This window comes from Priestia sp. KCTC 13724 (assembly GCF_056820425.1).
Genome location: NZ_JBXDLD010000019.1, coordinates 1 through 95,072, shown reverse-complemented (window position 1 = coordinate 95,072; position 95,072 = coordinate 1). Strand labels below are relative to the sequence as shown.

99 protein-coding genes, 1 other RNA gene, 2 pseudogenes and 2 riboswitches are annotated in these 95,072 nt (G+C 37.7%); of the genes and pseudogenes, 76 read left to right on the top strand and 26 right to left on the bottom strand.

Translation table 11 applies throughout. From position 1 onward, the window contains the following. Nucleotides 1-155 precede the first annotated feature (155 nt). Nucleotides 156-1,358 (bottom strand): MerR family transcriptional regulator, encoded by a 1,203-nt coding sequence (locus AC1UFB_RS03505; protein WP_100347652.1) that lies wholly within the window; start codon nucleotides 1,356-1,358, stop codon nucleotides 156-158. Between the two features lie 263 nt (nucleotides 1,359-1,621). Here AC1UFB_RS03505 and AC1UFB_RS03500 point away from each other — a divergent pair, with 263 nt between their 5' ends. The 3 genes from AC1UFB_RS03500 to AC1UFB_RS03490 are packed head-to-tail and all read left to right on the top strand — an operon-like array spanning nucleotide 1,622 to nucleotide 4,136. Beyond that, nucleotides 1,622-2,401: an SDR family NAD(P)-dependent oxidoreductase gene (locus AC1UFB_RS03500; protein ID WP_025910750.1), complete on the top strand. Its 780-nt coding sequence runs from the start codon at nucleotides 1,622-1,624 to the stop codon at nucleotides 2,399-2,401. Between the two features lie 15 nt (nucleotides 2,402-2,416). Then, the gene (locus AC1UFB_RS03495) at nucleotides 2,417-2,719 is read left to right on the top strand and encodes an ArsR/SmtB family transcription factor (protein ID WP_025910749.1); all 303 of its coding nucleotides are present in this window, start codon (nucleotides 2,417-2,419) and stop codon (nucleotides 2,717-2,719) included. Between the two features lie 16 nt (nucleotides 2,720-2,735). Further along, nucleotides 2,736-4,136 carry an aldehyde dehydrogenase gene (locus AC1UFB_RS03490; protein WP_035321082.1) on the top strand — a complete coding sequence of 467 codons (1,401 nt, stop codon included), beginning with the start codon at nucleotides 2,736-2,738 and terminating at the stop codon, nucleotides 4,134-4,136. Nucleotides 4,137-4,209: 73 nt separating this feature from the next. On the opposite strand, the gene AC1UFB_RS03485 is transcribed toward AC1UFB_RS03490, so the two are convergent. Then, nucleotides 4,210-4,353, bottom strand: a complete 144-nt coding sequence (locus tag AC1UFB_RS03485) for a hypothetical protein (protein WP_156413441.1) — start codon at nucleotides 4,351-4,353, stop codon at nucleotides 4,210-4,212. A 117-nt stretch (nucleotides 4,354-4,470) separates the two neighbouring features. Next, entirely contained in the window at nucleotides 4,471-5,160 is a 690-nt protein-coding gene (tenA, locus tag AC1UFB_RS03480; protein ID WP_100347655.1) for a thiaminase II, read from the bottom strand. Nucleotides 5,161-5,272: 112 nt separating this feature from the next. Next, a riboswitch (TPP riboswitch) is annotated at nucleotides 5,273-5,371 on the bottom strand. A gap of 395 nt (nucleotides 5,372-5,766) precedes the next feature. On the opposite strand from tenA, the gene AC1UFB_RS03475 reads away from it, so the two are divergent. From AC1UFB_RS03475 to AC1UFB_RS03455, 5 genes are all read left to right on the top strand, one after another. Beyond that, nucleotides 5,767-7,143: a sodium/glutamate symporter gene (locus AC1UFB_RS03475; RefSeq protein WP_100347657.1), complete on the top strand. Its 1,377-nt coding sequence runs from the start codon at nucleotides 5,767-5,769 to the stop codon at nucleotides 7,141-7,143. Nucleotides 7,144-7,318: 175 nt separating this feature from the next. Beyond that, the gene (locus AC1UFB_RS03470; RefSeq protein ID WP_100347658.1) at nucleotides 7,319-8,062 is read left to right on the top strand and encodes a TspO/MBR family protein; all 744 of its coding nucleotides are present in this window, start codon (nucleotides 7,319-7,321) and stop codon (nucleotides 8,060-8,062) included. A 261-nt stretch (nucleotides 8,063-8,323) separates the two neighbouring features. Then, entirely contained in the window at nucleotides 8,324-8,503 is a 180-nt protein-coding gene (locus AC1UFB_RS03465; protein WP_025908856.1) for a hypothetical protein, read from the top strand. Between the two features lie 137 nt (nucleotides 8,504-8,640). Next, a complete protein-coding gene (locus tag AC1UFB_RS03460; protein WP_025908855.1) occupies nucleotides 8,641-9,975 on the top strand; it encodes a sodium-dependent transporter in 1,335 nt (444 codons plus the stop codon). Nucleotides 9,976-10,090: 115 nt separating this feature from the next. Next, nucleotides 10,091-10,360 (top strand): hypothetical protein, encoded by a 270-nt coding sequence (locus AC1UFB_RS03455; protein WP_482588528.1) that lies wholly within the window; start codon nucleotides 10,091-10,093, stop codon nucleotides 10,358-10,360. Here AC1UFB_RS03455 and AC1UFB_RS03450 read toward each other — a convergent pair. Then, on the bottom strand, nucleotides 10,307-10,882 hold the full coding sequence (locus AC1UFB_RS03450; RefSeq protein ID WP_025910005.1) for a cell wall hydrolase: 576 nt from the start codon (nucleotides 10,880-10,882) through the stop codon (nucleotides 10,307-10,309). The two genes, AC1UFB_RS03455 and AC1UFB_RS03450, sit on opposite strands and share 54 nt — an antisense overlap. Before the next feature lie 324 nt (nucleotides 10,883-11,206). On the opposite strand from AC1UFB_RS03450, the gene AC1UFB_RS03445 reads away from it, so the two are divergent. The 5 genes from AC1UFB_RS03445 to AC1UFB_RS03425 are packed head-to-tail and all read left to right on the top strand — an operon-like array spanning nucleotide 11,207 to nucleotide 16,072. Further along, nucleotides 11,207-12,241: a LacI family DNA-binding transcriptional regulator gene (locus AC1UFB_RS03445; RefSeq protein ID WP_025910548.1), complete on the top strand. Its 1,035-nt coding sequence runs from the start codon at nucleotides 11,207-11,209 to the stop codon at nucleotides 12,239-12,241. Nucleotides 12,242-12,294: 53 nt separating this feature from the next. After that, nucleotides 12,295-13,020, top strand: a complete 726-nt coding sequence (locus AC1UFB_RS03440; protein ID WP_025910546.1) for a ThuA domain-containing protein — start codon at nucleotides 12,295-12,297, stop codon at nucleotides 13,018-13,020. Between the two features lie 22 nt (nucleotides 13,021-13,042). Continuing rightward, nucleotides 13,043-14,068 (top strand): Gfo/Idh/MocA family protein, encoded by a 1,026-nt coding sequence (locus AC1UFB_RS03435; protein WP_025910544.1) that lies wholly within the window; start codon nucleotides 13,043-13,045, stop codon nucleotides 14,066-14,068. A gap of 13 nt (nucleotides 14,069-14,081) precedes the next feature. Further along, nucleotides 14,082-15,086 (top strand): Gfo/Idh/MocA family protein, encoded by a 1,005-nt coding sequence (locus tag AC1UFB_RS03430; protein WP_025910542.1) that lies wholly within the window; start codon nucleotides 14,082-14,084, stop codon nucleotides 15,084-15,086. A 17-nt stretch (nucleotides 15,087-15,103) separates the two neighbouring features. Beyond that, nucleotides 15,104-16,072 carry a sugar phosphate isomerase/epimerase family protein gene (locus tag AC1UFB_RS03425; RefSeq protein ID WP_025910540.1) on the top strand — a complete coding sequence of 323 codons (969 nt, stop codon included), beginning with the start codon at nucleotides 15,104-15,106 and terminating at the stop codon, nucleotides 16,070-16,072. A gap of 204 nt (nucleotides 16,073-16,276) precedes the next feature. On the opposite strand, the gene AC1UFB_RS03420 is transcribed toward AC1UFB_RS03425, so the two are convergent. The 3 genes from AC1UFB_RS03420 to AC1UFB_RS03410 all read right to left on the bottom strand — a co-directional run bounded on the left by AC1UFB_RS03420 (nucleotide 16,277) and on the right by AC1UFB_RS03410 (nucleotide 18,941). Further along, the gene (locus AC1UFB_RS03420) at nucleotides 16,277-16,873 is read right to left on the bottom strand and encodes a DNA-3-methyladenine glycosylase (RefSeq protein WP_482588524.1); all 597 of its coding nucleotides are present in this window, start codon (nucleotides 16,871-16,873) and stop codon (nucleotides 16,277-16,279) included. A 27-nt stretch (nucleotides 16,874-16,900) separates the two neighbouring features. After that, nucleotides 16,901-18,280, bottom strand: a complete 1,380-nt coding sequence (locus AC1UFB_RS03415; protein ID WP_482588523.1) for an MFS transporter — start codon at nucleotides 18,278-18,280, stop codon at nucleotides 16,901-16,903. A gap of 166 nt (nucleotides 18,281-18,446) precedes the next feature. Next, on the bottom strand, nucleotides 18,447-18,941 hold the full coding sequence (locus AC1UFB_RS03410) for a hypothetical protein (RefSeq protein ID WP_061785805.1): 495 nt from the start codon (nucleotides 18,939-18,941) through the stop codon (nucleotides 18,447-18,449). A gap of 307 nt (nucleotides 18,942-19,248) precedes the next feature. Here AC1UFB_RS03410 and thiM point away from each other — a divergent pair, with 307 nt between their 5' ends. After that, entirely contained in the window at nucleotides 19,249-20,061 is an 813-nt protein-coding gene (thiM, locus tag AC1UFB_RS03405) for a hydroxyethylthiazole kinase (protein WP_482588521.1), read from the top strand. Between the two features lie 17 nt (nucleotides 20,062-20,078). Further along, complete coding sequence (gene thiE, locus AC1UFB_RS03400) at nucleotides 20,079-20,711, top strand: thiamine phosphate synthase (protein ID WP_025910533.1); 633 nt, start codon at nucleotides 20,079-20,081, stop codon at nucleotides 20,709-20,711. Nucleotides 20,712-20,747: 36 nt separating this feature from the next. Here thiE and AC1UFB_RS03395 read toward each other — a convergent pair whose 3' ends face one another. The 5 genes from AC1UFB_RS03395 to AC1UFB_RS03375 form a co-directional block, all read right to left on the bottom strand. After that, entirely contained in the window at nucleotides 20,748-21,161 is a 414-nt protein-coding gene (locus AC1UFB_RS03395; RefSeq protein WP_100347661.1) for a pyridoxamine 5'-phosphate oxidase family protein, read from the bottom strand. Between the two features lie 137 nt (nucleotides 21,162-21,298). Continuing rightward, a non-coding RNA gene (gene ssrS / locus AC1UFB_RS03390) (6S RNA) lies at nucleotides 21,299-21,476 on the bottom strand. A 133-nt stretch (nucleotides 21,477-21,609) separates the two neighbouring features. Then, entirely contained in the window at nucleotides 21,610-22,122 is a 513-nt protein-coding gene (locus tag AC1UFB_RS03385) for a hypothetical protein (protein WP_326046380.1), read from the bottom strand. Between the two features lie 147 nt (nucleotides 22,123-22,269). Beyond that, the gene (locus tag AC1UFB_RS03380; RefSeq protein ID WP_100347662.1) at nucleotides 22,270-23,430 is read right to left on the bottom strand and encodes an anti-sigma factor; all 1,161 of its coding nucleotides are present in this window, start codon (nucleotides 23,428-23,430) and stop codon (nucleotides 22,270-22,272) included. After that, entirely contained in the window at nucleotides 23,427-23,921 is a 495-nt protein-coding gene (locus tag AC1UFB_RS03375) for an RNA polymerase sigma factor (RefSeq protein ID WP_061785801.1), read from the bottom strand. Before AC1UFB_RS03375 ends, AC1UFB_RS03380 begins: the two co-directional genes overlap by 4 nt. Nucleotides 23,922-24,348: 427 nt before the next feature. Between AC1UFB_RS03375 and AC1UFB_RS03370 the strand changes: the two genes are divergently transcribed. The 3 genes from AC1UFB_RS03370 (at nucleotide 24,349) to AC1UFB_RS03360 (ending at nucleotide 27,491) form a co-directional block, all read left to right on the top strand. Continuing rightward, nucleotides 24,349-24,579: a DUF2187 family protein gene (locus AC1UFB_RS03370; RefSeq protein ID WP_025910525.1), complete on the top strand. Its 231-nt coding sequence runs from the start codon at nucleotides 24,349-24,351 to the stop codon at nucleotides 24,577-24,579. 96 nt (nucleotides 24,580-24,675) lie between these two features. Next, nucleotides 24,676-25,563, top strand: coding sequence for an ATP-binding protein (locus AC1UFB_RS03365; protein WP_025910524.1), 888 nt, complete (start codon nucleotides 24,676-24,678; stop codon nucleotides 25,561-25,563). A gap of 11 nt (nucleotides 25,564-25,574) precedes the next feature. Continuing rightward, nucleotides 25,575-27,491, top strand: a complete 1,917-nt coding sequence (locus AC1UFB_RS03360) for a vWA domain-containing protein (RefSeq protein WP_482588517.1) — start codon at nucleotides 25,575-25,577, stop codon at nucleotides 27,489-27,491. Nucleotides 27,492-27,729: 238 nt separating this feature from the next. Here AC1UFB_RS03360 and AC1UFB_RS03355 read toward each other — a convergent pair whose 3' ends face one another. Together AC1UFB_RS03355 and lacZ are read right to left on the bottom strand one after the other, a co-directional pair. Then, the gene (locus AC1UFB_RS03355; protein ID WP_025910521.1) at nucleotides 27,730-28,113 is read right to left on the bottom strand and encodes an SET domain-containing protein; all 384 of its coding nucleotides are present in this window, start codon (nucleotides 28,111-28,113) and stop codon (nucleotides 27,730-27,732) included. 346 nt (nucleotides 28,114-28,459) lie between these two features. Then, nucleotides 28,460-31,567, bottom strand: a complete 3,108-nt coding sequence (lacZ, locus tag AC1UFB_RS03350; RefSeq protein WP_482588515.1) for a beta-galactosidase, LacZ type — start codon at nucleotides 31,565-31,567, stop codon at nucleotides 28,460-28,462. A gap of 133 nt (nucleotides 31,568-31,700) precedes the next feature. Here lacZ and AC1UFB_RS03345 point away from each other — a divergent pair, with 133 nt between their 5' ends. Genes AC1UFB_RS03345 through AC1UFB_RS03335 form a run of 3 tightly spaced genes read left to right on the top strand, consistent with a single transcriptional unit; the run spans nucleotide 31,701 to nucleotide 33,863 of the window. Then, the gene (locus AC1UFB_RS03345; RefSeq protein ID WP_482588513.1) at nucleotides 31,701-32,531 is read left to right on the top strand and encodes an AraC family transcriptional regulator; all 831 of its coding nucleotides are present in this window, start codon (nucleotides 31,701-31,703) and stop codon (nucleotides 32,529-32,531) included. A 20-nt stretch (nucleotides 32,532-32,551) separates the two neighbouring features. Continuing rightward, on the top strand, nucleotides 32,552-33,076 hold the full coding sequence (locus tag AC1UFB_RS03340; RefSeq protein WP_482588511.1) for a GNAT family N-acetyltransferase: 525 nt from the start codon (nucleotides 32,552-32,554) through the stop codon (nucleotides 33,074-33,076). Nucleotide 33,077: 1 nt separating this feature from the next. Further along, nucleotides 33,078-33,863 (top strand): ABC transporter ATP-binding protein, encoded by a 786-nt coding sequence (locus AC1UFB_RS03335; protein ID WP_025910517.1) that lies wholly within the window; start codon nucleotides 33,078-33,080, stop codon nucleotides 33,861-33,863. Nucleotides 33,864-33,914: 51 nt separating this feature from the next. Here AC1UFB_RS03335 and AC1UFB_RS03330 read toward each other — a convergent pair whose 3' ends face one another. Next, entirely contained in the window at nucleotides 33,915-35,771 is a 1,857-nt protein-coding gene (locus tag AC1UFB_RS03330) for a terpene cyclase/mutase family protein (RefSeq protein ID WP_482588509.1), read from the bottom strand. 147 nt (nucleotides 35,772-35,918) lie between these two features. Between AC1UFB_RS03330 and AC1UFB_RS03325 the strand changes: the two genes are divergently transcribed. From AC1UFB_RS03325 to AC1UFB_RS03315, 3 genes are all read left to right on the top strand, one after another. Next, the gene (locus tag AC1UFB_RS03325) at nucleotides 35,919-36,971 is read left to right on the top strand and encodes a C45 family peptidase (RefSeq protein ID WP_328101769.1); all 1,053 of its coding nucleotides are present in this window, start codon (nucleotides 35,919-35,921) and stop codon (nucleotides 36,969-36,971) included. A gap of 110 nt (nucleotides 36,972-37,081) precedes the next feature. After that, nucleotides 37,082-37,360 (top strand): hypothetical protein, encoded by a 279-nt coding sequence (locus tag AC1UFB_RS03320; protein ID WP_224840177.1) that lies wholly within the window; start codon nucleotides 37,082-37,084, stop codon nucleotides 37,358-37,360. A 128-nt stretch (nucleotides 37,361-37,488) separates the two neighbouring features. After that, complete coding sequence (locus AC1UFB_RS03315; protein ID WP_482588507.1) at nucleotides 37,489-37,620, top strand: hypothetical protein; 132 nt, start codon at nucleotides 37,489-37,491, stop codon at nucleotides 37,618-37,620. Nucleotides 37,621-37,663: 43 nt separating this feature from the next. Here AC1UFB_RS03315 and AC1UFB_RS03310 read toward each other — a convergent pair whose 3' ends face one another. Beyond that, entirely contained in the window at nucleotides 37,664-38,545 is an 882-nt protein-coding gene (locus AC1UFB_RS03310) for a PhzF family phenazine biosynthesis protein (RefSeq protein ID WP_225001622.1), read from the bottom strand. Nucleotides 38,546-38,760: 215 nt separating this feature from the next. Here AC1UFB_RS03310 and AC1UFB_RS03305 point away from each other — a divergent pair, with 215 nt between their 5' ends. Together AC1UFB_RS03305 and AC1UFB_RS03300 are read left to right on the top strand one after the other, a co-directional pair. Then, nucleotides 38,761-39,045, top strand: coding sequence for a hypothetical protein (locus AC1UFB_RS03305; RefSeq protein WP_139109149.1), 285 nt, complete (start codon nucleotides 38,761-38,763; stop codon nucleotides 39,043-39,045). Nucleotides 39,046-39,105: 60 nt separating this feature from the next. Next, nucleotides 39,106-40,239, top strand: coding sequence for an NAD(P)/FAD-dependent oxidoreductase (locus AC1UFB_RS03300; protein WP_328101207.1), 1,134 nt, complete (start codon nucleotides 39,106-39,108; stop codon nucleotides 40,237-40,239). 188 nt (nucleotides 40,240-40,427) lie between these two features. Here the strand turns inward: AC1UFB_RS03300 and AC1UFB_RS03295 are convergent, their stop codons facing one another. Then, nucleotides 40,428-41,336: a VanW family protein gene (locus AC1UFB_RS03295; RefSeq protein ID WP_076513166.1), complete on the bottom strand. Its 909-nt coding sequence runs from the start codon at nucleotides 41,334-41,336 to the stop codon at nucleotides 40,428-40,430. Between the two features lie 149 nt (nucleotides 41,337-41,485). Here AC1UFB_RS03295 and AC1UFB_RS03290 point away from each other — a divergent pair, with 149 nt between their 5' ends. The 35 genes from AC1UFB_RS03290 to nadE all read left to right on the top strand — a co-directional run bounded on the left by AC1UFB_RS03290 (nucleotide 41,486) and on the right by nadE (nucleotide 72,597). Then, complete coding sequence (locus AC1UFB_RS03290; protein ID WP_328101206.1) at nucleotides 41,486-42,319, top strand: hypothetical protein; 834 nt, start codon at nucleotides 41,486-41,488, stop codon at nucleotides 42,317-42,319. 144 nt (nucleotides 42,320-42,463) lie between these two features. Continuing rightward, a complete protein-coding gene (locus tag AC1UFB_RS03285; RefSeq protein ID WP_328101205.1) occupies nucleotides 42,464-42,649 on the top strand; it encodes a hypothetical protein in 186 nt (61 codons plus the stop codon). A 117-nt stretch (nucleotides 42,650-42,766) separates the two neighbouring features. Then, nucleotides 42,767-43,096 carry a helix-turn-helix domain-containing protein gene (locus AC1UFB_RS03280; RefSeq protein ID WP_062954471.1) on the top strand — a complete coding sequence of 110 codons (330 nt, stop codon included), beginning with the start codon at nucleotides 42,767-42,769 and terminating at the stop codon, nucleotides 43,094-43,096. 190 nt (nucleotides 43,097-43,286) lie between these two features. Then, nucleotides 43,287-43,400 (top strand): paeninodin family lasso peptide, encoded by a 114-nt coding sequence (locus AC1UFB_RS03275; protein ID WP_119543706.1) that lies wholly within the window; start codon nucleotides 43,287-43,289, stop codon nucleotides 43,398-43,400. Between the two features lie 218 nt (nucleotides 43,401-43,618). Further along, nucleotides 43,619-43,771 (top strand): hypothetical protein, encoded by a 153-nt coding sequence (locus tag AC1UFB_RS03270; RefSeq protein ID WP_328101204.1) that lies wholly within the window; start codon nucleotides 43,619-43,621, stop codon nucleotides 43,769-43,771. 92 nt (nucleotides 43,772-43,863) lie between these two features. Next, the gene (locus AC1UFB_RS03265; RefSeq protein ID WP_328101203.1) at nucleotides 43,864-44,598 is read left to right on the top strand and encodes a YveK family protein; all 735 of its coding nucleotides are present in this window, start codon (nucleotides 43,864-43,866) and stop codon (nucleotides 44,596-44,598) included. Next, nucleotides 44,588-45,241, top strand: coding sequence for a CpsD/CapB family tyrosine-protein kinase (locus AC1UFB_RS03260; protein ID WP_064484033.1), 654 nt, complete (start codon nucleotides 44,588-44,590; stop codon nucleotides 45,239-45,241). Before AC1UFB_RS03265 ends, AC1UFB_RS03260 begins: the two co-directional genes overlap by 11 nt. Nucleotides 45,242-45,473: 232 nt before the next feature. Next, nucleotides 45,474-47,294: a polysaccharide biosynthesis protein gene (locus AC1UFB_RS03255; RefSeq protein WP_328101202.1), complete on the top strand. Its 1,821-nt coding sequence runs from the start codon at nucleotides 45,474-45,476 to the stop codon at nucleotides 47,292-47,294. A gap of 30 nt (nucleotides 47,295-47,324) precedes the next feature. Then, nucleotides 47,325-48,455, top strand: a complete 1,131-nt coding sequence (locus AC1UFB_RS03250) for a glycosyltransferase family 4 protein (protein WP_328101201.1) — start codon at nucleotides 47,325-47,327, stop codon at nucleotides 48,453-48,455. Next, nucleotides 48,440-49,588 carry a glycosyltransferase family 1 protein gene (locus AC1UFB_RS03245; RefSeq protein WP_328101200.1) on the top strand — a complete coding sequence of 383 codons (1,149 nt, stop codon included), beginning with the start codon at nucleotides 48,440-48,442 and terminating at the stop codon, nucleotides 49,586-49,588. The genes AC1UFB_RS03250 and AC1UFB_RS03245 overlap by 16 nt, the downstream gene beginning before the upstream one ends. Beyond that, nucleotides 49,554-50,444 carry a glycosyltransferase family 2 protein gene (locus AC1UFB_RS03240; protein ID WP_062686479.1) on the top strand — a complete coding sequence of 297 codons (891 nt, stop codon included), beginning with the start codon at nucleotides 49,554-49,556 and terminating at the stop codon, nucleotides 50,442-50,444. The genes AC1UFB_RS03245 and AC1UFB_RS03240 overlap by 35 nt, the downstream gene beginning before the upstream one ends. Before the next feature lie 30 nt (nucleotides 50,445-50,474). Continuing rightward, complete coding sequence (locus AC1UFB_RS03235) at nucleotides 50,475-51,551, top strand: EpsG family protein (protein WP_062686478.1); 1,077 nt, start codon at nucleotides 50,475-50,477, stop codon at nucleotides 51,549-51,551. Nucleotides 51,552-51,586: 35 nt separating this feature from the next. Continuing rightward, complete coding sequence (galE, locus tag AC1UFB_RS03230; protein WP_328101199.1) at nucleotides 51,587-52,630, top strand: UDP-glucose 4-epimerase GalE; 1,044 nt, start codon at nucleotides 51,587-51,589, stop codon at nucleotides 52,628-52,630. A gap of 10 nt (nucleotides 52,631-52,640) precedes the next feature. After that, the gene (locus AC1UFB_RS03225) at nucleotides 52,641-52,826 is read left to right on the top strand and encodes a hypothetical protein (protein ID WP_062686476.1); all 186 of its coding nucleotides are present in this window, start codon (nucleotides 52,641-52,643) and stop codon (nucleotides 52,824-52,826) included. An 8-nt stretch (nucleotides 52,827-52,834) separates the two neighbouring features. Next, nucleotides 52,835-53,434, top strand: a complete 600-nt coding sequence (locus tag AC1UFB_RS03220) for a sugar transferase (RefSeq protein ID WP_328101198.1) — start codon at nucleotides 52,835-52,837, stop codon at nucleotides 53,432-53,434. Nucleotide 53,435: 1 nt separating this feature from the next. Beyond that, nucleotides 53,436-54,080 carry an acetyltransferase gene (locus tag AC1UFB_RS03215; protein ID WP_328101197.1) on the top strand — a complete coding sequence of 215 codons (645 nt, stop codon included), beginning with the start codon at nucleotides 53,436-53,438 and terminating at the stop codon, nucleotides 54,078-54,080. Between the two features lie 9 nt (nucleotides 54,081-54,089). Beyond that, the gene (locus AC1UFB_RS03210; protein WP_062686473.1) at nucleotides 54,090-55,247 is read left to right on the top strand and encodes an aminotransferase class I/II-fold pyridoxal phosphate-dependent enzyme; all 1,158 of its coding nucleotides are present in this window, start codon (nucleotides 54,090-54,092) and stop codon (nucleotides 55,245-55,247) included. A 22-nt stretch (nucleotides 55,248-55,269) separates the two neighbouring features. Beyond that, nucleotides 55,270-55,626, top strand: coding sequence for a helix-turn-helix domain-containing protein (locus AC1UFB_RS03205; RefSeq protein ID WP_309599122.1), 357 nt, complete (start codon nucleotides 55,270-55,272; stop codon nucleotides 55,624-55,626). A gap of 19 nt (nucleotides 55,627-55,645) precedes the next feature. Further along, nucleotides 55,646-56,392, top strand: coding sequence for a glycosyltransferase family 32 protein (locus AC1UFB_RS03200; RefSeq protein ID WP_076513175.1), 747 nt, complete (start codon nucleotides 55,646-55,648; stop codon nucleotides 56,390-56,392). A 4-nt stretch (nucleotides 56,393-56,396) separates the two neighbouring features. Further along, a complete protein-coding gene (locus AC1UFB_RS03195) occupies nucleotides 56,397-57,578 on the top strand; it encodes a glycosyltransferase (protein WP_328101196.1) in 1,182 nt (393 codons plus the stop codon). Nucleotides 57,579-57,626: 48 nt separating this feature from the next. Further along, complete coding sequence (locus tag AC1UFB_RS03190) at nucleotides 57,627-58,817, top strand: glycosyltransferase (RefSeq protein ID WP_482588498.1); 1,191 nt, start codon at nucleotides 57,627-57,629, stop codon at nucleotides 58,815-58,817. 14 nt (nucleotides 58,818-58,831) lie between these two features. Next, nucleotides 58,832-60,388, top strand: coding sequence for a lipopolysaccharide biosynthesis protein (locus AC1UFB_RS03185; RefSeq protein WP_328101194.1), 1,557 nt, complete (start codon nucleotides 58,832-58,834; stop codon nucleotides 60,386-60,388). Between the two features lie 135 nt (nucleotides 60,389-60,523). Next, a complete protein-coding gene (locus AC1UFB_RS03180; protein WP_482588496.1) occupies nucleotides 60,524-62,458 on the top strand; it encodes an asparagine synthase-related protein in 1,935 nt (644 codons plus the stop codon). A 14-nt stretch (nucleotides 62,459-62,472) separates the two neighbouring features. Next, nucleotides 62,473-62,598, top strand: a complete 126-nt coding sequence (locus AC1UFB_RS03175) for a paeninodin family lasso peptide (RefSeq protein WP_062686466.1) — start codon at nucleotides 62,473-62,475, stop codon at nucleotides 62,596-62,598. A 138-nt stretch (nucleotides 62,599-62,736) separates the two neighbouring features. Next, nucleotides 62,737-63,675, top strand: coding sequence for a phosphoenolpyruvate carboxykinase (ATP) (locus AC1UFB_RS03170; protein ID WP_412760566.1), 939 nt, complete (start codon nucleotides 62,737-62,739; stop codon nucleotides 63,673-63,675). Continuing rightward, the gene (locus AC1UFB_RS03165; protein ID WP_076513181.1) at nucleotides 63,665-63,970 is read left to right on the top strand and encodes a lasso peptide biosynthesis PqqD family chaperone; all 306 of its coding nucleotides are present in this window, start codon (nucleotides 63,665-63,667) and stop codon (nucleotides 63,968-63,970) included. The genes AC1UFB_RS03170 and AC1UFB_RS03165 overlap by 11 nt, the downstream gene beginning before the upstream one ends. Nucleotides 63,971-63,986: 16 nt before the next feature. Beyond that, the gene (locus AC1UFB_RS03160; RefSeq protein ID WP_062686464.1) at nucleotides 63,987-64,454 is read left to right on the top strand and encodes a lasso peptide biosynthesis B2 protein; all 468 of its coding nucleotides are present in this window, start codon (nucleotides 63,987-63,989) and stop codon (nucleotides 64,452-64,454) included. Further along, the gene (locus AC1UFB_RS03155) at nucleotides 64,451-65,632 is read left to right on the top strand and encodes a nucleotidyltransferase domain-containing protein (RefSeq protein WP_062686463.1); all 1,182 of its coding nucleotides are present in this window, start codon (nucleotides 64,451-64,453) and stop codon (nucleotides 65,630-65,632) included. Before AC1UFB_RS03160 ends, AC1UFB_RS03155 begins: the two co-directional genes overlap by 4 nt. 16 nt (nucleotides 65,633-65,648) lie before the next feature. Beyond that, complete coding sequence (locus AC1UFB_RS03150) at nucleotides 65,649-67,442, top strand: ABC transporter ATP-binding protein (protein WP_076513182.1); 1,794 nt, start codon at nucleotides 65,649-65,651, stop codon at nucleotides 67,440-67,442. Nucleotides 67,443-67,643: 201 nt separating this feature from the next. Further along, nucleotides 67,644-68,036: a CDI toxin immunity protein gene (locus AC1UFB_RS03145; RefSeq protein WP_025910496.1), complete on the top strand. Its 393-nt coding sequence runs from the start codon at nucleotides 67,644-67,646 to the stop codon at nucleotides 68,034-68,036. Nucleotides 68,037-68,182: 146 nt separating this feature from the next. After that, on the top strand, nucleotides 68,183-68,953 hold the full coding sequence (locus AC1UFB_RS03140; protein ID WP_061785243.1) for an NUDIX hydrolase: 771 nt from the start codon (nucleotides 68,183-68,185) through the stop codon (nucleotides 68,951-68,953). 48 nt (nucleotides 68,954-69,001) lie between these two features. Beyond that, nucleotides 69,002-69,550 carry a cysteine hydrolase family protein gene (locus tag AC1UFB_RS03135; RefSeq protein ID WP_061785244.1) on the top strand — a complete coding sequence of 183 codons (549 nt, stop codon included), beginning with the start codon at nucleotides 69,002-69,004 and terminating at the stop codon, nucleotides 69,548-69,550. Nucleotides 69,551-69,581: 31 nt separating this feature from the next. After that, nucleotides 69,582-71,051 (top strand): nicotinate phosphoribosyltransferase, encoded by a 1,470-nt coding sequence (locus AC1UFB_RS03130; RefSeq protein WP_062686461.1) that lies wholly within the window; start codon nucleotides 69,582-69,584, stop codon nucleotides 71,049-71,051. 15 nt (nucleotides 71,052-71,066) lie between these two features. Continuing rightward, a complete protein-coding gene (gene nadD, locus AC1UFB_RS03125; RefSeq protein ID WP_076513184.1) occupies nucleotides 71,067-71,753 on the top strand; it encodes a nicotinate (nicotinamide) nucleotide adenylyltransferase in 687 nt (228 codons plus the stop codon). Between the two features lie 25 nt (nucleotides 71,754-71,778). Continuing rightward, nucleotides 71,779-72,597: an ammonia-dependent NAD(+) synthetase gene (gene nadE, locus AC1UFB_RS03120; protein WP_328101192.1), complete on the top strand. Its 819-nt coding sequence runs from the start codon at nucleotides 71,779-71,781 to the stop codon at nucleotides 72,595-72,597. Nucleotides 72,598-72,661: 64 nt separating this feature from the next. On the opposite strand, the gene AC1UFB_RS03115 is transcribed toward nadE, so the two are convergent. The 4 genes from AC1UFB_RS03115 to AC1UFB_RS03100 all read right to left on the bottom strand — a co-directional run bounded on the left by AC1UFB_RS03115 (nucleotide 72,662) and on the right by AC1UFB_RS03100 (nucleotide 77,554). After that, nucleotides 72,662-73,984: a (Fe-S)-binding protein gene (locus AC1UFB_RS03115; RefSeq protein ID WP_025910487.1), complete on the bottom strand. Its 1,323-nt coding sequence runs from the start codon at nucleotides 73,982-73,984 to the stop codon at nucleotides 72,662-72,664. Further along, on the bottom strand, nucleotides 73,981-75,393 hold the full coding sequence (glcD, locus tag AC1UFB_RS03110; RefSeq protein WP_328101191.1) for a glycolate oxidase subunit GlcD: 1,413 nt from the start codon (nucleotides 75,391-75,393) through the stop codon (nucleotides 73,981-73,983). The genes AC1UFB_RS03115 and glcD overlap by 4 nt, the downstream gene beginning before the upstream one ends. Nucleotides 75,394-75,506: 113 nt before the next feature. Next, on the bottom strand, nucleotides 75,507-76,595 hold the full coding sequence (locus tag AC1UFB_RS03105) for a CdaR family transcriptional regulator (RefSeq protein ID WP_328101190.1): 1,089 nt from the start codon (nucleotides 76,593-76,595) through the stop codon (nucleotides 75,507-75,509). 182 nt (nucleotides 76,596-76,777) lie between these two features. After that, a complete protein-coding gene (locus AC1UFB_RS03100; protein WP_025910483.1) occupies nucleotides 76,778-77,554 on the bottom strand; it encodes a 3-hydroxybutyrate dehydrogenase in 777 nt (258 codons plus the stop codon). A gap of 178 nt (nucleotides 77,555-77,732) precedes the next feature. Here AC1UFB_RS03100 and AC1UFB_RS03095 point away from each other — a divergent pair, with 178 nt between their 5' ends. Continuing rightward, the gene (locus AC1UFB_RS03095) at nucleotides 77,733-78,950 is read left to right on the top strand and encodes an MFS transporter (protein WP_078989820.1); all 1,218 of its coding nucleotides are present in this window, start codon (nucleotides 77,733-77,735) and stop codon (nucleotides 78,948-78,950) included. 12 nt (nucleotides 78,951-78,962) lie between these two features. Here AC1UFB_RS03095 and AC1UFB_RS03090 read toward each other — a convergent pair whose 3' ends face one another. Continuing rightward, the gene (locus AC1UFB_RS03090) at nucleotides 78,963-79,502 is read right to left on the bottom strand and encodes a dihydrofolate reductase family protein (protein WP_061785249.1); all 540 of its coding nucleotides are present in this window, start codon (nucleotides 79,500-79,502) and stop codon (nucleotides 78,963-78,965) included. 100 nt (nucleotides 79,503-79,602) lie between these two features. On the opposite strand from AC1UFB_RS03090, the gene AC1UFB_RS03085 reads away from it, so the two are divergent. The 3 genes from AC1UFB_RS03085 (at nucleotide 79,603) to AC1UFB_RS03075 (ending at nucleotide 82,390) form a co-directional block, all read left to right on the top strand. After that, entirely contained in the window at nucleotides 79,603-80,535 is a 933-nt protein-coding gene (locus AC1UFB_RS03085) for a helix-turn-helix transcriptional regulator (protein WP_328101189.1), read from the top strand. Between the two features lie 68 nt (nucleotides 80,536-80,603). Beyond that, complete coding sequence (locus tag AC1UFB_RS03080) at nucleotides 80,604-81,599, top strand: LLM class flavin-dependent oxidoreductase (protein ID WP_482588532.1); 996 nt, start codon at nucleotides 80,604-80,606, stop codon at nucleotides 81,597-81,599. 59 nt (nucleotides 81,600-81,658) lie between these two features. Further along, complete coding sequence (locus AC1UFB_RS03075; protein WP_328101711.1) at nucleotides 81,659-82,390, top strand: polyphosphate kinase 2 family protein; 732 nt, start codon at nucleotides 81,659-81,661, stop codon at nucleotides 82,388-82,390. Nucleotides 82,391-82,425: 35 nt separating this feature from the next. On the opposite strand, the gene AC1UFB_RS03070 is transcribed toward AC1UFB_RS03075, so the two are convergent. Together AC1UFB_RS03070 and AC1UFB_RS03065 are read right to left on the bottom strand one after the other, a co-directional pair. Further along, the gene (locus AC1UFB_RS03070) at nucleotides 82,426-84,045 is read right to left on the bottom strand and encodes an ABC-F family ATP-binding cassette domain-containing protein (protein WP_025910477.1); all 1,620 of its coding nucleotides are present in this window, start codon (nucleotides 84,043-84,045) and stop codon (nucleotides 82,426-82,428) included. Nucleotides 84,046-84,324: 279 nt separating this feature from the next. Then, nucleotides 84,325-84,765 carry a YtoQ family protein gene (locus AC1UFB_RS03065; protein ID WP_025910476.1) on the bottom strand — a complete coding sequence of 147 codons (441 nt, stop codon included), beginning with the start codon at nucleotides 84,763-84,765 and terminating at the stop codon, nucleotides 84,325-84,327. A gap of 146 nt (nucleotides 84,766-84,911) precedes the next feature. Here AC1UFB_RS03065 and AC1UFB_RS03060 point away from each other — a divergent pair, with 146 nt between their 5' ends. The 4 genes from AC1UFB_RS03060 (at nucleotide 84,912) to AC1UFB_RS03045 (ending at nucleotide 88,628) form a co-directional block, all read left to right on the top strand. After that, nucleotides 84,912-85,823 (top strand): ABC transporter ATP-binding protein, encoded by a 912-nt coding sequence (locus tag AC1UFB_RS03060; protein ID WP_100347673.1) that lies wholly within the window; start codon nucleotides 84,912-84,914, stop codon nucleotides 85,821-85,823. Next, entirely contained in the window at nucleotides 85,816-86,577 is a 762-nt protein-coding gene (locus tag AC1UFB_RS03055) for an ABC transporter permease (RefSeq protein ID WP_062686455.1), read from the top strand. The genes AC1UFB_RS03060 and AC1UFB_RS03055 overlap by 8 nt, the downstream gene beginning before the upstream one ends. Nucleotides 86,578-86,690: 113 nt before the next feature. After that, a riboswitch (SAM riboswitch) is annotated at nucleotides 86,691-86,794 on the top strand. Between the two features lie 78 nt (nucleotides 86,795-86,872). Next, entirely contained in the window at nucleotides 86,873-88,183 is a 1,311-nt protein-coding gene (locus AC1UFB_RS03050; protein WP_482588489.1) for a Na+/H+ antiporter NhaC family protein, read from the top strand. A gap of 97 nt (nucleotides 88,184-88,280) precedes the next feature. Continuing rightward, nucleotides 88,281-88,628 (top strand): avidin-fold protein, encoded by a 348-nt coding sequence (locus tag AC1UFB_RS03045; RefSeq protein WP_198511894.1) that lies wholly within the window; start codon nucleotides 88,281-88,283, stop codon nucleotides 88,626-88,628. 20 nt (nucleotides 88,629-88,648) lie between these two features. Here the strand turns inward: AC1UFB_RS03045 and AC1UFB_RS03040 are convergent, their stop codons facing one another. Continuing rightward, the gene (locus AC1UFB_RS03040; protein ID WP_153301172.1) at nucleotides 88,649-88,792 is read right to left on the bottom strand and encodes a hypothetical protein; all 144 of its coding nucleotides are present in this window, start codon (nucleotides 88,790-88,792) and stop codon (nucleotides 88,649-88,651) included. Between the two features lie 78 nt (nucleotides 88,793-88,870). On the opposite strand from AC1UFB_RS03040, the gene AC1UFB_RS03035 reads away from it, so the two are divergent. The 7 genes and pseudogenes from AC1UFB_RS03035 (at nucleotide 88,871) to AC1UFB_RS03005 (ending at nucleotide 94,550) form a co-directional block, all read left to right on the top strand. Further along, nucleotides 88,871-89,830 carry a LacI family DNA-binding transcriptional regulator gene (locus tag AC1UFB_RS03035; protein WP_100347675.1) on the top strand — a complete coding sequence of 320 codons (960 nt, stop codon included), beginning with the start codon at nucleotides 88,871-88,873 and terminating at the stop codon, nucleotides 89,828-89,830. A 70-nt stretch (nucleotides 89,831-89,900) separates the two neighbouring features. Then, a complete protein-coding gene (locus AC1UFB_RS03030) occupies nucleotides 89,901-90,143 on the top strand; it encodes a transcriptional regulator SplA domain-containing protein (protein ID WP_025910468.1) in 243 nt (80 codons plus the stop codon). 114 nt (nucleotides 90,144-90,257) lie between these two features. Continuing rightward, a pseudogene (splB, locus tag AC1UFB_RS03025) lies at nucleotides 90,258-91,175 on the top strand (spore photoproduct lyase); the annotation flags it as partial. A gap of 80 nt (nucleotides 91,176-91,255) precedes the next feature. Then, on the top strand, nucleotides 91,256-92,908 hold the full coding sequence (locus AC1UFB_RS03020) for a DUF2339 domain-containing protein (RefSeq protein ID WP_482588486.1): 1,653 nt from the start codon (nucleotides 91,256-91,258) through the stop codon (nucleotides 92,906-92,908). Between the two features lie 224 nt (nucleotides 92,909-93,132). Beyond that, nucleotides 93,133-93,387, top strand: a pseudogene (locus AC1UFB_RS03015) (hypothetical protein); the annotation flags it as partial. Between the two features lie 121 nt (nucleotides 93,388-93,508). Further along, nucleotides 93,509-94,279 (top strand): hypothetical protein, encoded by a 771-nt coding sequence (locus AC1UFB_RS03010; protein WP_100347679.1) that lies wholly within the window; start codon nucleotides 93,509-93,511, stop codon nucleotides 94,277-94,279. A 28-nt stretch (nucleotides 94,280-94,307) separates the two neighbouring features. After that, the gene (locus AC1UFB_RS03005) at nucleotides 94,308-94,550 is read left to right on the top strand and encodes a hypothetical protein (RefSeq protein ID WP_100347680.1); all 243 of its coding nucleotides are present in this window, start codon (nucleotides 94,308-94,310) and stop codon (nucleotides 94,548-94,550) included. Between the two features lie 52 nt (nucleotides 94,551-94,602). On the opposite strand, the gene AC1UFB_RS03000 is transcribed toward AC1UFB_RS03005, so the two are convergent. Beyond that, complete coding sequence (locus tag AC1UFB_RS03000; RefSeq protein WP_412760532.1) at nucleotides 94,603-94,986, bottom strand: MauE/DoxX family redox-associated membrane protein; 384 nt, start codon at nucleotides 94,984-94,986, stop codon at nucleotides 94,603-94,605. Nucleotides 94,987-95,072: the final 86 nt, after the last annotated feature.

Here is a 95,072-nt window from a genome sequence, read left to right as displayed (position 1 = left end):
CTTTTTTGGCTCTAAACAGGAAAAAACATTAAACTGAAAATTGCGTCAACATTTATGCAACACTAGTGATCGAAAATATATAAAAACAGGTGGAGAAAAACATTGCGTTTTTCTCCACCTGTTTTATTTAGAGGGACTTATTAGACAGCCCCTTATTATGATAAAAAGAGCTTCCACCACTTTCGCTTTCTTTTCATATCAGCAGCAGCTGTTTGGCGAAATGTTTGAACAAAATCATTGAACATTTCTTCTCGCTCAGACACATTTTGGCGGTGAAGCTTTCTTTCCTTTTCCATTTCTTTCAAATAGTAAACGCGTTCTTCATTCATGGAATCAATTAAATCTCGCAGTTCTTCTGTCGTATGGCTAGAAGAATTAGAGAGCTTTTCGACCATAAATTTAACTTGATTCATTGCAACGGTAGAATTGCTAGAAAAGCGATCAAGTAAATATTGCATCTCTTTTGATGATTCATCGGCATTCGCTACGATATCTTTCATATACAATTTCATTTCTTCAGCGCTTTGCTCTGCGGTATGAGACTGTTCATCCATAATGGACGAGATTTCATCCAATGCTCTTTCATTGGCACGGATAATTTTCTTAGACATATTCTCGACTTCTTTAGCGTTACGTTCTGAAGACTCAGAGATAACAGCTCCCACCGTTTCAACCATTTCGTACGTTTGATTAGCGCTTTTTTCAAGCTCTTTTTTTACTTCACCAACAATTTCTTCACGTACTTCGTTACGCATTCCTTCACGCATTTCTTTTAATAAATCATCTTTAAATGAATTTAATACTTCAAAAACATCCTCGTAGCGTCGCACCGCTTCTACAAGTTCTCCTTGCAATATTTCTCGTTCTTGTACGATAACGTCATTAGAAGAGACGGGTTCTGATTCATTAGCATGAAGATGACTTTGTTTGTTTAGTAGCTCTTCATTAGACACGTTCGCTTTCTCTTCAGTAATTGGTTCTTCAATAGGCGGGTGAGTTTTCTTTTCATCTATTTCCTCAATTCTGTCTTCAGGTTTCTCAAGGGATTTTGACTCTACATCTTCGTTCGTCTCTGCAGACGACACTTCGTCAACTGTAGGAGCAGCTTCTTCATAGACCGTCTGCGTTTCTTGGCTCACTAGCTGTATGTATTCTTTCACTTCATCTAAGGTGCAGTTTTCCGCAAATAGCTGGTTAATATCACTGAGCAACTCAATTTTGTCCTCAGTATATACACGTGCTCCATCTCTTCTCTCAATATATAAATAACCCTGTAAGGAACTTTCCCACCCTTTTAATGTGCGACGATCTATATCTAGGCGGTCACATACAGCTTTAATTGTATAAATTTCAGTCATTTTTTTTCCTCCTCTAATTCTTTCCTAATAAAAAGTATGTATTAGCTTGATTTTCGTTGTATGTTGTATTCACCATATCTAACTAATTTTTCCTGCTAGGTGACAAAGGTTGTCAAAACTAGACGACATTAGCCTTTTATGTAAACAAAAAGAGAAATTTGTAAAATGCTCGTATGTATAAAAAGTTGACAGTATAAACTAAGTTCGATAAGATATGTTCAAATGTTTAAGTTTTTAAACATATAAACGCAAGGCTGTTTTAAATGGAAAAAGGATATGCTTTGATTACAGGTGCGTCAGGTGGAATTGGAAGACAATTGGCATATCATTTTGCGGAAGATGGCTATTCACTCGTATTAGTAGCACGTAGTAAAGAAAAGTTGGAAGAGTTAAAGAAAGAGCTTGAAAATAACTATTCAATTTCTGTTTTAATTAGTATAAAAGATCTTTCTAAACAAAAAGAGGCGTTAAAGCTTTACGATGAAATAAAGCAACAACGTATTACGGTTCAGTTTCTAGTCAACAATGCTGGCTTCGGTTTATATGGTACATTTATCGAGACATCTTGGGCTGAAGAAGCAGATATGATTGACTTAAATATAAAAACGCTCACGTATTTAACGAAGCTATTCTTACCAGAAATGGTGGAGCGTAACCAAGGGCGAATTCTTAACATTGCATCAGTAGCTTCTTTTTTACCTGGACCATTGATGGCTGTTTACTATGCAACAAAGGCCTATGTTTTATCGTTTACTGAAGCGTTGGAGAATGAGTTGAAAGATACTAATATAACCATTAGTGCGCTTTGCCCGGGGCCTACTAAGACGGGCTTTAGTGACCGAGCTAATTTAAGTGGCTCAAAATTATTTGAATCAGGGGCTCTCCATGTGGAAGATGTAGCGAAAGTAGGTTATGAACAATTCATGAGAGGGAAAACGATTATTATACTTGGAGCAAAGTTTAAAGTAGCAACTATGCTGCCGAGGTTTTTCCCACGTAAGCTTATTACAAAAGTTGTAAGAAGTATGCAAGAAGTTAAGTAAGAGAGGATAGGTAGCATGAGTACACGCGCAGTGGAATTATTTCGATCCAGTATTCCTGTTTTTCAAGCACTAAGCGATTCAGCGAGACAGGACATTATTTTATTATTAGCAGAAAAGGAACCGCTAACGGTCAATGAAATCGCAAAAGAATCAACCCTCTCTCGACCAGCAGTTTCTCATCACTTAAAAATATTACGTGACCAAAAGCTTGTAAGTATTGAGCAAAAAGGAACGCAGCGTTATTATTCACTCGCATTAGAAGATGCGGTAGGGCTATTAAAGGAATTAATTTCAACAATTGAAAAAGAATGTTTATGATCAAAGAGGTGAAGAAATGAAGCATAGTGAGTATTACGTTACAGATGAGAACATTATCAGCAATATTGTCGAAAAGCAAAAGCGGTACTTCTATGAACAAAAGACAAAGTCCAAAGCCGTGCGAGTGCAGGCACTAAAGGATTTGCAATCCATGATTAAATCCAATGAAGAAGTAATTATGGAGGCGTTGAAAAAAGATTTAAACAAATCAGAAATAGAAGCGTATGCTTCTGAGATTGGCATTTTGTTAGAAGAAATTCGCTTTACGCTAAAGCATTTAGACGGCTGGATGAAGTCTAAAAAAGCAAAGACAGTCATGACTCATATTGGTTCAAAAGGATATATCATCCCGGAACCTTACGGAGTGACGCTCATTATTGCACCGTGGAACTACCCGTTTCAACTAGCTATTTCACCATTAATTGGCGCTATTGCAGCGGGCAATACAGCAATTATTAAGCCGTCGGAACTGACGCCTAATGTTTCAAGGGTAATGGAAGAATTGCTTGCCAAAACGTTTGACCCTTCGTTTGTTACAGTTATAGAAGGAGCTGTGGAAACGACTCAAATCTTATTGAAGCAACCGCTGGATTATATTTTCTTTACAGGAAGCGTCAACGTTGGAAAAGTCATTATGCAAGAAGCAGGAAAGCAGCTCATTCCAGTCACGTTAGAGCTAGGAGGTAAGAGCCCTTGTATTGTGCATAGAGATGCAAATGTTGAACTTGCGGCTAAGCGCATCATGTTTGGTAAAAGTATGAATGCTGGTCAAACATGCGTTGCTCCAGACTACTTGTTAGTTCATAAAGACGTAAAGGTTCAGCTTATTGCACAGCTACAGAAAGCGGTAACGCAGTTTTATGGCGAAGATGTACTCACAAGCGGGCGTTATGGCAGAATTGTCAGTGAGAGACACTTCGATCGTTTAATTGAGTTTTTACAAGATGGAAAAGTTGTAATTGGCGGTAATTATAATGAAGAAACGCTCCAGATTGCTCCAACCGTCTTAGACGAAGTAAAATGGGATTCAAGCGTTATGCAAGACGAAATTTTCGGTCCAATTTTACCTCTTATTGAATATGAAAGTGTAGATGAGGTCGTAAGTGCAGTTCATCAAAAAGCAAAGCCGCTAGCTCTATATTTGTTTTCAGAAAGTGAAGAGGTTCAGCAGCAAATTATTAACACGGTTTCATTTGGGGGAGGGTGCATTAACGATACGATTATGCACCTGGCAACGCCGCACCTGCCATTTGGAGGAGTTGGAGAGAGTGGAATCGGTCAATATCACGGTGAGGCAAGCTTTAAAACGTTTTCACACTTTAAAAGCGTGCTGAAGCAAACAACAAAGTTTGATTTTGCCTTTAAGTATCCGTCTGATAACCAAAGTCTAAAAACGATTAAAAAGTTTTTGAAATAACGTCAAACGAAAGAGTTTGGGACATAACAAAATGATTGCTTCTAAAAGACGAACACTCGCTGTTTCCATCTCTTTAGTTTGTCTCAACACGTTCGTTCCATTGCGCTACGGCCACTCGCTTTCCGCGGGGAGGAACCTGAGCTTCCTCGCTGCGCTGCGGGATCTCCGTTTTCCCTCTCTTTCCCGCAGGAGTCGAGTGTCCTACGCTCCATTCCACCCTGTTTCCAACATTGTTTTCACAATCAACCAAAAAACCTGAACGATTAAAAGTGAGAAACTCTCAATCGTTCAGGTTTATCATTGGCTGAATTACTTATGTCCCAGCCTCTGTTTGTTATGAGTGCACGATGGTTTGAGATAGAGGCCATTGCTCTTGTTTGTAGGCCATGTCCCAAAATAGATACTCAAGTTCGCAACTTTTGATAAAATGCTCTTTCATACGTCTACGTTCCTCAGCTGAAGCTTTTTCTGCTAACTCATCTAATTTGTCACAAAACCATTTTGTCGTTTCTTTCATTTCTCCATTGGTATAAAAGGAAATCCATTCGTAAAAAGGGTGATCCGGTGTTAAGTTCACTTCGCCTGCAATACGCTCGCCAATTTCAACGTATGTCCATGGACATGGCAGTAGCACAGCAATAATTTCACCTAGTGTCCCTGTATGTGCGACCGTCATCATGTGGCTAATATAATGATTTGCTGTTGGTGCTAAGGGCTGATGCTTCATATCTTCATAACGAATGCCAGCTACTTTACAAAAATTATTATGAGGATGGACTTCACTATGTAAAACAATTGAAATACCGTTATTAAACACTTCCATTTCATCACGGGTACTACATTTTGTTAACGCCGCACCGTATATGCGAACAAAAGCAGTTAAATATTCATAATCCTGTGACACATAATGAATTAAAGCTTCTTTTGGAACTTTTCCTTCCTTAATACCTGCAACAAATGGATGTTGAAAGATGGCATCGTAAATGTAAGCTGCTTCTTTGCGTAATTGAGCTGAAAATGACAATTGATATTCCTCCCTAATTGAATCCACAAGGAACGCGCTTATAAATGTAGGCAATAACAAAAAAAACACCCCATTATATGGAGTGGTAAAGACAGTTGTTGGTGTATTACACGACAACGCCGTACCACTTTCCTACGCTGGTATAAGCCAGATCAGGTTCAAAGGGATCAAGATTCCTTGTCTCAGCCAAACGGCACCCCTAGTGGATTCTTTCATTTTATTCTTATTCAATTTAACATAAAAAAAAGAATTATACAAAAGTTTAGAAAAAACGGTTCAAAAGTAATGGAAAGTAGTAGTTTGAATAGTGATATTTTAAAAAAATAAATGAGATAAATTACATATGAAACTAGTAACTAAACGATTGGAGTAGTTAATGAAAAAAATGAGAAAATTGTCACGAATCTTGTCGGAATGTGCAAAGGCTGTGCTATCATGATATAATAATTGTAAGTTCGTTACGTTTAAACAAGCTCAATTAAAGAATTAAGCCACAAATTGAAGAGGTATTTAGCTGAAGCTAAATGGCTTTTTCAGTTTGCCTAGTTTAATATAAATTAGTCCTGTCAATTTAGTAGGAATTATATTTTTTAAGGAGGTTGTTTAATGAATCTATCAGCATGGGATTTATTTGTGGATCTTGGTTTCATCTCACTGTTATTAGTGGCTGGTACCATTATTCGAGCAAAGGCCAGGTGGGTACAAAACTTATTTTTACCTGCGAGTATTATTGCTGGAATATTGGGTTTAGCATTAGGGCCAAACGGTATTGGCCTCATTCCATTCACTGATCAAATTGGAACTTATCCAGGTATTCTAATCGCGGTTATTTTTGGTGCAATTCCAATTGCAACTCAAAGTGTAAAGTTTAAAGAAATAGCGGGTCGCGTAGGTAGTATGTGGTCGTATTCTCAAATGATTATGCTAGCAATGTGGGGCGTCGGTTTACTATTTTCATTGCTGCTATTAAATAACGTTTGGGGAGATTTAAACTTAGGATTTGGCTTGTTATTAGCAGCAGGATTTATCGGTGGACATGGAACAGCGGCTGCTGTCGGAGATGCGTTTGCAAAGCAAGGATGGGAAGAAGGATTATCTCTAGCGATGACATCAGCAACGATTGGTGTTATTTGCTCAATCGTAGTAGGGTTGGCGTTCATTAAATATTATTCGAAAAAAGGTGAAACAAATTATCTTGCAAGATTTGAAGACTTACCACGAGAATTAAGAACAGGATTAATCCCCCCTGAAAAGCGCACTTCTACAAAAATGGATACGGTATCATCGATTGCTGTTGATCCACTTGTCTTACATGTGGCTTTAGTGACAATTATCGCATTAGGTGGCTACTATTTAAGTGAGCTAGGTCAAACGTTGTTGCCTTCAGTAACAATACCGGCTTTTTCACTAGCTTTTCTTGTAGGTTTAGCTATTAAAGGTATTATGAAGAAAACGAATAGCGATCAGTATATTAATGCAGATGTAATGAACAGAATTAGTGGAAGTGCAACAGACTTCTTAGTTGCGTTTGGTATTGCTTCTATTAGTTTATCAGCGGTAGCAAGCTATATTGTACCTTTTGCACTGTTATTATTATTCGGTCTGTTGTTTGCATGGTTTGTATTCCGAGTTCTTTCTGGCAAGTTCTTTGGTCCAATTTGGTTTGAACGAGGAATTTTCACTTGGGGATGGATTACAGGAACAACGGCAATGGGAATCGCACTATTGCGTATCGCGGATCCTGAAAGCAAAAGTAAAACACTCGATGATTACGCGTTGGCATATATACCGATTGCGCCGGTAGAGATTCTCCTTATTACATTTGCTCCATTAATGATTGCAACGAGCCAGCATTGGTTGTTTGTGCTTATTACAATTGGAGCAAGCATAGCTATTTATTTATTTGCCATGTTAAGAGGATGGGTTAAAAACGAAAAGAAATCATCCAGTCAATCAAGAAGTATAGAAGCAAATTCAAAATAACAACTCAGCCTAAGGCTGAGTTGTTGTTTTTTTAGGAGTCAAAAGGCCTATTCTAAGAAAAATTGTTAACGAGTGCATAAATTTAAGTCAGACGAGGTATTAATGAAGAGAAGCTACTATTTTATCTTTTTAGCTAGAACAACTATATTTACATCTACAGGAAAGGAGAAATAGTATGGCAAATTTTCGTTTTTATAGTATCTTAAATGCGATTGGTTTAGTTCTTGTGTTAATCGTAAACTATTTAGCGAACGCTTTACCAATAGGTGGTCAAACTACAGGTGAAGTATCTGATAGCGTACCAACACTGTTTACGCCAGCAGGCTATGCATTTGCGATATGGGGCCTAATTTATACGCTTCTAATTATCTGGATTATTCGTCAATTTATTGCGAGAGAAGATCAAAAAGAAATCTATGCGAAAATTGGTATTTGGTTCTTCATTAGTTGTTTACTAAATAGTGCATGGATTTTTATCTTTCAATATCGTTACTTTACTCTTGCTTTACTCGTCATCGTTCTATTCTTAGTAACGCTAATGATTATTTACTCCATCATTCAAAATTCCAGAATGACAACATGGTTTATGAGGCTGCCGATTTCTATTTATATTGGCTGGGTATCCGTAGCAACAATTGTTAATGTCTTTGTTGTATTCCAAGCTAATGGAATCGAAACGCTGTTTGGTTTAGGTGAACAGACGTGGGCAATCATTATGCTTGTAGTGGGCGGAATATTAGGCGTTTTGTTTACAAGAAAAAACAGAGATATCGCATACTCACTCGTATTCATATGGGCTTTTATTGCAATTTCTATTAAGCAAAGCGCATACTCAGGGATTGTAACAACAGTTTGGGGTGTAGTCGTAATATTGGCACTTAATATCATTGTTCAGCTCATTCGTAATTATCGAAAGTGAAGAAATCCTAGCGATTGCTAGGGTTTCTTTTTTTCGTTACGATCCTCTAATAAAGAAGATGTGAAACCGATTAAGCAAATCAATATGCCAAAAGGGACAACAATGGGAATAAAAGATAAAATAAAGGCCATTCTGTACCCTCCTTTACACCAAACGGATTTTATATATAAATATGTGAAGAAGAAAAAAATAGTCTTGGATGTTTAAAAGGATTCATTCAAGGCTATATCATAAGTAATAAAGTAAAAGAGGAGCTTAAAAATGACGTATTTAGTAGCTTATACAGATAAAGAAAATATGGAGTACAGTCAAATTACATGTAAAGATTATGCAGAAGCGGAAAGAGAGGTCCTTCGATTAGAAAAAGCAGGACACTTGCATATTGAAATTATTTCGAATCAAGAAGCATATGACGGTGACGAGTCTTCTTTTCGCGAATAGCTAGAACAAAAAAGTTATTGTAAGAAAACGAAACAAGCAGTGTTTTTCTTGAAAAAATGCAATAGAGAATGATTTTCTCTTCAATATATGATAAAGTACTATTCAGATGAGTATAGAAGAGGAGAGAATTTGGTTATATGAGTAAAGCAAATCAATGGTCTTCACGTTTAGGATTCGTATTAGCATCTGCAGGTGCTGCGATCGGTCTTGGTGCCATTTGGAAATTTCCCTATGTGACTGGGACAAGCGGTGGAGGAGCATTCTTTTTATTGTTTGTACTGTTTACGCTCTTTATCGGGTTACCGTTGTTGTTAGCGGAATTTATTATTGGTAGGCATACTGGGAAAGAAGCGATTAGTGCATATAAAGCAATTGCCCCCAACACAGCTTGGGTTTGGATTGGACGAGTAGGCGTTATCAGCTGTCTGGTCTTGTTGTCTTTTTACAGCGTTGTAGGCGGATGGATTATTCTTTATACTATTATGAGTCTTAGTGGACTACTTACTGGAAAAGAGTATGGTGCACTTTTTAATACGGTTATTGCAGAGCCTTATCTAGTAATTGGAGCTCAGGCTTTATTTTTGATTATTAATGTATATGTTGTATCAAGAGGAGTTCAAAAAGGGATTGAGCGTACAAACAAATATATGATGCCTTTGTTATTTATTTGTTTTTTAATTATCGTTGTTCGCTCGTTAACGCTAGATGGGGCAATGGAAGGTATAGAGTTCTTTTTGAAGCCTGATTTTAGTGCCATTACAGGTACATCTGTTTTGTACGCATTAGGGCAGTCTTTCTTTTCTCTATGCGTAGGTTTATCTTGCATGGTTACTTATAGTTCTTATTTAGGAAAAGATATAAGCTTAACAAAATCTGCCGGTTCCATCTCTGTTTTAAATCTGGTTGTATCACTTCTCGCTGGGTTAGCTATTTTTCCTGCCGTATTTGCATTAGGCATGGAACCAACAGAAGGGCCAGGATTGCTTTTTGTTGTATTGCCACAAGTGTTTGAGCAAGTACCATTCGGCCCTGTATTTTTAGCACTATTTTTGCTGTTATTTTTATTTGCAACGTTAACTTCATCTTTTTCACTTTTAGAAATTATTGTGGCGGCTCTTACAAAAGAAAAGCAGGAGAAGCGTCCAAAATCTGCAGTATTAGCAGGAGCTATTGTCTTTCTTGTTGGGTTGCCTTCAGCGCTGTCATTTGGTGTCTTAAAGCACATCACGGTGTTTGGTAGAAACATCTTTGACACAGCAGATTTCTTTGTAAGTAACTTAATGCTTCCCATTGGAAGTCTTTTAATCGCTATTTTTATTACATGGAAAATGAAAAAAGAGCACGTGTTTGAAGAATTTAAAACGGGAAGCCCAAAATCTGAAAGGTTATTTTCAACGTGGTTTATCCTAGTTAAATATATTTTGCCATTCATTATTATTGTGGTTTTATTTAATTTAGCTAGTGCCTACTAAGTAAAAAGAGACTGAGACATAAGTAGTTCAGCCTCTACTATACCTGAACGATTGAGAGTTCATAACTTTTAATCGTTCAGGTTTTTTTGATTGTGAAAATAATGTTGGAAACAGGGTGGAATGGAGCGTAGGACACTCGACTCCTGCGGGAAAGAGAGGGAAAACTGAGATCCCGCAGCGCAGCGAGGAAGCTCAGGTTCCTCCCTGCGGAAAGCGAGTGACCGTAGCGCAATGGAACGAACGTGTTCAGACAAACCAAAGAGATTGGAACAGCTATTGTTCGTCTCTTAGAAGCAATCATTTTGTTATGTCCCAAACTCTTTTTCATTTGTTATTTTGCAAAAACATGATCACCGATTGTAGTAGTGACTTCTTTTTGACGTAACCATTGATTATCTGTTTTTGAAGGGTTAAAGAAGAAGAGAGAACCGCTACCTCCCCCATGTAATGCTAACGCTTCGTTTACTGCTTTTTTCGCTTCAGCATCAGCTGGCTTGTTAATTTCACCATTGCTTACAGGTTCAAACTGGCCTTTTTGGTAAATGACTTCACGAATAGAATTTGGGAACGCATCATCATCGACACGGTTTAAGATAACAGTCGCAACGGCAACCTTTCCAGCGTAAGGCTCTCCTTTTGCTTCTGCATGTATAATGCGAGCTAATAGATCTTTGTCTGTACTGCTAATTGAGCTTGGGATTTTTAGTGTTTCATTGATTGCAAGTGCGTCAGTTTCTTTGTTGTTTTCAGCTTTTAAATCTTTAATAGAGACACCATATTCCATCCCAATTTTATAAAGGGACTCGCCGCTGTCTACGCGATGCGTTGTTTCCGCTGCGCTTGCTGAATGCCCTAATCCGAGCATAGATACTGTTAAAGCACCAATAATAGCTAACTTTTTCCACATAGTTTTATAACCTCCGATGTGTAGTGTTTTAGCGTGCACGTTCTAAAGAGTAACAGCATATGAGGTGTCTTGTCATTAATGAAAACATACCAGTCTAGGAAGATATTAAATAAATTTAACAATAATCGTAATAAATGTACACATCCTTAACGAACAGTCAGCTTTTCACTTTAATAGAGTGAGATAAAGAAGAAGAGTAACTGTCCGTAAAGGTCTGCTAAGTGTAAAGAACCATTCTTATTTTTAAAAAAGAGGATTGACTTGAAATTTAAGGTGACTTATAATGAGCGTGTAACTAGTTAACCGTTTAACTGGAGTGGGTATATGAATGGGAAAATAACGATTCGAGATGTTGCAAAGCACGCAGGAGTTTCTCCCGCAGCTGTATCTTATGTGTTAAATGGTATTAACAAAGTATCAGATGAAACAAAGCAGCGAATTTTGAAAGCGGTTAAAGATCTTGAATATGAACCAAATCTAACCGCAGTAAGCTTATCAAAGCGGAAATCAAATGTCATTGCGGTTATGTTTCCGTTAGTGAACGATTCCCTTGTTACGATGTTTAAAGATAATCACTATCAAAGTGAAATGATTAGTGGAATCGAATACGTACTTCGTAAAAATGGATATGATTTACTCATTTCAGGTGTGCAAAGCCCAAGTGAATGTATGAAATGGATTCGGAAGCGAAACGTAGATGGCCTCTTATTTTTAGGGGTATTTCCAAATCGTTTATACGAAGAGATGAAAGCGTTATCCAAGCCTATCGTGTTAGTGGATACATACGATAAGTACGAGCGTTATTTCAATCATATTACGATGAACGACGAGGAAGGTGGCTACCAGGCTACGAAACATTTAATTGATCTAGGGCACAGTGCGATTGGTTTCATTGCGCACCGAATGACAAATAGCCCCATCGACTATAAGCGGTTTATTGGCTACGAAAAAGCGCTCAAAGCAGCGGGAATCAAGCCGTGCAAATCACATGTATTCGAAGCGTTAGATAGTTCATTTGAAAATGGATACAGGATGGGAAAAGAGTTATTATCACGTCCACATTCTATGTCTGCATTCTTTGCTTCATCTGATACGCTAGCATTAGGAATAATGAAAGCGCTACAAGAGGAAGGTAAGCGCATACCAGAAGACTATTCAATTGTGGGATTTGATGATTTAACGTTTAGTAGTTATGCTACACCTAGCTTAACTACGGTACGTCAAGATGTATTTAATAAAGGATCGGTGGCTGCCACAGCAATCATTCAAGCAATTGAAAATGACACTACTGCACTTCAGCATATTCGACTGTCGACGGAGCTTATTCATCGAGAGTCCACGGCTAAAAAGAAAGGGTAAGTGGTAAGTTAATCGGTTCACTAAAAGTTAATGATGACAAAGGGGATATAAAAATGACAAAAGTAACGGTATGGAATGAGAATCGTCACGAACAAAAAAATCCAGTTGTAAGAGAAGTTTATCCGGAAGGAATTCACGGCGCCATCGCTTCATTTTTACAAGAAGCTGGCTATGCAACTGCAACAGCTACGCTGGATGAGCCTGAGCATGGATTAACTGATGAAGTTCTTGAAAATACTGATGTGCTTGTATGGTGGGGACATTTAGCTCATGAAGAAGTATCTGATGAGATTGTCCAAAAAGTACAGCAACGCGTGTTGGATGGTATGGGACTAATCGTCTTACATTCGGGGCATTTTTCAAAAATCTTTAAAACATTAATGGGAACAAGCTGTGATTTAAAATGGCGTGAAGCAGATGAAAAAGAGCGTTTATGGGTTATAGATCCTTCTCACCCAATTGCAGAAGGTATTTCAGAATTTATTGAACTTGAGCGTGAAGAAATGTATGGAGAGCACTTTGATATCCCAGCTCCAGATGAACTTGTTTTCACAAGTTGGTTTGAAGGCGGAGAAGTCTTCCGCAGTGGCTGCACGTATAAGCGTGGAAATGGGAAGGTATTTTACTTCCGACCAGGACATGAAACATACCCAACTTACCACCATAAAGATATCCAACGTGTAATTGTAAACGCTGTAAATTGGGCGAAGCCTGTTGATCGCAAGCGTCCAGTATACGGAAACGCTCAGCCACTTGAAAAAATTACGGTGAAAAACTAAAGAATTAAAGGGGAGAAGAATAATGGAGAAATTAAAAGTAGCGGTTATCGGCTGTGGAAGTATTGCTCAGTATCGCCATCTACCAGAATATAAAATGAACAAAGATGTAGAGTTAGTAGCAGTTTGCGATATTAACGAAGAGCGTGTCAATAAAGTAGCAAGTGAATACGGCGTAAAGGCTTATACAAGTTATGAAGAGCTGTTGGCAAGTGGAACGGTAGATGCAGTTAGCGTTTGTACACCGAACTACCTGCATGCTCCTATCTCGGTTGTAGCATTAAACAGCGGAGTACATGTTTTGTGCGAAAAGCCAATGGCAACGTCAAAAGAATCAGCTGAAGCAATGATTGAAGCGGCTAAAGCCAACAACAAAAAGCTTATGATTGCTCATAATCAACGCTTTGTAGCATCTCATCAAAAAGCACGCCAATTAATTGAAAACGGCGAAGTTGGAAGGATTTATAGCTTCCGTACAGCTTTCGGACACGGTGGTCCAGAAGGTTGGAGCGTAGATGGTAAAGACAGCTGGTTCTTTAGAAAAGAAGAAGCATTTATTGGAGCGATGGGAGATTTAGGTGTTCACAAAACTGACTTGCTTCGCTACATTTTAGGAGAAGAAATCGTTGAAGTTGGTGCATTTGTCGAAACAACTGCAAAAGACTTTGGCGACGTAGATGATAATGCTGTGTGCGTACTAAAAACAGAAAGCGGTATTGTGGGTACGCTAGCAGCAAGCTGGGCGTACACAAGCAAAGAAGATAATTCAACAATCATTTATGGCGAAAAAGCAATTCTTCGCCTAGAAGATGATCCAAACTATTCATTAGTAGTTCAATACACAACTGGGGAAGTTGTGAAGTACGAGTTAGGAAAAATTCAATCAAATGATGATGGTGGTCAAAGCAACTCTCACGTTGTTGAAAAATTTGTGGATGCAATCATTAACGATACCGAAACACCGGTTTCCGGCGAAGAAGGATTTAAGTCATTAGCTGTTATTTTGGCTGCTCTTGAGTCAAGTGAAACAAAACAAATTAAGCAAGTGTAATGAGGTGACAGCTGTGAAAGTAGGAATTATTGGAGTGGGCGGCATTGCAGTAGGCCGCCACATTCCCGCATTTAAACAGCTACAGGATGAGTGTGAGATTGTGGCTGTAAGTGATATTAACGCTGAGCGTGCAACGGAAGTAGCAAATGAGCATAATATTCCACATGTATTTATTGATTACAAAGACATGTTTGCAGAAGTCGATGCTGTTTGCATTTGTACACCGAATAAATTCCATGCTGAATACGCAGTAGAAGCGTTAAAAGCTGGTGTTCATGTGCTATGTGAAAAGCCAATGGCCTTATCGAAAGCTGAATGTGAGCAGATGATTCAAGAAGCGAAGAAAGCAGATAAAGTGTTAGCAATTGCCTATCATTATCGATTCATGCAGGAAGCACAGGCGGCTAAAAAAAGCATGGACGAAGTGGGGAAACCACTTGTTGCGCGAGTACGAGCAATGAGACGCCGAAAGGTACCAGGATGGGGCGTGTTTACTAATAAAGAGCTGCAAGGTGGAGGGAGCTTAATCGACTACGGCTGTCATCTTCTTGACTTAGCTGTATGGCTAATGGGGAATCCAAGCCATACAGAAGTAGTGGGATCTACGTATAACGACTTAAGCCGTTCACCCAACCAGCTAAATCAGTGGGGTACGTTTAATCACGAAACGTTTGAAGTAGATGACCACGTCACAGCCTATGTCAAATTTGATAACGGTGCATCTTTGTTACTTGAAACATCTTGGTCAGCTAACATACCAGATGACGAAGAGCATGTAAGCATCTCTGGTGTTAATGGAGGCATCAATGTATTCCCGTTTGAATTATATACATCCAAAAATGGCATGTTGTTAAATAGCCAAGCAGCTTGGATAGATGGGGAAGAAAACTTTAGCTTATTACAAGCGAACAATTTTATTAATGCTTGTAAAGGTAAAGAGGATCTCGTTGTAAAGCCGGAAGAAGCGCTTCAAACATCAGCAATCATCGATGCTATTTATAATAGTAGTAAGAAGTGAAAAAGGGGGAAAACAAGATGAAACTAGGGGTATTTACCGTATTATTTGCAGATAAATCATTTGAAGAAATGCTTGATACTGTCAAAGCAGCTGGGCTTCATGCAGTGGAAATTGGAACAGGAGGCTATCCTGGAAACAATCATTGTCCATTAGATGAGCTGTTAGAAGATGAAGCCGCACGAACAGCATATAAAAATCAAATTACAAATCGTGGATTAACGATTAGCGCATTTAGTTGTCATGGAAACCCAATCTCACCAGAGGTTAATTTTGCAAAAGAATCTCATGAAACGCTATTAAAAACGATTAAACTAGCTTCGCTACTGGATGTCCCAGTTGTAAATTGTTTTTCAGGGACAGCAGGTGATCATGAGGGGGCGAAATATCCAAACTGGCCCGTTACGCCTTGGCCAAATGAGTATGGTGATGTTTTAAAGTGGCAGTGGGAAGAAAAATTAATTCCTTATTGGAAAGAAGTAGGCGCTTATGCACAAGAGAACAATGTGAAAATTGGTTTGGAGCTTCACGGTGGATTTTTAGTACATACACCGTATACATTATTAAAGCTACGTGAAGAAACATGCGATGCAATCGGTGCAAACTTAGACCCAAGTCATTTGTGGTGGCAAGGAATTGATCCTGTTGCAGCCATTAAAATTCTGGCTAAAGAAAATGCGATTCATCACTTCCATGCAAAAGATACGTATTTGGATCAAGAAAACATTAATATGTATGGATTAACAGATATGCAGCCTTATGGTGAAGTTCGCTCTCGTGCATGGACGTTCCGTTCAGTAGGATGTGGACATAGCTTAACAGAATGGTCGGATATGATGAGCGCTTTACGTACGTATGGATATGATTATGTTGTAAGCATAGAGCATGAAGATCCGATTATGTCAATTAATGAAGGGTTTAAGCGTGCCGTAACAAACCTTCAAAGTATTTTAATTGAAGAGCAGCCTTCACAAATGTGGTGGGTATAAATAAAGAGACTGAGACATAAGTAGTTCAGCCTCTACTATACCTGAACGATTGAGAGTTCATAACTTTTAATCGTTCAGGTTTTTTCCCCGCGGAAAGCGAGTGGCCGTAGCGCAATGGAACGAACGTGTTGAGACAAACCAAAGAGATGGGAACAGCTAGTGTTCGTCATTTAGAAGCAATCATTTTGTTATGTCCCAAACTCTTTATTTTGATACATATGGATGATTCGTAATCCAAAATCGCCAAGGATAATCCTTTGCTTCACCGGAGTTATCGATGCCAATCCTTGGCCCTGATGAAATAGCTGTAGGCGTAAATCCTTTTGAGATATACAGAGGAGAATTAGTAATGTCATGTCCATAAGCCTTCATTGTAATCGCAAGTGCTTTTGTTAACTTACCTGGTCCGTTTGTCCAATTTTTAGGCAGAGCTTGTTTTCGACGCTTTTGAATAAGATCAATTCCACTAAAAGGTTCGATTGCTCGAATTAACACGGCTTCTGGCTTATTAACTGGGCCGCTGACAATATTAACAAGGCAGTGGGTGTGTATTACATAGGTATACACATTGCCAGGAGCGCCAAACATCACTTCGGTTCGTTTTGTTCGTCGGTTATTAAAACTATGTGCAGCACGATCTTCAGGTCCCATATAGGCTTCTGTTTCAACGATAAACCCAGAAGTAGTACCTTCGCTTGTTTCGTGAATAAGCAGGCAACCGAGAAGGGATTGTGCTAAAGATAACGTTGGTTGATTATAAAACGAAGCTTCGAGAGGCTGGAGTGATAATGTACCGTTCACGGATAATCCCTTCCTTTGTATGTTAAGTTAGTCTTCAGACGTTTCTGCTTCAAAGCGTTTATATCCTAAAAATAACATAAATGATACGACAATTAATACGGTCATGCCAATAAATAAATTTTGAAACATTGATTCGATTGGTAAGCTTTTTTGCCAAACGATTGCTACTCCTGTTAAAGCTACGCCGGTAGCTCCACCAACGAACTGAGAAAGTTGTGAAAAGCCCATTCCTGTGCCAATACGATCTGAAGGTAGCATGCGTGAGATTTCGTTTGCTACGCTAGACGTAAGGGATGTGAAACCAATGCTCATAAACATATACATAAATAAAATGGCTGTAGGTGATATAGTGCTGAAAAAGGTAAAAAGTAAAGCTGCAATAGCTAAAAATAAGTGGCCAAATCGAATTAATACTTTGTTTCCGAACTGATCAATAATTTTACCAATAAAACGAGAAGCAATGGCTGATAGAATTGCACCTGGGAAAATGAGTAATCCAATTTCAGCAGAGCTTTTTTGGAAAACTTGTACCAATAATAACGGCATAATAAAAAGAGTGGCAAAGTGAGTCATGTATGCTGCAAAACCGATACCATTTAATAGTAAATAGCCTTTACTTTGAAAAAGCTTGGGCTCAATAAATGGATGGTTATGCTTGCGGATACGAATGCTTAATAAAATAATGGCTACAATACCGACCGCTAGTAATAATAAAGAATAGGAAGTTAGAAATAGTAAAAAGCCGGTCACACCCGCTGCTGTTAGGATACCACCTAGAATGTCAAAATAAACTTTCTTTTTATCTTCAGCAGGTAAAACCTTATGAAATAATGGGATGAAAATTAAAACTAACCCTGTTACGATGAATAGAAAGTTCCAACCCATATACTGCGTTACTGCTCCTCCAATAACAGGACCAAGACCAAATCCAAGTGACGCAGCAGAAGAAATCATAGACATTGATTTACCACGTCTGGATTTCGGGATATAGCGCGTGATTAAAATCATTGCTAGTCCAGGTACTGCTGCTGCTCCTGCAGCTTGAAGAACGCGGGCAAATAACAGCATTGTAAAGTTGTTCGACACAAAGCCAATAATTGAAGCAATCCCTAGCAGCGTTAAGCCAGTCGTTAGCAGCTGTCTAATCGGAATGAAGTCGGATAGTCGACTATATGTAATTGTTGCAATTGCAAAAACAACAGAATAGCCAGTAATAATCCAAGCAGAGGTTGAAGATGTTAAAGCAAATTCTGTGGATACTTTAGGAAGAGCAACGTTAAACATTGTAGTGTTCATTACTACAAGCATGATTGTCAAGCTCCAAAAAGGAATGACGACAGATTCTTTAAATGGTTTTGGCTCTAAGATTGAATGTTCTTCATTTGTAGTAATAGTAGTGGTAGTCATCTTTATCTCCTTACAAAATAGCATATTTAATCAAGATTGAATGGTATATCATTAATTCTCAAACCTGTCTACAGGTATATAAATATAGAATTTTATGATACGTTTGTCAATCTTTTTCGGGTTGCGAAATAAAATCAGGTGCGTGCACCTGATTTTAATTTCACTTTTATAGCTCTTCACCCTTCTCAAACGTAACCTTATGCTCTTTGGCAAGTTTTTTAATATCACTTGCATATTTACGCATTCCTTTTCTCGCTTCATCTAACATCACATTAGCTTCGACAATTAATTCAGGGTCCTGTTTTTCAAGAGCGCTAACAATTTTTGCAAAAGCGTTATACTGAGTATTGGCAGCTTTAATATAATCTTCATGGAGCGCCCGTAGCTCATCTGTTTCTACTTCGATTTTTTCAAGTTCTTCAATAAATTCACGATATTGTGGAATGACTTCATCCACAAGCGTATCATACATCGTAAAATCATCTGTGTAGTTAGCTCCGGATACGCTGTCATATGCTTCAACCGCCTGTATTTCTAGTTCACTGACCTTGGGGATTTCAGTATTTGAATAGTTTAATAAATCGTCTTGAACGGGGTCGTTGAGGCAGGCGGATAAAAGCAACAGCAGTGGAACAAATAGCAGCAAAAGTTTTTTCTTCATTTAACTCTCACCTCCATTGTTCAGTTTATGAACGAACTGCTTGACACAGTCTCGGGAATCTGAAAGTGAAAAAACAAAATCAAGATAGCCTCAATATTGCCATGAAGCGTACTTATATAGTAGACTTTTACTATAGTTTAATAGAATGGGGAGCTTGCGGATGCAGGTTGAGAGTATGATTAGGAAACCATCATAGACCATTTGAACCTGTTGGATAATGCCAGCGTAGGGAATGTGAGTAGATTGTAAAAGCACCTTGCGTTCATGCAGGGTGCTTTTTTATATCGAAAGGTAGGAGGATGGAAAAATGACGGCCCAAAAGGAAATAGGTCATTTATTATCTCAAGTAAGACAAGAAAAGCCACTAGTACATAATATGACGAACGTTGTTGTAACAAATTTTACAGCGAACGGTTTATTGGCTTTAGGCGCATCGCCCGTAATGGCTTATGCAAAAGAAGAAGTTGCGGATATGGCTAAAATTGCTGGAGCACTCGTGCTTAATATGGGAACGTTAACAAGTACTGAAGTTGAAGCGATGATAATTGCAGGAAAAGCAGCGAATGAGGCAGGCGTTCCGGTTATATTTGATCCAGTCGGAGCAGGTGCAACACCATTTCGTACAGCTACAGCAAGAGAGTTATTAAATAAAGTAAACATAGCAGTTATTCGAGGAAATGCTGCTGAAATTGCCAATGTTGTAGGAGAAAACTGGGCGATAAAAGGTGTAGATGCAGCACCTGAAGAAGGGGATGTCGTTACGTTAGCTAAAATGGCTGCAAAGCAGCTGAAAACAGAAGTTGTTGTAACGGGTGTACAAGATGTTGTTAGTGATGGAGATTCAGCTTATATTATCACAAACGGGCATTCAATGCTTGCCAATGTAACAGGGACCGGTTGTTTATTAACATCCGTTATCGGTGCCTTTGTTGCAGTTGAAAAGAAAAGAATTGTTGAAGCAGTTCTTGAGGCGTTATGCGCATATGAAGTCGCAGCTGAACTGGCAGCTGATAAAGCAGCAGGTGAAGGGCCAGGAAGTTTTCAAACCGCTTTTTTGGATGCTTTACACCATATTCATCCAGAACAAGTGAAAAGCGGAGCAAGAGTTGAACAGCAGTAGAAGGGAGCTAACAGAAGATGAATATTAAAGAGTATCTAAAAGTTTATTTTATTATGGGAAGCAATAATTGTAAGGGAGATCCGCGAGTCGTATTAAAAGAAGCGATTGCGGGTGGAATTACGATGTTCCAGTTTCGTGAAAAAGGAGAGGGAGCTCTGCAAGGAAAAGAGAAGTATCAGCTTGCTTATGATCTTCAACAAATTTGTAAACAGCATGAGGTACCTTTTATTGTAAATGATGATGTTGACTTGGCAATCAAATTAGGTGCTGATGGTATTCATATTGGTCAAGAAGACGAGAAAGCGTATATTGTGAAAGAAAAGGCTCCTCATCAACTAATCGGTGTATCGGTTCATTCGATTGAAGAACTACAGCAAGCAATTAAAGATAAAGCGGATTATGTGGGAATGGGGCCTGTATTTCCAACCACTACAAAAACAGATACAAAAGCTGTTCAGGGCACAAATTTAATTCAGCAAGCTCGTCAACAGAAGATTGATTTCCCAATTGTAGGGATTGGAGGCATCACAGCCGAAAATGCTGAGAAAGTCATTCAAGGTGGTGCTGACGGTATATCTATTATTACAGCGATTAGCTTAGCAATGTCACCTAAGCAAGCAGCAGAACAGTTGCTTCAAGCAGTGAAATGAAAAAATGCCTCCTGCGGGAGGCATTTTTTCATTTCACTATAAGCTTATAGAAGTTGGTGTATCTTTCCCTTCATTCATCAACTTGATATGAGTAGGCGTAATTTCAAGTAAAACGTAGTTAGCGTCATCAGGTCCATTAAACCACTGTGACATATGATCATTCCAAAAGCGGTTCTTTAACTCTTGATTATCATTAATTTTAGCAATTCCAGACACCTCTACATAATTATCTCCGTATCCTTCGCCGCTATAGCCAAGCAAAATATGCACGTTGCCGTTTTCATCAATTTCATCAGCTTTATGCGTAGCTATGCTTGTTGGCGTGTACAAGGTAATGTCACCATCTTTTTTAAAAAACGTCATGTAGCGAGAATTAGGTTTTTGATTCACAACGGTCGCTAATGTACCCACTCGGTTTTCATCTAGTAAGTTCGATAACTTGTCCATCATTCTTGCTTATTCATTTGAATCAGCTCCTTAAGTTTATCGTCTTACTTAAGATATACCACCGTTGGAAAAAACTAAACATCGTGTATCTATTTACTTTTAAATAGACAATAATATAATTATGTAAACTAAAATGCGATAAAAAGCCCGCACTGCCGTAACTCGAAGTGTCTTAAATACCCAGATCAACTAGGTGGGTGTTCGCACAGTCGGTTTTAGCGTCCCAAGAAGGGCATGCTATCCGCAACTGAATTTTGAACTCCCTTTTAACACTCAAAGGTTTAAGACAACATGAGTATACGCACAGCGCAGGTATGTAGGTATACCTTTTAAAAAGGTATACATGGTGTGTGTTAGGAATTTTACACAATCGCAATCATGTGTACAAGAGATGATTATAAAGCAATATTTGTGGAAATGCAACATAATTATTTAATGCTAAAAAATGTATTTAAAGATGTGTTGTTTTTTGATTTATAGTTAAAAGTAAAACGAGGGGCCCTAAGATAGGCAGAACACATATGAATAGGTAGCGATGACTCCTAAAAAGAATATAGGTTAACCAAGTAAGGACAAAAAAATCAACGGTCATAACGCTAACTAATTCAGAATGCTTGAAAGCTTCTATATAACCTGAAAATGAGCCTGCTGCAAAACCATACAAATAAAGAATGAGAGTGATTGTCAACAAAGACAGTAAGAAAGTGGGTGAGGTTAACCATTTGTTTAGAAGGTTAAATCCGCGACTCTTAGTTGATTTCTCGCCATTTAGTACAAAGTAAGGTAAAAGCGCGAAGGCTCCTAATCCAAAAGAGAGCAGTGAAAAAGGCCAGCCTGGAAGTTTAAATGAGTCGTTTGGCATAATTAGTGATGCAAATAAAAGAGGGAATAGTCCTAAACAAGAAAAAATCATAACGACGAGTGGCTCCACTGTTGCGAATTGCCCAGAGATCAACTTCATCATGACGAGGTCGTTTTTTCCTTTGCTGCTAATAGCCATGCATAAATAATAAGGAAAGTCCACATGGATAGATACTTCAAAATCCTCACTCCTTTTCGTTTTATCATAGCATGGAAAAAGAAAAGCATGAAAACGTAATGTTCTCATGCTTTAATGCAAGGTACCTTGAGTGGGACGAGTAAACCAATTCCATAACTCTACTTCTCCTAAAGAAGAATAGGTAATCGACGGTTCGTTCTTTAGTTTTAGCAGTTCTTTTGTTGGTCCTGTTAAGACAATGCCGTATATTTTAACACCGTTCTTTTTTACAAATTTGTATCGGTTAGTTAACTGAAGTTCATCTGGGTTCATCCATCTAATTTGTTGAACCGTCCGTTCGTTATCAGCAAGCAGCTTCAGTAGCTGCACCACGCGCTCTTCATCCGTAAAGGTTTCTTTTTCTTCATAAAACGGTAGCTCTAGCATTGATGGGAACCCAAAAGATGAGGTTAAATCTACAAGCGGATTGCTTGTATCACTTCCTTTTGCTTCATACCCAGTGTCTAAAGCATACCAGACGGTTGAAATGTCGCTTGAAAGTGTAGAGCTAAGTTTCTCTTCAATTTCTTCCATAGTATAGGCTTGATCAAAAGAAAGCGCAATTTCACTAACTGTGCCTTCAGGGAGTTGATCAAGTGCTCCCCATGTTTCATTCGACCATTTTTGATAGAAAGAAGCGTCTTTTTCTTTTTTTACTCGCTCTGGATAAGCAAATGATAACTTCATATTATAATGGTCGTTTAAAAAGTTTTTGTCGACGTTTGTGACCCGTTCAAACAGGTGGTGAAACGTATATTGTCCGACACTTTTTTGCGCTTGCCCAATCTCTTTATACAGCGTGTACTCATTTTGTAAGCGGAAGAAAGGCTTCGTTTCGGTTCTTGAATTTTGTACATATATGTTTGGTAAAGCAGATTCAATCGCGGCTTTATCCACAGTTCGTAAATATTCACCTTTAGGAGTGAAAGAATAGTAAATAGCCGATAAAAAGCTGCCTCCTAACCAAAGTAAGATAAAAGCGCTTAGCACAGTCAATACATTAGTAAAGCGTTGTCTCCATTTCGCCCTTATCATTGAGCGCTTTGCTTTTTCCTGGTCAAACGTAGAGGAAGCAGTGACTGGCTGTATTTCTTCTTCATCAAGCAGGTTTTGAAGATAATTCATACATTCATCACACTCTTCAGTGTGGCGTTCGAGCTCTTCTACTTCTGCATCTGTCAAAGTTCCGTCTTTGTATTTTGTCCATTGGTGCTGCATATTTTGACAGCTCATACGTTCTCTTCCTTTCTCTTCTTTAATTGCTGACGTCCTCTATAAAGAGCCATTTTCACTTTTGCTAGAGTAAAGCCAGTCATCCCAGCAATTTCTTCATATGTAAAACCGTGATAATCACGAAGTAGTACAATATTTCTTTTTGGCTCTGGAAGAGAGGATACTTCTGAAAGCCACGTGTTAATTTCATCTTGCACAAACACCTTCTCTTCAGCACTTGGTTGTGGTGAAAAATGCCATTCCTCTAGTTCGACAGTTGGTCGCTTTTTTTCTTTTCGATACCAATCAATAAATGCGTGATAGGCAATTTTGAACAGCCAAGGCTTTACTTCTTCACCGCTATATGTTTCTAAATGTAGCAGTACGCGATAAAACGTTTCTTGCATAAGGTCTTCTGCAGCTTCTTTCCGCCGCGTAAGAGAGAGAAGATAGCGGAAAAGATCGTGCATATGCTGTTCATAAATTTCTTCGAAATGATGCTTAGGTGCCATTTTCCCCCCCTTTCCTTTAACTAACGGAAATGTTCGTCAAAAGTTTCTAATTATAATGTAGGAAAATATAACTGTTTTCTAAGCGCATAAAACATAAATGTTAGCATACCATATGGAAGAGAAAATGCGATGAAATTCGACAAAATTCCATGAAAAATGTCATTTTTTTAAAAAACTAAGGTTTAATTGGTGTTCGGAATGGCAAGAAAATGGTATGATAAGACTCAGAAGGTATACATTATCATATTGATGGCGTACATAGCATTTTTAAAAATGACGCTCGTTGAAACTTCTCTCATAAAATTTTATTTAAACGTTTGAAATAAAGTAGTTTCGGGAAAAGTCACAAGATAGCTCAAACGAGTGGTGAAAATCAAGCTTTGTAGATAAAAGGTGTATATAGTTAATAAAATACAAAGGTGGGATCATCATGGATGTAGAAAATACACAAGGAACAGAAGAGCAAGCACCGAAGGTAAAAGCAGCAAAAGTCGGTGACACAATTCAGCCAAAAAAAGGTGATTTTAAAGGATACAAAGGTATCGTCATGGTGGTTCGTGATAACTCGGTCATCGTCGATTTTGGAAAAGACGCTGAAACAGGCGAATCAATGAAAACAGTCGTTAATCACAAAAACTATAAAATTGTGAAAAAGTAGGTATCCACCTACTTTTTTTCGTGACATAAAACCTTTGAGAACCCAAATAAAATCTTGTAGAATGAAGACAGCAAACCGAGAGAAAGGATATGAATTATGGCAATTGAATTAACAGATTTAGCACTACCAAGCGAGGTACTTACTCGTATTCAAGAAAGAAAACAAAAGCTAACAGCAGAAGATGAATTTTTAATTGGGAAAGGGGGCTATACTGCAGAAGAAGCTGACATCTTAGAAGATGCTCTTATTGCTTTAGCACTCGGAAAAAACGTACTTTTAAAAGGTCCGACAGGCTCTGGTAAAACAAAGCTTGCAGAAACATTATCTTATTTGTTTTCACAACCGATGCACAGCGTTAACTGCTCAGTTGATTTAGATGCTGAAGCGTTATTAGGTTTTAAAACAATCGCTGAGAAAAATGGAAAGCAAGGTATTGAGTTTGTTTCTGGACCAGTTATCAACGCAATGAAGAAAGGTCAGCTTCTTTATATAGACGAAATTAATATGGCAAAGCCTGAAACACTACCAATTTTAAATGGTGTTCTTGACTACCGTAAAATGATTACAAATCCATTTACAGGTGAAGTCGTAAAAGGAAAAGAAACCTTTGGTGTAATCGCGGCAATTAATGAAGGCTATGTTGGGACGGTTCCGTTAAACGAAGCATTAAAAAATCGATTTGTTGTTATCGATGTACCATATATTCAAGGAGAAAGCTTGCGACAAGTATTAAAAACACAATCACAGCTTCAAGATGAAAAGTTAATTAACCAGTTTGTACAGCTTTCAGGAGATTTAATCACGCAGGTTAGCAACGGTCATATTTCAGAAGAAGCAGCATCGATTCGCGCGTTATTAGATACATGCGATTTAGCGTTATATATGCCTCCACTGCGTGCTATTAAAAGAGGGATTATTGAAAAGTTAGAAGATGAAAGGGAAAAGGCAGCCATTCAAAATATTGCAGAAACGTTATTTGAATAAGGGGTGGCGCTATGAGATTTATTAAATTTAACGATAAAAACGTTGATTCATTTTTATATATGGAGCTTGCCGATTTAACAAAAACGCTTACAAAAAACGATGATATTGAAGTTGAGTATCGGGTGTCCTCTTACTATGATCCGCTACAGAAAATTATTTATCTAAGTCACTTCTGGGATAATCGACCCGATAGTGATAAAGTGTATGGCCTTAAAAGCGACGTGTTTTTAAGAGCGATTGGAAGCTATTATCACTGTGATTTCCAAGAGGTAAATGCGTATTTGAAAAAAGTGAAGCTTTCATCTGTCTCAAGTCTTGCAAAACAGCTCTTTATGCTTTTTGAAGACTTACGTTTAGAAGATGTATGTACGAAAGAAAGACCTGGTACGAAGAAAGCTTTCGCCACACGCAGAAACGTATACCGTAAGTATTTTGCTACCCAGCTCAATGCAAATTTAATAAAAAGCGTTCATACCGATGCCCTCTTTAATGGCATCTATCTCTTATTAACGGCGGAAAACCCGTTTGAAGAAATTCCGTTCATTACAAATGAGGTTGATATGGCAATGCCATTTATTCGAAGCCAGCTAGTGAAGGTGTATGAAGCGAAAACTACTAAAGATATTGCGCGTATTTGCTTAGAGCTTGTTGATTTGTTTGATGATATTTTAGACAAAGACATGCTTAATACGTATTTCTTTTTGGCAGAGCTGGATTATGAAGAGTTAGAGACAGGCTTAACTTTTGACGATTTAAAACGTGAATCCAAACTTGCAAATGATGATATTTTAGAGCATGAACAAGACGGCGATGAAGATATTCATGAAGAGAAAATGGAAATGTGGCACCGTGAAACAAGTAAAGCAACGCAAAGCTTTTTGCAATTTGATATGGATCAAGGCTCTAAAACGGATATGCTAGGCGATGGTGTACGTGAAGGAGACGATGGTGATCAAGCGCTCGGTATTGTTCAAGGTGCTTCACAAAAAACGTCACGAAACGATTACTCACAGATGGAAGCAATGGATCAAACGCATCCAGAAAAAGACGGAGCAGCTGACTATGAATATGGAAAAGATAATAAGTACGCGTTTCCAGTGTTCGTGGATCCAACCATTCCCACAGACGAAGAAGTTGCTTTGTATGGTGAAAACAAACAGCTTATTTCATCTTTTCAAAAGAAGCTAAAGCAAATGATTGAGAAGACGTTAGAGCATAAAAAAACGTTACCGAGAAGTGAACTTCAGTTTGGTCGTTTAAATAAAAGGTTATTAAAGCTATGGACAGATGATAATCCTCGCTTGTTTTATAAAAAAGACCAAGAATCTCCGCAGATTGACGCGGTTTTCTCTCTACTCGTTGATTGCTCAGCATCAATGTATGACAAAATGGATGAAACGAAGCTAGGAATTATCTTATTCCACGAAGCGCTAAAATCAGTGAGGGTTCCACATCAAATCGTTGGGTTTTGGGAAGATACAAACGATGCAACTGAAACAAGCCAGCCTAACTATTTAAAAACAGTGATGGACTTTCAATCTTCTCTTAAACCAAAAAGCGGTCCTGAAATTATGCAGTTAGAGCCAGAGGAAGATAATCGCGACGGATTTGCTATTCGTCACATGACAAGACGCTTGTTAAAGCGAACGGAAAAACAAAAATTTTTACTCGTATTTTCAGATGGAGAGCCTGCAGCGATGGGATATGAACAAAACGGTATCGTTGATACGCATGAAGCAGTGCTTGAAGCAAGAAAGCATGGAATGGAAGTAATTAATGTCTTTTTATCAAACGGTGAAATTGATGAGGGACAGCGAAAAACAATTCAAAATATGTATGGGAAATATAGCATCCTAGTACCAGATATTAAAGAGTTGCCAGATGTTTTATTTCCGCTTCTGAAAAAATTACTTCATAAAAGTATTTAAGGATATTGACAGAAATGCAGATTATCCACTAGTATAAGCTTATAAATGAAAAATGTTCTCCTAGAGAAAATCCCTTTTACATTTGATTTACCAACAGAGCTTTTACCTTCTAACGATAAACGATCGTATAGGTTTAAAACAAGGTTAACTTTTAGTGAAGGAGTAGAAAGTAAGGACCAAGATCAGATTACCATTACGGAATAAGAAAACAGCCTGAGAAAAAGCTCAGGCTGTTCTTTTATTCTTCTTCCTTATCAAACCAAAGCAGTTCTTGGTCGTCAACGTCTCCGTTATAGTTAATTAACACTTCATCCCCAGCTTTAATGTCTGTATAGGCATAAAACTCAAATACGTGTTTATCAAAGTTAATTTCATAAGTAGCATTAGGGGTATAAGAGTGATTAAATAGCATCCCATAGCCTAATAAAATAGCAGAATGATTAATGCCATATTCAAATGAATAATCTGCTAAAAGCGTTTTTTCAATATGTTCATGTTCTTCGTTAGGGTAAGCAATAACAGGTGCTTCGTGGATTAAATCACCTTTTTTAATATCTTGCGTTGCAAATACCCCGCGATTAAATTCACCATCACTTAATGTTGAGGCCTTAATTTCGATCATGTGTTCACCTATTTCTTCTTTCTTCTAAATTTTAGTTCCTCCTTAAGCTTGCCAGGTAATCAAGTAGAAATCAACCATATTTTAAAAATAAGTTGGCATGAATAGAAGCAGGAGTTAAGTATGGTTTGTTCCATTGCGCTGCAGATACTCGCGTTCCGCAGGGAGGAACCTGAGCCTTCTCGCTTGCGCTGCGAGGTCTCAGGCTTTCTGCTAGTGCTTCATTCCAATAGTTTTTAACTTGTTTTTGGAACTAATAAAAGACATCCAAACGATCAAAAGTGTTTAACTTTCAACAGTTTGGATATCTCGTTAGCTAACATACGTATGGCCCAGACCTTTTAGGTAATTAAACCATTGGTTTCAGCATAAATTCATGCACATATGAACGGTTAGCGTATAGCGTATACTGTGGATGCGTTTTTGCTCCCCAGCTATCGTCACCGCCTACACCCATTTGCTTATAGTTAATGCGAATGGACGTTTTATCACTAACAGGCAGCTTGTAATGATGATCATAGCTTTCAAGTTCAAACGGAGTGTACGGTAATGCACTTAATTCAATGGTTGGTGTACCCTTAATTGAGAAACCAACGCTGTTTTCATTGAGAACGCGTGCTGAACGAACGTCCGTTTTATTCCCGCATTCCTGTGGACGTAAATAAGGTGTTACCTGTGACTTTACATCACTTGTATAATAACCAACCTTTGCTCCTGTGTTGCGATCCCAATGATTTTCATGAGGTCCTCTTCCGTACCAAGAGAGCTGGTTAAATTCTTTTGGCATAGTAAAGCGTAAGCCGAATTCAGGAATTTCAGGCAGCGTCTTGCTCGGAACGAGAGTTTGACGAATGGCAACCTGTCCGCTGTTATCTACTTTATACACAATTTCACAGGTTGTATTTTCAAGCGCATGAAAGCAAAAGCGTGTGGTAATAGCTATATGGTTTTGCTGTTCTTGTACATTGAACGATTCCAACTCTCTGTTAAGGCTTGCTTCTTTCCAAACTTGGCAGCGCTCTTGAAGTTTGTTACCCAGATCGTTATCCGTTACTGCTCTCCAAAAGTTTGGTTGCAATCCATCTAGCAATAATTCGGTATCTTTACATAAATAAGAAGTTAACAACCCAGATTCTTTGTTAAATGTAAGGGTAGCAGAGTCAGCTTTAATCGTAAGTTCTTGGCTTGTATCTTTTATAGCACGTGGCGCTTTTGTCTCAGCTGCAGGTTGTGAAGCAACTTGTGCCGGTAGAATAAACTGTTCAAATGCTACTTCATGACCTTTGTCAGCCCACTTGGTCTGGCTTTTTAATTTCATTGATAGAGTAGCAATAAATTCATCATCGTTTTGGGATTTTTTATAATCATCCAACGGTAATTGAATCTCTTTTGTTGTTTGAGGTTTTACATCTACTATAAACGAATAGTTATAAATGTCTTCACCATTTTTTGTCACTGTAAGCGTAAACTCATAATCTTTTAAATTTGTAAACAAGTAATCATTTTGGACAGTAAAGGTTTTTTGTCTAAGATCAGTAGCCTTCCATGATACAGCTTCATAGCATTTTTTAACTTCATACAGCTTTGGCGTCACGTCACCATTAGCAAATAAAAGTCCGTTACCGCTAAAATTGCCATCATGTGGACTTTCTCCAAAGTCACCACCGTATGCTAAATAAGTAATTCCTTCTTTTGTTGTTGTTTCAAGAGCTTGGTCTCGCCAATCCCAAATGAAGCCGCCTTGTAAGATAGGGTATTGATTAATAATATTCCAATAATCAGCTAAGTTACCGCACGAATTCCCCATTGCATGGCTATATTCACAGAGAAGATAAGGCTTTTTAGGGTTCATCAGCGCATATTTTTCAATGTCGGCCGGCTTAATGTACATCGTGCTTTCGATATCAGATGCATCGTAATCTCGGTGATGGAATATTCCTTCATAATGTACGAGGCGCGTATCATCTTTTTGCTTGAAGAAATCATACATATGCTTGAAATTTTCCCCACCAAACGATTCGTTTCCAAGTGACCAAATTACAATAGAAGAGTGGTTTTTGTCACGTTCATACATAGAGCGACAGCGATCTAAAACATTTTCTTTCCATTCAGGCTTACTTCCCGGGATTGCATCTTGTTCCCCTTCTTGCAGGTAGCTCCATGTCCCGTGAGTCTCCAGATTTGTTTCGTCAATTACATAAAGGCCATACTCATCGCAAAGTTCGTACCAGCCTGAAGCATTAGGGTAGTGAGAGGTGCGCACTGCGTTAATATTAAACTGCTTCATTAATAAAATATCATGGAGCATATCTTCTTTTGTAATGCCGGCTCTACCTTTCGTCGCAGAAAACTCATGGCGGTTTACGCCTCTGAAAACAATTGTTTCGCCGTTAATCTTCATTAATCCATCTTTTAATTCAAATGTACGAAATCCAACCTTGCAGCTTTGTGCTTCAATTACGTTTCCGTCTCCACCTTTCAAGGTTAGCACAAGCGTATAGAGATAAGGGCTTTCTGCACTCCATTTGTTTGGTGAGGCAATGCCTGTTTCAAGCAAAGCAGTCTCTTGTTCATGTATTGAAAGAGATGTTTGCAATGGCTGATTCAGCACTTCTTTAAGCTCAGCATCATAAAGCATGGCTTCAAGCGTTACGTGTTCAGCAATTTGTTCGATATAATTCGTAATATCAGCAGAAATCGTTAGCTTTCCGTTCACATATTTGTCGTCTAGCTGTGCGCGGACGGTAAAGTCAAAAATATGAACTGGAGGAGTAGAGTATAGATAAACGTCTCTAAAAATTCCGCTCATTCGCCAAAAATCTTGATCTTCAAGCCAACTAGCATCGCTCCAACGATATACCTCTACAGCTAGTTTATTTTCACCTTCTTGAATATAAGGAGTTAAATCAAACTCAGCAGGCGTAAAGCTATCTTCACTGTATCCGACTAGTTCACCGTTTACCCATACATAAAAAGCGGATTCTACTCCTTGAAAACTAAGATAGATAGGCTGATTGTTCCAACTTTTATCTACTGTAAAAGTGCGCGTGTATTGTCCTACAGGATTATAGTTAGTTGGTGCAAAAGGTGCTTTAATATCATCATGATGTATCCAAGGATACGTCACGTTTGTATATTGTGGGTAATCGTCTCCTTGAAGCTGCCAGTGGGAAGGGACCGAAATGGATTCCCACGCGCTATGATCAAAATCTTTGCGATAGAAATCCATAATGCGTTCATCAGGGCGCGGTACCCACTGAAACTTCCAATCTCCATTCAAAGACTGATAGTAAGAAGATGAGGTATTAGAGTGTAAGGCTTGTTCTGGCGTTTGATAAATTGTCGTATTTGCATGAGCTGGTAAGCGATTTAATTGGAAAATTTCAGGATTGTTATTCCATTCAGGAAACCCGTTTGCTGGTGGAGTATAGCTGAATTTTTTAATTGTTTTTAACATGTTCATCCATCCCTTATTCATTTATAATGGTATATGAATATGATAACGCTTACTAAAAAGCGAATCAATCAGACAATTTTAAAAAAATATAACAAAATTCATATGAAGAATGATGAGCAGGAGAGGGAGTTAAATGGATAAAGCAATTTTTCCAACACTAACAGAGTTAGATATTAGCCTACCCTTTTATGTCTCAAGCGTAGGGTACTGGAAACATCAAGTTCATATCGCACGTGAACACGAGTTTCCAGACTTTCAGTGGATTCAGTGTATGAGTGGGAAGGAGAAGCTTTGTGTGAATAACGAAGCGTATACAATTGAACAGAATGAAGGTTTTTTTCTAACTCCTCATGTTCCGCATGAATATTATCCTTTAAGTGAACAGTGGGAAGTATGGTGGGTTTCGTTTAATGGAGCACAAATCAATGAAACTCTTCGAACATTTGGCTTGCTAAACTCAACAAAGGTTAAGGTAACGTATGCTGAAACGCTTTTGCAAAAGCTAAATGATATGATTACAGCGTTCGAAAGCAAAGGATTATCAAGTAGCTTAAAGGCTTCTGAGTTAATTTATAGCTTTTTACTTCATTTACAAAATGACTGCTTGCTGTCTGAAAGAAAAACGAGACATGAGCACCACGCGCAGCTTCAGCCTGCCATTGATTATATTGAAGGTTCGTATGCTAGTGTTGTAACCCTAGATGCTATTGCTCACTCTTTAAACGTAACGCCTCAGTATACGTGCCTTTTATTTCAGCAAGCTTTTGGTTTAAGACCAATCGAATACGTTACGCGAGTGCGCATTCAAAAAGCGAAGGAGCTCTTAATTAAACATAGCCAAATGTCTGTCTCAGAAGTTGCAGCATTTGTTGGATATGAAAATGTCAGCTATTTTATTAAGCAGTTTAAGAAATATGAAAAATTAACCCCTAAGGCATTTCGTAAACTGTATTTATCATCATAAACTTAAAAAGGAGTCGAGCGATGAATCTTGCTATAATAGAAACAGAGCGGTTAATTTTAAGAAAGATGGAAGCGTCTGATGATCAAGCGCTGTTTCAAATATTTAATGATCCAAAAGCGATGAAATTCTATCTTCATACAAAAAGCATGGATGAAACCAAGCTGTGGATTCAATCTATCCAAAATCATGATATGTCCTACGGCTTTAGTTTGTGGACCGTAGAAAAAAAAGGGGGAAAACAAATTATCGGGCAGTGTGGCTTGTTGTTGCAAAAGGTTGATGGCACCATAGAAGTAGAGTTAGGGTATTTATTTCTTCAAGATTTTTGGGGGAAAGGCTATGCAACCGAAGCGGCTCAAAGTTGTATTAACCACGGGTTTCAAAACCTTGGGTTAACGAGGATTACAGCTTTAATTGATCCAGAGCATCACGCATCGCGAAAAGTAGTGGTAAAAATAGGAATGAAAAAAGAAAAGCAGATTATAAAGTGGGATAAACCTATTGATGTTTATTCAATTCAAGCTGGAGGGGTGTCAGTTGACTAATATTGTAGAATTAACAAATATTTCACTTATACGCGAAAACAAATTGCTGCTAAACGACATATCGTGGGAAATCAATCAAAACGAGCATTGGTGTTTACTAGGCTTAAATGGCTGTGGCAAAACAACGCTCTTAAACGTTATAAATGGATACATATGGCCAACTAAAGGAGAAGCAACGATTTTAAATCATACGTTTGGTGCAACTAATTTGCCAGAAATGCGCAAAGAAATTGGCTGGGTCAGTTCGTCGTTACAACAGCGATTTCCTGAGGATGAAACGGCAATCACGATTGTTTTAAGCGGTAAGTTTGCTTCAATTGGATTGTATGAAAGCGTAACTCAAGAAGAGATAAAACGTGCAAACCAACTGCTCAAGCAGCTTAAGTGCCAGCACTTTGCAAATCAACTATATCGCACCTTATCTCAAGGTGAGCGTCAACGAGTGTTAATTGCACGCGCATTGATGGCGTCTCCAAAGCTTCTTATTCTAGATGAGCCGTGTACAGGTTTAGACCTTTTAGCTAAAGAGCAATTACTATTGTTAATTCAGCAGATTGCGATAGAACCAGATGGTCCAACTCTTATTTATGTGACGCATCATGTAGAGGAAATCTTATCCTGCTTTACCCATACTATGCTAATGAAAGAAGGACGAGTGTTTTCGGCTGGCAAAACAGCTGATTTGTTAACGGAGGATCGGCTTTCTGCGTTCTTTGAACAGGAAGTATTAGTTCAAAAAATAAAAGACCGTACATGGCTATCGCTAAAAGAAAAAGTTACCTATTGAAAATATGGAATTTTCAAATGAAAAACTTCTCCATTAGTTGGAGAAGTTTTTTTAAGCCTTTGCTTGATAATGAGAAAGAGCTAATAATGGGAAAAGGTCATTATAGCTGTGATAGTTAATATAAAATTGCCCGGGAAGTCCTATACCGGTCGGATAGTTCCGTTGCTGTATAGTTTGTTCTGAGCGATTAAGTAAAAAGGAAACACCATCTATTATTTCTTGGTTTGTTTTTGGACAGACGCTTAGTAGTGCATCTATAGCCCAAGCCGTTTGAGAAGGTGTACTAAACGATAATGGTATATAGCGCTTGTATTTCGCACTAGAGCATGATTCTCCCCAGCCGCCATCTGAACGCTGGATGCTCTTAAGCCAGTTAATTGCTTTTACAATCTGCTTATCGTGTTTTGAAACACCTACTGCTAAAAGGCCCGTAACGGCTGCCCATGTACCGTATATATAGCAAACTCCCCATCGACCATACCAGCTGCCATTCTCTTCTTGATTGTCAAATAACCAATCAACGGCTGCTTGAATTTTTGGGTGATTTTTGTTCATGCCTCCAAATGACCCAAGGCATTCTAGTACTCGGCCCGTTAAATCCGCAGTTGCGGGATCTGTAGCCGCATCTTCCGCATTTTCAAGGGGTAGATACGTAAACAATGTGCTATCAGTGTTTTTTTCAAAGGCAGCGAACCCACCGTCTCGATTTTGCATCGATAACAGCCAGTTGATTCCTTTTTGCCACGAATGGAAATAGGAAGGATCGTCTGAGGCTCGACTTGTTAGTGCACGAATTGCAGCTGAAGTATCATCTAAATCAGGGTTGATGGTGTTGTTATGTGAAAATCCCCATCCACCTGGTTGAATACCTGGGTTGTGAACACGCCAATCTCCAAAGCGAGAATGTTGTTTTTGCTGTAAATAGGAAGTCGCTTTTCTTATCATGGGGTCTTTCCAAGATAGACCGGCTTCTTGAAGTGCATAAGTTAAAAGAGCTGTATCCCATACGGTTGACGTAGAATTTTCAATATGTGTATAAGTGGAGCATTCACTAGCTAATCCGCAAATTCCCTCAACGGCCCGTTGAACAATTGGAGAATTACGCTTATATCCAAGCGCTAAAAGAGCGTAAATCATAAAAAATGTAGCACTAGCGTAACTGTATAGCGTCCCATCATCTTCTAATCGATCGAGCATGTAGCGCTCAGCAGCTTGATACCCAAGTCGATGAATATAAGATGGAAGGGATGTCAAATGTTTCACTTGCTTAAGAAATGGTGATGCTCGAACATTTCGTTGCATATCCAGTTCCTCTGACCTTGTGAGTAAATGGCTGAGAGAAGGGGTATGCTTAGATGTCACTGAAAATTTTTTATTGGCAACGATCATCATTGGAATAAAATGAATGCGTGCATAAGCGCTTAAATTATAAAAGCTAAGTGGAGCGTTAGGCGGAACGACTAGAAACGAAAGCGGTAAATAAAATAACGAAGGCCAGTCGTACAATCCGTTTGCTGCGAGCATCCATTTTGTCATAAAATGAGCCTTTGATAGCGCATTGGTTTCAATGAGATAAGCTTCTGCTTTTCGAAGAACGCGATCTTCGCGCGTATAGAAGCCAGAATATAAAAGGGCTGCGTAGGCTTGAAGAGTCGCAGAGGGGTTTGGCTTTTCATCATCGTGTAAAGTCCAAACGCCATCTTTGTTTTGTTTTGAAACAATTCGTTTTGTAAGCTTTTCAACAAGCTTCTGGTTTGGGTGTTCGATGCTTCGCAATAGCATAATTAGGAAAGAATCAGTCATAACGCTACCTTCAAAGCAATACTGAAATGAACCATCAGCTGACTGTCTGCCTTGAATTTTTTGTATATAATAATGGATTTCTTTTGCTGTTTTTTCTTGTAGCATGAGTCATCACCTCAAATTAATATTTACTAATTCCAAACCCTCACTATTTAACCTTATTCCATTTGGACGTCTTGTATGAGGGTTGAAAGTTGCAAAGCAATGTTCATTTCCTGCAAAATAATAGTAGATTAAATGAGGTGAAAAGGAATGAAAGAAATAAAGGTAGAGATTATCCAGGGAAGAGGATCTTATTATAACCTTGGTATGCTACAAGGGTTACTGCATAAGGGCACAAAGCTTGAAGAGAATCATTTGAAAAGAAGAAAGCGATCGATTCGAAGCTATGAGGCTAATCAACGTCAGGCTAAAACGTATTATGATTTGTTTGCACCAGGCTTGTGGAGTGAGTTAGAAGGATTGAGTGAAGGGCTAGAATGGTCGCTTGAAGATATTGTTCATGAATACAGTGGCTATCAACAAAACTGGGATAAAACAGGGTGTTCTGCTCTTATGCAAAACGGAGTGTATGTGCGTAACTATGACTATCACCCTAAAACATATGAAGGAAGGTTTTTACTCTTTCAACCCGACCAAGGCTTTGCTAGCGTAGGATTTGGAACTAGAATGATTGGTCGTATGGATGGTATGAACGAAAAAGGCCTTGTAGTCGGCTACCATTTTGTCAATCGTCGCAGGCAGACAGGTGGCTTCATTTGCTGCGCGTTAGCTCGTTTTATTTTGGAATCATGCGAAACAACGGAAGAAGCGATAGCTGTTTTAGAGAGAGCACCCCACAGGCATGCATTTAACTATTCACTTTATGATCGAAGTGGGAATGCAGCTGTTGTGGAGGCATCAGGTAGAGGAGTGCGCGTATTGAGAGGAGCTACGATGGCTTGTACAAATCATTTTCATGAATTAGTCGAAGAGAATCGTCATCACCTCGTTGAATCAACAGAGCGTTTAGAGAATATTCGGAACCAGATTGACCAAGCGCTATCCATACGAGATTCGTATCAAGTTTTTAATGATCCAGCCTACGGAGTCTTTAAAGAAGACTATAAAAATTCAGCTGGAACGTTGCATACGGTTGCATATGAACCTCATACGCTGCAAGTAGCAGTTGGAATTGGTCGGTCAGCTGAGCCTTTCACCTTTTCATTTAAAGAATGGATAGAAGGTAAACCTTTGGGTAAATCATATTTGAAAGGGATTATTCATACAACAGAGGAATTTCCATTTGAAGAAACCAAGCACTAATGATTTTTTATTAAATTTTGTTAACAACTTTGTCTGACAAGTTGTCAAAAACTTTGGTAAATGATAACGTTGTTGTTAGCTAAAATTATATATAGAAAGAAAGTGATGTTTTGTACTATTCATCAAGGCCAAGAGGCGTACACTTATTTATTCCGGGCCTACTGTTTGTACTGACAATTGTTTTATTTACAATGGTGCAAGTAGGATTTTATTTAGAATCAGGAATTATTCGAAAAATTTGGGTCATCCTAATGGCGTTACTCCCAGTAGCTGGACTTATTACAGCGATTAAAGGAAAGCGTGGGAGCGTGAAGCCCTGGTTAATTCTTGGAAATTTAGTGCTTGTGTTAACTGTAACGGTGATGAGCGTTCAAGCTGTTTTCTCATAAGTTTTTACATAGGAAAGAGACTGAGACATAATTAGTTCAGCCTCTACTATACCTGAACGATTGAGAGTTTCTCACTTTTAATCGTTCAGGTTTTTTGGTTGATTGTGAAAAACAATGTTGGAAACAGGGTGGAATGGAGCGTAGGACACTCGACTCCTGCGGGAAAGAGAGGGAAAACTGAGATCCCGCAGCGCAATGGAACGAACATGTTGAGACAAACCAAAGAGATGGGAACAGCTCAGCTAGTGTTCGTCTTTTAGAAGCAATCATTTTGTTATGTCCCAAACTCTTTTTATTGTTTTATTAAATTAAAATAGTTTTTGTTTCTGCATAGACAGCTTCACCAGCAATTGAAATGCACAAATCACGAGAGTTTTCCACTTTAACATACACCAATCCATCCCTCTCTATTTCCAACCCTTGTTCAACAAGTAGATTCATGCTGCTGAAGGCTGAGTCGTGAACATAGGTTGCGTAGTAAGCGCCCATCACGCCTGAAGCAGTTCCTGTTACCGGGTCTTCTACTATCCCTGAATAAGGAGAAGAGAAGTGGCGCCCGTGTATATGTGCATCTTTATGAACGGTTTCAAAGCAAAAAGGATGAATAGAAGCTCTCGGAAAATCTGTTAGTAGTTGCGGGAATCTTTCCGATAAAGGCTGTATTTTTTGACAAGCAGTCAGCGATTTTAATGGCACAATTAAAGACCAACTTCCCGTGCTTCCGTAAACAATGGGTAAATCTGAAGAAAAGTCATGTACTGTAATTCCAAGAGCACTTGCTAATTCATCTTTTGAGCCATTAAAAGGGTGAAAGCTAGGCTTTGCTTGATTCATTGTAATGAGTACCTGGTCGTTATCTTCTATTTTAATTGGTAAAATGCCAGCTTTGGTTGCAATCGTTAGTTTTTTTTTTGAGAGCATGTTATTCGTATAGAGTGCATAAAGCGACGCAATGGTGGCATGTCCACATAAATCAACTTCCTGTCCAGGAGTAAAGTAGCGGATATGTAATTCTGCGGATGAAGATGGTAAAATAAAAGCTGTTTCACTAAATTTTGCTTTTGTTGCAATAAGCTGCATCTCATGATCTGTTAGTGAGTCAGCTTTAAAAACAACTCCTGCAGGGTTTCCCTTATGTGGTTTTCTACTAAACGCATCGTATTGATTAACTTTAATTTGTTTCATATAGTCACCTTCCTTTCTCTAGCATATCATAGTTTAATTGACTTCGAAGGCAGTAGATAAAGCAGTAGCTCGAATTTTCATTATACAAAAAATGGATTTCGGAAAGCTGTTTTATGTTACCATATGGATGATATAGTATGAAGAGGGACGCGAAAGCATGAAAAACGTAGTAGCTGCGCTTAGCATGGGAATGGGCTCAGTGGGAGTCGGGAAATTTGCAGCAAGCCATGTTTACAAGCAATAAAATCTTTAGTCAAGCCCTGTTTGCGGTCAATGGTGTATCAACAAGGTTATTATATACAGATTTAAGGATGCAAAAGGCTGGTCGCTTTTTAGAACAAGAAAATAAGTTTAAAAATAAAAAAGAAGCCGAAGTTTATCGTGACCTCATTAAAGAGCGCTATCAAACGGTTAAAGATTATTACCAAAACGAGTATGAGCGAAAAGATCAGGTTCGTAAGCAAACAAAGGAAGCAATCGATAAACGAATTAAAGAATAAAGTGGTGAAGCACCATCTTCATCAACTAATGACTAATAGAGAATAAAGGAATGTTAATAAATGAGTACATATATCGTTATCGGAGCAGGAATATTAGGAGCATCAACTGCTTATCATTTAGCCAAATCAGGAGCGGATGTAACGGTTGTAGACAAAAAGCATGATGGACAAGCAACAGATGCAGCTGCAGGAATTGTATGCCCATGGCTGTCACAGCGTCGTAATAAAGCTTGGTACCGTTTAGCTAAGTACGGTGCAAAATATTATCAAGACTTAATTGCAAGCTTAGAAGCGGATGGAGAAACAAATACAGGCTATAAAAAGGTTGGAGCGATCAGTATTCATACAGATGAAAATAAACTTGATAAAATGCAAGAGCGGGCTTACAAGCGACGTGAAGATGCGCCTGAAATTGGTGATATCAGTCGCTTGCTAGAAGATAAAACTCAACGGGAGTTTCCCTTTTTACAAAATGGCTTTCAATCTGTTCACATTAGCGGAGCTGCTCGCGTTAATGGAAGAGCATTGTGTGAAGCTCTGCTTGCAGGGGCCAAAAAACATGGAGCAAAACTCATTCATGATGAAGCCAAACTTCTATATAAAGGTAAAAAAATAAGAGGAGTTCTTACAAGTTCAGCTACTATTGAAGCAGATTATGTTATCGTTACGGCGGGAGCTTGGGCAAGAGAGCTATTTGAACCGATTGGGATTGATTTACAAGTTACGTATCAAAAAGCCCAAATTATGCATTTGCAGCTTGACGAAGAAGACACCGGTTCTTTACCTGTTGTGATGCCACCCAATGACCAATATATTCTCGCTTTTGAACAAGGTAAGATTGTAATTGGGGCAACACATGAAAACGACACGGGCTTTGATTACCGGGTAACAGCTGGTGGGGTTTATGAAGTGCTTAATAAAGCATTAGAGATAGCACCTGGATTAGCCGAAGGAGCAATAGATGAAATTCGCGTAGGATTCAGACCGTTTACGCCAGGGTTCTTACCAATTATCGGGGCCGTTCCGTCACATTCAAACGTCTTTTTAGCAAATGGACTTGGAGCATCAGGTTTAACAGTAGGACCTTATTTAGGATCACAGCTTGCTAAGCTTGCGCTCGGACAAGAAATTGAGCTACCTCTTGAAGACTATTCTGTAGAAGATGCAATTCAAGCCAATAAATATATGTTCTAAATAATCATTAAGATGATACATCAGCGGATTAGACGTAATACAGTGATAAAAACTCTCCATTTTTATCTCTTATCCTAAAAAAATAAGAAAAGATAATGGAGTGATGAAGAATGGCTTGCTATTTGCGTACAGCTCTCTCTTTACTAAAAAGATGTGTTCAATATAGCATGCAGAACACATCTTTTTACTTAGTCAACTGCTGATGGGACGAGATCTTCTTTTTGAATACTTGGTACACTTTTTGGTTCGTAGCGAAGATCATTTGTTGAAAATAGCATAATGCTTACTGTACTTCCCTTTGCATAAGCGCGAATAAGGAGCGGTTGGTCATAGTTGTTTCGAAAATTGAAGTCAGGACCGTACCAGCTTACAGTGGCATCTCTTCCCGGTGGAACATAGTGAACCGTTTTGCTATGTGAAAATCGCTGAGTTACTTCCAATCCCGCACGATCAACGGCGTTAAACAAGGTTGAGGAAACTTGACAAATGCCACCCCCAATTCCTTCTGAAAATTCACCACGCACGATAATTTTAGCAGGAAGATAGCCTTTTTCTTTTGTTCGTTGCCCCACAGTACGATTAAACGAAAACGTTTCTCCAGGAAAAATAACTTGATTATTAATGGCTTCTGTAGCTAAAGAAATGTTGTGTGAGCGGTTTTTATTATGCGTATTAAAATAAGTATAATAATGACTAATTTGCTTGGACCGTACGGATGCTAACAGTTCGCTGTCCACTTTAGGATAAATAGCCACCTTTGGAATCTTAATGGATGGTTGTGAATGATTATAAAAGGTTCTGTAAAACTCTTCTTTAAATAATACGCTGTTAAGCTGTGATCCAGGCTGCTCAGAAATGATGTTGCCCGCACGATCAAGCTTTGCATTAACAGGTGGTTTATACACAATAGGCTGAATTTTTTTCAATAGCATGTCGTATTTATCATCATCAATAAGTGGAACGCCTGGAATATCACTTTGAATATCTGCACGATTAATGGTTGTAATTGGTTTATTGTCATCGGTTAATAACAAATGGTCTGATACCGCAGTTGGATGAGCAACCAACATAAGACCTAACATCCAAGTTAGTTTCATACGCATTTCCCTCCCGATGTTAGTATAAGGAAGCATAACAATTTCATGTAACCGAATAAAGGTTTCTTTTAGTTACTAAGTGCCAATTATAAAATACATAAACTGTCGTATATTAATAAAGCTAAAATGTACATGAAAGAGGTTTATGTATGAACAAATATTTCATTATTTTATTGTTTATAAGTCTTATTACGCCGACTCAAGCAAGTGCAAAAGCAAAAAAGCATCCTTTAACTTATTATGGCGCAGTACAAAAAGGTAAAATTATACCATGGAAAGAAGCCCAACATTTACTTCTTAAAGGCAAGAAATTTACGGTAATTGATATGGATACAGGTTTATCCTTTAACGTGCAGCGGCGAGCGGGAAACAAGCATGCAGATGTACAACCGTTAACAAGAACCGATACAGCCGTTATGAAATACATCTATGACAATCATTGGAGCTGGAATAGAAAAGCAGTTCTGATTCCTGTAAAAGGACAGCTTATAGCTGCATCGATGAATGGTATGCCACACGGGGCCGGGGCGCTAGATAACGGATTTCCAGGACATTTTTGCATTCATTTTTTAGGCAGCACTACTCATAAACGAAATCATGCTGACCCACATCATCAAATGATGGTGTTAAAAGCCGGAGATAATCTTGAGAAATTTGTTTCTACAGCTACACCAGAACAACTCATTCAGCTTTTCTTAATTGGAGTTAAACAAAGAGATGATATACTGTTGAAAGCAGCGGTAGGTAAAAAACAGCTAGAAAAAGTCTATTCAAAAGTGGAAAAGATTCAAGCATTACATTACAAACAAGAAGAAATTCAATCAGTGATAGAAACACAGCCCTTAATCGTAAAGGGAGCAGTAAATGTTTCAACTATTGCAGTTGAGAGAGGTGAAGGTCAAAGAAGCTTAACAGTGAGCTTTAAATTAGAAAAACCTTCAACCAGTGGTACTTGGAAGATTAAAGAGGTAAGTTTTAACTAGCTAACAAAAAGCTGCTTGTATGAGGCAGTTTTTTTATAAAATAACAGGATCACTGTTTAAAATGCTATACACGCGATAATGAGTAATTTATACTAATAGTGAGTTTATCGACTTATTTTTAAAAATTAGAAAGAGGTTTTTATCGTGGTGAAAGCGGGTTTATTTGGGCATTATACCTTTGTAGGAGTTTTATTTGGCTGTATTTCTGGGCTCTTTATTGAAGGGGTTGTATACGAAGAAATGGCAGTTTTACCGCTCGGTCTATTCAGTAGGTTGTTAGTGGGTAGCTGCGTCGATTTATATCGGTGGTGGAAAACGCCTGTAAAATAAAAAATGGTCAACATAAACTGAATTGTAGCAGTTGTCACAATCGGTATTTTGAAAATAAGTAATGGAAAAGAAAATATGTTATAATGCTCTTAACAGTAACAGTTAAGGGTGATGACAATGGAAATTGGTCAGCGTATTAGAGAGTTAAGAGGAAAAAAAGGAATGTCTTTAACCGAACTTGCTACACGAGCTGGGGTAGCTAAATCTTATATTTCATCGGTAGAGCGTGGCATTCAGCTTAATCCTTCAATTCAGTTTTTAACAAAAGTGTCGAATGTATTAAATGTTAATGTTGAGACGCTTATCAATGGTACCAGTGATAAAGATGAATCACAGTTAGACGCAGAATGGGTAGAGCTTGCAAAAGAAGCGGCACATTCCGGAGTTAGTAAAGAACAATTTAAGCAGTTTTTAGAGTTTCAAAAGTGGCAGCGCACTAATCAATAAGCTGCTTAAAAAATAAATGAGATGGTGTTTAAATTCAGAAAATAACGAAAGATTATTGACAATAAAATGTTAAAGTGATAAGATTCACATATGTTCTTTATAAAGAACATATGTGTTTTTTTGCTCTTATTTACTTGTTTATGAGGTACATGAGCAGTTATGAAACAAAAGCATATAAAGGAGGATTAAAATGAAAAAAGAATGGAATACGCCAACGGTTGAAGTGTTAGAAGTCAAAATGACATTAAAAGGTTGGGAAGACAAGCCATCAAAAGATTCTTCCAACAATGACCTAGACAGCTAATAACAGCTAGATGGCCTTGTTACGTTGTTCGCAAGGTCATCTTCTGGTTTTTTATAAACCACAGCATGTAGTGATCCTGGAAAATAGATAAACTTTGTTTACATCTAAACTATCAGCGTCAAGGTTACTTCAGTCATTTCTTTTCTATTTTTAACCATCATGCAAAGATCTATCAGCCTAAGTACTACATAGCCCTCGTTGAAAAGAAGCTGTACCGTATGCTTCGCTTTTTATATCACTCGTGGGTTGAACAAACAAATCCTGAGTTGGTTGGGCCTACAACATCTCTAATTCCAGTTATCATTCATATTGAAAAAATGATGCAAGAAGGAATCCTGTTGTCAATTATGAAAGAACCGAACACCCACTAAGCATAAATGATAAAAAATAAAAAACATTATATTGACATGTTCTTTATAAAGAACAACATTCTTGTTGAACATGCATAATAAGGGTGGTTAGCATGAAGAGTGAGAATATACAAACCTTTCAAAGAGGTAAAAGTGACAAAGAAATTAATTTAAAGGAATATTATGATGTGTTAAAGAAAAGAGTCTGGGTCATTCTAATCATTACGGCTATTACTACAATGATTGGCGTTATCTACAGCGGCTTAAATAGCTCCCCTCTTTATCAAACATCAACACGAATTATTATTAATACAGATAGTGAATACATGAAAACGTTAATGGTCATGATTAAAGATCCTATCATGATGCAAAAAGTAAAAGAAGAGTTAAGGCTACAAAAATCTCCAGAGTCGATTGCGAATCAAATACAAGTTACAAGGATTGACGAATCTCAAGTTGTGAGCATCTCAGTTGTTGACTCGACTCCACAAAGGGCAGTAAGTATTGCGGATACAACGGCTCGCGTTTTTAAAAATGAAATTGCTTCCATCTTAAAATTTAAAGATGTACAGCTATTATCCGGTGCAAAAGAAAACCCTTATCCCATCAATGAATCCCAAAGTCGTACAATTATTTTTACCTTTTTGTTTGGATTAGCAGTTGGTGTGGGTTTGGCATTCTTATTGGACTCTTTAGATGTAACGCTACGAAAGCATAGTGAGATTGAAGATGTTCTCGGTGTTCCAGTTCTCGGCGTAATCTCAAGTATGAATAAGAAAAATTTATCTATTAATAAAAAACGAGCGAAAGAAATGGAAGTAAGGAGAGAAGCTGCTGATGCTAAGTAAAAAAAGTCAATCATCCGCTTTTAAAAAACAAAGTCTAATTGCTTACTCAAATCCAAACTCTTTAATTTCAGATCAGTTTCGAACAATTAGAACCAATATTCAATTTTTAATGAAAGAGAAAAAGAACTACTTGCTGTTAATTACATCTGCAGAGCAAGGAACTGGAAAATCAATGATTGCAGCGAATCTAGCGACTTCTATTGCTCAAAAGCAAAGAGTGTTATTAATTGATGCCAATCTCCGCTCTCCGTTCATCCATACAATTTTTAAGCTGTCTAATAAAGTTGGGCTTACAGATGTACTAGAAAGAACCGCTGATTTAGTAGAGGCTATATATCAGCCCGCCATCGGTCAGCTTGAAATTTTAACGAGCGGTAAACCATCTTATAATCCAGCAGAGCTTTTGGGAAGCGACACAATGATTCGACTTATGCAAATTATTGTTAATCGCTACGATGTAGTGATTATTGACTCACCGTCCGTATTAGATTTTACGGAAACAAGGTTAATGGCTAACCGGTGTCATGGGGTTGTACTTGTACTTAAGCAGGGAAAGATCAAACCTCAGCAATTGATTGAAGCGAAAAATATTTTAGATTTAGCGCATGCAAAGCTAGTAGGAACGATTATTAATGAAAAATAAGTATACAAATGTTCTTTATAAAGAACGAGGTGATGTCTACTTACCTGTATCAATGGAGACACTCGACCGTGCTGTGGGTTACAAAACCTTAGACGCTAGTCGTCAAAAGTGTGGTGTGAGGATAGGTTAGATGCCTATTTAGTTTAAATAAAGTTTTTATGTATGAAGTATAGTGTGAACTTTATACATAAGAACTTTATTATATTAATTCCAGAAAGAAAGGGATCAATTCATGACGCACAGACAGAGATTATCACTATTTATCGTCATCGATTCATGTATTGTTTTCATGACAATCTTCATTAGTAGATTTCTTGTTAATAGTGACTTTCATATAGTAACTGCTGAAATATGGATGAGTTCACTAGTATTGCTGCTTGGGCACCATCTGTTCGCTATTAAATTGGGCTTATATTATAAATCATGGGAGTATGCAAGCGTAGGGGAGCTCGTTATCATTTTAAAAGCTGTTTCTTACTCAGTTATGCTGGCCGGTGTGTTTCAACAAGTGATTATACAGACCGTTCATGTTCGACTTTTATTAATAACGTGGCTTTTGCATCTTTTGCTTATTGGGGGGTCACGATTTGTGTGGCGTGTTTATTTAGATTCTTTAAATAAAGAAAAGCAAAAGAAAAAACGAACACTAATTGTAGGCGCAGGCTCTGCCGGCACCATGGTTGTGCGACAGCTAGTAAAAAACAAACAAAGTGAGCTTTATCCTGTTGCGTTTATTGATGATAACGTAAGCAAGCAACACCTTGATATTTTAGGTGTAAGAGTTGTAGGAGGCTTGGACAGCATTGATTGGGTCGTTAGTGATTTAAAAATTGACAATATCATAATTGCAATTCCTTCTTTAACAAAAAAGCAGTTACATCGCATATCAAAAGCTTGTGTTAAAACACGAGTGAAAACTCAGACACTTCCAATGCTTGAAGATTTGGTAACTGGGAAAGTATCAGTCAATCAATTTCAAGATGTGAAGATAGAGAGCTTGTTGGGAAGAGAGCCTGTAGATATGGACATGCAAAGCGTGGCCAAGTACGTAACAAATAAAACGGTTCTCATTACGGGAGCTGGTGGATCCATTGGTTCTGAAATCGCTAGACAAATTACAGGGTTTGCGCCTAAGCAATTAATCTTATTGGGACACGGAGAAAACAGTATTTATTCGATTAGCGTAGAGCTAAAAGAACAATTCTCCACTACGAAAACGCTTTTTATAACAGAAATTGCAGATATTCAAGATGCTGAAAAAATGATGCGTGTGATGAAACACTATGCTCCTGACGTCGTGTATCATGCCGCCGCTCATAAACATGTTCCACTTATGGAACATAATCCAGAGGAAGCTGTAAAAAACAATGTTATTGGCACGATAAACGTAGCAAGAGCTGCCAGTGATCATCACGTGAACACATTTGTCATGATTTCATCAGATAAAGCCGTAAATCCGACAAGCGTTATGGGAGCAACAAAAAAACTAGCTGAATCCATTGTTCAATATATGAATGAACAGAGTGCAACAACATTTGTAGCCGTCCGCTTTGGAAACGTGCTTGGAAGCAGAGGGAGTGTTATTCCTCTTTTTAAGAAGCAAATTGAAGCAGGAGGACCTGTGACCGTTACAGATCCAGAAATGGTTCGCTATTTTATGACGATTCCAGAAGCGTCTCGACTTGTTATTCAAGCTGGAGCATTAGCAAAAGGTGGCGAAGTATTTGTTTTAGATATGGGAAAGCCTGTGAGAATTGTTGATTTAGCTAAAAATTTAATTACCTTATCTGGTTATAGTTTGGATGATATTGACATTGCATACACGGGAATTCGTCCAGGAGAAAAACTATTTGAAGAATTATTGACAAAAGAAGAAGTTCATGAGGAACAGGTTTATCCAAAAATTTACGTAGGCAAAACATCTTCGCCTTATTTTCAAGAGATTGAGAGATTACTTGCAACATCTCATGAATTAAATAAGCATGAACTGCGCAGCGAGTTAATTTATTTAGCAAATAAGAAGGTAGATAAGACATTATCTGTATCAAGTTAATATTACTGTAGTAGAAAGGAACGCTCGTCTATGCCTAAAATATTGTTTTGTGCGACAGTTGATTTTCACTTCAATGCGTTTCACCTTCCATATTTAAAGTGGTTTAAAGAACAAGGGTGGGAAGTCCATGTTGCGGCGGCTAAAACAATGGATTTACCATATGTCACTCACCAGCATGCGTTATCTATTCAGCGTTCACCTTTTCATATGAAGAATCTGCTTGCATATAAAGAGTTAAAGAAACTAATGAAAAAGCATCAATATGAAGTTATTCACTGCCACACGCCAATGGGTGGCATATTAGGGCGCTTAGCGGCTTTACAAATTCGAAAGCATGAAGCGTGTGTCCTTTATACAGCGCACGGCTTTCATTTCTATAAAGGGGCACCTTTATTAAATTGGCTTCTATATTATCCAATTGAGCGAGCAATTTCGTCTTACACTGATGTTTTAATTACAATTAATAGTGAAGATTATCATCTGGCTAAAGCAAAACTAAAAGCGCATAAAACAGTGCATGTAAAAGGTGTAGGGGTTAATACTGATAAATTCAAGCCAAGGTCCAAAAATCTTAATAAAACAATACTAGGCTACCATTCTCAGGATTTTTTACTAATCTACGCCGGAGAGTTTAATCACAATAAAAATCAACAGTACCTTATTCATTTAATGAAAGAGTTAAAAATACGAATACCACATGCTAAATTGTTGCTTGCAGGAGAGGGACCTTTACAAGCAAATTGCAGGTTATTAGCTGAACAATTAGGTGTAAGAGAAAGCGTTGAGTTTTTAGGGTACCATAAGGACTTAAATGAATTACTGCCGCTTTGCGATGTTGCTGTTGCTTCAAGTTTTAGAGAAGGTCTACCCGTCAATGTAATGGAAGCCATGGCATGTGGGTTACCGATCGTAGGTACAGATAATAGAGGACATAGAGAACTAATTCAGCAGCGACAAAATGGCTTCATTGCTCATACTCTGCAAGAATTTGCTTCTTATATTGAAGAGCTAGCAACAAACCAAGAATTAAAATATAGAATGGGCATGAAAGGGAGAAACGCAATTATGAATCATTACAGTTTAGAGAAAGTAATGGATAGAAAAAGAGCAATCTACGAAGCATGTATGAGAAAGGAAGAGAAACGGTGGATTGCAAATTAAGAGTACTTCATGTTGTCGTTAATATGAACAGAGGTGGAGCAGAAACGTTGCTCATGAATTTGTACCGCAACATCGACCGTTCTAAAGTTCAGTTTGATTTTTTAACATGCAAAGAAGGGGTTTTTGATTCAGAAATAAAAGAACTGGGTGGAAAGGTCTACCGTATTCCATATGTAACTGAAGTTGGTCACTGCTTGTATTTAAAGCAACTCTACTTATTTTTTCAACAACATCACACTTATCAAATTGTACACGCTCATTTAGATAAAATGAGTGGCTTTGTACTGCAAACAGCTAAAAAAGCTAAAATTCCAATTCGAATTGCCCATAGTCATAATACGAGAAGTGAAGGTGGTTTAGTGGCACGCACTTATAAATGGTATGCAGGAACTCGAATTGTCCCATCTGCTACACACTTATATGCTTGTTCAAAAGCAGCTGCTAGCTGGTTATTTCAGAAGCATGACAGGAAAGTCATTCTGTTGAACAACGGAGTTGACGTGGATCGATTCCGCTATTGTCAGCAAGCAAGGCAGAAAGCTCGTGCAGAGTGGGGCGTTAATGAACGTACACTTGTATGGGGACATGTTGGTCGCTTTAACCATCAGAAAAACCATCGCTTTTTACTTGAATTATTTCATAAAGTTCATCAAAAAAATCAAAATACCGTGCTGGTCCTCGTTGGAGAGGGAGTATTAAAAAGCGAGATTGAAAAGCAAATTAAAGAACTGGAGCTCGCACAAAGCGTTAGATTATTAGGCGTTCGCTCAGATGTTCATGAGATCTTGCAAGGGTTTGATTGCTTTGTTTTTCCTTCAGTACATGAAGGGTTACCCTTAACCTTGATTGAAGCACAAGCATGTGGTCTACCCTGTATCATCTCTGATGACATCAGTGAAGAAGTTGACATGGAATGTGGTCTTATTCAGCGATTATCACTAGATAAGGCGAAGGAGTGGGAAAGGGTTCTATCTTTTATAGACCCTTCTTTGCCTCGAAAAGAAGTGGCTTATTTATTAGATAGAAAAGGCTATAACATTAAGCATCAAGCTGAAAAAATTGAGCAGTTTTATCGGGTGTGCATGAAGGAGGGCCATGATGAAAACCATAACCATTTTTACGCCAACATATAATCGGGCATATTGTTTGAACGATTGTTATGAAAGTTTAAAAGTCCAAACGTGCAAAGACTTTATTTGGTTAATTATCGATGATGGCTCCACGGATGATACTCGTCAAAAAGTGGCTGTTTGGAAAGAAGAAGGAGATGTAGATATCTCCTATTGTTTCCAAGAAAATAAAGGCATGCACGCTGCACACAATAAGGCGTATGAATTAATAGATACAGAACTGAATGTCTGTATCGACTCAGACGATTACATGCCAAGAGACGCGGTAGAGAAGATTATACAGCATTGGAAGCGATACGGAAATAGCAGCGTAAGCGGAATTATGGGGTTAGATTCAAACCGTAACGGCACTATCATCGGAACGGCTTTTCCTGAAGAATTAAAGCAGTCAACGCTGTTTCATCTTTATCATAAGCACGGCGTTACAGGAGATAAAAAGCTTGTATATCGAACAGAACTAACTAAAAGATATCCATATCCACTGTTTGAAGGTGAAAAATATGTCGGGCTTGCTTATAAGTATCACATGCTTGATAAAGACTATGAGCTGCTTTTAATGAACGAAGTTTTGTGCTGTGTAGAATATCTTCCCGATGGATCATCTCAAAATATGTTATCACAGTATCTAAAGAATCCACAGGGGTTTGCATTTTACAGAAAAGAGTTGATGAAACTTCCTTTTGCCAGCCCTCTGTTTAAATTTCGCCAAGCTGTTCATTATGTATCAAGCAGTCTCATCAGCCGGAACGGTCAGTTTTTAAAGGAGACACCTCTTAAAACAATAACTCTGTTAGCTGTCCCACTTGGTATTACGCTATATGGCTATATTACGTTAAAAACGAGAATGTTTATATCCTAAAACTTGGTTTAAATGAAAGGATCTTTTCAAATGGCTCTTTTATGGTTAAACCTAATTATTGTCTTTTTGTTGTCTTTTTTTTCACGGTATGCAGCTACACCTTTAATGGAATCAGGTTCACCTGTTGAAATTCGCCCTAATAAGCTTCTTGTTACAGGAGCGCTGATGGCGCTTGTTTGTATTTCAGGTTTGAGATCAAATATCGGCGATACATTGGCTTATATAGATATTTACACATCCAATGATTTTACGTGGCAATATGTGATGAGTCAAAAAGACATCGGGTTTGGGCTGTTTCAAATGCAGCTAAAGAACCTTTCACAAGATCCACAGCTTCTCATCTTTTCAACAGCTTTAATAACAAATGTTTTGGTTGTAACCGTCCTCTATAAATATTCGAGAATGCTAGATTTAAGCCTTTATGTATACATTACGGGAGGTTTATTTTTAGTATCAATGAATGGTATTAGGCAAATGTTAGCAGCAGCTATTATCTTCACAGCCACAAAACTGCTAATTGAAGGTAGATGGAAAGGATATTTTCTAGTTGTTATATGCGCTTCGTTTTTTCATCAAAGCGCATTTATTTTACTTCCTTTATATTTTGTTGTTCGGACAAAAGCATGGTCTAAATCTACAGTCGCTCTCGTTTTGTTAGCTGTAACTGCAGTGATTGGCTTTGACCAATTTATAAACATCTTGTTTTCAGCTATTGAAGATACCCAGTATGCAGAGTACAAAAACTTTGATGAAGGAGGAGCAAATTTTCTACGAGTTTTGATTAATGCCATACCTTTAGTCATTGCCTATTTAGGGAGAGAGCGGCTGCGAGAATTATTTCCAGAAAGTGATTATATCGTCAATATGACGCTTCTTGGCTTTGTATTCATGATTGTTTCAACACAAAACTGGATCTTTGCTCGCTTTACCATATACTTTGGTCTTTATCAGCTAATTTTAATTTCCTGGCTAGTCAAGCTATTTCGAGAGAAAGATCAGAAAGTCGTTTACTACGGAATCTTAGCTTTTTACTTTGTTTATTTTTATTACGAGCACGTGGTGACGTTAAATATTATATATAAAAGTGACTTCTTAAACTGGTTTTAAAAGTTTAAGAGTAAAGTGAATGGAGGAGGAAAAAGATGGCTATTTTAGTCACAGGAGGAGCTGGTTATATTGGCAGTCACCTCTGCGTAGAGCTATTAAATGCAGGCTATGAGCTGATTGTAGTTGATAATTTTTCAAATAGTCATCCTGAAGCATTAAAAAGGGTTTCTAAGCTAACAGAGAAGTCTTTCGCTACATATAGTATCAGCCTACTGGATGAGCAAAAGCTTAAACAAATCTTTGCAAAACATCCTATCGAAGCAGTTATACATTTAGCAGGTCTCAAAGCTGTTGAAGAGTCTGTAAAGGAACCTTTGATGTACTATCAGCACAATTTAACTTCAACATTTGTACTATGTAATGTAATGAAGCAATACGGGGTGAAAAAGATGGTATTTAGCTCGTCAGCAACTGTTTATGGGAAGAACAAGCAGGTTCCCATTACAGAAAAAACCCCCTTAGGAGCGATTAATCCCTATGGAAAAACGAAGGAGATCATCGAACAAGTTTTAGGTGACTTGTATGGCTCAGATGCTTCATGGAGCATTGCAATACTAAGATATTTTAACCCTGTTGGTGCTCATGAGAGTGGGTTAATCGGTGAAGACTCTCGAGGGATTCCAAGCAACCTAATGCCATATCTTTCACAAGTAGCAATAGGTGAGCTTTCTCACCTTGATGTTTATGGAAACGACTATCCGACGGTTGATGGTACGGGAGTTCGAGACTATATTCATGTCGTAGATTTGGCTATAGGACATATAAAAGCAATGGAAAAGGTGAGGAATCAAACAGGAATTCATACGTATAACTTAGGAACAGGAAAAGGCTATAGTGTATTGGAACTAGTGGCTGCATTCCAGCTTGCTTCAAAGAAAAATATTCCGTTTCGTACAACGAATCGTCGAAGTGGTGACACGGCCATTTGCTTTGCTGACGTAACAAAAGCGGAAAAAGAATTAAATTGGTCTGCGCTTCGTGGTATTGATGAGATTTGTAAAGATACGTGGAATTGGCAGAAATTAAACCCAAATGGGTACACCACTCAATCAGTGCAGAAAATAATTTTATCAGAATAGGATGAATTTAATGGCTTCTAACATTAAGCAACTAAATGAACAGACATTACGGCGGATTTTAGCTGAATTGGAGAAAAAAGCACAGGTAGCCACACACTTAACGCTTTCGGAAGTACTCGATGATTTAAAGCAGAGTTTACTAGCCGTGAATGTGACAGCAGATGCTACGTCAAAAAGTAAACAAGATAAGGAGTAAGTGTTCACATGAAGCGTTTACTTGATATTGTTGTTACATTTATCTTATTAATTCTGCTATTTCCTATACTACTAATTTGTTGTATGATTGTGAAATTTAGCTTAGGTTCACCAATTTTCTTTAGGCAACAGCGTCCTGGCTTAGAGCAGAAACCTTTTTATGTATACAAACTTCGTACAATGAACTCGACGGTAGATGAAGAGGGTGAACTATTAGCTGACCATATAAGATTAACCAAAATGGGATTATTTTTAAGGAAATATAGCTTAGATGAACTTCCCCAATTAGTTAATGTTTTAAAAGGGGACATGAGCTTAGTGGGACCTAGACCACTTTTAATGGAATACTTAACCCTCTATACAAAAGAACAAGAAACTCGTCATTCAGTTAGACCAGGAATAACAGGATGGGCACAGGTGAACGGTCGGAACAATCTTTCTTGGGAAGAAAAGCTTGCGTTAGATACTTGGTATGTTCGAAACCAAACGATGGGCTTGGATTTGAAAATATTACTACTGACGGCTTTAAAAGTTGTAAAAAAAGAAGGGGTTTCAAAGCAAGGGCACGTCACGACGGATAAATTTACGGGTTCGAAAGATGTGATATAGGATGAATGTTGTTGTTATAGGTAACGGAGGTCACAGTAAAGTTATTCAAGAGATAATTCGCTTAAACGGCTATATCATTATCGCGGTGTTAGATGATCAATATCAGACTAATTTCTTTGAGGATGAAGTGATTTATGCACCTATATCGTATATAGAAAAATTGGAGAGTGCGTATGTATTTCAAATTAGTATTGCTATTGGAGATAATTCAATAAGAAGACAGTTAATGGAGCTGTTAAATCTTTCACCCAGTCAGTATTTATCTGTTATTCATCCAACGGCTGTTATCAGTCAAACAGCAGAGATTGGTAATGGAACCGTTATTATGCCATATGCGGTTGTTAATGCTGGTGCAGTGATAAAAAAACATTGCATTATCAACTCAGGTGCAATCATTGAACACGATAGTTTACTAGAAGATTATGTACATGCTGCTCCTCGAGCTACGATTACAGGTGAAGTAATAATAGGTGAAGGCGCATTTATTGGAGCAGGAGCTACCGTTATCCCTCAAAAAAAAATTGGAGCATGGTCAATAATTGGTGCTGGCTCAACGGTTACATCAGATTTACCAAGTTATTGTATAGCAGTAGGCTCGCCAGCAATAGTGAAAAATAATAACTCCATAAAAGCAGAAAGAAGGTGAGTAAGTTCCATGTACCAAATTTATTTATCGCCTCCTCATATGAGTGGAGAAGAGCAAAGGTATATTCAACAAGCATTTCAAACGAATTGGATTGCACCAGTAGGCCCTAATATTGACCGGTTCGAGCAAGAAGTAGCCTTATACGTAAGAGCTAAAGGAGCTGTAGCAGTAAGTTCAGGTACTGCTGCCATTCATTTAGCTCTTTCTTTGCTAGAAGTTAAAAAAGGAGATCGGGTATTTTGCTCAACTCTAACATTTGTGGCAAGTGCTAATCCCATTCTTTATCAAGGAGCAGAACCGGTTTTTATTGACTCAGAGCCAGATACATGGAATATGTCTCCACGTGCACTAGAAAGAGCATTGAAAGAAGCTGTTCAAATAAATCAGTTACCTAAAGCTGTAATTGTCGTTCATTTGTATGGACAAAGTGCAAGGATGAACGAAATTATGGAACTTTGTCAGAAATATAAGGTACCTGTAATTGAAGATGCTGCTGAATCTCTAGGCTCCACTTATAGAGGCCAGTATACAGGAACGTTCGGTGATTTTGGTATTTATTCATTTAACGGCAACAAAATTATTACGACATCAGGTGGTGGAATGCTTGTTTCAAATAATGAAGAAGCATTGAACAAAGCGAAGTTTTTAGCAACACAAGCAAGGGATCCAGCGATTCACTATGAGCATAGCACGATGGGATACAATTACCGGATGAGCAACATATTGGCTGGAATTGGTTTGGCTCAATTAAATGTTTTACAGAAACGAATTGAAGCTAGGAGAGCAGTATTTCAGCGCTATTATAAACGTTTATCTCATATTAACGGCGTTGCGTTCATGCCTGAGCTACGAGAGACTATCACCAATCGATGGCTGACAGCCCTTACAATTGATTGTGACAAGCTAAACATAAAGCCTAAAGAAATTATAAATGTCTTAAAGAAAAACAAAATTGAAGCAAGACCTGTATGGAAACCTTTGCACTTACAGTCACTATTTAAAGGCTGCCTTTACTATAGCCATTCTGAAGTCGAGCATATTGCTGAAACGCTTTTTTATACAGGAGTGTGTTTACCATCTGGTTCCAACCTCTCCGTAGGCGAACAAACAGCTGTTATTAAGCTATTGCAAACTAGTATGATGACCAGCAGTCATTCAATCGTGTAGTCAATAAGAGAAAGTATGAGGTATGTATATAATGATAGGAGATAATATATATAGGATTCGTAAATCAAGAGGCTTAACTTTGTCAGAGCTTGCAGAAAGATCAAATGTCTCAAAGTCATATTTAAGCAATATTGAACGAAATGTAAACCAAAACCCATCTATACAAGTTGTTGAGAAGATTGCAGCAGTATTGGGCGTCGAATTTAATTGGTTATTAGAATTACAACCTCAACATGACTCTCTCCCGGAACAAGAATGGCTAGATTTTATTGATGAACTAAAGAAGATAGGTGTGAAAAAAGAACAGTTAGAAGAGTATAAAAGGGTTTTTGCGTTTATTAAATGGCAGCAGGAAACGAAAAATACGTTGGTAGAATAGTAGGAAGGAGTTATGAGAGGTGGCTAAATCCAAAGAGACAATCCCTAAGATTATTCATTACTGCTGGTTTGGTAATAAAGAAAAGCCTCCATTAGTTCAAAAGTGTATTCAAAGCTGGCGAGATTGTTTGAAAGATTACGAAATCATTGAGTGGAATGAATCAAATACATCGTTAGAGTCTAACCAATACGTGAAAGAAGCGTATAAACAAGAGCAGTATGCATTTGTCAGTGATTATGTTCGAATGCAAGCGTTGTATAACATGGGCGGAATTTATTTAGACACAGATGTAGAAGTGTTTAAATCTTTTGATAATTTGTTAATCAATCAGTCTTTCTTTGGCTTTGAAGAAAAAAGTTTTGTCGCGACAAGTACATTTGGTGCTATGAAAGAACATCCTATTATAAAGAACATGCTTGATTATTATGATGGGCAAAGCTTTATTCAAAAAGATGGATCCTACAACCAGCTGACAAACGTCGCTGTTATGACAAAAATGTTTGAAAAAATGGGAATGAAAAGAACAGGAGAGCAACAGTATATTGAAGAAATGGCAGTTATTTATCCGCAAAGTTATTTTTCACCGTACGATTATATAAACTGTCGTCTACTTCAAACGGAAGAAACGTACGCGGTCCACCATTTTTATAAAAGCTGGCTTTCCCCACGGCAAAAAGCGAAAGGAATGGCAAAGCAAGCAGTTGTCAAGCTTATTGGTGGTAACAACTTAGCATATATTCGTAGCATTATAACGAAGGGATCGTGAAGCCATGAAGAAAATGTTAATCTCTTCGTTTGACATGGAAGTAGGAGGTGTGGAGCGTAGCTTATTAAGTATGCTCGGTCATTTTGATTATGAAGCATATGAAGTAGATCTTCATCTTCATAGTCATACAGGAGATTTATTTGCGGACTTACCATCAAAAGCTAAACTGTTACCAGAATTAAAAGCATATAAAACGTTTCGTAAATCAATTGTTCAAAATATAAAAGATAAGCAGTTCCCCATTGTGCTAGCTCGACTTTTAGCTAAGTATCGAGTAGCTTACTGTAAAAGTGCTGAAAATGGCTATAAGCAAATGCAGTATATGTGGAGGTATGCTCTGCCTTTCTTACCTACTCTGAAGCAAGAGTATGATGTAGCAATTAGCTATCTATGGCCACATGATTTTGTAGCAGAAAAAGTACAGGCTAAAATTAAAATTGCGTGGATACATACTGATTTTTCTACGATCGAAACGGATAAGGTACTCGACCTTAAAGTGTGGAAACAGTTTAACCACATCGTAGCGGTGTCAGAAGAGTGTAAACAAGCATTCTTAAGAAAGTATCCTTCTTTAGCTGATAAAACAACAGTGGTTGAAAACATTCGCTCCCCTAAGCTCATTGAAAATCAAGCTAATGAGCCTTTAGAATCTCGAATGGCGAAAGATAATCGATTTAAAATTGTCACGGTAGCTAGGCTTTCTCATGCTAAAGGGATTGATCGAGCTGTGCAAGCATTCAAATACTTGAAAGCAAAAGGGCATAGTAATATCGCCTGGTACGTGGTTGGATATGGTGGGGATGAGGAGATGCTTCAATCGTTAATCCAAGAAAATAATTTAGAGAATGATTTCCTACTGGTAGGAAAAAAAATGAATCCATATCCGTATATAAAAGCAGCCGATCTATACGTGCAGCCTTCCAGGTACGAAGGGAAAGCAGTAACGATATGTGAGGCGCAAATCCTTGCAAAGCCGGTGCTTATTACGAACTACCCAACGGCTGTGAGTCAGGTGAAGAGCTATGAAGACGGCGTTATATGTGAAGCTTCTATAGAAGGAATAGCAAGTGGAATTGAAGAAATGCTACATAACTCGGGTTTGAGGAGTCAGCTAACTTCTAAGTGTAAAAGTATAAACTATCACAATGAGAAAGAATTAGAGAAGCTTTATGAGTTAATGAACTAGGTTGCCGTATTCTTAAATAGAAGACGTGTGAAAAGTGAGGCAAACTAAATGAAAAAACGGATCCTAATTGCAATAGACTCTTTAAATAGTGGAGGGGCCGAAAAAAGCCTAATCTCACTATTAGCTTGTTTTAATTATCAAAAATATAAAGTAGATTTACTATTATTTTCAATTGAGGGGCTCTATTTAAATATGCTTCCAAAGGAAGTTACTATTTTACCGCAGCCTACGTATATGAAAAAGCAAGCTAAAAAGCGAGTAGATTTAGTAAAAGAAAAAGAGTTTAAATCACTCTATTTTAGAACGTTCGCATCGCTTGCTTTGCGTAACCCTTTAAAAAAGAAAACAATGCACTCCTCTCAAATTTTATGGACATGGGCGAATAGAGGAATGGAACCGCTAGAACAAAGATATGACGTAGCGATTGCATATAGTCAAGGAATGCCAACTTATTTTGTAGCAGAGAAAGTACAGGCAGCTAAAAAACTTGCCTGGGTAAATACTGACTACAAATTAATTCGTCATCATAAAAAATTTGATGTGTATTACTATAATCAATTTCACCATATTATTGCTGTTTCGGATTCATGTAAAGAAGTGTTGACGACTGAGCTACCAAGCATAGCAAAAAAAGTGGAAGTCATTTATGATATTATCTCTCCTGCGCTCATTTATGAGATGGCAATAAAAAAAGGAGGGTTTACTGATTTGTTCGATGGCATAAGAATATTGACAATAGGGCGACTTGTTGAGCAAAAGGGCTATGATCTTGCCATTGAAGCGTGCTATAGATTAAAAAAGCAAGGCTTCAATATAAAGTGGTACGCAATTGGTGAAGGCTCACTAGAACAGAACCTAAAGCAAAAAGTAGCCGCCTACCACTTAGAAGGTGTATTTGTTTTTTTAGGCACATATCAAAATCCCTATCCTTTTTTACATCAGGCGGATATCTACGTGCAACCTTCTAAATTAGAAGGCTATGGTTTAGCTATGGCGGAAGCGAGGCTATTGAAAAAGCCGATTGTCGCTACTAATTTTCCGATTGTCTATAATCAGCTTAGAGATCGAGAGAATGGATTAATTGTAAAAATGAACGCTGTCAGTTTGGCTAAAGGTATTCAAGAAATGATTTGTGATAGTGAATTAAAAAAGTCTGTCTGTGAAAAGCTGAGCCATGAACAAGTAGGGACAGAAGCTGAAATCTTCAAGGTGTATTCCTTACTTGAGGCCGCAAATTAAAGGTGGAAGATGAAATGAGAGTACAAAAAGCAACCTTAAATGCGGTGATGAACGTATTATCTTTTATTCTACTATTATTTCCCGCCTTTATAGTGAGAAAAGCTTTTATTGATGCTTTAGGTAACGAACTACTAGGGCTTACTGCGCTATATACTAGCATGATTGGGATGCTATCAATTCTAGAATTAGGTATTGGTAGTGCAATTGTATATGCTTTATATCAACCATTTGCTGAAATAAATACAATCAAGATTAAAGGATACCTTAATTATTATGCTAAATTTTATAAAATAATTGGTGCAATTATATTGGGCGTAGGTATATGTATGCTGCCGTTTTTACCGCTGTTTATAAAAGGAAATTTGAATATAATGGACGCAAGAATATACTTTCTTTTATTTTTAGCGAATAGCGTTATCACCTATTTTTTTTCATATAAATTTAGTTTGCTCATTGTAGCACAAGAAGAATATCGAATAGCTGTGAGCATGACCTTAGCTAAGCTGGGGACCTTTGCTTTACAGTTTGTGTTATTAAAACTATATCCAAGCTTATATGCTTTCTTGATTATTCAGCTCGTTATTAACCTTCTCTTTTATTATATATTAAATCGCTTAATTCATAAAAAGTTTGCTTGGGTATTTGAGGTAAAGGGAGAAATAGAACCTTCAGAAAAAAGAGAGTTAACGAAGAATATGAAAGCCATGTTCTTTCATAAAATTGGCGGTATCTTGGTGTTTAGTACAGATAATATCATCATGGCTTACTATATTAACCTAGGAGTAGTAGGGGTGTTTAATAATTACTATATGATTATTAGTGCGTTTCAAGCTACCATACTAAACGGCTTATCAGGTATAACAGCAAGCATCGGCCAGCTGCTCACAGAAAATAATCGAGAAAATGCGTTTGTCGTTCATCAACGTTTATTTTTTATAAGCTTTTGGTTGGTGTCATATATGGTTATTTCACTGTGGAATACGATTAATTCGTTTATTTTGATATGGCTTAATGAAGAACAGCTATTAGACTCACTAACGATTGGCCTCATATTAGTAAATTTGTATATTTTTTTAATGCGAGGGTCGGTAGATCGATTTAAAGAAGCGGGTGGAATATTTTATCAAGATCGATATGCTCCTTTAATTGAAGGTGCTGTGAATATCGTTGCGTCACTTGTGCTGGTAAAAATGATGGGTTTATCAGGTATTTTTTTAGGAACGCTCATCAGCAACATAGCGGTTATCTTTTGGGTTAAACCAAAAATGGTATATAAATATGTATTTCATAAGCCTTTACGCCAATACTTCCAGCTCTATTTTAAGTATTTACTACTTGCTTTAATTCCTTTGTTCGTAACGCATTTGGTGACGTCTAGTCTTAAAGGTTCAGATAGTATTCTGTTGTTTTTATCCAATTGTGTGCTTAATTTAGTTATTATTAATGGTTTCTATTGGGCACTTTTTCATCGTACACCGGAGTTTTCTTATTTTAAGAAGTTAGTAGTAAACAGCTTAGCGGCTAGTCGTTCTCGTTTTTCTTTCCAAAAAGGTTTTAGTAGAGGTCAATAATTGACGACAAAACTGGAAGAAACAGTGTTGCAATGAAGAAAGAAGTATAGTAAAGTTCTTTATAAAGAACAAAAATGAGATATATTTTTTAATTATGTGTTCTTTATTAAGAATAGAAAAGTGGGGAGTAGAGAAGTGAGTGCAATTGCTGGTATATACCATTTTAATTCAAGAGAAGTATCAACCGAAGAAATAAACCGGGTAATGCGTTCATTTCAATCATACCCAGCCGATGATATTCAGGTTTGGCGTCAAAAAGGTTTGTTTTTGGGTTGTCATAATCAATGGATTACGCCTGAATCTATTTCTCAACCTATCCCATTTTATAATTTAGAGAAAAAGCTTGTTATCACAGCGGATGCTATCATTGACAATCGTGAAAAGCTTTTTTTAAAGCTAGGTGTTGATAAAAACGCTTGGGGAGACATTTCTGATACGGAGCTAATCTTACTTGCATATGAGCGCTGGAATAGTAGCTGTCCAAGTTATTTAATTGGTGACTTTGCTTTTATGATTTGGGATGAAAGCGAAAACCAGTTGTTTGGGGCAAGAGACTTCTCAGGAGCTCGTACACTTTATTATCATCATGGTTACGAAACATTCGCATTTTCTACCCTTGTTCGCCCGCTGTTACATCTGCCATTCGTGAGGTCAAAAAGAAATGAAGAGTGGATAGCAGAATTCTTAACAATTCCGTGGAACTTTGAGTCAGTTGATACATCTTCAACGGTATACGAACAGATCAAGCAGCTGTCTCCTGGTTATCAAATCATCGTCAAAAGCGGACGCGTAACGCTAACACGCTATGCATTTATTCAGCAACAAGACTTGCTATTGAAAACAAACGAGGAATATGAAGAAGCATTTAAAGAAGTTTTTCAAGTAGCTATTAGCTCAAGAATTCGTACGCATAAAGCAATTGGTGCACATTTAAGCGGGGGATTGGATTCAGGGTCAGTTGTTAGCTTCGCTGCGAAAGCTTTACGAAATCGAGAGGAAAAACTTCGCACCTTTAGCTATGTACCTATTCAAGATTTCGTTGATTGGACGCCAAAATATAGAATAGCTAATGAGAAAAAATTTATAAAATCAACTGTCCAATATTTAGGGAATATAGAAGATACTTATCTAGATTTTAAAGAGCGAAATCCATTTACGGAAATCGATGATTGGATTGACTTATTAGAAATGCCCTACAAATTTTTTGAGAACACGTTTTGGCTTAAAGGAATTTATGAGGAAGCTGCGCGACAGAATATAGGTATTTTGTTAAATGGTCAAAGAGGAAACTGGACAATTTCTTGGGGGCATGCGCTTGACTACCAGGCATCTCTTTTGAAGAAGTTATCTTTGAAAAAGCTGTCTCACGAGATGAAACTGTATAGTCAAAACATCGGCGTTACTCGCTCAAGGGTTTTTCATTTTGTCCGTAGAAAAGCTTTTCCACTACTACATTTGTCGTCGTACGGAAAGCAAGAAAGTCAATTTCCACAAATGGTTAATCCCAACTTTGCTCGAAAGCAAGACGTATATAAAAAGCTGAAGAAGCACCAAATTGATTTAACAGGAAATGCTATAACCAGCGTATATGAAGTGAAAGAGAAACAATTTGAACACCCTTATTATTGGAATATTACTGGTACATATGGCTCTAAACTATCTGTACGGTATGGTGTGTGGAATCGAGATCCGACCAACGATTTGCGCGTGATTCGTTTTTGCTTATCCGTCCCAGAATCTCAATACGTACAAGATGGAGTTGACAGATCGCTGATTAGAAGAGCTACAAAAGGGATGCTTCCGGATAACATTCGTATGAATCAAAAGGTGAAAGGTGTGCAAGGCGCTGACGGGACTTTACGTATGGTTCAAGCATGGCCAAGTTTTCTACAGGAAGTTGAAGCTTTAATTTCTGATGAACAAATGGCTTGTTATCTTGATATGGCTTCTTTAAAAGAAGCTAAAAAGACGATTGGTACTATCTCGAAGCCTGAATTGATTTTCGACCTTCGCTTTCGATTGCTTATGCGTAGCCTAATTTTTTATCGGTTTATGAAAAAAATGAATTGAAAGGGGGTGAACGAATGAAAAAACAGTGGGAATTACCAGTATTAGAGGTAGTAGAAGTTAAAATGACGATGGCAGGGCCTGGAATTAAAACACCGGATGCAGTGCAGCCTGATGTTGATGAAGTGATTCACCATAGCTAAATAGATGATTTAATTGATGGACTGCCCTTGTACGCACTTTATCAGTATAAGGGTATCTTTCAACTAATGAACGTATCTTTTTCACTGGTTGTTCTTTATAATGAACAAAAGTGTTTTTAAATAGAGGAGGCGTGATGATTGTTAGATATTCAAACAAAAGTAAGGTATCAAGCGTTTGGATTATTAATTGCTAGTGAAATGAAGATCCCGGAACTGATAGCGGTCGATTTAGGAAAAAGCGAAGAGGAAGTAACCGTGCAAATAAAAGAGTTGGAGCTTTTATGGAATCAAACATGCCGTGAAGATCAATATTTTCATGTTGAAGCAAATCGATTCTTTTTTAAAGTCCCTGATGTAGCCATTTTTGATGTAAAAAATGGAAATGAGATTAGCATATGTCCTATGAAAAACTCAAATGAAGATCAAATAAGGCTGTATGTGCTTGGTTCTTGCATGGGTGCACTATTATTGCAGCGAAAAACCCTGCCTTTACACGGAAGTGCAGTTGTTATTAATGGAAAAGCGTACGGAATTGTTGGGAAATCAGGCGCGGGTAAATCTACGCTAGCGTCAGCTTTTTTACAAAAAGGATACGAGCTGCTAACAGATGATGTGATTGCCCTGCCTTTGCAGAATAACCAGCCAGTTGTGATTCCTGCTTATCCACAGCAAAAGCTATGGCAAGAAAGCTTAAGTCATTTTGGTATGAACGCTACCATATATCGCCCGATTGTCCAGCGTGAAACAAAGTTTTCGATTCCAGTTACTTCTCAGTTTGCTAATTGTCCAGTTCCGCTAGCAGGCGTAGTAGAGTTGGTAAAAAGCAATCAAGAGGAAATAGAAATAAACGAAGTAGCGGGTATAGAAAAGCTCCAAATGCTGTTTAATCATACGTATCGTCGTTTTTTAATGGAATCGTTTAATCTGTATGATTGGCATTTTCAAACCACAGTATCCGTCGCTAACCAAATCGGTATGTATCAGCTAAAACGACCTATTAATCGCTTTACAGCAAGTGAGTTAGTAGAAAGTATTCTACATAAAATTCATGAAGGAGAGAAGAAAAATGATAAATAGCCAAGTGATTGAAAAAAGCCAACTTGTTGCACAAGCAAAAGGACAGATTGTAAGTGATATGGGTGGAGAGAAAGTTATGCTAAGCATTCAAAACAGCAAATATTACAATCTAGGTGAAGTTGGTGGTGATATTTGGGAAGAATTAAAGCAACCGATGACAGTGAGCAACCTAATCTTACGCTTAACAGAAAAGTATGAAGTCGAAAAAGACGTTTGTGAGCAGCAGGTCATTCACTTTTTAACCTCTCTAAAAGCTGAAGGCTTACTTTTAATCCAAGACGCACCTAATAAATAACTAGCAGGGGGCCATCATGAAAATTTGGAGTAGGTGCAGGCGATTTATAGAATTGGAGCGTCAAAAAAAGCGTTTATTTATTGAAGCTTTTGTGTATTTAGCATGGGCACGCTTGATGAAAGAAAAGTCATTTGAAAAAGTGGCATCATCGCTTCATTTACAGATGAATGAAACTTCTTTTGAAACAGAGGCAGCTCATAAACAAACGCTTCAAAACGTTTCAGACGCGCTTTACGCAATGAGCGGCTACACTTTTTGGGAAAGTCAATGCTTGGTTAAAGCGCTAGCTGGGATGAAGATGCTGGAAAAAAGAAATATTGAAAGCACACTTTATTTAGGAACGGCTAAAGATGAGGATCACCAGCTAGTAGCTCACGCGTGGTTACGAAGTGGGAGCTTTTATGTATCAGGTGTTGAAGGAAAAGAGCGCTATACCGTCATTGCAAAGTTTGCAAAGCATCCCACGAAAAGGAGAACAGGATGAACCAGACGTTACCATTAACAAATATTCCGCAGGAACTTAAGCTTATTTTAGAGTTGTTAAGGAACCAGCACGACGATCAAAGTGAAGAATCTTGGGTTAATTATACACGGTCAATCGATTGGAATCATTTTTTTAAGTTAGCAATGCATCATCGGGTATACCCTTTGCTGCATGTAAAGCTCAATGAAAATAAGAAATTAAAAATCCCAAAAGCAGTTTCAGAAAAACTAAAAGCACAATATGAGCATAATACGATTAAAATGCTTTATTTAAGTGGTGAAATGGAAGCAGTCAGTACCTTATTCTTAGGTGAGAATATTCCAACTTTGTTCTTAAAAGGTCCTGTTATCGCAGAACATCTTTATCAGAATTTATCGCTTCGGACATCGAGTGACTTAGATTTTTTAATTTCAATAGAGCATCTACAGAAAGCTGAAGAGCTGCTTGTTAGTCTTGGATATGAAAAAGATGATTATATCCAAACGGTCTTGGGTGACTGGAAGTGGAGACATCATCACGTAACCTACTTTCATCCTATAAAGCGCATTAAGCTTGAGATTCATTGGCGGTTAAATCCAGGCCCGAGCAGTGAGCCACAGTTTAAAGAATTATGGAGTCGCAAAAGGCTAAGCACCGTAACAAGTTCGCCTGTGTATTTTTTAGGACAAGAAGATCTAACTGTGTTTTTAATCTCTCATGGAGCTCGGCACGGCTGGTCAAGACTGCGCTGGTTAGCAGATATTCATCAAATTTTAAATCAGGATATAGAATGGAAGCTGGTATATAATCTGTTTAAAAAACATTCTAATTACCATGTCGGTGGGCAGGCGCTTTTGCTAGTAAAAGCATGTTTTCAGTCGTCCATCCCCGAAGGAGCACACAAGTTTTTTATAACAAAAAAGGCAAAACGCTTAGCACAAGGAGCCTTTTATTATTTAGAACAAATGATTAATCTTCATACGGAGCCTTTAGCCGAAGACATTTCCGCTTATCACTCTCGTCATTTGTTTTCGCTGATGTCAACTCAACAAAAAGCATGGTTCTTGCTTAGCTTTTTATATCCTTATCCAGAGGATGCTGAAACGCTCCCTTTACCAAGCTATTTACATTTTTTCTATTTTCCTTTGCGACCTGTATTATGGGCATGGCGCAAAACTAGGAAGCAAGTATTTTCCTAGGAGGTGTAGTCGATTTATGAATTATGTTTTTTATTTCTTGAAACAAATTCACTCATATGCTGGAAAGGCTCTTTATTTAAATTTATTGGCTATGGTAGCCATTAGTTTACTTGAAGGAGTAGCTATTTTATTGTTAGTTCCAATGCTCACTATGAGTGGAATCGTTGATTTTAGTAAGGTAAATGAATCGGGGATGAAATTCTTTGAGTTGTTTACATATGTACCGAATCAGCTTAGTCTTTCGCTTATTTTAGTAGTATTCGTATTGATTGCTTTTGTTCAGTACTTTTTGTACAGGCATGTCTCTATTAAAAATGCGATGATACAGCAGGGTTTTTTTCGACAGATGCGCCTGCAAACATATGAGAGCGTTCTACATGCTAATTGGAGCTTTTTTTTAAGAAAAAGAAAATCAGATCTTATTCATTTATTACAAACGGAAGTGGCTAGAGTCAGTGGAGGCACTCACGCACTTTTGCAGTTTATGACTTCTTTAGTGTTTACGTGTATTCAAATTATGTTAGCTTTATTGCTCTCACCTGTTATTACGCTATTTGTATTATTATGCGGTGCGATTTTGCTCTTTTTCAATCGAACCTTTTTGAGAAAGTCATTGTCATTAGGAAAGCGAAATTTCACATTGGGCAGAGACTACGTAGCAGGGTTGACTGATCAAATTAATGGTATTAAAGATATCAAGAGCAATACATTAGAAGCTTCGAGGGTAGAATGGCACTCATCTATTACGAAACAAATGCAAAGTGAGCAGCTGGAATATACAAAGATGAAGATGACGTCTCAATTTTACTATAAAGTAGCTTCCTCCATTTTTATTGCTCTCTTTATCTTTGTTGCGATTAAGTTGTTCCAGGCCCAAGCAAGCCAGCTAATGCTCATTATTTTAATTTTTTCAAGGCTTTGGCCAAAGGTAGCGGGTATACAAGGGGAGTTAGAACAAATTGCGAAGTCGTTTCCATCTTTTGAAGCGATTAAACTTTTACAGGAGGAATGTAGAGAAGCGCAAGAGTACGGTAATAGACAGTCGCAAAGTACTCAGCTCGTATTTAAACGAGAAATCGCTTGTCGAAATATCCATTTTCGTTACAACGAAGACGGAGAAGCCTACGCATTACAAAATATCAATCTTGTCATTCCAGTTCATCAAATGACGGCGCTAGTAGGAAGCTCGGGTGCTGGGAAAAGTACATTGATTGATATTATAATGGGGTTAAATCAACCTCAAAAAGGAGCCGTATTTATAGATGGTGTTCCTTTAAGTGCTACTAACATAATGGCATTTCGACAGTTGATTAGCTATGTGCCGCAAGATCCAGTTTTATTTAATGCGAGCATTAGAGAGAACTTATTATTAGTAGATCCTAACGCTACAGAAGAAAGAATGTGGGAAGCTCTTCAGTTTTCCTTAGCTGCTGATTTCGTAGAAAATCTACCAAGCGGTTTAGATACGTTAATAGGAGACAGAGGAATAAAGCTGTCTGGTGGTGAACGACAGCGTTTAGTGCTAGCAAGAGCTATTTTAAAAAAACCAAAAATTCTTGTGTTAGATGAGGCCACCAGTGCGTTAGATACGGAAAATGAGTATAAAATTCAGCGGGCTTTAGATAGTTTAAAAGGCAGAATGACTATTGTTGTAATTGCTCATCGATTATCTACAATTCGCAACGCCGATCAAGTACTTGTACTTCAAGAAGGACAAGTTATTCAGCAGGGAGAGTTTAAAAGTCTAGCGGCTGACAAAGGGTTGTTGTTTAACAGACTGTTGGAAAAGCAAATGAAAGTAATGGAATAGCGAACTTTAATGGTGTAGAGAAGGTTTCTTTTTAAATGGTTTTGTTTTAGGTCCATATATCTACTTTAAATAAAAAAATTCCATAAATATCATTCTATCTCATCAAAGTGAATCTGTGGAATTTATGGAACAGTTAAATTTAGATATTTTCTGAAAATGTCGGTTTTCAGACAGAGTAAGATGAGTGGATGGAGGTATACAATGAAACCATTTAAAAAATTAATTGAAGAATTAGGAAATAGAGTCGATGTTTTGACAAGTAAACAGTCGAGCATTTATTTTGAAAAATTAGTGGGGCAATTCCCCTTTACAAAAACGAATACCATTGATTGGAAACGAGTGCTAATTAAAGAAAAATGTCAGCAGGTTCAGCAGGTTATTCAATGGCTACAAACAATGAAAATTTATGATGAACACGTTATTTTATTTTCAAAAGATTATCGTATTCCGGCTGTGCGAGTGAATTTGAAAGAAGCTTTAACAGTGGTGACAAAACTGCAAGATTGTCATTTGTTTATCTATTGTCCAACAATTGAGTATGTCATTGAGTGGGTGAAAGACAAATGCTTTACTGTCGGATTAGCTGCAAGATAACGAATAAAGAAGCATCGTCGTCCTATACGACGGTGCTTTTTTTATCCAAGCATAAATTCACTTCTTTTTGTTGACATTATAAAAAAAGTACGTATAATTAACATTAATCAAATTGTTAATTATAAAACTAATCAGGAGATAGAGCAATGTTAAATCATGATCAAAAAAATGTAAAAAAAGAATATCCAAAGCCATACGGATATACGGCAGATATTGCTGTGTTTACGATTGTAGCTACTGAAAAAGAAGCATATAAGCCACCAAAAATGGTGCTAAAACTAATGTTGATTCAACGAGCAATTTTAAATGCTGAAGGTGAACAAAATATAGAAGCAGGCAAATGGGCGCTTCCAGGTGGATTTGTGCACCCTGCTGAATCCGCTTATGAAGCAGCTAAGCGTGAACTAGAAGAAGAAACAGGTGTAGCTGGTATTCATATGAAGCAGTATGGAGTCTATGATAAACCTGGGAGAGACGCACGGGGATGGGTTATTTCAAATGCTCACTATGCCATTGTACCAGAAGAAATGTTAGCTAAAAGACAAGCAAATGATGATGCAGCAAACGTTGAACTTTTTGATTTAGAAGAAGTTTTTTCACTACCACTGGCATTTGATCATGCTCAAATTATTCAAGATGGAATTGCTGAAATTAAAAAAGATCTCCTTCAGACGACGGTTGCACAAAAATTTTTACCTAAAATGTTTACGTATTCCGAGCTTCAGGCTGTATTGCTTACAATTACGGATAATCCGGCAATTAGGAGTGATCAAGCATTTGCGCGTAAGATTCGAATGCTGCCTTTTATTGAAGAAGTAGAAGGACAAACAACGACTAGAACATCTAAAAAGCCAACAAAGCTATATCGGTTTATTGATGCAGATTTTGCTACATCTATCTACACAGCTAGATATTAATTAATAAACAATTTGTTTATTGTTAATTAATGATAAGGGGGAAAAGTAATGAAAGCACTTTTAAACATCGATTACACGAATGATTTTGTAGACGATAAAGGAGCTTTAACTTGTGGAGAGCCTGGACAGCAAATTGAATCAGAAATAGTTAGCTTAACTAAGCAATTTATCGATAACGGTGACTATGTGGTGTTTGCAATTGATTTGCACGAAGAAAAGGATCAATACCATCCTGAAACCAAACTATATCCGCCACATAATATTAAAGGTACAAAGGGAAGAAGTTTATACGGTACGTTACAAGAGGTATATGATACGTACAAAGAAAACCAAAACACTTACTGGATGGATAAAACAAGATACAGTGCTTTTGCAGGCACAAATTTGGAAATGAAGCTTCGGGAAAGAGGAATTACTGAGGTACATCTAGTAGGCGTATGCACCGATATTTGCGTTTTGCATACTGCTGTAGACGCGTATAATAAAGGATTTAGTATCACCGTGTATGAAAAAGCGGTTGCAAGTTTTAACCAAGTAGGGCATGAATGGGCGTTAACTCATTTTAAGAATTCATTAAACGCAACGGTTATTAAATAAGTTGTGGATTGATTATTTGGAGGAAAATAGAATGACTGTGTATAAAGATGATAGCGTTATGCTGCATACGGATTTGTATCAAATTAATATGGGTGAAACGTATTGGGAAGATGGTATTCATAACAAAAAATCAGTGTTTGAGGTGTTCTTTCGCAAGCTTCCATTTGGAAACGGCTATGCAGTATTTGCGGGATTAGAACGCATTATAAACTATATTGAAAGCTTTCGTTTTTCAGAATCAGACATTACGTATTTACGTGAAGAAGTAGGGTTTAAAGAAGACTACTTAGACTTTTTAAAAGAGCTACGCTTTACAGGAAATATTCGTTCAATGGTAGAAGGGGAGCTTGTGTTTCAAAATGAGCCCATTTTACGAATTGAAGCCCCGTTAATTGAAGCCCAGCTTGTTGAAACGGCTATTTTAAACATTGTTAATTACCAAACGCTAATTGCTACAAAAGCTTCTCGCATTAAGCATGTAGTTGGAGATCAAGTAGCAATGGAATTCGGTACTCGCCGCGCTCAGGAAATGGATGCAGCAATCTGGGGAACAAGAGCGGCATATATCGGTGGATTTCAGGCAACATCAAACGTGAGAGCTGGGAAAAAATTTGGTATCCCAGTAGCAGGAACCCATGCTCACTCAATGGTTCAAGCTTATAAAGATGAGTACGTAGCGTTTCACAAATACGCGCGCCGCCATAAAGACTGCGTATTCTTAGTTGATACGTATGATACCTTAAAATCAGGCGTGCCAAATGCTATTAAAGTTGCAAAAGAATTAGGAGATAAAATAAACTTTCGAGCGATTCGATTAGATAGCGGAGATTTAACATATCTTTCTAAAAAAGCACGTCAGCTTTTAGATGAAGCGGGATTTGTTGATACAAAAATTGTGGCTTCAAATGATCTCGATGAAGACACTATTATGCACTTGAAGTCTCAAGGTGCTCAAATCGATATGTGGGGTGTTGGCACAAAGCTTATTACGGCATATGACCAACCTGCATTAGGTGCTGTATACAAGCTCGTATCTATTGAAGGAGAAAACGGTGAGATGGTTGATACAATTAAAATTAGCGCTAACCCTGAAAAAGTAAGTACACCAGGCTTAAAGCGCGTATATCGTATCATCAATAAGCTGAACGGCAAATCAGAAGGTGACTACATTACCCTTGAAGGTGAAGATCCACAAAGTGAAGAACGATTAAAAATGTTCCACCCAGTGCATACATTTATTAGTAAATTTGTGACAAACTTTGAAGCAAAAGAACTTCATCAAGATATATACAAAAGTGGAGAGCTTGTGTATCAAACGCCAAACTTACAGACGATCCAACAGTATGCAGAAGATAACTTAGGGTTGCTTTGGGATGAGTATAAACGAACGCGAAATCCAGAGGAATACCCAGTTGATTTAAGTGAGAAATGCTGGGAAAACAAAGCACGTCAAATAAATGAAGTGCGTAAAAAAGTCTCATCCAAATTAAATCAAGCGTAAAAGGGGATACTGAAGATGGAAGAAAATAAGTGGAACGAACTGAAACAGTTAAATGATACGAAGCAACTCAATCAGCTTACTTCACCGGGAATAAAGATTGGAATATACGGTTCATCCTTTGATCCAATTACTAATGTGCACTTGTGGACCGCATCAACCGTAGCTCATCGTAAAAAGCTAGATTATATTATCTTTCTTCCATCTTCTAATAAACGTACAGATAAACGCTTGCAAATAACCGATGAACATCGCGTTGCCATGATTCAAAAAGCTATTTCAACTAATCCTAAATTTTTATTAGATACTCATGAATTAAATGTATTGCCAGGTTATCATTACACATACTACACAATGGATTATTTCAAAAAGCTTTTGCCAAAAGCAAATCTCTATTTCATCATGGGTGCAGACTTACTGGTTGATATTGCGGATGGTAAATGGAAAATGTCAGAAGAACTTGTCAGCGAAAATCAGTTTATTGTCATGGCTCGAAATGGCATTGACATGTTACAAGCAATTAGCCGCTCACCACTTTTACGAAATTATGATGATGGTCGCTTTCAGCTCTTAGATAAAGGATTAGCTATGGAAATTAGCTCTACTTATATCAGAGAGGAATTCGCCAGAGGTGGAGAACCTCGCTATTTACTACCAGACGCATGCTATGACTATATTAAGAATCATCATTTATATAAAAGATAAAGTGAGAAATTGAAAGGAGCTTATTATGACAATTCAACAGCAAATTATGAAAGAGTTAAACGTTTCTCCAACAATCACTTCATCAGAAGAGGTTCGTAAACGCGTTGATTTTTTAAAAACATATGTAAAAACAGCTCACGCGAAGGGACTTGTGTTAGGGATTAGTGGAGGTCAAGACTCAAGCTTAGCAGGAAGGCTTGCTCAGCTTGCAGTTGAAGAACTTCGTAAAGAAGGTTATGAAGCAAAATTCATCGCGGTTCGTTTGCCGTATGGAGTTCAAAAAGACGAAGACGATGCGCAAGCGTCATTGGATTTTATTAAGCCTGATGAAACGATTACATTTAACATTGAAAAAACAGTTACGTCATTTTCTCAAACTTTTAATGAAGCAGTCGGTCATGAATTGGGAGACTTTCATAAAGGAAATGTGAAAGCACGTGTTCGTATGATTGCGCAGTACGCAATTGGCGGGGAACATGGACTATTGGTAATAGGTACAGATCATGCTGCTGAAGCAGTCACAGGATTTTTCACGAAGTATGGAGACGGTGGAGCAGACGTCCTACCGTTATCTGGATTAACAAAGCGCCAAGGAAAAGAATTACTAAAAGAACTAGGTGCAGATAAGCGCTTATATGAAAAGGTTCCAACTGCAGACTTATTGGATAACAAGCCAGGCCAAGCAGACGAAACGGAATTAGGCATTAAATATGATGAGCTGGATGATTATTTAGAAGGAAAAGAAGTGACGCCAGAAGTAGCTGAAAAGATTGAGAAGCGCTATCGAATGACTGAGCATAAGCGCCAGCTTCCGGCAACTATGTTTGATACGTGGTGGAAATAACAGAAATAACAGAAATAACAGAAATAGCAAAAGGAGCTCTAGTTGTAGAGCTCCTTTTTTAGGGTTATTCTTGCACGGCTTCAAGTAATAAATCCACGAGATGAACAGCTCTTACTTTCGAGGATAATCCTTCCCTTTCAATTCCTAACTTCATTTGAAGAAGGCAGCCTGGATTAGCTGTCACAATCGTTGTAGCTTGTGTAGCCACAGCATTTTTCATTTTTGTATCGAGGATTTGCATGGACATTTCAGATTCAACGATGTTATAGATACCAGCTGATCCGCAGCAGCTATCTGCATTTTTCATTTCCCTATATTCTACGTTAGCAATGGCTTTTAAAAGCTTTCTAGGTTCACTTGATGTTTTCATGACGTTGCGCAAGTGACAAGAATCTTGATACGTAATCACTTGTTGAGGCAGTGAAAGTTTCATGTTGAAAAATTCAAGATCGACAAGAATACTGCTTATATCCTTCAGCTTTTTAGAGAACGCTTGAGCGCGCTCAGCCCAGTTAACATCATCTTTTAACAGGTGATCATAATCGATTAAAAAAGCACCACAGCCTCCTGCATTTGTGATAATATAATCTATTTTTAAATCTTCAAAGGCTTGAATATTGCGCTTCGCAAGCTGTTTCGCTCCGTCTTTTTCACCACTGTGACCATGTAAAGCCCCGCAGCAAGCTTGATTTTTAGGAATCACAATTTCACAACCCGCAAGCTGAAGTAGCTTCATTGTAGCATCATTTGTTTTCATAAACATGGTATCCATCAAGCAACCAGAAAAAAAGGCCACTCGTTTTTTTGTTTCAACTTTTGAAAGCAAATGGGTAGGTCGATTTTTCATTTCCTTTAAAGGAGGAACAGTTGGTAATACTGTTTCCATTAACGCTAGGTTGTCTGGAAGAAGCTTTAGTATTCCGGTAGAGCGAACAATTCGTTGAAGGCCAGAACGCTGATAAAAGCTAAGTAACCCTGTCGCGTTTTGCATGCGGTTTTGATGAGGAAACAGGCCTTCAAATACCACTTTTCGAATCGTTTTTACAGGAATAGAGTGCTTTTTATTTTGATTGATAATATCTCTTGCTTCTTCAAGTAAATGTCCATAGTTGACTCCAGAAGGACATACAGGCTCACAGGCTCTACAGCCAAGGCACATGTTTAACGATTTTTCTACCTCTTCATCAGGCTCAATAACACCGTCAACTACGGCTTTCATGAGCGCAATTCTTCCTCTTGGAGAATGCGATTCTTGAAAGCCTGATTCAATATAAGTAGGGCAGGTTGGTAAGCAAAAACCACAGCGCATGCAGTTTAATAGTTCATCTTCATTCATTTGTTCTTTAAATTGCTTTTGGATTTTCTCACGTTCTTTAACTGTTGTCATGTTGTAATCACCACTCGTTTTCGGGAATCTTTAGCAAAAACTTTCCCTGGGTTGAGAATGTTATTTGGATCTAGGGAACTCTTAATGGCTTGCATTGCAGCAATTCCTTCTTTGCCCACTTTAAGCTCAAGATAAGGAGCTTTCATGACGCCAACTCCGTGTTCACCTGTAATTGTGCCTCCGAGCTCAATCGCTTTAATAAATATCTCTTCAAAGGCCTTTTCAACACGCTCAATTTCTTCATGGTTTCGTACATCTGTTAAACATGTTGGATGAAGGTTACCGTCTCCAGCATGACCGAATGTACAAACTGTTAAGTTATATTTTTTAGCAATTTCATTAGTGGCCACAACCATCTTTGCAATTTCAGATCTTGGAACCGTTGCGTCTTCTAAAATAGTCGTTGGCTTTAAACGCGCTAAAGCTGATAGGGCAGACCTTCTTGCTGTGCGAAGATCATCAGCTTCTTTTTCTGAATCAGCTACCTTTACCGATACAGCATGCTCTCTTTCACAAATGGCAGCCATCTTCAGCATGTCTCGCTTCACAATGTCAATTGGTCCATCTTGTTCAATTAATAAAACAGCTTTTACATCTGTAGGAAGCCCAATTTTAGCAAAATCCTCTACGACTTTTAATGTTGGTTGATCTAAAAATTCAAGCGTAGTCGGAATAATTTTATTCGCAATAATCGTTGACACCGATTTTGCTGCGGCTTCAAGGTCTTGATAAAGAGCAAGCATCGTCATTTTTGATTCAGGCATTGGTATTAGTTTTAAGATTGCTTTTGTAATGATTCCAAGAGTTCCTTCAGAACCGACAAACAAGCGTGTTAAATCGTAGCCAGCTACGTCTTTTGCGAGCTTTCCTCCCGTCTTAATCACGTCTCCATTTGCGAGTACAACCTCAAGCCCTAACACATAGTCGCGCGTAACGCCATATTTAAGACCGCGAAGCCCCCCTGAGTTTTCGTTGATATTTCCCCCGATTGTAGAAATTTTCATCGAGCTCGGATCTGGAGGATAAAACAGACCTCTTTCTTCTACTTGGTGGATGAAATCTAAGGTAATGACGCCTGGTTCAACTGTAGCAGTTAGGTTTTCTTCATCAATTTCTAACACTTGATTTAGATGTTTAAACAAAAGAACGATACCACCTTCAGTTGGACAGGTTCCTGCGCATAAGTTTGTGCCCGACCCTCTAGGTACAATCGGAATTTTATATTCATTACATAGTTTTACAATAGCTGCTACTTCTTCAGTGTTATTGGGCGCAATAACGGCATCAGGCAGTGATTGGAATTGAGGTGTAGCATCGTAGGAGTAAACGAATCGACCGGCTTTTGAGTCATCATAATTATGGGCGCCGACAATGTCTTCAAAGGATTTCTTGAGTTCAATAGGTATCATGGTTATAGCTCCTTTTAAGTAAACGAATTCTTACTTTTATAATAAGAAATAGAAGAAGGATTAACTATGGTTAATCCTCTAAAGTGTAGCAGTTATTTATGCGGTATCGTTGGTTATTCATCTAAAAACAAAAAAGCGAGGTGAAAAATGAGCAAGTCCTCGGTATGGCGAAGGTTTAGTCCAGTTAATTCTTCGACTCGCTTTATTCGATAGTGTAGCGTGTTGATATGAATGTGCAGTGCATCTGCCGTAGCTTTGAAGGATTGATTTTGCCTTAAAAACGTTTTAACAGTTTTTATTAATTCTTGATCATTCATAACCTGGGAAACGGTTCTGCGAATAAATTCAACCTTTGTTTCTTTTTTTATATCTTTTAACAACATTTCAAGACGAAGGTCATCATCAAATATAATAGCTCCGGATTTTTTTGCAGTACTCAAAGCTCGTTCCGCTTCGTGAAAAGATTGATGAACCATTCTAGGAGAAGCAGGTTGTCCAATTCCAATTGAAGCGTTTACTTGATATCGAGTTTTGAAATGGCGGCTAATTTGCTTAGCAAAGTGAAGCGTACGTTCCTTTGTCTTTTGGTCAGCTTGTAAAATAATAAAGCGGTCGTTTCCCCAGCGAACAAACACATCTTTGTTGTCCTGACTAAAGTTCTCCATAAGATCTTTTAACATTTTGTTATTCATTACGTCTGAACAGTGACCGATTAAAACTTGTCGTTCAATTGAAAGATCGATACCAATCAATTCCGCTTGGTGGATAAATTCTTCACTCCAATCGGATTTTTGGACCCAATCGAATACAAACGCTTCAAGTGCTCGCGCTTGCCATTCAAGCTGCTCGGAATAGTAGCGTTCATTCATCATTAGTTCAGTCATTCTTTTTAAAATTTCGGCGTAAGCGGATACGCGTTCTGGGTTACCGGTAATACCAATTACACCAGCAATTTGATTTTGAAAAAGGATTGGAAGATTAATTCCCGCTTTGACGCCTTTTAAAGGAGCTTGATTTTCTTGAGTAATAATGAACTTTTGCTTTTTTTGCGTGCAAATGAGAGCTCCTTCATGAAATGTATTTACTCGGTTTTTATCCGTGCTGGCGATGATCATGCCAGACGTATCGGCTACAATTAAATCTTCATGAATTAGATGATTGATTTCTGAAATGATGCTATCTGCTAAAGATGCTATCATCATACATGTTCCCCCGTTCTGTTTCTATCACTAGTGTAGCATAGTGGGAGTGAAGAGCTAGTAGTGAAAAGCATAGGCTTTAAATAGAAAGATAAGGAAGTAAGTCGTCTGGATTCTAACAAGAATACTTCACCTTTCTCATAATCTTGAAAACAAGAGGGGGCTAAAAGAGCCCTCTCTTGTTTTCATTGAGCCGTATATCCCCCGTCAATAACGACAGCTTGACCGGTCACGCCTTTTGCTGCATCACTTGCTAGAAAGAGGGCGTAATCGGCAATTTCACTTACATCTAATAAACGTTTCTGAGGGACGAGTGGATAAATTACTTCTTCAAGTACTTTCTCGAGCTCAACGTTTCTCGTACGAGCTAAGTCTTGTAATTGGTTACGGACAAGAGGCGTATCTACGTAGCCAGGGCAAATAGCGTTAACGGTTACTCCATGTTCAGCACCTTCTAGCGCCGCTACTTTTGTTAAGCCGATGACTCCGTGTTTTGCACTGTTATAAGCTGCTTTTCCTGCAAAGCCAATCAAGCCATTTATGGATGCCATATTGATAATGCGACCAAATTTTTGCTGCTTCATAAGAGGAAAGACGTGCTTTGTAGCAACAAAAGGTGCAGTCAGCATAATCTTTAATAAAAGTTCAAATTTTTCAGTTGGAAACTCTTCGAGTGGGGAGACAAACTGCATGCCCGCATTGTTAATTAATACGTCAACTTTTCCGTATTTTGCAGAAGCAGCGTTAATCATCGATTTAATATCATCTTCATTTGTGACGTCTGCTTTTACACCGTAGACGTCATATCCCTTTGAAGAGAGTTCTTGCTCTGCTTTTTTAACACCTTCTTCATTTAAATCAGTCAAGACAACCTTTGCATCATGTTCAGCAAAACGCTCGCCGATTTGAAAGCCAATTCCTTGAGCAGCCCCTGTAATTAATACAACTTTATTTTTAACCATTGTTCATTCCTCCCACACGCTTTATATAAAACGCTTACTTTTCCATTTTATCAAAATAGTAGGTTGATATAAATATAATTGCTTTTCAAAAAAGGAAATTTTCTTTGGTTGAAGAATATAATACAAGTTCATAGAAAGTTTATACAGGAACGAGAAGGTAATAGAAAGAAGGTTTTATATGCAAGCAGCAGTAAAGTTACAAACGAAACAAGAACAAACTATTTATCGTATTTTATTTGCTATCAGCTTAGGTCACTTTTTAAACGACTGCATGCAATCAGTTGTTCCAGCGCTTTTTCCCATTCTAGAGCAATCAATGAATTTAAATTATACGCAAATTGGTTGGATTGCATTTGCGCTGAATATGACATCCTCTATCATGCAGCCGGTATTTGGTATCTTCGCAGATAAGCGGCCACTCCCATTTTTATTACCAATTGCAATGTGTTTAAGTTTAGTCGGCATTATTGGCTTAGCGCTAGCACCTAACTTTTATTTTGTTCTAGCGTCCGTGCTGTTTATTGGATTAGGATCAGCCATTTTTCATCCGGAAGGGTCACGTGTTGCCTATATGGCTGCTGGACAGAAAAGGGGGTTAGCTCAGTCAATCTATCAAGTAGGAGGTAATACGGGGCAGTCGATGGCGCCTTTATTTACTGCTTTTATCTTTATTAGCTTAGGTCAGTTTGGTGCAATGTGGTTTACACTCTTGGCAGCGGTTGGTATTGTAACTCTTTACTATGTATCAACGTGGTACAAGCAAGAGCTGATTGTTCGAAAACAGTTGCAAAAAAAGCGATCAGTAAATGAAATGAAAGTGACAAGCAAATTAGTATTCGCTGTTGCTTTATTAATTTTTTTAGTTTTTGCTCGTTCGTGGTATGGAGCTGGGATTTTGAATTACTTCCAATTTTATTTAATTGAAGCATACGGAGTCACAATAAAACATGCACAAATCTATGTCTTTTTATTTATGATTGCAGGAGTCTTTGGCACTTTTTTTGGGGGACCTTTAGCAGATCGTTTCGGAAAACGAAACGTTTTGTTGGTATCCATGCTTGGGTCAGCACCATTTGCACTTATGCTACCGCACGTAATGCTTGGTGCAGCAGCCCTGTTGTTAGTGATTATTGGTTTTATTCTTCAATCTAGTTTCAGCGTTACGGTAGTTTACGCTCAAGAATTATTACCTGGAAAAATCGGCCTTGTTTCAGGGCTTATCGTGGGCTTGGCGTTCGGGATGGGAGCGCTGGGAGCCGTTATATTTGGAAAGTTAGCGGATATATATAGCCTAAAATTTATTATGCTGTTTTGTAGTATCCTTCCTCTAATTGGAATTCTAACGTGGTTATTGCCAAGTGACAAGCAAGTAAAAGAGATGAATAACGAATTATAAAAGCCGTCAGCATTATGCTGTCGGCTTCTTATCATTCACAAATTTAAGAAAAACAAATCCAGAAGGATAAATTTTTGAATCAATTAACGAAAGTGGCGTGTCAGCTACGTTTCCTTGAAAGAGAGGAATGCCACTTCCTAGCAATATAGGCTTTTGAAAGATCCAATACTCATCAATTAAGTTTTCATTTAAAAACAGTGCATTTAGTGACCCGCCCCCTACAAGAAAGATGTTTTTCCCTTCCAGCTTCTTTAATTCGGTGACTTTGTCGTGAACTTCTGTAGGTGAGATGAACGTTACATCTTCAGATTTGCCGCCCTTTTTTGTTGTCACTACAAATACTTCCTTTCCCTTATAAGGAAACTCGCCGAACGTTAATACTTGTTCGTACGTGTGGCGACCCATAAATACGGTATCAATGCTTTCATCAAATTCATTATATCCATAATCTTCGTTTGTTTCATTCTCCACTAGCCAATCAATTTTTCCGTTTTCACGTGCAATAAATCCATCAATTGTAGTTGCAATATATAAAATTACTTTTCTTGTCATGCCATGTTCCTCCTTAGCAAATCGCTATTATATTTTACCCGCTTCGTGTATGATAATAACATTTAAATGCGTCAAAAACTGTCATAGATAGGTGAATATTATGAAAACAAAAAAGTTATTTGAACTGATGTTTTATATTAATGCGAAGCGCTATTTTACTGCTAGAGAAGTTGCAGAAGAGTTTGATATGTCTGTGCGTACTGTTCAGCGCTACTTATTGGATTTACAGGAGCTAGGGGTTCCTTTATATGCTGAAAAAGGAAAATATGGCGGCTATCGTGTTTTGAACAATCGCGTATTGCCTCCTTTATTCTTTTCTGAGGAAGAAGGAAAAATGATGTATTTTTTACTTGAAATGATCACTCATTATCCTACAATCCCGTTTCAAGTAGATACTCAGAGGGTAAAAACAAAGTTTTATACTCATTTACCTGCAGATGTAAGAAATCAGCTAGAACAGATAAAAGATTTTGTTGTATTTTTAACGCCAAATCGTTCAGAGGAAGCCCCCCTTTTAAAAGACTTATTGCTATCAGCAATGAAGCATAAAAAAGTAGTGATTCAGTATGAAAGTAAAAAAGGGATAAAGGGGCATATTGTTAAACCAATTGGTATTTATGCGCATGAAGGTCTATGGTACTTTCCGGCATATAGCTATAAAAAAGAAAAAATCCTGCTTTTTCGTGCAGATAGGGTAAAAAAAATAGAGAACTTAGGTGAAGATTTTACGGAATCGCTAACGTTAAAGAAATGGTTAGCTCAAGACTGTGTTCCCACAAAGGCTCTATTGTTGCATATTGAAATAACAAAAGAAGGCGTGCGGTTAGCAAGTGCAAATCCTAGCTTAGGACCTCATATAACCATAAATAACGATGGAACGGGAACAATAAAATCAGTAATTGGTCGAGATGACCTTGATTTTACGGCAAATATATTGCTGAATTTAGGACGTTATGCAGAAGTAATTGAACCAAAAGAATTACGGGAGTCATTAAAAAAGAAAGCAACTGAAATTGTAAATATGTATACATAAATGACTAAGCAAAATAACGGACGAGCAAGCCTCTTTCTTTTAAAATAAAAGCAAAGGAAGTGATATCAATTATGATTTTAAGCGTATTAGATCAGTCTCCAATATCAAGCGGCCAAACAGCAAAAGATGCGCTTGCTCAGACGGTACAGCTAGCAAAGTGGACAGAAAGACTAGGATATCATCGCTTTTGGGTAGCTGAACATCATAATACAAATGGGTTAGCAGGCTCTTCGCCACTTTTATTAATGACTCATTTGGCATCTCAAACAAGTTCGATTCGAATTGGCTCTGGAGGCGTGCTTCTCCCTCAATACAGCCCATATAAAGTGACTGAAGACGTACAGTTATTAGAGAATTTGTTTCCAGGGCGAATTGACTTGGGGTTAGGTCGATCTCCAGGAGGCGATGCACTAACGAGGTTAGCATTAACAGATGGAGTACGAAAAAGTCTGAATGAATTTCCACGTCAAATTCAAGCGCTACAGGGACATTTGCTGCAAAACCTTCCTGAAAATCACCCTTATTACGGGGTAACAGCTTATCCCAAAAGTGATACTAAGCCTGAGATGTGGCAGCTAGGCATTAACAAACGAGGTGCGCGAGCAGCTGGGGAACTTGGCGTTTCCTTTACGTTTGGTCACTTTATTTCTCCTATTGGAGGAAAAGAAGCCCTGAAACACTATCGACAAGAATACGTTCCATCAGACTATCAGCAAGTGCCTCACACGAACGTTTGCGTATTTGTGGTGTGTGCTGATACAGACGAAGAAGCGGAGCAACATGCCAAAACGCTTGATGATTGGTTGCTCAAAGTAGAAAAAGGAAAAGATACAAAGGTTTCTTCTATTAATGAAGTCAACCAGCGCGTGTATTCTGAATATGAGAAACAAAAAATAAAGAAAAATAGGAGTCGAATGATTGTAGGATCTACAGAAACTGTTCATGCTAAATTGTTACGCTTACAAAATGAATATAATAACGATGAATTCTTAATCATTACTAACATTCACGATTTCCAGGCGAAGCTACATTCTTATGAGCTCATTAGCAAGATGTTTCAATAACATAATTACAGCCTAGAACGTTCATACTATACTACTGACTAGTAGGTAGGAGTGATTATATGAATTTAGAAGATATTGATCTGTCTAAAAAGATTTCATCTAAAAAAGAATATAAAAAAAAGCTAAAATCTTTGCAGCTACGCTTATTGCGGTTAGAACACATTATCTATATGGAAAAGGTACCTATTATATTTGCGTTTGAAGGGTGGGATGCGGCAGGGAAAGGGGGAGCTATTAAGCGTATTACACAAAAGTTGGACCCCCGAGGCTTTCACGTGTATCCGATTAGTGCACCAACTGATGATGAACGTAGGTATCACTATCTTCATCGCTTTTGGACAAGATTGCCGCCCGCTGGGCAAATAGCTTTATTTGATCGTTCTTGGTATGGACGCGTACTCGTCGAGCGCGTTGAAAATTTAATTTCAACAAGTGAGTGGGGAAGGGCGTACGAAGAGATTAATCAGTTTGAGCGTACGTTAACGGATAACGGCTATATTGTAGCAAAGTTTTGGTTCCACATTAGTAAGGATGAGCAGCTCAAGCGCTTTAAAGAAAGGGAAGCGGATCCTTTTAAACGCTGGAAGTTAACAGAAGAAGATTGGCGTAATCGAAAAAAGTGGGACGAGTATGAAGAAGCGGTAGAGCATATGTTTAAATATACGAATACGAATCAAGCTCCGTGGTTTGTTATTGCAGGTAACGATAAGCAATATGCGCGAGTCAAAACCTTAAGCGTGATGATTTCTTACTTTGAACAAAAATTGATGGAGCGTGGAATTCAAGTATAGTAAAAAGGTGACGAATATTCGTCACCTTTTTATGATTAAGCGTACATACCTTTAACTTGTTTTTGTAAGTCTGTGTTTGTTAGGTATTCATCATATGTTGTTTGCTTATCAACCACTCCGTTTGGCGTGATTTCAATAATGCGATTCGCAATTGTTTCAACGAACTGATGGTCATGAGATGTGAAAATCATTGCACCTTTATAGCTCATTAATCCGTTATTTAATGCCGTAATCGATTCTAAGTCTAAGTGGTTGGTAGGATCGTCTAAAAGAAGAACGTTTGAACCACTTAGCATCATTTTAGAAAGCATACAGCGAACCTTTTCGCCTCCAGATAATACATTGGCTTTCTTTAGTACTTCTTCACCAGAGAATAACATTCTTCCTAGGAATCCACGAAGGAAGCTTTCGCTTTCATCTTGTGGTGAGTATTGGCGTAACCACTCAACTAAGTTTAAGTCGCTATTCTCAAAGTACTCAGAGTTATCTTTCGGGAAGAACGATTGAGATGTTGTTACACCCCATTTAAATGTACCGCTATCTGCTTCCATTTCACCCATTAGAATCTTCATAAGCGTTGAGTTTGCAATTTCGTTACGGCCAACTAACGCAATTTTATCTTCTCGATTCATTGTAAAACTTACGTTATCTAGTACCTTAACACCATCAATGATTTTGGTTAAACCTTCAACTCGCAGTACGTCGTTTCCAATTTCACGCTCTGGCGTAAAGTTTACGTATGGGTAACGACGAGAAGATGGACGGATATCATCTAACGTAATTTTATCAAGTAATTTTTTACGAGATGTTGCCTGCTTTGATTTTGATGCATTGGCGCTAAAACGAGCGACAAACGCCTGAAGTTCTTTAATTTTTTCTTCTTTTTTCTTATTAGCATCAGATGCCATTTTTTGAGCAAGCTGGCTAGATTCATACCAGAAGTCGTAGTTACCAACGTAAACTTGAATTTTACCAAAATCTAAATCCGCAATGTGCGTACACACTTTGTTCAAGAAGTGACGGTCATGGGATACAACGATTACTGTGTTTTCAAAGTTAATTAAAAACTCTTCTAACCACTGAATTGCCTGAATATCTAAGTTATTGGTCGGCTCATCTAGTAGTAAAACGTCAGGTTTGCCAAATAAAGCTTGAGCAAGTAATACTTTTACTTTTTCACTACCTGTCAGCTCAGCCATTTTTTTATCGTGAAGATCTTCAGAAACGCCTAAACCTTTTAAAAGAATCGCTGCTTCAGATTCAGCTTCCCAACCGTTAAGTTCAGCAAATTCACCTTCAAGCTCAGCTGCTTTCATTCCATCTTCATCAGTGAAGTCAGCTTTCATATAAATAGCATCCTTCTCTTGCATCACTTCATATAAGCGAGCGTGACCCATAATAACGGTTTTTAATACTTCATATTCTTCGTATTCGAAATGGTTTTGTTTTAAGAACGCTAGGCGTTCGCCAGGTCCCATATGTACATCACCAGTTTGTGACTCAAGTTCACCAGATAAGATTTTCAAAAATGTTGACTTTCCAGCACCGTTCGCTCCAATCAATCCGTAGCAGTTACCAGGCGTAAACTTAATGTTTACATCTTCAAATAACTTACGGTCTGCAAAACGTAGGCTTACATTACTAACTGTAATCATGTATGAGCAATCCTCCAAATTCAATATCTATCAAATTATATCATTCTTTCTTTACAAGAGCGATATCAATAGCAATAAATTGAACATAAAGTGTACATGAACCAAGGAATAACGTCAAGGAGGCTCAGCTTTTACTCTATTTCTGGCAGGAGCCGAATGTCTTACGCTCCATTCCACAAGTTTTTTAACTTGTTTTGGGAACGAACAAAAAATATCCGAACGATTGCAGGTTAGCGATCGTTCGGATATCTCATTAACTAAAATACTTATGAATCAGCCTTATTCAAAGATATAAGCCAGTGCACGAATTGCTTGGTCTGGTGTTTCAACGACAACTTGTGCTTTGTTTGAAAGTTCTTTTAAAGGATGGTGCAGTTTTTCTGGACGTACAAGGATAAGGGGCTTGTTAAATGCAACGGCTGTAGCCGCGTCCATTGCGCTATTCCACTGTTTGTATTTTTCACCGAAAAGCGCAATGACTACGTCGGATTTCTTAAGCAGTACTTCTGTGCGCAAGTTGTTAAAAGCTGAAGCGGCTTCATCTTTTAAAATAGCTGAGTCTTGTTTACCTAAAATGACTTCGCCGATATTATCCGAGCGATCATGGTCCGTCATCGGTCCTACAAACGTAATTGGAAGCTTTAAGTCCTCCGCTTGCTTTTTGATATCGTCTCTCCAATTATCATGAATTTGTCCTGCTAAATAAACGACTAATTCCATAACGGCATCCCCTTTATAAAAAAATATATATACGTATAGCTTACCAAAAAAATGAAAAATAAACGAATGGTTTGTTTTAATCTAGACAAATACCTCAAAACAAGGAAAAATAAAAGACGGATTACATAGAAGAGAGGATGAACATTATGTCAGAGAGAGAGGTACTACAGGTTCATAACGTCACGAAAAAGATTGGCAATAAAATTATTTTGGATAACGTATCATTGTCTGTGCGAAAAGGAGAAATCTTTGGGTTACTAGGTCCAAACGGTTCGGGTAAAACTACGCTTATTCGAGCAGTTGTAGGTTTAGTAAGTTCAACAGGAGACGTTACCATTAACAATCATGACCAGCGCAAACAATTTAATGAAGCTGTCAAATCAATTGGTGCAATCATTGAAAACCCGGAGTTTTATGGATATTTGACAGGTTATCAAAATTTAAAGCATTTTGCACGAATGCACGGTGTGTCTGCAAATCGAATCGATGAAGTGGTCGAGCTAACAAGGTTAGAAAAAAGCATTCACCAACCGGTAAAGACTTATTCACTCGGAATGCGTCAGCGCCTCGGAGTTGCACAAGCTATTCTACATAAACCGTCACTACTGCTACTAGATGAGCCTACTAACGGCTTGGATCCAGCAGGAATGATTGAATTTAAAACATATTTAAAGCGGTTGTGCAAAGAAGAAGGAATTTCAATTCTTATTGCTAGCCATTTGTTGAAAGAAGTGGAAGCCTTGTGTGATCGCGTAGGGATTATTCAAGACGGCAGACTGCTATCTGTTCAAGAATTAGCTAAGCGTAATACAGAAGAGAACCTAACGATTGTATTTGCAGTTGATGCTGTAGAAAAAGCAGAAAATCTGCTATCAAATCAAGGCTACACTTGTGCAATAAAAGAAAAGCAGTTTTCTGTACAAGCTCAACCGAAAGAGGCTGCTGCTATTAATAAACTTCTAGTGGAAGAAGGCATTGAAGTATACCAAATTACTCCAATTTATGAATCGCTAGAACAATCGTTTATGTCTGTTACGGGAGGAGATTTCAATGCTTAATTTAATACAAAATGAACATATGAAGTGGTTTATGAAAAAAAGCACGAAAGTCGTATTTCTGGCAATCGCTGTCTTAACGCTTGGAATGGCTCTTATAATGAGAGCTATTACAACAAATGCTGGAATTACAGAAACGTTGCCAGGCTTTGTTGCTTTCACTTCAAACTTTTTAATTATTGTCCAATTTTTTGCTGTAGCCGCTGCTGGATCGATTGTTGCATCTGAATTTGAAAAAGGAACGATTAAACTTCTATTAATTCGTCCTAAGAGTCGCTCAACTATTCTTTTATCCAAATACCTGACTAGCATTTTTATTAGCTTGTACTATTTGGCTGCCTTCTTTTTATTTTCAATCATTTGGGGGATTATTTTCTTTTCAGGAGGAGCTTTTAATGGTCAAGAAGGACAAGGTATCTGGATTGCATATGGTGTTTCATATCTTGAAACCTTTATGATGGTTGCTTTTGCGTTTATGCTATCGTCGGTATTCAGAAATAGTGCATTAGCAGTTGGTCTTGGCATTGTTGTTGGAGTAGGAGCAAAAATGCTTGCTGGAATTTTATCTGAGTTTCAAGTACAGTGGGGAATTATTTTACTGTTTGCTAACACCAACCTTAGTCAATATATGGATGGAAATCAAACGTATTTCCCTGGGATGACCCTACCGTTTTCTCTATTGATTATTATAGCTCATCTACTCTTCTTTGTTGGAACGGCTTGGCTGTTTTTCTTAAAGCGAGACGTAGCGAATTGATATTTGAATTTTCTTTCTTTTTGTTTTTCTACAATAGTGTTTGACAAGGAAAGTAAAAGATATTAAAGTAGTTAAGAGTTAATTTTGAATAATAAATTTAAAAAATATTATACTTCTTATCAAGAGAGACGGAGGGACTGGCCCGATGATGTCTCGGCAACTGACTCACAGAGTGCGGTGCCAAATCCAGCAAACAATTTTGTTTGAAAGATGAGAAGAGCGTATTCTTATAAAGAATTATAAGAGGGCCTCTTCTTGATGAAGAGGTCTTTTATTTATGCAAAGAGGTGTAAACATGGGAAAACAAAAAGAAAACGGTTGGGCACTGCTGCCGCTAGGAGTATTTCTAGCTTTGTTTGTAGGCTCGGGGATTATTACAGGTGATTTTTATAAGCTTCCTGTACTTGTAGCAATTATTGTAGCGGCTATCGTTGCCTTATCGATGAACCGGAAAGAAACGCTAAATGCGAAGGTTGAGCGTTTTGCTAAAGGCGCAGGTCATCCGGACTTGATGATTATGGTCTTTATCTTTATTCTGGCGGGCGCTTTTTCAGAAGTAGCAAGCGGCATGGGAGCGGTTGATTCAACGGTTAACCTTGCTTTATCTGTTTTGCCACAAAGCTTGCTTGTTGTTGGATTATTCTTTATCGGTGCTTTTATCTCACTTGCGATGGGTACTTCTACTGGTACCATTGCGGCTCTAACACCAATTGCAGTTGGAGTAAGTGCTGAAACGGATATTTCTGCAGCACTAGCCGTAGCAGCCGTTATCGGCGGTGCAATGTTTGGAGATAATTTATCCATTATTTCTGATACAACAATTGCTGCGGTTCGTACGCAAAAAACAAAAATGAACGATAAATTTAAAGTGAATTTTCTAATTGTATTACCAGCAGCAATTATTACAATGGTTCTTTTATTAGTAATGACGCTTGGAAATAATTCTAATGTAGATGTTGAAAGTTTTAGCTTTGTAAAAATGCTTCCTTATATAGGAGTGCTGGTTGCAGCATTGCTTGGATTAAATGTGTTAGCAATTTTAACAGGGGGTATTGTTGTAGCTGGAATTATTGGATTGGCAGACGGAAGCTATACGCTAGCAACCTTTGCAAAAGCTATTACAACAGGAATTGGCGGTATGGCTGAACTCATTATTCTCAGCATCTTAATTGGTGGAGTCGTTGAACTTATTAAGTATAATGGAGGGATCCATTTCTTGCTTGGGCTATTAACACGTAATATTAAAACAAGAAAAGGCGCAGAGTTTAGTATTGCTGGATTAGTAAGCGCGACAAATCTTTCGACAGCTAATAACACAATTTCAATTATTACGGTCGGGTCTTTAGCAAAAGAGATTGCAGATGAATACGAAATCGATAACCGTAAGTCAGCAAGTATACTTGACTTATTTTCATGTAGCGTGCAGGGACTTGTTCCATATGGAGCGCAAATGCTAATTGCATCAGAATTTGCAAAAGTATCCTCAGTTGAACTAATGCCATTCGCATTTTATCCAATCTTAACAGCGATATTTGGAATTTTAGCGATTGTCTTTAATTATCCAAAGCTTACTCATAAACAACCTGCTAAAAAACAAATAGCTTAATTTCATCATTTCATTAGGTGACATCAACCGGAAAGAAGGGTTGATGTCATCTTTTTTTAGAGTTAAAATGTTAGAATATTGAAAAAGAGGTGAAAGGATGATTTGTTTTAGGAATCGAGTGTTTCGCTCTGTACAGAATACGGATAACGGTGAAGTATCTTCTCATACGACCTTTCGCTATGAGCAAGAAGGCAGAATTATTCACGCAACGTATGAAGGTGGAGACGTTTTATACGGGACGTTAGTTGGGACTATAGACGAAAAGAGCTGTCTTACATTCCGCTATCAGCATGTTAACATAGCTTATGAAATTCGCGGAGGCACATGCTTTTCTACACCGGAGGTTTTGCCAGACGGAAGGATTTGCCTACATGAAGAGTGGCAATGGTTAGATATAGATCAGACAAAAGGTCGATCAATCACTGAAGAGGTTGTACATAAATAATTAGAAAAAGCGATAGGTTTCTATCGCTTTTTTGAATCGTAAAAATCATAAAAATCTTCGAATTCAACCTCCTTCCATAAATCTGGTTTTTGCTTTAAAGCTACCATAGCTAGTAAAAGTTCAACTCCGCATAAAACAAATAAAATAACCAATCCAAGCATCATTTATGACCACCTTTCGTTATAATAAAAACAGCATAAATGATGAAACGCGTTTCAGAACAAGAGCAAAAGGAGAGAAAAATGGTAAATATTCGAGATATTGCAAAGAAAGCTGGGGTATCCGTTTCTACCGTATCGCGAGTTTTGAACAATCACCCTTATGTAAGCGAAGAGAAGCGAGAGCGTGTACAAGCAGTCGTGGATGAGCTCAACTATGAGCAAAATAGCAATGCGGTTACTTTATCAAAAGGAAAGACTAATCGGATTGCAGTTGTTCTTCCATTTATTAATCACCCATACTTTAGCGTCATACTTGAAGGGGTTTCAAAGCAAGCACTTAGCGCTCACTGTCAGCTTGTATTGTGCCAAACAGCTTACGATGTAAAGAAGGAAATTGAAGCACTTCATATGTTGAAAACCAAGCAGGTAGATGGTGTCATCATTTGCTCTAGAGCAAATGATTGGAGTGTTCTTAGCGAGTATCAATCGTATGGCCCTGTTGTTGTATGCGAAGACGGAAAAGCTAAAAAGGTGTCGTCCGTGTACGTTAATCATTACGCAGCTTTTGAAAAAGCCCTATCTTACCTGCATGAGCACGGACATCAGAAAATTGGTTACTGCGTAGGCAGGATGAGTGGTACAAACAGTGAACAGCGAGCTAATGCTTACGGTGATTTTATGAAGAGGTTGCAAGAACCGATACGAGAAGAGTGGGTATTCACAGATTGCTTATACATAACAGATGGAGATATGATTGTAGATCGTTTGCTTGCAATGGACGACCGGCCAACAGGATTGCTTGTTACCAATGATCAGCTTGCAGTAGGAGTTATAACTCGCTGTAAGAAAGAAGGTTTATCAGTGCCCAAAGACATTGCGATTATTGGGTTTGATAATCATCCGTTAACAGCTTATTTAGACATTACTACTATTCAGCTACCACTTTTTGAAATGGGGGAGCATTTATTTAAACTTGTGCTTGATAAAAGTCTTCAATACATTGAACTTCCTTTTAAGCTTATTGAACGTCAGACAGTGTAAAAAAGCACCATTATAAAGTCACTATGTGCGGACACTATAGAAATAAAGCTGAAATAGAGAAGGTGACATAATGAAAAAAGAATATCATGTTGGGGACCAAGTTTTTGTGATCTATCGAAATCCTCATACGGCAAACGTAGCCAATATTACGCAGGGAGAAGTAGTTCAGCATCCTGAAAATAACAGCGACGTTGCGCTGCTTTTACATGAGTCGTATCACTTATTATCAGATGATGATGCGATATACACAAGCTATGAAGAAGCAGAACGAGCATATAACGAACTATTTGATTACGGACCGTACGAAGGCTAAAAAAGGGCGCTGTTTAAACAGCGCCCTTTTTTAGCCTACATTTAACAAGCATATGCCATTCCTTTTTTCGAACACTAAATGTCATGAAGTGAAAAGTAAAGGGAAGTGATGAATGTGATAAAACCGTTTGTACCGCAATTAGTATATATTGAGCCACGTGCTTTAGAATATCCGCTAGGCGTAGAGCTAAAAGATAAATTTGAAAAAATGGGCATTGAAATTCGCGAAACAACGTCTCATAACCAGGTTCGAAATATTCCTGGAGACAATCACCTGCAAAAGTATCGCAATGCAAAATCAACGCTTGTTGTGGGTGTGCGTAAAACGCTAAATTTTGATACGTCCAAGCCTTCGGCAGAATACGCAATTCCTTTTGCAACAGGGTGTATGGGACACTGTCACTATTGTTATTTACAAACGACGATGGGAAGTAAGCCGTACATCAGAACGTATGTAAATGTAGAAGAAATTCTAGATAGAGCTGAGCAATACATGAAAGAACGAGCACCACAAATTACGCGTTTTGAGGCTGCGTGTACGTCTGACATTGTAGGTATTGATCACTTAACTCATACGCTCAAGCATGCCATTGAATATTTTGGAGAAAGCGATTTAGGACAACTTCGCTTTGTGACAAAATTTCATCATGTAGATCACCTTCTTGATGCTAAACATAACGGTAAAACGCGCTTTCGTTTCAGCGTGAATGCTGATTATGTTATTAAATATTTTGAACCTGGAACGTCACCGTTAGATTACCGAATTGAAGCAGCGAACAAAGTGGCAAAAGCGGGGTATCCTCTGGGGTTTATCGTAGCACCTATCTATATCCATGAGGGATGGAGAGATGGGTATCGCGAGCTATTTGAAAAGCTGGATGCTTCCATTCCACAGGAATCGCGTGATGATATTACATTTGAAATGATTCAGCATCGATTTACAAAACCAGCCAAACGTGTCATTGAAAAGAACTATCCAAAGTCTAAGCTACAAATGAATGAAGAAGAGCGTCGCTATAAGTGGGGACGCTATTGTTAAATTGAAAAGAGATATCCTAAAAAACACTAAAATGATATAATTTGGTAATTGATAAAGCTATAGGGAGAGATGTTATGGATCATAAAAGAATAGAGAACCTAGAAAAAAAGATTACGGTATTAGAGGAGGAAGTAAAGGAGTTAAAGCAACTACTTACTAATCAATATGGGAGCAAAACAGAATTTACAGTGCAGGCAAAGAAACCTTCAAATCATGAAGAAGCGGTTTCTCATCAGCCGATGAAGCCAACTGAAGTTTATGAACAACAAGTGAAAAAATCAACGAATTGGGAAGAACAGCTTTTTCAAATATGGTTGCCCCGCATTTTTATTTTTGTTTTTATAATTGGTGTTCTTTGGGGATTTAAAGCTGCTTCTGACTACGGGGTAATGAGTGAAGGTGTCAAGGTTACGCTAGGATATATTGTAAGCGCCGCATTTGTAGGTGTTGGCCATTTGCAAATTGTAAAAAAACGCTCTGTATTAGGGCAAGTGCTCCTTGGTGGGGCCGTTCCAATCCTAATGCTAACAACGTTTGCAGCGCATAGTTTATATGGAATGATTGGGCCTTCGTTTGCATTTATGTTAAACGCGCTGTGGGTTGTAGCAGGGCTTGGCATGACTGTTTATTATCGTTCACAAGCGCTTGGGATCATTAGCATAATTGGCGGGGTGCTTGTACCGTTCTTAATAGAAAGTAACTCACCCAATCAACTTGTGTTTATTAGCTACGAAACGCTCTTATACCTCGCTTTTGCGTTCATTGCGTGGAGATTGAATTATCATGTGTTATATGGGTTAGCGGCAATACTCTTGAATGTAGTGTTGTTAGTATATGGTTGGTTTGTAGAGTTTACATCCCTTCTAGGAGCAGCTCTTCTTATTCAACATGTCTGTTTACTTTTACTGTCAGCCGTTCGCAAGGGGAATGAGTTTATTTATGCCTCAACTACTTTGGCAAGCTTATTTATCGTTTATGGCTGGATAAGTAGTACGATGGAAAAAACAACTGTTACCATTATAATTGCTGTACTTATTGTAGTATATGCCCTATGTATTAAGGTATATAAAACAGAAAAGGTGAAATTTGACTTTTTTATGAGCTATTTAGTCATTGGCATTGCGTTTTTGATTAATCAGCTTCTTAATAAAGAAGATGCACTGTTGCTTTATATTATTCAAGGAGCTGTTACTTGTTATTTAGCACATAAATATAACAATCCAATTCAGAAATTTGTGGGATATGCAATTTACACAATCAGCGCAGTTGCTGTTATGGCGATACCAATTGAGGCGGTATTTTCACAACCGACATTAAATTGGCTTGGTTTTTTAGGCACAATGCTTTTTTTAGTGTTTATTCAAAATAATTCAATGAAAAAATCAACCTTGTTTGTAGCAAGTACCAGTATTTTATTTACCATTTTAACCTTAAGTTTTGTCACGCAGGAAGTTCAACTTTTCACAGAAGCGTTATCGACCAATACTCAAACATTAGCTCTGACATTTTCGTGGATTTTACTAGCTATCATTGGTTTATCTATTGGTATAGTAAAATCATTCAAAGCGGGTACTTATATTGGAATTAGCTTATTGTTTCTTACTTTAATTAAGCTTGTTCTTTATGATTTACCGTTCATTCCTTTAGCCATCCGAGCTGTTTTATTCATTGCGTTAGGTGGAATTGGTCTTATCGTATCCAGAATTTTGCATAAAAAAATGACTTAACTTTATATTTGATATATACCCTTAGATTCTATTTTAATTTTATGTCATACTGTAATTATAAGGAAAAAAGAGGTGCGTGTAGGTATGTTAACTGCAATTATAGTAACGTTTTCAACTTTATCGTTAGCTTGGATTGTTGGACGAAAAGAAAAGATAGAACAATGACTTGTAAAAGGAGCATCTCATATCTCGTTAAGATATGAGATGCTCCTTTTGGTGTAACGGTAGCAACCATGATCTATCCTAGTATTGTGAAAGCCTTTCATGACAGGGATATTGCATTATTCAAGAAAAGCATGGAGAAAGGGCTAGTATATATGTTTCTTCTGTTAGCTCCAGCAATAGTAGGTATATGTTATTTAATTTCTGAGCTTGTAAAAGTCATCTATACAAATTTTAGCGATTCTGACGCAGCCTTAACCTCTATCTTTGCTATTTTCTGTTTTATTAAATGTGGGATTCAACTTTATCCTTGTTAAGACACTATTAAACTCTTAGAATAGAAAATAATTCTTTTTTAAACAAAAATAAACAATTTATTTAACATTATACAATTTTATGTTATTATTTTACTTGTTAAAAAAAGGGATGTAACATAATATGAAAAAAGTTAAACTAATTTTAACAACTCTCTTTGTAGCAGCAATATTTTTACTTCAGCCATATTCTATTAATTTTAAGGCTTTTAGTCAAAATGATGCATCAGCTAACACAGAGAACTCAAAAAACAATTCGGAAGACTGTTTACCATGTCAAAACCCTAATAATAAGGGAACAGCAGCAAAAGACTTCAAGGATACTAAAATCCTAAATAAAATTAAACATGACGTGAAAGATTGGAAATCACACGGATTATCTATTTACGGAGTCAATGATTTTGCATGGAATGAAACTGTTATGTCTGATTATGAAAATGCTCCATCCGTAATCTTTGTTCCTTTGAAATCAAACTCGAATTACGGTGATAAAAAGCAGTATATGGTAGTAGGATATAATAAAGAGTCTAAAGAATTACATAAACCTACATTCTTAGATATCGAAAAGACAAAAAGCAAAGATTTTGATTTTACTGTTGGTACAATTGATGGTACAGATGTAGTAAACGTTGAAGTTGATGCAGAAACTCAACAAGCAAAAAAAGTAAATTTTTTAGATAACGATACTGCATTTATCAAACAAGACACAGCTGCAGCCGGATATTGGCAAGATGTTCAAAAATGTTTAAAGAGCCGTTATAAACAAATGCCAAGTTGGGCTCAAAAAGTATGTGAAGCAGCAGGTGGTGGATGCTTATTCGCAAGTCCATATGCATGTGGTGCATGTTTAGGATGTTTAGGTGGTTATGCAGCAGGATGTTCATTAAATCCCTAATCTCCAATAATAAGAAAGGGTGATTTATATGGCTTTTACAAATAAAAAAGCAATGTATAATATTGTTATTATTTGCGCAGCTCTAATTGGATATTTAGTAACCTATTCTAAACCTTATTCAGACTTCTTTTTATATGTAGTCGTAATAGGAACAGCATTTACAATACCTTACTTCATTTCAAGTGAAAATAAAAAAATGAAGTATACATTTGTTACTCTAGCATTTTTAATAGGTTTCTTTATTGTTTTGATCACTTCGTTAAATATGTAAAACAAAAAGAGTGTCTTAAACCTTACAAGGTTTTTTAGACACTCTTTTTGTTTTATGTTTGTTCGGTTATGAAAATCCTCTGCTTTGCTAGTATTGAGTATATATATGCAGGAATTATACATATCCCATCTCTAAGTATTATTAAATAATCAATTGTCTCAGCATCGTTTGTACCAAGGCAACCACAGCCATAGGGCATATAAGATCCATAGTGAATAATTAAAAGTAGAATAAAAGAGAAAATTAAAATTTTATATGTGAAAAGCATATAGTTCCTCAAAGGCCTATGCCATATTAATAATCCAATCAAAACCTCTAATATAGGAACAATATAACCAATTATCACATGTAATTGATTCGGTATGTATTTATAATATGACAATGTATTAATAAATTGAAAAACATCCACGAATTTTGTAATTCCAGAATATAACATGATACACTAGTGTTGCATAAATTTTATTTGAATTTTCAGTTTTATATCTTTCCTAATGAAGAGCCAAAAAAGTGAATATCCAAACA

Coding starts and splice junctions, on each gene's coding strand:
- AC1UFB_RS03050 (WP_482588489.1), top strand. CDS start 86,873: ATGGGAAAACAAAAAGAAAACGGTTGGGCACTGCTGCCGCTAGGAGTA.
- AC1UFB_RS03075 (WP_328101711.1), top strand. CDS start 81,659: ATGAATTTAGAAGATATTGATCTGTCTAAAAAGATTTCATCTAAAAAA.
- AC1UFB_RS03030 (WP_025910468.1), top strand. CDS start 89,901: ATGAAAAAAGAATATCATGTTGGGGACCAAGTTTTTGTGATCTATCGA.
- AC1UFB_RS03225 (WP_062686476.1), top strand. CDS start 52,641: ATGGCTTCTAACATTAAGCAACTAAATGAACAGACATTACGGCGGATT.
- AC1UFB_RS03275 (WP_119543706.1), top strand. CDS start 43,287: ATGAAAAAAGAATGGAATACGCCAACGGTTGAAGTGTTAGAAGTCAAA.
- AC1UFB_RS03145 (WP_025910496.1), top strand. CDS start 67,644: ATGAAACCATTTAAAAAATTAATTGAAGAATTAGGAAATAGAGTCGAT.
- AC1UFB_RS03045 (WP_198511894.1), top strand. CDS start 88,281: ATGATTTGTTTTAGGAATCGAGTGTTTCGCTCTGTACAGAATACGGAT.
- AC1UFB_RS03310 (WP_225001622.1), bottom strand. CDS start 38,545: ATGAAACAAATTAAAGTTAATCAATACGATGCGTTTAGTAGAAAACCA.
- AC1UFB_RS03115 (WP_025910487.1), bottom strand. CDS start 73,984: ATGACAACAGTTAAAGAACGTGAGAAAATCCAAAAGCAATTTAAAGAA.
- AC1UFB_RS03300 (WP_328101207.1), top strand. CDS start 39,106: ATGAGTACATATATCGTTATCGGAGCAGGAATATTAGGAGCATCAACT.
- AC1UFB_RS03415 (WP_482588523.1), bottom strand. CDS start 18,280: ATGACTACCACTACTATTACTACAAATGAAGAACATTCAATCTTAGAG.
- AC1UFB_RS03185 (WP_328101194.1), top strand. CDS start 58,832: ATGAGAGTACAAAAAGCAACCTTAAATGCGGTGATGAACGTATTATCT.
- AC1UFB_RS03425 (WP_025910540.1), top strand. CDS start 15,104: ATGAAACTAGGGGTATTTACCGTATTATTTGCAGATAAATCATTTGAA.
- AC1UFB_RS03095 (WP_078989820.1), top strand. CDS start 77,733: ATGCAAGCAGCAGTAAAGTTACAAACGAAACAAGAACAAACTATTTAT.
- AC1UFB_RS03105 (WP_328101190.1), bottom strand. CDS start 76,595: ATGATGATAGCATCTTTAGCAGATAGCATCATTTCAGAAATCAATCAT.
- AC1UFB_RS03265 (WP_328101203.1), top strand. CDS start 43,864: ATGAAGAGTGAGAATATACAAACCTTTCAAAGAGGTAAAAGTGACAAA.
- AC1UFB_RS03470 (WP_100347658.1), top strand. CDS start 7,319: ATGGCAAATTTTCGTTTTTATAGTATCTTAAATGCGATTGGTTTAGTT.
- AC1UFB_RS03155 (WP_062686463.1), top strand. CDS start 64,451: ATGAACCAGACGTTACCATTAACAAATATTCCGCAGGAACTTAAGCTT.
- AC1UFB_RS03055 (WP_062686455.1), top strand. CDS start 85,816: ATGCTTAATTTAATACAAAATGAACATATGAAGTGGTTTATGAAAAAA.
- AC1UFB_RS03070 (WP_025910477.1), bottom strand. CDS start 84,045: ATGATTACAGTTAGTAATGTAAGCCTACGTTTTGCAGACCGTAAGTTA.
- AC1UFB_RS03360 (WP_482588517.1), top strand. CDS start 25,575: ATGAGATTTATTAAATTTAACGATAAAAACGTTGATTCATTTTTATAT.
- lacZ (WP_482588515.1), bottom strand. CDS start 31,567: ATGTTAAAAACAATTAAAAAATTCAGCTATACTCCACCAGCAAACGGG.
- AC1UFB_RS03065 (WP_025910476.1), bottom strand. CDS start 84,765: ATGGAATTAGTCGTTTATTTAGCAGGACAAATTCATGATAATTGGAGA.
- AC1UFB_RS03435 (WP_025910544.1), top strand. CDS start 13,043: ATGGAGAAATTAAAAGTAGCGGTTATCGGCTGTGGAAGTATTGCTCAG.
- AC1UFB_RS03210 (WP_062686473.1), top strand. CDS start 54,090: ATGTACCAAATTTATTTATCGCCTCCTCATATGAGTGGAGAAGAGCAA.
- AC1UFB_RS03395 (WP_100347661.1), bottom strand. CDS start 21,161: ATGATGGACAAGTTATCGAACTTACTAGATGAAAACCGAGTGGGTACA.
- nadE (WP_328101192.1), top strand. CDS start 71,779: ATGACAATTCAACAGCAAATTATGAAAGAGTTAAACGTTTCTCCAACA.
- AC1UFB_RS03235 (WP_062686478.1), top strand. CDS start 50,475: ATGGCTCTTTTATGGTTAAACCTAATTATTGTCTTTTTGTTGTCTTTT.
- glcD (WP_328101191.1), bottom strand. CDS start 75,393: ATGATACCTATTGAACTCAAGAAATCCTTTGAAGACATTGTCGGCGCC.
- AC1UFB_RS03340 (WP_482588511.1), top strand. CDS start 32,552: ATGAATCTTGCTATAATAGAAACAGAGCGGTTAATTTTAAGAAAGATG.
- AC1UFB_RS03165 (WP_076513181.1), top strand. CDS start 63,665: ATGATAAATAGCCAAGTGATTGAAAAAAGCCAACTTGTTGCACAAGCA.
- AC1UFB_RS03495 (WP_025910749.1), top strand. CDS start 2,417: ATGAGTACACGCGCAGTGGAATTATTTCGATCCAGTATTCCTGTTTTT.
- AC1UFB_RS03085 (WP_328101189.1), top strand. CDS start 79,603: ATGAAAACAAAAAAGTTATTTGAACTGATGTTTTATATTAATGCGAAG.
- AC1UFB_RS03040 (WP_153301172.1), bottom strand. CDS start 88,792: ATGATGCTTGGATTGGTTATTTTATTTGTTTTATGCGGAGTTGAACTT.
- AC1UFB_RS03270 (WP_328101204.1), top strand. CDS start 43,619: ATGCTTCGCTTTTTATATCACTCGTGGGTTGAACAAACAAATCCTGAG.
- AC1UFB_RS03000 (WP_412760532.1), bottom strand. CDS start 94,986: ATGTTATATTCTGGAATTACAAAATTCGTGGATGTTTTTCAATTTATT.
- AC1UFB_RS03500 (WP_025910750.1), top strand. CDS start 1,622: ATGGAAAAAGGATATGCTTTGATTACAGGTGCGTCAGGTGGAATTGGA.
- thiM (WP_482588521.1), top strand. CDS start 19,249: ATGACGGCCCAAAAGGAAATAGGTCATTTATTATCTCAAGTAAGACAA.
- AC1UFB_RS03135 (WP_061785244.1), top strand. CDS start 69,002: ATGAAAGCACTTTTAAACATCGATTACACGAATGATTTTGTAGACGAT.
- AC1UFB_RS03150 (WP_076513182.1), top strand. CDS start 65,649: ATGAATTATGTTTTTTATTTCTTGAAACAAATTCACTCATATGCTGGA.
- AC1UFB_RS03090 (WP_061785249.1), bottom strand. CDS start 79,502: ATGACAAGAAAAGTAATTTTATATATTGCAACTACAATTGATGGATTT.
- AC1UFB_RS03460 (WP_025908855.1), top strand. CDS start 8,641: ATGAGTAAAGCAAATCAATGGTCTTCACGTTTAGGATTCGTATTAGCA.
- AC1UFB_RS03280 (WP_062954471.1), top strand. CDS start 42,767: ATGGAAATTGGTCAGCGTATTAGAGAGTTAAGAGGAAAAAAAGGAATG.
- AC1UFB_RS03445 (WP_025910548.1), top strand. CDS start 11,207: ATGAATGGGAAAATAACGATTCGAGATGTTGCAAAGCACGCAGGAGTT.
- AC1UFB_RS03005 (WP_100347680.1), top strand. CDS start 94,308: ATGGCTTTTACAAATAAAAAAGCAATGTATAATATTGTTATTATTTGC.
- AC1UFB_RS03465 (WP_025908856.1), top strand. CDS start 8,324: ATGACGTATTTAGTAGCTTATACAGATAAAGAAAATATGGAGTACAGT.
- AC1UFB_RS03035 (WP_100347675.1), top strand. CDS start 88,871: ATGGTAAATATTCGAGATATTGCAAAGAAAGCTGGGGTATCCGTTTCT.
- AC1UFB_RS03375 (WP_061785801.1), bottom strand. CDS start 23,921: ATGGCACCTAAGCATCATTTCGAAGAAATTTATGAACAGCATATGCAC.
- AC1UFB_RS03250 (WP_328101201.1), top strand. CDS start 47,325: ATGCCTAAAATATTGTTTTGTGCGACAGTTGATTTTCACTTCAATGCG.
- AC1UFB_RS03365 (WP_025910524.1), top strand. CDS start 24,676: ATGGCAATTGAATTAACAGATTTAGCACTACCAAGCGAGGTACTTACT.
- AC1UFB_RS03010 (WP_100347679.1), top strand. CDS start 93,509: ATGAAAAAAGTTAAACTAATTTTAACAACTCTCTTTGTAGCAGCAATA.
- AC1UFB_RS03215 (WP_328101197.1), top strand. CDS start 53,436: ATGAATGTTGTTGTTATAGGTAACGGAGGTCACAGTAAAGTTATTCAA.
- AC1UFB_RS03450 (WP_025910005.1), bottom strand. CDS start 10,882: ATGTGGAAAAAGTTAGCTATTATTGGTGCTTTAACAGTATCTATGCTC.
- galE (WP_328101199.1), top strand. CDS start 51,587: ATGGCTATTTTAGTCACAGGAGGAGCTGGTTATATTGGCAGTCACCTC.
- AC1UFB_RS03260 (WP_064484033.1), top strand. CDS start 44,588: ATGCTAAGTAAAAAAAGTCAATCATCCGCTTTTAAAAAACAAAGTCTA.
- AC1UFB_RS03345 (WP_482588513.1), top strand. CDS start 31,701: ATGGATAAAGCAATTTTTCCAACACTAACAGAGTTAGATATTAGCCTA.
- AC1UFB_RS03290 (WP_328101206.1), top strand. CDS start 41,486: ATGAACAAATATTTCATTATTTTATTGTTTATAAGTCTTATTACGCCG.
- AC1UFB_RS03205 (WP_309599122.1), top strand. CDS start 55,270: ATGTATATAATGATAGGAGATAATATATATAGGATTCGTAAATCAAGA.
- AC1UFB_RS03220 (WP_328101198.1), top strand. CDS start 52,835: ATGAAGCGTTTACTTGATATTGTTGTTACATTTATCTTATTAATTCTG.
- AC1UFB_RS03440 (WP_025910546.1), top strand. CDS start 12,295: ATGACAAAAGTAACGGTATGGAATGAGAATCGTCACGAACAAAAAAAT.
- AC1UFB_RS03295 (WP_076513166.1), bottom strand. CDS start 41,336: ATGAAACTAACTTGGATGTTAGGTCTTATGTTGGTTGCTCATCCAACT.
- AC1UFB_RS03190 (WP_482588498.1), top strand. CDS start 57,627: ATGAAAAAACGGATCCTAATTGCAATAGACTCTTTAAATAGTGGAGGG.
- AC1UFB_RS03385 (WP_326046380.1), bottom strand. CDS start 22,122: ATGATGAAGTTGATCTCTGGGCAATTCGCAACAGTGGAGCCACTCGTC.
- AC1UFB_RS03130 (WP_062686461.1), top strand. CDS start 69,582: ATGACTGTGTATAAAGATGATAGCGTTATGCTGCATACGGATTTGTAT.
- AC1UFB_RS03140 (WP_061785243.1), top strand. CDS start 68,183: ATGTTAAATCATGATCAAAAAAATGTAAAAAAAGAATATCCAAAGCCA.
- thiE (WP_025910533.1), top strand. CDS start 20,079: ATGAATATTAAAGAGTATCTAAAAGTTTATTTTATTATGGGAAGCAAT.
- AC1UFB_RS03380 (WP_100347662.1), bottom strand. CDS start 23,430: ATGAGCTGTCAAAATATGCAGCACCAATGGACAAAATACAAAGACGGA.
- AC1UFB_RS03175 (WP_062686466.1), top strand. CDS start 62,473: ATGAAAAAACAGTGGGAATTACCAGTATTAGAGGTAGTAGAAGTTAAA.
- AC1UFB_RS03475 (WP_100347657.1), top strand. CDS start 5,767: ATGAATCTATCAGCATGGGATTTATTTGTGGATCTTGGTTTCATCTCA.
- AC1UFB_RS03490 (WP_035321082.1), top strand. CDS start 2,736: ATGAAGCATAGTGAGTATTACGTTACAGATGAGAACATTATCAGCAAT.
- AC1UFB_RS03330 (WP_482588509.1), bottom strand. CDS start 35,771: ATGCTACAAGAAAAAACAGCAAAAGAAATCCATTATTATATACAAAAA.
- AC1UFB_RS03255 (WP_328101202.1), top strand. CDS start 45,474: ATGACGCACAGACAGAGATTATCACTATTTATCGTCATCGATTCATGT.
- AC1UFB_RS03100 (WP_025910483.1), bottom strand. CDS start 77,554: ATGGTTAAAAATAAAGTTGTATTAATTACAGGGGCTGCTCAAGGAATT.
- nadD (WP_076513184.1), top strand. CDS start 71,067: ATGGAAGAAAATAAGTGGAACGAACTGAAACAGTTAAATGATACGAAG.
- AC1UFB_RS03195 (WP_328101196.1), top strand. CDS start 56,397: ATGAAGAAAATGTTAATCTCTTCGTTTGACATGGAAGTAGGAGGTGTG.
- AC1UFB_RS03020 (WP_482588486.1), top strand. CDS start 91,256: ATGGATCATAAAAGAATAGAGAACCTAGAAAAAAAGATTACGGTATTA.
- AC1UFB_RS03325 (WP_328101769.1), top strand. CDS start 35,919: ATGAAAGAAATAAAGGTAGAGATTATCCAGGGAAGAGGATCTTATTAT.
- AC1UFB_RS03160 (WP_062686464.1), top strand. CDS start 63,987: ATGAAAATTTGGAGTAGGTGCAGGCGATTTATAGAATTGGAGCGTCAA.
- AC1UFB_RS03355 (WP_025910521.1), bottom strand. CDS start 28,113: ATGATCGAAATTAAGGCCTCAACATTAAGTGATGGTGAATTTAATCGC.
- AC1UFB_RS03505 (WP_100347652.1), bottom strand. CDS start 1,358: ATGACTGAAATTTATACAATTAAAGCTGTATGTGACCGCCTAGATATA.
- AC1UFB_RS03060 (WP_100347673.1), top strand. CDS start 84,912: ATGTCAGAGAGAGAGGTACTACAGGTTCATAACGTCACGAAAAAGATT.
- AC1UFB_RS03240 (WP_062686479.1), top strand. CDS start 49,554: ATGAAAACCATAACCATTTTTACGCCAACATATAATCGGGCATATTGT.
- AC1UFB_RS03410 (WP_061785805.1), bottom strand. CDS start 18,941: ATGAAGAAAAAACTTTTGCTGCTATTTGTTCCACTGCTGTTGCTTTTA.